The sequence below is a fragment of the Pedobacter zeae genome (assembly GCF_014196715.1).
Lineage (GTDB): Bacteria > Bacteroidota > Bacteroidia > Sphingobacteriales > Sphingobacteriaceae > Pedobacter > Pedobacter zeae.
Window position 1 is genome coordinate 168,872 of sequence record NZ_JACIEF010000001.1, and the last position, 115,343, is coordinate 284,214.

Annotated in this window: 74 protein-coding genes (1 of these 74 cut by a window edge); 39 read left to right on the plus strand and 35 right to left on the minus strand. The window is 41.5% G+C overall.

Features of this window, described 5'->3' with window-relative positions:
* Positions 1–712: 712 nt before the first annotated feature.
* From GGQ60_RS00715 to GGQ60_RS00740, 6 genes are all read right to left on the minus strand, one after another.
* Positions 713–1,243, minus strand: a complete 531-nt coding sequence (locus GGQ60_RS00715) for a hypothetical protein (RefSeq protein WP_183759481.1) — start codon at positions 1,241–1,243, stop codon at positions 713–715.
* Positions 1,240–3,537 carry a patatin-like phospholipase family protein gene (locus GGQ60_RS00720; RefSeq protein WP_221235848.1) on the minus strand — a complete coding sequence of 766 codons (2,298 nt, stop codon included), beginning with the start codon at positions 3,535–3,537 and terminating at the stop codon, positions 1,240–1,242. Before GGQ60_RS00720 ends, GGQ60_RS00715 begins: the two co-directional genes overlap by 4 nt.
* Before the next feature lie 50 nt (positions 3,538–3,587).
* Positions 3,588–4,061 (minus strand): TspO/MBR family protein, encoded by a 474-nt coding sequence (locus GGQ60_RS00725; RefSeq protein WP_183759482.1) that lies wholly within the window; start codon positions 4,059–4,061, stop codon positions 3,588–3,590.
* A gap of 44 nt (positions 4,062–4,105) precedes the next feature.
* The gene (locus tag GGQ60_RS00730) at positions 4,106–5,455 is read right to left on the minus strand and encodes a M28 family metallopeptidase (RefSeq protein WP_183759483.1); all 1,350 of its coding nucleotides are present in this window, start codon (positions 5,453–5,455) and stop codon (positions 4,106–4,108) included.
* 155 nt (positions 5,456–5,610) lie between these two features.
* Entirely contained in the window at positions 5,611–6,231 is a 621-nt protein-coding gene (locus tag GGQ60_RS00735; RefSeq protein WP_183759484.1) for a peptidase M16 family protein, read from the minus strand.
* 599 nt (positions 6,232–6,830) lie between these two features.
* Complete coding sequence (locus GGQ60_RS00740) at positions 6,831–7,691, minus strand: alpha/beta fold hydrolase (protein WP_183759485.1); 861 nt, start codon at positions 7,689–7,691, stop codon at positions 6,831–6,833.
* A gap of 152 nt (positions 7,692–7,843) precedes the next feature.
* Here GGQ60_RS00740 and GGQ60_RS00745 point away from each other — a divergent pair, with 152 nt between their 5' ends.
* Positions 7,844–9,922, plus strand: coding sequence for a CehA/McbA family metallohydrolase domain-containing protein (locus GGQ60_RS00745; RefSeq protein ID WP_183759486.1), 2,079 nt, complete (start codon positions 7,844–7,846; stop codon positions 9,920–9,922).
* Positions 9,923–9,932: 10 nt separating this feature from the next.
* Here the strand turns inward: GGQ60_RS00745 and GGQ60_RS00750 are convergent, their stop codons facing one another.
* The 9 genes from GGQ60_RS00750 to GGQ60_RS00790 form a co-directional block, all read right to left on the minus strand.
* Positions 9,933–10,475: a hypothetical protein gene (locus GGQ60_RS00750; RefSeq protein WP_183759487.1), complete on the minus strand. Its 543-nt coding sequence runs from the start codon at positions 10,473–10,475 to the stop codon at positions 9,933–9,935.
* A complete protein-coding gene (locus tag GGQ60_RS00755) occupies positions 10,468–11,736 on the minus strand; it encodes a condensation domain-containing protein (RefSeq protein WP_183759488.1) in 1,269 nt (422 codons plus the stop codon). The genes GGQ60_RS00750 and GGQ60_RS00755 overlap by 8 nt, the downstream gene beginning before the upstream one ends.
* Positions 11,733–13,022, minus strand: coding sequence for a condensation domain-containing protein (locus GGQ60_RS00760; RefSeq protein ID WP_183759489.1), 1,290 nt, complete (start codon positions 13,020–13,022; stop codon positions 11,733–11,735). The genes GGQ60_RS00755 and GGQ60_RS00760 overlap by 4 nt, the downstream gene beginning before the upstream one ends.
* Positions 13,023–13,265: 243 nt before the next feature.
* Entirely contained in the window at positions 13,266–14,480 is a 1,215-nt protein-coding gene (locus GGQ60_RS00765) for a glycosyltransferase (RefSeq protein WP_183759490.1), read from the minus strand.
* An 11-nt stretch (positions 14,481–14,491) separates the two neighbouring features.
* Entirely contained in the window at positions 14,492–15,691 is a 1,200-nt protein-coding gene (locus GGQ60_RS00770) for a glycosyltransferase (RefSeq protein WP_183759491.1), read from the minus strand.
* Between the two features lie 11 nt (positions 15,692–15,702).
* Positions 15,703–16,467, minus strand: a complete 765-nt coding sequence (locus tag GGQ60_RS00775) for an alpha/beta fold hydrolase (protein WP_183759492.1) — start codon at positions 16,465–16,467, stop codon at positions 15,703–15,705.
* Positions 16,458–16,703, minus strand: a complete 246-nt coding sequence (locus tag GGQ60_RS00780; protein WP_229685057.1) for a phosphopantetheine-binding protein — start codon at positions 16,701–16,703, stop codon at positions 16,458–16,460. The genes GGQ60_RS00775 and GGQ60_RS00780 overlap by 10 nt, the downstream gene beginning before the upstream one ends.
* A 23-nt stretch (positions 16,704–16,726) precedes the next feature.
* Positions 16,727–20,968, minus strand: coding sequence for a type I polyketide synthase (locus GGQ60_RS00785; protein WP_183759494.1), 4,242 nt, complete (start codon positions 20,966–20,968; stop codon positions 16,727–16,729).
* A 254-nt stretch (positions 20,969–21,222) separates the two neighbouring features.
* Positions 21,223–28,263, minus strand: a complete 7,041-nt coding sequence (locus tag GGQ60_RS00790; protein ID WP_183759495.1) for a type I polyketide synthase — start codon at positions 28,261–28,263, stop codon at positions 21,223–21,225.
* A 983-nt stretch (positions 28,264–29,246) separates the two neighbouring features.
* Here GGQ60_RS00790 and GGQ60_RS00795 point away from each other — a divergent pair.
* Positions 29,247–31,592, plus strand: a complete 2,346-nt coding sequence (locus tag GGQ60_RS00795; protein ID WP_183759496.1) for a glycoside hydrolase family 127 protein — start codon at positions 29,247–29,249, stop codon at positions 31,590–31,592.
* Positions 31,593–31,752: 160 nt separating this feature from the next.
* Here GGQ60_RS00795 and GGQ60_RS00800 read toward each other — a convergent pair whose 3' ends face one another.
* The 4 genes from GGQ60_RS00800 to GGQ60_RS00815 are packed head-to-tail and all read right to left on the minus strand — an operon-like array spanning position 31,753 to position 38,190.
* Positions 31,753–32,688, minus strand: coding sequence for a glycoside hydrolase family 43 protein (locus GGQ60_RS00800; RefSeq protein WP_183759497.1), 936 nt, complete (start codon positions 32,686–32,688; stop codon positions 31,753–31,755).
* 4 nt (positions 32,689–32,692) lie between these two features.
* Positions 32,693–34,624 carry a glycoside hydrolase family 97 protein gene (locus tag GGQ60_RS00805; protein ID WP_229685058.1) on the minus strand — a complete coding sequence of 644 codons (1,932 nt, stop codon included), beginning with the start codon at positions 34,622–34,624 and terminating at the stop codon, positions 32,693–32,695.
* A 7-nt stretch (positions 34,625–34,631) separates the two neighbouring features.
* Positions 34,632–36,170 carry an alpha-N-arabinofuranosidase gene (locus tag GGQ60_RS00810; protein ID WP_183759498.1) on the minus strand — a complete coding sequence of 513 codons (1,539 nt, stop codon included), beginning with the start codon at positions 36,168–36,170 and terminating at the stop codon, positions 34,632–34,634.
* 16 nt (positions 36,171–36,186) lie between these two features.
* Positions 36,187–38,190, minus strand: coding sequence for an alpha-L-arabinofuranosidase family protein (locus tag GGQ60_RS00815; protein WP_183759499.1), 2,004 nt, complete (start codon positions 38,188–38,190; stop codon positions 36,187–36,189).
* A 415-nt stretch (positions 38,191–38,605) separates the two neighbouring features.
* Between GGQ60_RS00815 and GGQ60_RS00820 the strand changes: the two genes are divergently transcribed.
* From GGQ60_RS00820 to GGQ60_RS00830, 3 genes are all read left to right on the plus strand, one after another.
* Positions 38,606–40,456, plus strand: a complete 1,851-nt coding sequence (locus GGQ60_RS00820) for a rhamnogalacturonan lyase (RefSeq protein ID WP_308421165.1) — start codon at positions 38,606–38,608, stop codon at positions 40,454–40,456.
* 45 nt (positions 40,457–40,501) lie between these two features.
* Complete coding sequence (locus GGQ60_RS00825; protein WP_183759500.1) at positions 40,502–41,272, plus strand: rhamnogalacturonan acetylesterase; 771 nt, start codon at positions 40,502–40,504, stop codon at positions 41,270–41,272.
* A gap of 124 nt (positions 41,273–41,396) precedes the next feature.
* On the plus strand, positions 41,397–42,191 hold the full coding sequence (locus tag GGQ60_RS00830) for a rhamnogalacturonan acetylesterase (protein ID WP_183759501.1): 795 nt from the start codon (positions 41,397–41,399) through the stop codon (positions 42,189–42,191).
* Between the two features lie 777 nt (positions 42,192–42,968).
* Here the strand turns inward: GGQ60_RS00830 and GGQ60_RS00835 are convergent.
* Together GGQ60_RS00835 and GGQ60_RS00840 are read right to left on the minus strand one after the other, a co-directional pair.
* Complete coding sequence (locus GGQ60_RS00835; protein ID WP_183759502.1) at positions 42,969–44,636, minus strand: GH39 family glycosyl hydrolase; 1,668 nt, start codon at positions 44,634–44,636, stop codon at positions 42,969–42,971.
* Between the two features lie 299 nt (positions 44,637–44,935).
* On the minus strand, positions 44,936–45,487 hold the full coding sequence (locus GGQ60_RS00840) for a dihydrofolate reductase family protein (protein WP_183759503.1): 552 nt from the start codon (positions 45,485–45,487) through the stop codon (positions 44,936–44,938).
* Positions 45,488–45,660: 173 nt separating this feature from the next.
* Between GGQ60_RS00840 and GGQ60_RS00845 the strand changes: the two genes are divergently transcribed.
* From GGQ60_RS00845 to GGQ60_RS00870, 6 genes are all read left to right on the plus strand, one after another.
* Positions 45,661–47,316: a tetratricopeptide repeat protein gene (locus tag GGQ60_RS00845; RefSeq protein ID WP_229685059.1), complete on the plus strand. Its 1,656-nt coding sequence runs from the start codon at positions 45,661–45,663 to the stop codon at positions 47,314–47,316.
* Positions 47,317–47,577: 261 nt separating this feature from the next.
* Entirely contained in the window at positions 47,578–50,355 is a 2,778-nt protein-coding gene (locus GGQ60_RS00850; protein ID WP_183759504.1) for a TonB-dependent receptor, read from the plus strand.
* A gap of 22 nt (positions 50,356–50,377) precedes the next feature.
* Complete coding sequence (locus tag GGQ60_RS00855) at positions 50,378–51,637, plus strand: right-handed parallel beta-helix repeat-containing protein (protein ID WP_183759505.1); 1,260 nt, start codon at positions 50,378–50,380, stop codon at positions 51,635–51,637.
* A 1-nt stretch (position 51,638) separates the two neighbouring features.
* The gene (locus tag GGQ60_RS00860; RefSeq protein ID WP_183759506.1) at positions 51,639–52,718 is read left to right on the plus strand and encodes a phytase; all 1,080 of its coding nucleotides are present in this window, start codon (positions 51,639–51,641) and stop codon (positions 52,716–52,718) included.
* A 642-nt stretch (positions 52,719–53,360) separates the two neighbouring features.
* Positions 53,361–54,266, plus strand: a complete 906-nt coding sequence (locus GGQ60_RS00865) for a helix-turn-helix domain-containing protein (RefSeq protein ID WP_183759507.1) — start codon at positions 53,361–53,363, stop codon at positions 54,264–54,266.
* Between the two features lie 79 nt (positions 54,267–54,345).
* Positions 54,346–55,245, plus strand: a complete 900-nt coding sequence (locus GGQ60_RS00870; protein WP_183759508.1) for an oxidoreductase — start codon at positions 54,346–54,348, stop codon at positions 55,243–55,245.
* Between the two features lie 533 nt (positions 55,246–55,778).
* On the opposite strand, the gene GGQ60_RS00875 is transcribed toward GGQ60_RS00870, so the two are convergent.
* A complete protein-coding gene (locus GGQ60_RS00875; RefSeq protein ID WP_183759509.1) occupies positions 55,779–56,675 on the minus strand; it encodes an AraC family transcriptional regulator in 897 nt (298 codons plus the stop codon).
* 540 nt (positions 56,676–57,215) lie between these two features.
* Between GGQ60_RS00875 and spt the strand changes: the two genes are divergently transcribed.
* The 10 genes from spt (at position 57,216) to GGQ60_RS00925 (ending at position 68,454) form a co-directional block, all read left to right on the plus strand.
* Positions 57,216–58,421, plus strand: a complete 1,206-nt coding sequence (gene spt, locus GGQ60_RS00880) for a serine palmitoyltransferase (protein ID WP_183759510.1) — start codon at positions 57,216–57,218, stop codon at positions 58,419–58,421.
* Positions 58,418–59,539, plus strand: a complete 1,122-nt coding sequence (locus GGQ60_RS00885) for a hypothetical protein (RefSeq protein WP_183759511.1) — start codon at positions 58,418–58,420, stop codon at positions 59,537–59,539. The genes spt and GGQ60_RS00885 overlap by 4 nt, the downstream gene beginning before the upstream one ends.
* Positions 59,536–60,525 carry an NAD-dependent epimerase/dehydratase family protein gene (locus GGQ60_RS00890; protein ID WP_183759512.1) on the plus strand — a complete coding sequence of 330 codons (990 nt, stop codon included), beginning with the start codon at positions 59,536–59,538 and terminating at the stop codon, positions 60,523–60,525. Before GGQ60_RS00885 ends, GGQ60_RS00890 begins: the two co-directional genes overlap by 4 nt.
* A gap of 18 nt (positions 60,526–60,543) precedes the next feature.
* Positions 60,544–61,869, plus strand: coding sequence for an inositol-3-phosphate synthase (locus GGQ60_RS00895; protein ID WP_183759513.1), 1,326 nt, complete (start codon positions 60,544–60,546; stop codon positions 61,867–61,869).
* Positions 61,869–62,324, plus strand: coding sequence for a phosphatidylglycerophosphatase A family protein (locus GGQ60_RS00900; protein ID WP_229685060.1), 456 nt, complete (start codon positions 61,869–61,871; stop codon positions 62,322–62,324). The genes GGQ60_RS00895 and GGQ60_RS00900 overlap by 1 nt, the downstream gene beginning before the upstream one ends.
* A gap of 2 nt (positions 62,325–62,326) precedes the next feature.
* On the plus strand, positions 62,327–62,704 hold the full coding sequence (locus GGQ60_RS00905) for a GtrA family protein (RefSeq protein WP_183759514.1): 378 nt from the start codon (positions 62,327–62,329) through the stop codon (positions 62,702–62,704).
* Positions 62,705–65,248, plus strand: a complete 2,544-nt coding sequence (locus tag GGQ60_RS00910; protein ID WP_183759515.1) for a DUF5686 and carboxypeptidase-like regulatory domain-containing protein — start codon at positions 62,705–62,707, stop codon at positions 65,246–65,248.
* A gap of 10 nt (positions 65,249–65,258) precedes the next feature.
* Complete coding sequence (locus tag GGQ60_RS00915; RefSeq protein ID WP_183759516.1) at positions 65,259–66,548, plus strand: DUF4833 domain-containing protein; 1,290 nt, start codon at positions 65,259–65,261, stop codon at positions 66,546–66,548.
* A gap of 330 nt (positions 66,549–66,878) precedes the next feature.
* The gene (locus GGQ60_RS00920; RefSeq protein ID WP_183759517.1) at positions 66,879–67,499 is read left to right on the plus strand and encodes a sterol desaturase family protein; all 621 of its coding nucleotides are present in this window, start codon (positions 66,879–66,881) and stop codon (positions 67,497–67,499) included.
* A 1-nt stretch (position 67,500) separates the two neighbouring features.
* The gene (locus tag GGQ60_RS00925) at positions 67,501–68,454 is read left to right on the plus strand and encodes a phosphatase PAP2 family protein (RefSeq protein ID WP_183759518.1); all 954 of its coding nucleotides are present in this window, start codon (positions 67,501–67,503) and stop codon (positions 68,452–68,454) included.
* 121 nt (positions 68,455–68,575) lie between these two features.
* Here GGQ60_RS00925 and GGQ60_RS00930 read toward each other — a convergent pair whose 3' ends face one another.
* The 7 genes from GGQ60_RS00930 to GGQ60_RS00960 all read right to left on the minus strand — a co-directional run bounded on the left by GGQ60_RS00930 (position 68,576) and on the right by GGQ60_RS00960 (position 79,194).
* Positions 68,576–69,670: a hypothetical protein gene (locus tag GGQ60_RS00930; protein WP_183759519.1), complete on the minus strand. Its 1,095-nt coding sequence runs from the start codon at positions 69,668–69,670 to the stop codon at positions 68,576–68,578.
* Positions 69,671–69,766: 96 nt separating this feature from the next.
* Positions 69,767–71,068: a beta-helix domain-containing protein gene (locus GGQ60_RS00935; protein ID WP_221235849.1), complete on the minus strand. Its 1,302-nt coding sequence runs from the start codon at positions 71,066–71,068 to the stop codon at positions 69,767–69,769.
* Between the two features lie 384 nt (positions 71,069–71,452).
* Positions 71,453–74,698: a TonB-dependent receptor domain-containing protein gene (locus GGQ60_RS00940; protein ID WP_183759521.1), complete on the minus strand. Its 3,246-nt coding sequence runs from the start codon at positions 74,696–74,698 to the stop codon at positions 71,453–71,455.
* Between the two features lie 166 nt (positions 74,699–74,864).
* Positions 74,865–75,887: a FecR family protein gene (locus tag GGQ60_RS00945; protein ID WP_183759522.1), complete on the minus strand. Its 1,023-nt coding sequence runs from the start codon at positions 75,885–75,887 to the stop codon at positions 74,865–74,867.
* A gap of 349 nt (positions 75,888–76,236) precedes the next feature.
* Positions 76,237–76,827, minus strand: coding sequence for an RNA polymerase sigma-70 factor (locus tag GGQ60_RS00950; protein WP_183759523.1), 591 nt, complete (start codon positions 76,825–76,827; stop codon positions 76,237–76,239).
* A 72-nt stretch (positions 76,828–76,899) separates the two neighbouring features.
* On the minus strand, positions 76,900–78,309 hold the full coding sequence (locus GGQ60_RS00955) for a S41 family peptidase (RefSeq protein WP_183759524.1): 1,410 nt from the start codon (positions 78,307–78,309) through the stop codon (positions 76,900–76,902).
* A 162-nt stretch (positions 78,310–78,471) separates the two neighbouring features.
* Positions 78,472–79,194, minus strand: coding sequence for a class I SAM-dependent methyltransferase (locus GGQ60_RS00960; RefSeq protein ID WP_183759525.1), 723 nt, complete (start codon positions 79,192–79,194; stop codon positions 78,472–78,474).
* A gap of 92 nt (positions 79,195–79,286) precedes the next feature.
* Here GGQ60_RS00960 and GGQ60_RS00965 point away from each other — a divergent pair, with 92 nt between their 5' ends.
* The 9 genes from GGQ60_RS00965 (at position 79,287) to GGQ60_RS01005 (ending at position 92,634) form a co-directional block, all read left to right on the plus strand.
* A complete protein-coding gene (locus GGQ60_RS00965) occupies positions 79,287–80,177 on the plus strand; it encodes a LysR family transcriptional regulator (protein WP_183759526.1) in 891 nt (296 codons plus the stop codon).
* Between the two features lie 292 nt (positions 80,178–80,469).
* Positions 80,470–81,666: a glycoside hydrolase family 88 protein gene (locus GGQ60_RS00970; protein WP_183759527.1), complete on the plus strand. Its 1,197-nt coding sequence runs from the start codon at positions 80,470–80,472 to the stop codon at positions 81,664–81,666.
* Between the two features lie 9 nt (positions 81,667–81,675).
* On the plus strand, positions 81,676–82,935 hold the full coding sequence (locus GGQ60_RS00975; protein ID WP_183759528.1) for a DUF2264 domain-containing protein: 1,260 nt from the start codon (positions 81,676–81,678) through the stop codon (positions 82,933–82,935).
* Between the two features lie 645 nt (positions 82,936–83,580).
* Complete coding sequence (locus GGQ60_RS00980; RefSeq protein ID WP_221235850.1) at positions 83,581–84,948, plus strand: alpha-L-fucosidase; 1,368 nt, start codon at positions 83,581–83,583, stop codon at positions 84,946–84,948.
* Positions 84,949–84,953: 5 nt separating this feature from the next.
* Positions 84,954–85,979 carry a glycoside hydrolase family 43 protein gene (locus tag GGQ60_RS00985; RefSeq protein ID WP_183759529.1) on the plus strand — a complete coding sequence of 342 codons (1,026 nt, stop codon included), beginning with the start codon at positions 84,954–84,956 and terminating at the stop codon, positions 85,977–85,979.
* A 582-nt stretch (positions 85,980–86,561) separates the two neighbouring features.
* Entirely contained in the window at positions 86,562–86,858 is a 297-nt protein-coding gene (locus tag GGQ60_RS00990) for a hypothetical protein (protein WP_183759530.1), read from the plus strand.
* A gap of 62 nt (positions 86,859–86,920) precedes the next feature.
* Positions 86,921–88,312, plus strand: a complete 1,392-nt coding sequence (locus tag GGQ60_RS00995; RefSeq protein ID WP_183759531.1) for a TolC family protein — start codon at positions 86,921–86,923, stop codon at positions 88,310–88,312.
* A gap of 7 nt (positions 88,313–88,319) precedes the next feature.
* Entirely contained in the window at positions 88,320–91,541 is a 3,222-nt protein-coding gene (locus GGQ60_RS01000; protein WP_183759532.1) for an efflux RND transporter permease subunit, read from the plus strand.
* 13 nt (positions 91,542–91,554) lie between these two features.
* Positions 91,555–92,634 carry an efflux RND transporter periplasmic adaptor subunit gene (locus GGQ60_RS01005; protein WP_183759533.1) on the plus strand — a complete coding sequence of 360 codons (1,080 nt, stop codon included), beginning with the start codon at positions 91,555–91,557 and terminating at the stop codon, positions 92,632–92,634.
* A 351-nt stretch (positions 92,635–92,985) separates the two neighbouring features.
* On the opposite strand, the gene GGQ60_RS01010 is transcribed toward GGQ60_RS01005, so the two are convergent.
* From GGQ60_RS01010 to GGQ60_RS01030, 5 genes are read right to left on the minus strand one after another with little or no spacing between them, the layout of a single operon-like run.
* Positions 92,986–94,557, minus strand: coding sequence for a hypothetical protein (locus GGQ60_RS01010; RefSeq protein WP_183759534.1), 1,572 nt, complete (start codon positions 94,555–94,557; stop codon positions 92,986–92,988).
* A complete protein-coding gene (locus GGQ60_RS01015; protein ID WP_183759535.1) occupies positions 94,554–96,419 on the minus strand; it encodes a glycosyltransferase family 2 protein in 1,866 nt (621 codons plus the stop codon). Before GGQ60_RS01015 ends, GGQ60_RS01010 begins: the two co-directional genes overlap by 4 nt.
* Position 96,420: 1 nt before the next feature.
* Positions 96,421–97,251 carry a hypothetical protein gene (locus GGQ60_RS01020; RefSeq protein ID WP_183759536.1) on the minus strand — a complete coding sequence of 277 codons (831 nt, stop codon included), beginning with the start codon at positions 97,249–97,251 and terminating at the stop codon, positions 96,421–96,423.
* Between the two features lie 9 nt (positions 97,252–97,260).
* On the minus strand, positions 97,261–99,258 hold the full coding sequence (locus GGQ60_RS01025; RefSeq protein ID WP_183759537.1) for a cellulose biosynthesis cyclic di-GMP-binding regulatory protein BcsB: 1,998 nt from the start codon (positions 99,256–99,258) through the stop codon (positions 97,261–97,263).
* A 22-nt stretch (positions 99,259–99,280) separates the two neighbouring features.
* Positions 99,281–100,630, minus strand: coding sequence for a histidine kinase (locus GGQ60_RS01030; protein ID WP_183759538.1), 1,350 nt, complete (start codon positions 100,628–100,630; stop codon positions 99,281–99,283).
* A 59-nt stretch (positions 100,631–100,689) separates the two neighbouring features.
* Here GGQ60_RS01030 and GGQ60_RS01035 point away from each other — a divergent pair, with 59 nt between their 5' ends.
* A complete protein-coding gene (locus GGQ60_RS01035; protein WP_183759539.1) occupies positions 100,690–101,772 on the plus strand; it encodes a glycoside hydrolase family 5 protein in 1,083 nt (360 codons plus the stop codon).
* 52 nt (positions 101,773–101,824) lie between these two features.
* On the opposite strand, the gene GGQ60_RS01040 is transcribed toward GGQ60_RS01035, so the two are convergent.
* Positions 101,825–102,565: a LytR/AlgR family response regulator transcription factor gene (locus GGQ60_RS01040; protein WP_183759540.1), complete on the minus strand. Its 741-nt coding sequence runs from the start codon at positions 102,563–102,565 to the stop codon at positions 101,825–101,827.
* Positions 102,566–102,874: 309 nt separating this feature from the next.
* Here GGQ60_RS01040 and GGQ60_RS22930 point away from each other — a divergent pair, with 309 nt between their 5' ends.
* The 8 genes from GGQ60_RS22930 to GGQ60_RS01080 all read left to right on the plus strand — a co-directional run.
* Complete coding sequence (locus GGQ60_RS22930) at positions 102,875–104,419, plus strand: tail fiber protein (protein WP_183759541.1); 1,545 nt, start codon at positions 102,875–102,877, stop codon at positions 104,417–104,419.
* On the plus strand, positions 104,419–106,173 hold the full coding sequence (locus tag GGQ60_RS01050) for a hypothetical protein (RefSeq protein WP_183759542.1): 1,755 nt from the start codon (positions 104,419–104,421) through the stop codon (positions 106,171–106,173). The genes GGQ60_RS22930 and GGQ60_RS01050 overlap by 1 nt, the downstream gene beginning before the upstream one ends.
* Complete coding sequence (locus GGQ60_RS01055; protein ID WP_183759543.1) at positions 106,173–107,549, plus strand: tail fiber protein; 1,377 nt, start codon at positions 106,173–106,175, stop codon at positions 107,547–107,549. Before GGQ60_RS01050 ends, GGQ60_RS01055 begins: the two co-directional genes overlap by 1 nt.
* On the plus strand, positions 107,546–108,526 hold the full coding sequence (locus GGQ60_RS01060; protein WP_183759544.1) for a hypothetical protein: 981 nt from the start codon (positions 107,546–107,548) through the stop codon (positions 108,524–108,526). The genes GGQ60_RS01055 and GGQ60_RS01060 overlap by 4 nt, the downstream gene beginning before the upstream one ends.
* Positions 108,527–108,809: 283 nt before the next feature.
* Complete coding sequence (locus tag GGQ60_RS01065) at positions 108,810–111,362, plus strand: TonB-dependent receptor (RefSeq protein WP_183759545.1); 2,553 nt, start codon at positions 108,810–108,812, stop codon at positions 111,360–111,362.
* Positions 111,359–112,459, plus strand: coding sequence for a DUF928 domain-containing protein (locus tag GGQ60_RS01070; RefSeq protein ID WP_183759546.1), 1,101 nt, complete (start codon positions 111,359–111,361; stop codon positions 112,457–112,459). Before GGQ60_RS01065 ends, GGQ60_RS01070 begins: the two co-directional genes overlap by 4 nt.
* The gene (locus GGQ60_RS01075; protein WP_183759547.1) at positions 112,456–112,872 is read left to right on the plus strand and encodes a hypothetical protein; all 417 of its coding nucleotides are present in this window, start codon (positions 112,456–112,458) and stop codon (positions 112,870–112,872) included. The genes GGQ60_RS01070 and GGQ60_RS01075 overlap by 4 nt, the downstream gene beginning before the upstream one ends.
* A gap of 1 nt (position 112,873) precedes the next feature.
* A protein-coding gene (locus GGQ60_RS01080) for a hypothetical protein (RefSeq protein WP_183759548.1) crosses the window boundary here: on the plus strand, positions 112,874–115,343 show its 5' portion. 4,109 nt of this gene lie beyond the right edge of the window; 2,470 of the gene's 6,579 nt are visible here — the first part of the coding sequence; it begins with the start codon at positions 112,874–112,876; its stop codon lies beyond the right edge, outside the window.

The following is a 115,343-nucleotide window of genomic DNA, read 5'->3' on the forward strand; positions in this document are numbered from 1 at the left end:
GTTTTTACTTTTGTGTCAGATGGTAACATCAGACACCACCGATAATCCACCTATTTATATTTGCCACGGAAACACGGATGAGCACGGAGAATTCCATAGAAAAACGGGCTGGTGTTAACTAAACCCGACCGGAAACGTTACCCCGATTGAAGTATAATTTAACTTATTAACCCACAGCTATTGGCAACTACGTTTTTACTTTTGTGTCAGATGGTAACATCAGACACCACCGATAATCACCTATTTATATTTGCCACGGAGGCACGGATTAACACGGAGAATTCCATAGAAAAACGGGCTGGTGTTAACTAAACCCGACCGGCAGCGTTACCCCGATTGAAGTGTAATTTAACTTATTAATCCACAGCTATTGGCAACTACGTTTTTACTTTTGTGTCAGATGGTAACATCAGACACCACCGATAATCACCTATTTATATTTGCCATGGAAACACGGATGAACACGGAGAATTCCATAGAAAAACGGGCTGTTGTTAACTAAACCCGACCGGCAGCGTTACCCCGACGAAGTGTAATTTAACTTATTGAACATTTATCGGGGTTAAGCCAAGGGCGGGACGGGTAGAACCGAAGCACCACAGGAATTGCTTTTCTAAAAAGAATAAAAAAAATTATGACATGAGATGGCTTCGGCTCGCGCTTATCCAGCCTCGCAATGACGATTCGTGATGAAAAATTAATTCAGAAAACGTCAGACGAGGTTCTTCAAACCATCAAAAATACTTTCGAAAAAGGTAGAAAGATTTAGCCCGTTGCTATGGTTAAAATAAACAAATACTAAAAATACGATTACTACAAATATGATGAGCTTGCGGAAAGCAAATGCGATAATGATCAGCACGATGGGGATAATAAAAAGCCATAGGCTATTTATTGCATATGGACTTAAATCGCTATCTTTTTTATAAACATACACGAGCTTGCTATGTGTACCTGAGTCGTTTTGATGCTTAATATAAACGAAGGTAGATTTATCGATGGGTAAGGGTAGTACGGCAATGCCATCGTTAAACTTTAAGATCTGTGTAAAACCGCTTACACTAAAGGTATAGGTTCCGTTAATATTTTCGTTGGGGTTGTTTAGCGAATCGGCGGCTATAATGGCTAACTTATTGTTTTTAAGCAAATTTTCCTTTACCAGAAAATTATTAATGCCTGCGGTTTGGGCCGAGCCTGAAAAACCGATTAAACATAACGATAACAAGATTAAGATTCGTTTCATTCGATAGAACGTTTATTGTAAATTAAATAACCGATATGCAATAATACACCATTTCTTTTAACTGCATCATTATATAAATTATAACTTAAACTTACGGGACCGAGCGGCGAATGGTAAACTAAACCCGCAGTACCTGCGTAACGTAATTTTGTAATGGCTTTGGCATAATCTACATCCTGGAAATTATTCAGCTCAAACTCTTTATGGGGTAAAAATAAATAACCTTCCAGTCTAAAATCGAGATTTTTTTTAACATTATAAATGTTTTTTATTCCACCGGAGGCGTAAGTAGTTGCCCTAAACTTATCCAGAAACAGTGAGCGGCTATCTTGCAGGGGATAGAAGGCCGGAGCAGTTAAAAGCGTTGCATAATAGTTGCTAAATAACGGTTGATTGGAGATAACGCCTTCCACAATATAACCCAAAGTATATTTTTTATAGTGTAGAAAGTAATTTTCCTGGGTGAGTTTGATGCTGCCCCACTGGTGTAGCCGGCTACTGCCCGGAACCTTCACAAAACCCGGGGTATTCCTGAAAATATTGCCGGGATTATAATTTTCGCGACCAGTGGTATAACTAAAGCTTAACGAAAAGCTTTGGCCGTTGGTGGCATATTGTTTTCGGTTCAGCGAATTTTTTTCCAGGTTTAAAGAACCCCTGTAACCGTTAAAAATGGTTTGATCGAGCAAATCACCCACAGCGAAGGTGTTGTTGGGGCTGTAACGGTCGTTATTGTTGATGAATGTAGAGTGCAGAACAATTTTGGTGTTGTAATTTAGGGGCATGCCCATCATGAGATCGATCTTCCGGTCTGATTGCTCAATGTAAATAGGACGCGGGTTTTCAATAAATATCTGGCTGGTATTATAGAAATTCCAGTGATTATACGTTAACTCGGCCGCCAGAAATAAAGGCAGCCTGGTTGGGTAATCTACCCGGCCATTTACCTGTACCGATTCGTAAAAACGGCCGGAATAAAAGCTTGTTCCAAACGTGTAGGATTTCCTGTTGAGGTAATTGTATTGGGCGGCTAAAAAAACATTGCTGATGGGCCTTGTAGAGATATTGCCCCCTAATTCGAGTTTGAAACTCTTTTTAGGCTGGGCCACCACTTCAAAAGTATAACTGTCTGTTGCCGCCTGATAAGAAATTTTTGGATATACTGTTTCAAAAGTCTGGTCGGCAACCAGCTTGTAATACCCACGTTTAATATCCTCCAGGTTAAAAGTAACTTTATCGCTTTTAAAAAGACGTTCCACATATTTTTTCTGCTGGTTGTTTACGCCGGTTACCATAATGCTGCTGAATTTTAGATCAGGTTTTTTAGCATTAAATTTTTCCCTTTTTTTAGCGAGTTCATCATCGCTCACCCTTTTGCTGATCAGGGCTTTGATCCTGGGCATATCGGCCATCGTGGCATCATATCCCTTTTTGATCAGTTCTGATACAGGTGCAAAATTGGTAACACTGTAGCCCGTCAGGTCGGGTTGGATGTATACCCCGTTTTTGCCGATCATGGTCGAATCTGATTTAGACAAGAACATGTATACCAAAAAACGGTTCATTAACCGGTCGTCGATATTTTTAGGGTATTCGTTGTAGGTTTTGGAAGAAACATTGGCACCGATCACCACATCTGGTTTAAATTCTCTTTCCATGATATCGGCAGGGAAATTATTGTACAGTCCGCCGTCAAAAACATATTTTCCGTCCAGTTTGATTGGGCGGTAGATGATCGGAACCGTCATGGTTGCCCTTACTGCCTCGGCTAAATTTCCCTTGCTTACTGCAATACTTTTTTGGGAGAGCACATCTGCAACCATACAGCGATAAGGGACGAAAAGATGGTCGAAATTATCTTTAGAAACGGCAGATGCCTGGGCAAAAAGTTCTAAAAAAGCAAAATTTAAAGGAATATCGTTTATGAGATTGGAGCGGAAACTAAAATGGAAACCCGTATCAATGGCTACCTTTGCCGTCAGCATTGAGGCATTTGGTGCATTTTTTTGAAAATAATAGGTGTAATCGCTGGTATAGCGCCCATTTACCCAATTTTGAAAATCGTTACTGAGCGCTATTTTTTCAATCTGTTCAGGGCTATACCCTGCGGCATACATGGCCCCAACAATACCCCCCATAGATGTACCTGTAATGTAATCAATCGGGATGTGGTTTTCTTCTAAAGCCTTTAAGGTACCGATATGGGCCAATCCTTTGGCGCCCCCACCGCTAAAAACAAGACCAACCTTTTGTGCCTGCAACCGGTTACAGCACAGAACGAAAAGGATCAGCAAAAATCGTTTAAAAGTTACCACTCCTAAAAATAAGGGTTTTTCTTTTAATATCAGTTCAATATGAAAATGTTATAATTTAAAAATGCGGCAAAACCAACCCACAAGATGTATGGGATAAACAGGAGGCCTGCCCATTTATTGATTTTATAAAACGTAAGTGCATTAAGGATGATTATGGCCAGCAGTAATATGATTTCGGCCAGGGCAAAACCTATCTCATGCAGATAAAAGAAAATGAACGACCAGCAAAGGTTTAAAATTAACTGGATAAGGTAGATGGCAACGGTGCGCGGGAAATGAACAATTTTATCGCGCCGGGTCCAAACCAGGTAAGCCGCAATGCCGATTAATATATAAAGCGTAGTCCAAACGGGCGCAAAAAGCCAGTTAGGGGGATTAAATGAAGGTTTTTGGAGTGTTGGATACCAGGTTCTGACCGATTGGGCCGTAGCCCATCCGCCCAGGGCACCAACGCCCAGCGTAATGGCTATATTAATAATAAAAGCTAGCGGTTTAAATTTCATATGGCAAATTTGAGGTTTAAACACAGGTATACCCTAAAATGTTTTTACCTGCCTATGCCCGGAACAACAGGCAGGCTTTCGTTGTCTTCGTTTCCAATGCTTTGTACGGCAAACAAATAATTGTCTTTACTGTAAGGTAACCTGAGTTCGGTGGCAGTGGTGAAGAATTTCTTTTCCCAAACCGGGCTGCTGGTTTCGCGCAGGAGTACATAGTAGCCTTTTACTGTACCATTTACAGGCACTTTCCAATATAAATAAGTAGAATTGCTCAAGTTTTTAACATCTACTTTTACGTCGGTGGGCGCCGACGGGGCTTTTGCCAGGTTAGCCAAAACAGCAATATTTACAGCGGTATTTTTACGCAGGTATTCGAAATCCATGAATTCCTGCAGGTCGCCATATTTAATGCCTTTTTCGGTTCTGAGGTCCTGGTGCTGGTGATCGAAGTTCTCGTTCATTTCGGTAATGCGAACCGCTGTAAAACCGTTTTCTACAAATGGGGTGTGGTCGCCGCCGCGAAGAAACCTGTCGTTTCTGTAAATCAGCTTAACTTCCAGCTGATCGACATAACGTTCACCTATTTCTTTAACATACCGTGCCAACTGACGGCTTTTTCCATCATTTTCCAAACCAAACTGGCGGATGCTTTTTGCATTTTTATCCAGCTCGAAAGCGGGTAACCCCTCACTGAATACGCGTAAACGGGTATTATCGATGATCTGGGTTTCGCTGCTATTGTTGCTGCCGATCATGTCATTGTTTAACATGGCATCTACATTCCAGTTTTCTTTTTTTGCTTTTGAGGCCATAAAACCAGAGCCCAGTAAAGACTGTTCTTCGCCGCTTACCGCTACAAAAATTACAGTTGCCGGAAATTTATACTGGCTCATTATCCTTGCGGCCTCCATTACGCCGGCAACACCACTGCCATCATCATTGGCACCGGGTGCATCGCTGGTTCTGTTCATCACATCGGTAACACGGCTATCGAGGTGGCCGCTCACCACATATACACGTTTATCGCTGGCATCGGTGCCTTTAAGTACGGCTACGGCATTGCCCAAAAGTGTAGGTTGGTCTACTCTTTTACCATCAGGTTTAAAAGTGGCAGTATCTAAATAGGCGGTTAACCTGCCATTGCTTTGTCTGGCAAACTGGTTAAACTTGCCAAGCACCCAATTTCTGGCGGCTCCGATCCCTTTCGTTTTACTTTTAATATCGCTAAGTGTATTTCTTGTTCCGAAAGAAACCAGTTTACTGATATATGATTTTAGCGAATCCTGGTTTACGGCTTTAACCATTTTATCGATATCGGGGTTCCGGTTCACCACAACCTGGGCCTGCAGCGATAAACTTACGGTAACAAAAAGTAGCGGGAGGTAGATTTTTTTCATCTGTCGGTTTTTTCAGAAATGAAGATTTTATTTAAAACGAATATATTGATTGATTCCTGGAATATGGGCCACTAAAAGTGGAACTCTTGTAACATTTTGGGCATAAAAAAAGCCCCCTGATTACTACCAGGGGGCTGTATGGTTTGGTTTAGTAATTATTTTGCAACGGTTGAAGCAATTTCCTGAGTTTTGCTCCAGTTACCAAAAGCTTTTTTAGCGGAAGCTTTAGCGGCATTTAATTCCACATCTCCTGCAATGGTTAAAAAAGTTTTTTCAGGAGAAATCTGGCTATAAAAATCTTTAACATCGGCAAGGGTTAATGCATTGATCGAGTTTTCATTTACCGTTTGGTCAAAATCGTAGTCCTGCAATTTAATGCTGGCCATTAATTTGGCTTTCGCCAGGTTAAAGGTTTTTTGATCGATGGTAGCATTCTGGATTAAAGAAGCCATTTCAATTAAATCTTTTTCAAGATCGGCATTGGCGGTAGCCAGTTTGCCACTGTTATCTTTAAAACTGATGTTTGCGTTTTTACGTACATTTTCGTTTAAAACGGCATTTAACAACTCCACTACACCATCTTTTTTATCGCTGAATGCTTTAGCATCCAAGGTAAAACTTGAGTATGCCTTTGGCGACCTATCATTTTCAGAAATGATAATGTTCATGCCGTTTTTAAGTTTATAGCCTACCGGCTCTTTAAAATTTTGAGCTTTTGCATTATAAACAGAAAGGATACTTAATGCAGCAAATGCAATTGTTTTAATTTTGTTCATTTTGTTTTTTTGTTCTTTTTTGATTGATGATTTCAAACTAAGTGTCAAAAATCTACTTCTGTGATGTCTAATTGACTATTTTTTAGTCTCTGGGAAGGTAAATTACCTAGACGAAAGGAATGCGTATATTTTAAAAAACGAAGTAATTTTTTTGCAAATATAGATATTATTCATTTTGTTCATTATTCATTTTGAAAATATTTTCACGTTATTCCCGGTTGGAGTGGTAATGTAATCAGATAGTAATGAATTGTTTATAAGGGATAGGGCGTGTAACTGCCACCAGTCTAAGAATTAATTTTGCAGGCCGGTCCGGGCATTAAAGGTTATTGCTGAAGACTGATATTCTATCGCAACTTAGCTATTCACCGCATACACCTGCTAAGTTTGAGATTGATATGCCCTGATATGAAGTTAATTGAAAAGGATCCAGAGAAAAGACCATATGCTGACCTGCCGGCAAGCTGTTGACAGGAAGGAGATCAGAACCAATGATGGATATGCAGGGCAGAGTAATTGATTGTGGCGAACTGCGAATAGGATGATGCAGTACAGGCGTTTCAGGCCAACGGCCTGTACTTTTTGTTTGTTATTGGATTTTAATGATCAATACTTGAAAATTTTCCGGAAGCGTAAAGCTGTTCAGTTGCTGATTTTAAACTGATATCTTCGATAAAATCTTTTATTTCCCTTATGGTTTCTTCGGGTGCGCTGATGTGCGGAAAGTGGCCGGTAGCTTTCATTGCCACCAAAAAATTCTTTGGTGTATTTTCATGGATAAATTCGCCGGCTGATAAGGGAGCCATGATATCGTCCGAACTTTGCAGGGTTAAACTGGGCACTTCGAGGTTTTTTAATTGGTCTCTATAATCGGCTTTAAAGGTAGCCATAGCAAAAGCCAGCGCCACGCTGGGGTCGGTAGCTTCAAAGCATTCCTGTAAAAAATCAGTCAGTTCAGGCTTTAATGGATTATCCATCACCGCAGGCGCCAATTGCTTGCTCCAGGCTATATAATCATCGGCAATATGCTCAAATATGGTTTCAATATCTTCGGTGTTGAATCCGCCGATATAATCGCGATCATTTAAATATCTTGGCGACGGACCAATAAAAATTAATTTTTTAAATGCAGCCGGTATTTGTAAGGCGGCAATCATGCCGATCATGCTGCTTACCGAGTGGCCGATAAAAATAACTTCAGAAAGTTCGAGCGCCTCGATGATGTCGATTACATCGCATGCATAACCTTCTAAAGTAGCATACTTATGTTTATCATATTGACTCAGGTCTGAATCACCTGATCCAACGTAATCGAATAATATAACTTTGTAGTCTTGCAGAAAAGCATCTGTTATAAATTTCCAGGAACTTTGTGCGCAGCCGAAGCCGTGAGCAAATACAATTACCTGGCTACCTTCGCCAAGGATTTTAACGTTATTTCTGATGAGTATAGGGTGCACAATGTTTAGTTTAAATCAACATTAAGTTAAGTAATGATATTTGTTTTTGGAAAAAAAATAAATAATGAATAAAATGCTTAAAAACAGCAAACATTTTATGTTCTGCACTTAATTATTATCTTCATATATCTTTACTAAAACGATTAAGCTGTATGAGGAGTTTTATTTTTGCATTATTGATAATATGCGTTCCGGCATTTAATGCGCAAAGCCAGGTAAACCTAAAAGCGTTTAAGGCTAATGGTGCTACTGTTTCTTCCGGTCAAAAAGAACTTGTGCTTACCTGGCCGGTTGGTAAAGGAGCAGTAGGCAGAATGATTCTCGACCTTAATCGTAACCAACCATTGTTTAAAAGTTTGTGGTTAGGAAAGCAGGGTGCCTTAAAAGAAGTTGCTGCTCATCTCGATCCTGCATTTGTGCTAAGAATAGGTAAACGTACCTTAAGTCAGAACAGTGGGGGCTGGGATGTTTTTTTCGACAGGGTTCCGACCAGGCCTTATACCACAAATCTTATAAACTTCGAAAAGGGTAATGCAAGTGTTTCTACGCAGGGTTCGCAAACGGTTGTAAGAATATCAGGCATGCAATGCGAAACATTTAGCGGCGCTTTAGAAATCACACTTTATAATGGAAGCCCTTTATTTAATGTTGCGGCTGTGGTATCTACCCCAAGAGATTCGACTGCTATTTTATATGATGCCGGCTTAACAAGTAAAAAAGATGTCTGGGCAAACATATCGTGGTCTGACGTAAAGGGAAATCTTCAGACGGAAAAGGGAGTTAAAACAGATCCGGCTAAAAACCTGGAGGTAAAATACCGGACGGTTATCGGCGAAAATAATGGCGCAAGTTTGGCGGTCTTTCCAGCGCCGCACCAATACTTTTATCCTTTAGATGAAGCTTTTAACCTTAAATTTACCTGGAAGGGTAGTAACTATTTAAACTTAATCCCCGACTTTGGTATAGGTATCAGGCAGGATCCGTTGGGTGATAAGCGTTATGTGCCCTGGTTTAATGCACCACCCCATACCCAACAGCGCCTTAATTTTTTCTGTTTGTTAAGTGACGGCAGTGCAAATACAGCTTTAGAAGAAGTTAAAAAGTTTACACATCAGGATACTTATGTGCCTTTGGCAGGTTATAAAACAATGGCTAGCCATTTCCACAATGAATTTATTTCGGATGTGGTACTGAGCGGAAAACCTGTTCCGGAAAAGCCTGAATTTGTGGAGGTATTAAAAAAGGCAGGTTTGAATATTGTTAAGCTTGCCGAGTTTCATGGTCCCGGACATCCTAAAGGACCGGATTCGATACGTTTAAAAGAATTAGATGCCTTGTTTAAACAAACCAAAAGGTTATCTGATCCTGATTTCTTACTGTTACCCGGAGAAGAGGCTAATAATTTTTATGGAGGCCATTGGCTCGCATTTTTTCCGAAACCTGTTTATTGGGTGATGTCGAGAAAAAGTGATCTGCCTTTCGAAACCAACGACCCGAAATATGGTAAGGTTTACCGCATAAACGATAAAGCAGAAATGCTTAGACTATTGGAACAGGAGCAAGGCTTAGCCTGGACTGCCCATGCCCGGACAAAAGCCTCAACAGGTTATCCTGACCAATATAGAGAAGAAGATTTTTTTAAATCAGAGACGTTTATGGGCGCCGCCTGGAAAGCTATTCCGGGCGATCTTTCCCTGCCAACCTTAAGTAAAAGGGTATTGAACTTAATGGACGATATGGCCAATTGGGGACTGAAAAAACATGTTATTTCTGAAGCCGACATCTTTACCATTACTGAGCAAAATGAAATGTACGCGCATTTAAATGTGAATTATTTGCAGATGGATACGTTGCCAAACTATGCAGATGGTTGGAAACCTGTTTTAGACGTAATGCGGGAAGGCAAATTTTTTGTTTCTACCGGAGAGGTGTTGATTCCAAAGTTTAACATTAATGGAAAAGGTGCCGGAGAAACATTAAAGATTGATCATAGCGGAAAAGCAAAGATCAATATGCAACTCAACTGGACATTTCCCTTAAGCTTTGTCGAAATTGTATCGGGTGATGGCGCAAAGGTATATCGTAATCGCATTAATTTAAATACTACCCAGGCTTTTGGGAAAAGAGATTACAGTTGGCCTGTAAATTTAAAAGGCCGTAAGTGGGTTAGGGTAGAGGCCTGGGACGTTGCAACCAATGGTGCTTTTACGCAAATGGTTTGGTTGGAATAGTGGTTTTTCATTATTCGCGGTGTGATCCTGAGGGATAATTTATTTTATATGCGTCATTTTTAAACCTCCTAATGGCGAGATAAAAAAAGGTAATGGAATATAAACCCGCCAACAACCCAGCGCATATTGCAGATGGTGTAATACCAAAATCGTGATTTTTAGGAAAAGAGAAGTGTAAGGCGAGCATCAGTGCAAATACGATCATGATGCTGTACAGGCCATTTAAGCCAGCTTTTTTCAGAATAAAAGGATAGCCGGTAATTTTTATCTCTTCGTTGTAATTGATGGCTCCGGTATGTTGGAGTTCTTTTATTTTCTTCAAAATATCGAGCGTGATCATAAAGGGAAGCAGTAGGGACATGGGTAGTAAAAAGCGGGCCAGATTCTGCTCGCCGCTAAACAGGTATACCGAATTTTGTGCTTTAAAAGCAAAATAGGGTACTACCGTATTCAATACTGTATTTGGAACGAGGTGTATGAGCAGATTTTTACGCACAAACTTTCGCCAGTTCGATACTTTTGCCTCCTCATTATATTCCGCTTGATCAGGCATTGGCCAATTCGTTTAAATTTTCCTTAATGAGTTCCATTACGCGGTCTTTGATCTGCCAGGCTTCAAACTCCCTCAAAAAAGATTCGTTCGACATGAAAGAGAAATCCAGTTGTTGGTTAAAGGTGCTGCACACTAAAGTATTGGCATTTTTCCATGGAAAAGCTACAGTAGGGCTATATATGGTTTCTATAGAAAAATCCTGGTAGTTTTTCGGTACGTTTAAAAGGCCCATGTTGCTTAGGGTAACATCGTGGGTACCTTTTGTGGTTTTTAAAAAGCCGATCATTTTATTTACCGATGAATGAAAATATTCACTCATGCTTAACAGGTCGTAAACCTTCATTTCGCCGATTTTTGCTTCCAAATCGGTTTTTAAAGCCCGCGCCTTTGTCCAAAAGCTATTTTCAGCCTGATCGAGTTTAAGCTCCACTATTGGGGCAAAGGCAAACATCGTATCTTGTTTAATGGCCGCTACGAAGCGCCTGATATCAACCGGACAGATAACCTTGCCATGGGCTTTAGTGCCTTGTATGTGTTTAAAAGCCTCCATAAAGGCTACACAGATTGCTGCATGTACGGTTGTGTTTTCTTCTTTGCACTTTAATAACAGTTTTTGGGTATCTTCCTGGCTCATTTTCCAGTGAACGGCATAATTACTCCGGTCTACATGCTTGTTGGAAGTAGATTTAAAAAAGAAAAACAAACGGCCCAGGGCGGCAAAAATCTTTCCTTTAAAATGACCGGTTTTGGTAATGGAAAAATTTTCGGGCAGCAGGTCATTTACGGATGAAAACGACGGATAAGGAGTGAGTTCCTGCTTGGGATTATCAATTAACGTGATCAGCTCGCGCATCAGGTTTAATATGGTGGTACCGTCGCAGATGCAATGCGGAAGTACGAGCAAAAGATCGGATGCTGTTTCGCCTTTTAGCCAGACCAACCTTGCCAAAGGCTCATGTTGGGCATCAAACAGCTTGTACCATTCGGCTTTTGATTGTATTAACCAATCCTGATCAGTAGAACGACCGGTAATCCTGACCGGGATTTTACCGATGTTTTCGTTCAGTACAAAGTAGGGTATTTTGCCGGTGGCATCGATATTCATCTGCAACAGCGGGTGTTTCTGCTGGATTTTCAACAATGCCTGATGCAGGTTTTCTTCCCTGATAGTACCTAATATTTTAGCGCCAAACACGCAGTTTAATGGTGTTTTGGCATCCACATGCATAATCCGTTCTCCTAAAATTAATCTTCTTTTCATGCGGTTGCGCTTAAAATTTCAACAGGTTGCCCTACCTGGGCCTTAAGGATTGCGATCAGCTTTTCTTTAATGGCTTCGGCTTCTGCATAGGGTACGTATCCTTCGCTGGCTACAAAAGTGAAATCCATCTGGTTACGGTACGTGGAGACGATCATGGTAGTGGTATTGCCCAATGGTCCCATTACAGACGGACTAAATATGCTTTCGACCTCAAAATGCCGGTATTGATGAGGGATGTCGATTTTACCCAGATTAGAAAACATGCAGTCGTTGCTTGATTTGCCGTATTTTAAGAAATTGGTGAAGTTTTGAAGTGCCGGGTGACAAGCCTCCATCATCATCATTAAACTGTAGGGATTGAGTTTGGCCGATTTATCGTTTACCTCTTTTTGTAAGGCTTTCACATTTTCCAGGAAATCTTTTTGTGGCAATAATGAAAGTACAATCATTAAACCAAAGGCAAAAATGTGGTCTTTTTTAATAATCGGATTAAAGTTCCTGATATCAACAGGAAGCGATATTTTGTTAAAGGCTTTTTCTTTTCTTACTGCTTTAAATGCGGTCAGAACGGCAGCGCTAAGCAATGTATTTACGGTGAACTGATTGTTTTTGCAAAAGAGGATAATCTCTTTTGTTAATTCCTGGTCGAATCTCCAATGAAGCATAAAATCTTTTTTACGCTCAACGGCTACTTTTTTGACCGGGATCATCCAAAGGGCTAACGTAGCAATTTTCCCTATTAAACCGTTTTTGGTACGGTTGCGGTAGCTGTTCAGTACCTTTGCAGGGATTACATCTTTTATGCCCATAATCGGCATTTCCCTGCCAATATCGGCATCCGGATCATCTAAAAGTTGAAGCAGTTCGGTTAAAATTGAAAGCGCGGCAGTACCATCGCAAAGGCAGTGATGATAAACCATCAGGATTTCGGAAACATTTTCTCCTCTTAGCCAGGTCATGCGGCAAAGCGGTGCAGTTGTGGCATCGAAAACCGTTTTCCATTCATGAGTAGATTCCTGCTCCCAATGTTCATCGTTTAAACGATCCACTATACGGATGGGGATTACGAACGTTTCGGTAAGATTGGCTACAAACCAGGGCTTTTTGTTTTCATCAAAACGTATGGCTGCGGTTAGCCAGGGGTGTTTCTTCTGGATTTTAAATAAAGCAAACCTTAAATCCGCTTCTTTTATTTTTCCCCTGATTTTGAAGGGTATAACAATGTTAAACGGACTTTTGCCATCTCCAAATAACATCCGCTCACCAAATAGCAGTTTTCTTTTCATTTTTTTTATTGTAATGCGTTCCGTCATCTCGAGCGGAGTGTAACGCAGTCGAGAGATCTGTTTAGATAGGTCTCTCTCCCGACTTAACCTCGGGACTGCACTTCAGTCGAAATGACGGTTGCCGGAATGGCTATTACCTCCCAGGCTTGTTAATTTTTGATCGTCCCGTCATCCTTTATTTCAGGATCTTAATAACAGGCAAGATGCTGAAGCGAGCTCAGCATGACGACCGCTCTTCGCAATCTAGGCAAAAGGGCCATCAAGATTGACAACTCTGTGAACCTCAGCAAAATCTTCGAGCAATTGTACCGCTTTATCATTGCCACCGGCTTCGATAAAAGTTTCTCTTATTCTTTGTGCGGCCTGGCGGTATTTCGGATTTTCCAAAAGCTCAAAAACGGTCTCTCTTAATTCGCTGGTGCGTAAACGCTTGTACCGGATGCTGATGCCACAGCCTGCCTGTTCAATTAGTTTAGCTGTATGAAAATGGTCATAAGCAATTGGGGTAATCAACATGGGTAAACCATTGGTAAAGGTGTCGTTTACGGTATTAAAACCGCCATGACAAATTACGGCATCCATATGTGGCATTAATTCTGATTGTGGCACAAAACCATTCACAATAAAATTATCCGGCCAATGTTCGAAAATATCAGGATTGGTTGCCGCTACAATAGTTACAGGCTGGTTTTCGAAAGCAGTTATCAATTTTTGGAAAAATGCCGCACGGATATCTACGAGTAAAGTACCTAATGAAACAAATATTTTAGGAGTGGTCACCTTACTCAAACGTTCCCAATCAAAGGGTGCTAAATTTGGCCTGCCTTTTACCGGGCCAACAAAATGCATGTGCGGTGGCTTTTCTTCAAAACCGGCAAAGGCCTGAGAAGTGAAAACCATGTTCAGCTCATGCGAGTGGATGTGTATATCGTCACTGTAAATGCCTACTTCCCTTTGTAAACCTTTGATCAGGTTTTGTTGCCATTCGAATATTTTGGGTGCACTGTTAGCGGTATCGCCCATTACATCTGGCGGAACGGGTGTAGTGGTTACCGACGGAATGCCTTTTATATAAGCACTTAATGCACCGGCAAAAGTAATGCAGTCGTTAATAATAACGTCGGGTTTCCAGGCATCAACAAAGTTGTTCAGTCCTTTCATCATCATTTTGGCAAAAGGCACATAAGTCTCTTCGAGGGCGAGTTTCATTACTTCCGGACCGGAACATGCCGGGCCATCATCCTGGCGTTTTAAAATGCGTTGTATTTCGTCGGCATACTCGGCCAGGTCTTCTTCAGGATAAATGAATTCGCCTCCTTCAGGTAAATGCACCCTGGCCAGTGGGGTGATGCCGAGCCATTTTACTTCATGGCCACGGGCCAATAAACTTGCACCAATACTTAATGTTGGGCTGATATGACCAAAAAAAGGCGGAACAACGAAAAGGAATTTTGACATAAGGTTATTGGTTAAGTGATGAGTACAGTTGAGGTTCTGTTGCTTAAAGTTTCCAGTAAATCGGCGGCACTTTCTGTTCCGCCTGCTTCAATAAAGGATTGTTTAATTTGCTCTGCAGCCAATTTATAACTGTCGTTCTGCAGCACTTTGTTTACCGCTTCTTTCAGGTGATCGGCTTTAAAACGGTTAAAGTTTAAGCGTTCTCCGGCACCAACCCTGAAAACCCTTCCGGCAACATGGCTTTGGTCATAAGCAATCGGGATGACCACCATTGGCAGTCCGTTCATTAAAGTTTCACAAACGGTATTATGTCCGCCATGGCAAACTACGGCATCAAGGTGTGGTAATAGTTCTAATTGCGGTACCTGGCGCTGTACGGTAAAATTAGCTGGCCATTCTTCGAACAAAGCAGGATCGGAAACCACCACCACATGCAGGTCTTCGTTTTCAAAAGCCTCGATTACCTTGGCAAAAAAGGCTTTTTTATGTTCATGATCGAAGGTGGTACCAATGCTCACCAATATTTTAGGTTTGCTGGTATGAAAGGCTTCCCACCGAAAAGGAATGGCGGTTTTACGGCGGTTAAAAACAGGGCCTACAAATTTAAAATGCTCCGGTAAGTCCATCTCTCCGAAAAAATCGCGCGAGGTAAACACCAGAGTGGCCAGCTCAGAGCAGGCAATAGAACCCGCGGCGCTTATACCGAATTCTTTTTGCAGTGCAACAATCTGATTTACTTCCCATTCGTGCACTTTAGGCAGTTCATCCATTACTTTAATCGCTGCGGGAGCGGTAACTGAAGTAACATAAGGGTAGTTTTTGTTACTGGCCGCTATGGCACCGGCAAACATCTGATGATCGGTAATTACCAGGTCGGGCTTAAACTGATCCAGCAGATCTGCAATGCCTTCGTAGCTGTGTCTGTTAAGCGGGATTAATACTTCCTCGTACAGAAACTTAATGCTATCAATACCGTACACAATTTTTTTGCTAATGATATCGAGGTACTTTTCGGAATCTTTTTTCTGCTGATCGCTTTGGTCGTAACGGATCACAAGCAGTTCTCCACCAGCAGGAAGCCTATCGCCTAACGATTGATCTAACGTAATCCACCCTACACGGTGGCCTCTTTCCAATAATGCTGCCCCCATGCTCAAAGTTGGGTTAATGTGGCCGGTTAGGGGAGGAACTACAAATACGAATTTTGCCATCTGTGTTTAATTTATTTTTCCTGGAAGAAGTTTAATAATGCTTCAGCAATAACCAATGGTTGCTGGATCGGGATATTATGATCACCCGGGACAGCGGATAAGGAGGCGTTTTCGATCAGCCCTTCCAAGTGTTTTCCTGCGTTTAAACAATTGGAATCGGTGCCATACAACAATAATGCAGGCTTTTTTATGGTTTCGATTGCAGGGCTGCCAAAAAAGTCTTTTTCGAATTCCATATCGGTTTTAATCGAGGTCTGATAAAACAGGTATTCGTACATGCGGTGGTTGCGCTCCATCTGTCTTTTACCCATTTTTACTTTTGTAGTATCTGTGAAATTTTCAACGTAATGCTCTAAAAACTCTCGGCTGTATTCATCAATAATCCCCCTTGTTTTATCGTCATTCGGATCCGGTGCTTCAATTACGGCCAGTTTGTTGATGCGTTCGGGAAAGCGTATGGCCATTTTTAAAGCAATTAATCCACCGAAACTGTATCCGCCTAAATGTACCTTTTGCAGCTTTAACGCCTCTAAAAGTGCAAGCAGGTCGTTGGTCATGCTGGTGAGGTCGTAACCTGTTAGTGCCTTTTCACTCATGCCATGGCTTTTCAGGTCGTAAAGTACCACGTGATATTTTGTAGCCAATAGCGGTGCGATGTTAAAATAATAGACAGACAGGTTACTGAACATCCCATGCACAAGGACGATGGTTTCAGCAGCTTCTTTGTTAAGCTCCTGAATATGGACCGATCTGCCGTTTACCGTTACTACTGGCATTCTTCGATATAAGAGATGATCATGCCCAGGTTTAAGTTGATCAGCTGATCTAAATCCATCGAAGATAACCAGCCTGTAAAATCGATCTGATCGCCAAAATGTGCTTTAATTTTTTCAGAGAATGATACAATTTCAATGCTGTCCATTTCCAGGTCCTTGGTGAAAGAACTTTCAGGGGTGATATCCATTTCTTCCACAAATTCTTCACCGATTACTTCAGTGATAAATTGTTTCATGAGGTTGAAGATTTCTTCGCTGCTTAATTTTGTAGTGATAGTGTCCATCCGATAATATAGTTTTTGTGTTTGATCGTTTTGATTGTGGTATTATTGATGCGTAATTCTTCGCCGTTGATTGCTTCAACCGTATAGGCTTTGGGGTTGCCCTGTAAACCTTTGCCCAGGTATTTGCCATAGGCTTCTTTGGCTACCCAGAACCGGGTTGCCCATTCGATTTTGTCGCGGTTTTCGAGCAAGGCCATTTCATGATCGTTAAATACAAGATCGAAAAAGCCTGCACTGCGTTCTTCGATGTGTTCGATATCAATGCCCACCGGTTCATTAAAACGGGCTATGCTTACGGCATCTGTACCTTTGTGCGCAATCGAGATGTTGATGTTATCCGTTAAGCCACCTTTAACATAAGGTTTACGGTATTCATCAGAATAAATTTCGAAAGTAATAGGATAACAAGCCTGATTTTTCTGTATGTTCAGTAAATTCCGAACAGCATCTTTTGCCGCCACGCGGCTGATCATCCAGGTTCTTCTTTTGTTTGGCAACAGGTTCTGGTGGTGCTTTTTCTCTGTTTGGTTGAAATATCTTTTCAGGATAAAATCCCACGATACCACACGCGAATAGGCATTGCCGAAAAAGAAAACGCCAGGGGCAACTTCTTCGGATAAACGGTTGTGGAGTGGCGACATTGATACATTCCAAAGTGGTTCGTCTATTTCCAACCGGCGGTTTTGCCAGCCTGAAATCATCAACCAGGTAACGCCATCCCTTTTCATTACGATATCGGCCGTGGCAAATTCATCGTTAATTTCGGTAAGCACGCAGGTACATTCGAAGGTGCCTTTTTGATCGGCCATATCTCCGAAAAATTCTATTTCCTGAATCTTAACGGGGAAAGCGATCCGGTCTTTTTCTAGCGTAAGCTGGAGCCATAAACCAAACAGCTGGCCCACATTATCGAGCAGGGAACCCTTTCCGCCTGCAGCTTCAATAATACCGGTAATTCCTTTTTCGCCAACAGCGATTAATTTTTTGATACCCTGATAATCAGGTCCGTGGAACATGTGTGCGTCGTAAATCTGCTCAGTGTTTCGGTCGATATTCAGTAACTTTCCGATATCGAAATTCCGGTTTGGAGCAGCGTTTAACTGTGCTGCAAGCTGTACTTCTGCATTGGCAAAACGTTCGAGGTTCAGGTAAACCCTTTGTTCGTCTTTCCACTCGCCTGTTACGGTTTCCTGGAAAGGTTTAACCACATTCATCCATTGAAAAACACGCATATTCATAATTTTATGCACTTTTTCTCCGGGCGATTGTGCATTGGCGATCTCAGCAAACACTTCAAAAATCATGGTCATCGGGATCACCGGATCCATATCTTCTACTGTTGGCCAGCCTTTTGGCTGCCGCAAGAGGGAGTGATCGATGAGGTAAGGACAGTTTTCCAGGCTTACATCGAGTTTTTGGCTGAAAGGCTGCCTGATCGGTTTTATTGGTTGGGCAGTTACCCAATTGCCCGGCTGATCGGTCTGTAAAGCGGCATTTTCGAATAGTTCGATCATCTCGCTCTGCATGTTGATCATTTCCAGCACATTCTCATTAAAGGCCTGTAATACCGGATGTTTTGCTTCCTCAAAAGTTTTGGGTTTTATTGGTTGTTTAATGGTTAAGCCTTTAAGGGTTTGCAGGTTATGGATAATCGGCGAACCGAGTTCGAGTTTAATCCCTTTGTTTTTTTGAGGTGGTGCTGATTTGATGTTGCCCAGATAATGAAGCCCGATTTCCTTTCCTTCGACAAAAAGTGCGGCCAAAACCCTTTGCAGTTGCGTAATGCCCGAACGGATCGGCACATTGGCACTAATGGTGCTAAAATCTTTACCCCTTAGTGTATCATCGATAAAGCCCACCAGACCGCCAGAACCCACCTGGATAAATACACGCGCCCCTTCAGCATACAATTTTTCGGTTAGTTCACGGAAACGCACCGGTTTGATCAGGTGTTCGGCACTTAACTGGCGGATGGCTTCGAAACCCTCGGGGTAAGTTTCTAAAGTAGTAGCCGACCAAAGCGGTGTAGTCGTTTTCCTGAACTGCATATCCTGCATGCCTTCGAGGATCAGGCCCAGCTTATCGGCCACAAAAGGGGAGTGGAAACCCGATTGGAATGGAAGGATCTGATGGAAAATCTGTTTCGCTTTTAAAATCGGAACGAGTTCATCGAGTGCATTTTTACTGCCGCAAAGGATTACCTGTTGTGGGCAGTTATCGTTCGAGAGGTATAAATCCGGGATGCTTTCTATAATGGGCTGCAGGCTATCTAAACCGGAACCGACGGCAATAAAACGCGAATCTTTCAGTTCGAAGGTTTCCGGGTTGAGTACATTCAGTAAATTCATTACGGAACTTTCTTCTGCCAGCTCTGAAGATCTTGCTGCAAGCCACTCGCCAAGGCTGTGCCCGGCATTCATATCTGATTTAACGCCCAGTTGTTTTAACGCCTGATCTAAAACACTGCTTTTGTTCAGGATATGAAGTGCCTCGCTTAACAGGCCCTCCTGTTTGTTGTTTTCATCGATATCGATATTAAAATATTCGGCAACAGATTTTACTTCCCCGCCAGCGAGCCCGTCAAGGCCCGGAAAAACAAAAGCAATTTTACCATTATCTGCCAATAAAGGCTTATTGGTATACCAGATATCCTGTTTATTTCTCCAGGGAGAATTTTTTGCTACAATTTTTAAGGCCTTTCTGATCCTTTCAGCACCAGGGTTAAACAATACTAACCTGAAATTACCCTGCCCAACGCTATAATCGCCATTTTCGAGCGATTGGATCAGGCTTTCATGAGTTGGTCTTGCGATGACCAAAACCTCATCTTTTTTGGCGGTTTCGTAAGCACTTAAAACCACGTGGGCATTAATTCCTCCAAAACCGAATGCATTTACTGCCGCCAGTTTAGGCAAGCCTGATTCGTTCCAGTCTATTGCTTTTTGCACGGCCGAAAAACGGGTTTCTGCCAGTTGAGCCATAGGCTCTTCACAATGTAACGTTGGAGGGATGATGCCATGATACAATGCCAGGCTCGATTTGATTAAACCCGCAATACCTGCTGCCGGCATGGCATGGCCAATATTCGACTTAACGGAACCGATACCTGCCTTTGGCAGGCCGGCATCCTGACCGAAAAATTGTTTTAAGGTTTCTACCTCCGTTTTATCACCCAGTGGTGTGCCGGTACCGTGAGCTTCTAAATAGCCGATATTTTTACTTTTCAGTTCTGCGTTTTTCCAGGCTTCGGTAATGGCTTTCAACTGGCCCTTAACAGAAGGACTCATGACGCTGGTGCCGCTGCCATCGCTGCTGACACCTACACCTTTAATTACCGAATAAATTTTGTCCTGATCCCTGATGGCATCTTCGAGGCGTTTAAGCACCACAAAACCACAGCCTTCGCCAATAATCAAACCATCGGCATTTTGATCAAAAGGTTTAATTTTTTCCTGTTTGGATAAAGCACCCAGCTGGGAAAATATGCTCCAAAAAGCGGCATTCTGACCTAAATGTACGCCACCGGCAATAATCATGTCGCAACGGCCACTGTTTAGTTCCTGTACGCCATGGTCTACTGCAAGGAGTGAGCTGGCACACGCAGCATCTAAAGTAAAAGCCAGTCCGCCCAGATTAAGCCGGTTGGCTACTAAAGAAGCTACTAAATTAGGGATTAGCCCCATGGCAGTATCGGCACTGAAACGGCCTTTACGCAATTGGAATTCGTGTTTTACCTTTTCAATTTCAGCCTCGGTAAGTTGTGGCATCAAATCTTTTAATACACTCGATATCTGCTCGCCTGTGCGCACAATTTCGATGGCACGGGTTGCGCCAGGGCCTACATAATTTCCTTTGCCGATAATAATGCCTGTTTTATCAAGGGAATATTTTTTTTCAAATACGGCTGCATCTTCCAGTGCCTGGTGAACCAGGTCTAAAGTTAACAGGTGATCCGGTTCAGTACCTTCAACAGCCAATGGTAAAATGCCAAACCGTTGTGGGTCGAACTGATGATCGGGTATGAAGCCGCCACGGTTACAATAAAAACGATCGACCCCGCTTACCGATTTGTCGAAATGTACGGGATCAATCCGGTCGGCCGGAACCTGTTGCGTAGCATCTACCCGGTTAATAATATTCTCCCAAAAAGCCTGCATATCCTTTGCACCGGGAAAAATGCATGACATTCCAATAATTGCTACATCGCTTTTCTTCATCTTGTTCGCTTAGGGGACCTTTCTAATCTTGGTTCCATTAATTTAACTGTACTAACTTTTTACCCTGTTTAACTAACGCGATCATCATAAGGCTGTATCCTATTGGTGATTCAATCAAATTTGCCACACTGAGCCCGTCGAGACGCTATGTAAGCCATTTAAGAAAGGTCATTCGACAAGCTCAGGATGACAGTTCTATATTTAAAATACAGCGTTATGATGGCTATCAGTTAAAAATATTAGCAATGGGTCTTCTATGTCCAGGTGTTTCCGGCCATGATCAATACCTGGCTTTCTTTACCATATTTTAGTTCGTTCAAAAACGTTTCCATACCGTCCTGTAAAGGGATCAGCGCAATTCCCCTTCTTTGGTATTCTTTCTCTAAGGTTGGCGAAACCATGCCTGCACCTTTCCATGGCCCCCAGTTAATGGCCATTACCTTGCCCTGAATTTTCTGTTTTAAGGCCCAGGCATATTTGTCCATTACGCTGTTTGCTGCGGCATAATCGGTTTGTCCGCGGTTTCCGTAAACAGAAGCAATGCTCGAGAAAAGAATTACAAACTGGGTTTCCGGGCGTAATTGCTCGGCCAATACCCTTAATGGGGTTACTTTGGTATCGAAAACACGCCCGAAAGATTCAGAAGTCTTACTGCTGAACAATTTATCTTCCAGCAAACCTGCGCCATGTACCACACCATCAATACGGCCATATTCCTGGTAAACCTGGTTGATTAAGCGCGTTAAGGCTTCTTCATCTTTTAAGTCTAAGGATTCGTAAATTACCGTTGAACCACCTTCTTCCAGGGTTTTAATGCTGCGTAGAATCTGGTTGTTTTTGTAAATCCGGTTGGTTTCCTGTTCAATTTCGGCAGGTTTTTTAATCTCGCCCTGTTTAATCAGGTATTGCCTGATCTCATCTTTGGTTTTTAATGAAGAACTCGCTTCGTTAGCAGAGGCGATCGGGTTGGCTGAACGGCCTACCAGGATGTATGTACAAGGATAATCTTTTGCGAAATGGATCATCAATTCGGCAGTTATGCCTTGTGCACCGCCTAAAACCATCACCACTGCATCTTTATCCAAATGGATATGTGCGTCGGTTTCGGTGATTAAAGGCTGCGGAACCAGCTCCATAATATGCCTTTTATTGTCGTTGTAAATGATCTCTGAAGGCTTGTCCGGGTTCAGGATTTCGTTTAAGGTGATATTGGTGATTTCATCAGGCGTCATTTTGGTTTCCAGGCTGATGAAACGGCATTTGGTATGCTCGTATTCACGGTCTAAACTTTTAAAGAAACCAGAATAACCCTGGTAATTTCTTAAGAAAGAAATGTCGGACTGATCGTTAAAGTATTGTTTGGTATCTGCGATCAGGTATACCCATTTTACGGTATCAAAATTTAATTTTTTAATGGTCGCAAAATGATCCAGGATACCCACTTTTCGTTGCGCTTCGAACATGTTCAGGATGATCAGGCCCTGGTAACCATCCAGCGGATCTTCAAAGTTGACCAGATCGGCAATGGCACCATGTTTCTCCAGCACTTTTTTGATTTTCATCGCTTGTCCGCCACCATCATCGGTCAGGGCAAAACGCTGTCCCTTTAAAATGGCTGCTTCCGTGATGGTTAATGCAGCAGGAGTCAGCTCGAATCTTAAACGGGATAATTTTTCTTTAACCGTTTGATCGTCGATGCTCTCCTCAATAAGCTTTTTTGCTTCTGTAAGCACCTCCGAGCTTTCCGTTTCAACCTCTGCAATCCAGTTAACCAGTGCATTCAGGGTTTTGATGGCGGCCAGTTTTTCCATTAAATCATCAGCCTGGTCGCTTTGCGAACCAAAACCGATCTTTTCTTTAAGCGAGGCAATAATTTCCATCCTTTTGATCGAATCGATACTTAAATCTGCTTCAAGATCTAAATCCAAGCCCAGCATTTCTTTAGGATAGCCTGTTTTTTCGCTCACTACTTCAAGTATGACTGATTTTAACTGATCAAGAGAAAATTTGGCCTGTTCAGGTTCGCTGGCTGCCGGTGCTACCGGAACAGCAGCAACAACAGTTTTGGGTTGTGCCGTATTTTCGGTAATCCAGTTTACCAGGCTGCTTAAGGTTTTAAGTCCGGCAAGCTGCTCCATAATTTTATCTTCAGGCAGGTTCAACTGAGAAAAACCACCCAGTTCGTTACGGAGGGCACCGATAATTTCGACACGTTTAATCGAATCGATACTTAAATCGGCCTCAAGATCCATTTCCATGCCCAGCATTTCTTGCGGATAGCCTGTTTTGTCGCTAACGATCTGCAAAAGCACCTGTTTGATATCCTTTTGCACCGCTGCAGGAGGGATTGCCTCAATGGTTTGTGCTTGCGGTATTTCCTGTTTTACTGTAATCTGGTTTTCGACAGGTACGGGCTGAGGAGTATGATATGATGTTAGAGGTTGGTTAATGACCGGCGAAGGCATGGCGGCAGGAGCCTGACCTAAAAAGGAAAGCATGACATCGCGTTGGGCTTGAATAAGCATTTTCATGCTGTACAGGTATTCCTGCATCATCAAGTCTTTGGCGGAGTTATTAACCTGTTGATTTTCAGTTAGTGTAGAGGTGTTATTCATAAGGGTAATCGGTTTAGTAATAGGTGATGCGCCATTTGCCGGAAGTTTACCGGTTGACGGAACAGCATGCTGACCGTTCACATACCAGATGGCCGGACTTTTCTTATAGTTGGAAGGTTCGTCCAGTTTAATGGTTTTAACAGAACGGCCTTCGAATAATTTTTCGAGTTTGATTTCGCGACCGGTAGCCATATAACCGGCCAGTGTACCCAATAAATTGCTGAGTTTGTTCTGGCCCTGATCTTCTGTATGTAAGATCACTTCGTCTTTGCCAATGCAGGATTTGGTTAATCCGCTGAGCACCTTGCCAGGGCCAACTTCTACGAAAACCCTGGCTCCGGCAGCATACATGTCCCTAAGCTCATCAACAAAAAGGACAGGTTTTATCAAATGGTCGGTCAAACGTTCTTTAACTGCATCAGCTTTAGTTGGATATTCTTTGGCAGTAGTGTTAGACCATACCGGAATTTTAAGGTCGCTGAAATTTACGCCTGATAATACATCTTGGTAAAGCTGTTTAGATTTGGCTACCAAAGGACTATGGAAGGCGCAGGCTACTTCAAGCGGACGGAAAGATACCTTAGCTTCCTTTAGAACAGCAGCTAATTTGCTGATGGCTTCGGTGCTGCCGGCAATTACACATTGGGTTGGTGCATTAAAGTTTACCGGATAAACCGCTTCAATGTTGCTCAGGTATTGTGTAAGATCTTCCTGTTTGGCGCTTACGGCAAGCATGGTGCCCGGATCGCCATTTTCAACCGCATTTAAGATCGATTTTGCCCTTTCTGCACTCAGGTAAACCAAAGCCTCTTCTTCAAAGGCTCCTGCAAAACAAAGCGCAGGCAATTCGCCATAACTGTGGCCCGCAACCATATCGGGAACAATACCCAGTGATTTTAAGAAGTTAGCGATTGCGAGGTCTACAATACCCAGTAGTGGTTGGGCCATGCGGGTATCTTTAATCCGCTCTCTTTGTGCTTTTGCTTCGGCATCGTTAAATACGGTATTCGGGAATAAGATTTTTTCGTATTCAGGATAAGCTTTTAGCAGTTTTCTCATTTCAGGGAACACCACAAAAAGATCTCTCGCCATATTAACCCTTTGACTTCCTTGCCCTGGGAACATAAAGGCCACTTTACCATCCTGTTTTTGAGTAAGGTAGGTGTCTTTGCTTTCAACGCCCGACAGAACAAGGTCGATTTTCATTACCAGGTCTTCGGCGTTATTGGCTACGATGCTCAATTGAACCGGTTTAGTATCTGCTGTTGCCAGGCTATAGGCAATATCTTTCAGTTCGATCTGGTCGTTCAGTTCTAAAAGGTTTTTTACAGAGATGGCACGGGTTTTGGCTTCTTCATAAGTATCGCCCCTGAAAACAAAGAGTTCTGATGGCCAGGATTTTAGGATCGAATTTTTATCTGCTGTGTTTTTGGCGCTTTCCAGTACGGCATGGAAGTTTGTTCCGCCAAAACCGAACGCGCTAACGCCTGCGTATCTTTTCTCTTCCATCCATAAACCGGCCTCGGTGTGGAAAGCAAAAGGACTGGTTTGCGGATTATAGAAGCTGTTAGGGGTTTTTAAGTTAATGGTTGGCGGTTTAATGCCATGGTAAACCGATAAGGTGGCTTTAATTAAACCTGCAATACCGGCGGCACATTTAGTATGGCCAATCTGCGTTTTCACTGATCCTAAATGCGTTTGTCCGGCAGTTGCCCCCGATTGGTTGAGCATATCGGTTAAGGCGCTGATTTCGGTTTTATCGCCCACTACGGTACCGGTGCCATGGGCTTCAACCAAACCGATCAGCGAAGGTGTAATCCCTGCCTGGTTATAAGCCCTCTCTAAGGCATTTACCTGTCCGTTTTTACGTGGTGCGGTTAAACCAAGGCTTTTCCCATCGCTGGATCCGCCTACACCTTTAATAACAGAATAAATGGTATCGCCATCGCGTAAAGCATCCTCATATCTTTTTAGTACAATCATGGCAATACCTTCGCCAAGGGCAATTCCATCGGCTTCGGCATCAAAAGTGGCGCATCTTCCTTTTTTAGAAAGGGCGTGCGTGCTCGAAAACATCAGGTAATCGTTAATCCCATTGTGGAGATCTGCTCCGCCGGCCAAAACCATATCCGATTTTTCCAGGAACAATTCCTGGCAAGCGAGGTCAATTGCGGCAAGTGATGAAGCGCAGGCGGCATCAACGGTATAATTCCTGCCGCCCAGGTTCAACCTGTTGGTGATCCTGCCCGAAATTACATTGGCCAGAATGCCCGGGAAAGAATCTTCTGTTGTTTTAGGTAAGGCCGCATCCAGTTCGGCCGGCATTTCGCCAAGAACCTGTTTGTAATATCCCCTAAAGCTGTAGCTGTTGGCCAGGTCGTTTCCACCTTCGGCACCGATAATCACCGAAACATTTTCGTTATCTACGCCGCCATCGGCATAGCCGGCATGTTGCATAGCCTGTTTGGCTACCAGTAAGGTAAGCAGTTGGGTAGGCTCTATAGCGGCAAGCGATTGTGGAGGAATGCCAAATTCCAGTGGATCGAAATCTATCCTCGGAATAAAACCGCCCCATTTAGAATGCGACATATCCCCATCGGTAGAATCGGGGTTGTAATACAGTTCTTTGCTCCATCGCTCATCAGGCACTTCGGTTACCGAATCTTTGCCCAAAATGATATTGCGCCAGTATTCTTCGAGGTTTTTGGCTCCCGGGAAGATACAGGCCATGCCCACAATGGCCACATCAAGTGCTTTTGTTTTCTTAACAGGAGGCGCAGGAAGTGTGGCATTTAAAATATGGGTATAATTATTGTCGGCTACATCCTGGTGAAGATCAAGCAGCGACATAACTTCTTTATGCATGGGGGCAACCTGACCGATCATATACATGCCAAGGTCGGTCTGTTCGGCCTCGTTAATCTTCACCAGTTCATCGCCACGCCTTTCAATTCCCTTTGCGGCAATGCGTAAACGGCCAACATTAAGCGACTCGAGTTTAGCCCAGATTTCTTTTTTATCCAGGCCTTCTGCCTGAAGTTTTTGTTTTTCTTCGTTAAAGAAAGTTGCGAAAGCAGAATTGAGGCAACGGGTCTCGTGTCCGGGAGCCGTTTCCAGCAATACGGTTTCATTGGCCTGCATGGCCTCTTGCTGGAATTTATCCAAAATGGCGCCAGTACTTACCGCTTCTTTGGTGTATAGGTAGGCCGTGCCCATTAATACACCGATTTTCATGCCTTTGGCAGCCAAAGGAGCAGTCATTACCGAAATAAAAGCAGTAGAGAAAGCATCGTGGATTCCACCTGCAAAGAAAACGCTGATCTGATCGGCATTTTCTTCCTTTAATAAACGTTCGATCTGTTTTTCCCATAATACCATGCTGGACAGGGGACCAACGTGACCGCCGCACTCGCGGCCTTCGAATACGAAACGTTTGGCGCCTTCCTTTAAAAACATATCCAAAAGGGAGGCAGAAGGTACATGCAGAAAGGTTTTAATCCCTGCTTTTTCAAAGGGTTTAGCTTGCGAAGGTCTTCCGCCTGCAATCAGTAAAACAGGAGGTTTAGCTGCTAAAATATATTCCTGTTGCTCATCCCGGAGTTCCTGTGGTGCAAAACCCAAAATACCAACACCCCAGGTTTTTTCGCCTGCCAGTTTCTTGGTTTCTTCGATCAGGTTTTTTGCCGATGCTCCTTTTAATAAGGAAAGGGCAATAAATGATAGGGCGCCGGCTTCAGAAACGGCATCGGCAAATGGTGCTACATCGCTTACCCTGGTCATCGGCCCCTGTGCAATCGGATAGGTGATGTTCAGGTCTTGCGCAAGCGGGTTGTTTGCTCTAATTATATTAATGGCTTTGGCTTGTTTTAAATGGCCGTAAATGGCCTCTTTGATGCCGAAAACCAGTTTATCTAGCTTTTTATACCTGGCTACCAGGTCGATAGACAGCGCAATATCCTGACCCATAGGAAGATAGTTGCTTTCCAGCTCATAGCCCTTAAAATATTTTTGAAGCTCTGCATAACCTGCGTCTTCCGCCAATGCCGGCGAATTTGGACGGGCCAATACGCGGCAATTATCGATCAGTTTGGTTTCAGTACCACTTAATTTAGCACAAACATTCTTTAGATCTTCAGGAGCAGAACACTCGGGGAACAAGGCCAGCTGGCTATCCAATATAATCCCGGCTGCACCCTGGGCCATTAAAGAGGCAGCAGTATGTATACCAACGCCACCCTGAACCCAAACCGGGATGTTAACCGCTTTAATAATCCGTTGAAACAATACAAAAGAAGATTCGTAAGCTACACGGCCGGCCCCTTCGTTACCTTTTACGATAATTCCGGCAGCACCGTTTTTTTGTGCAGCTAAGGCAGTATCGAGATCGAACACCTGGTAGATGATTTTTGCGGTGGTTTTAGCTTTTAATGCAAAATCATAGGGCATGATAATTAAACTTACTTCGGCAGGCAGATCAATATCAAGTAATGCGGCCGAATGAATGCTTACACCGAAATCGTTGAGTTCCGATGCTAAAACGGATTGAAGTGCGTTTTTGGCTTCGGCTAAATCATGTCCAAGACTGAGAACAGGAAAGCAATCTGCTTTTTGTAAATGTAAAACCAATTTACTGTCAGGGATTTCGAAGGGTGTTGTTCCAATAATAGCGTGTTTGTTCATGGCTTTAGATTTTTCTACTACTTCTGTTTGGTGGATAACTCAAAGCAAAACATAATGGTTCTTTATGTCTGCCGTAATACACAATAACACAGTTTTTTAGTGTTATAATTAATGTGTATTATTAATTAGACTAATATACGAATTCGTTAAGTCAAATTGTTCGTTAAAATCAAAAATGAATGAACTGAATAAGTGTTTGTAAAACTACAAATTCTGTCATTTAAAAATGAACTTTATGAACAAAATTTTATTAATAATCTCATTTATGCTTTTTTTATAGGTGATGTTTTACATTCATATACAAAAAAAGCCCTCATATATTGGGATAATATTAATAATGGGTTAATTTACGAATTAATTTTTGTAATTAATTGATTTATTATGATTTGTGTTTAATTTTTTTTAGTTTTTTAAATGAAAAAGGTTAAATTTTTATTGATTTTATGTTATGAAATAGTATTTATCTTGTTGTTGTCAGGTATTAGATGATGTTGCGGTATTTTAATCAAAAAATGCACGCATTTATTTTGTATTTTATATTGTATATATTTGTATTTTTAATTAGTATTAAAAAATAAATATTTGTCATTTTTTACGTTTGCTTCACGTGCGACATCAGCTAAAAGACATTAAATTTTTTAATATTCTGCTTACTCCCGGTTCTATTTAATGATTGTTTTTATATATTCGTTAAATAAATGTCTGTAAGACGTTTATTTAACCAAATTTTACAGATACACCATTCCGGATAAGTTAATCGCCGGGCCGGTGGTGAAGCAAACCTGGGTAGTATGAGCAGTCAACATTTTATCAAGCCATTCATTTCTGCGGGCTTCGTGTTCAGATCTATATGCATGCACCGGAAAAATCGATTACAAATTTGATTTGGTACCGGAACGGTTGTGTAGGGCTATATACCCATTTTACCAGCTGATGTTAAACCAGATAGAAACTAATACCTGTTTATTAAGAAAATTTTAAAAATGAAAAAAATAATTGCCACCGTTTTAATCAGCGCCTTGTGTGGATCTGTTTTCGGGCAAACTGCTTTACAGCCATTTAGTTTAACAGAAGTCCGCTTGCTCGATGGGCCTTTTAAACAAGCCCAGGAAACAGATAAAAAGTATATGTTATCGCTGGATCCAGATAGGCTTTTAGTGCCATATTTAAGGGAAGCAGGATTAAAACCGAAGGCTGCATCTTATGGAAACTGGGAAAATACGGGTTTAGACGGGCATATTGGCGGACATTATTTATCGGCCCTTGCTTTAATGTATGCAGCCACAGGCGATATAAAGGTAAAGGAGCGCATGGAATATATGATCGCCGAACTGGATAAATGTCAGCTCCAGAATGGCGATGGCTATTTGGCGGGTATCCCGGGTGGCAAGCAAATGTGGAAAGAAATTAAAGCCGGAAATATCAAGTCATCCAGTTTTTCACTGAACGGAAAATGGGTACCCCTGTACAATATCCATAAAATTTATGCAGGGCTGTACGATGCTTACGCTATTGCGGGCAATGCAAAAGCAAAGCAAATGCTCCTTAAACTGACGGATTGGTGTATCGATATGGTCTCCAATTTATCCGATCAGCAAGTACAGGAATTGTTAAAAAGCGAACATGGAGGATTGAATGAAACTTTTGCTCATGTTTACGCCATAACGGGTAACCCGAAGTATCTTCAATTGGCAAAACGGTTTTCAGATCAATCCATTCTCAATCCTTTATTAAAAAATACAGATGCCCTGAACGGTTTGCATGCAAATACGCAGATTCCGAAAGTGATCGGCTTCGAACAGATTGCTTTACTGGATAAGGATGCTGCCTGGGCAGATGCAGCTGCTTTCTTTTGGAAAACGGTAGTAGAGCATAGAACAGTAGCCATAGGCGGAAATAGCGTAAGAGAACATTTTCATCCTGCCAATAACTTTTCTTCGATGACCGAATCACGCGAAGGACCCGAAACCTGCAATTCTTACAACATGCTGAAGCTGACTAAACAGTTGTTTTTAGCTGCTCCTTCCAATACCTACCTTGATTATTACGAACGGACACTGTATAACCATATCCTTTCTTCGCAGCGGCCCGAAGGCGGTTTTGTCTATTTTACGCCCATGCGGCCAGGTCACTACCGTACCTATTCAAGTCCGCAGGAAAGTTTCTGGTGCTGTGTAGGCTCGGGATTGGAAAATCATGGAAAATACGGAGAACTGATTTATGCACACCGTGCGAATGATCTATATGTGAATCTTTTTATCCCTTCAACCTTAAACTGGAAAGAAAAAGGCATTCGGCTTACGCAGCAAACCCTTTTCCCGGATGCTGAGTATACAACGGTTAAACTTCAGTTAAAAAGCAAACAGCGTTTTGCCTTGCATTTCCGTCGGCCTGCCTGGGCAGCGCAGGGGGAAATGGCTGTGCTGATCAACGGAAAAAAGGTAACTGCCAAAAGCGAGGCAAATGGGTTTGCCAGTATCGATCGTATTTGGAGTACCGGCGATGTGATTAAGATCTCCCTGCCGATGCACACCACTACAGAATTTATGCCCGATGGCTCTGATTGGGTAGCTTTCCTTCACGGTCCGGTTGTGCTAGCTGCTGAACTGGATACTTTAAACCAGCCGAATTTAACTGCTGATGGCAGCAGGATGGGGCATATTGCTTCAGGAGCCTTATTGCCGATTGCTGATGCACCATTGGTTACCGGTGCAAAAAATACGCTCGCAAATGAAATTATGCTGACGGATAAAAACAACTTAACTTTTAATGCTCAAAATGCGATCTTCCAGCCCAAATACAAATCGTTAAAATTAGTTCCTTTTTACACCCTTGCCGAAAAGCGGTATGTGGTATATTTTCCTTACAGCAGTGCTGAGGCATTGCCAGCTCGGGCAAAGGCGATTAAGCAGGCTGAAGAAGAAAAGATGAAAATGGAACAGAAAACGGTCGATCTGATCAATACAGGTGAACAGCAGCCAGAATCTGACCACAATTTTAAGGGAGAACAAACAGATAACGGAACTTACCAGGAAAGACATTTTAGAAATGGCAAAGCCTGGTTTAGCTATGTACTTAAAAATAAAGAGTTATCAGCCAATAAGCTTGTATTAACCTATTTTGGGCAGGAAAAGAACAAAAACTTCTCTATACTGATCAACGGTGTTACAATTGACAATGTAAAGCTGGATGGGGGCAAGGGGAATGTTTTTTTTACGCAGGAATACCAGATCCCAAAAGAGTTGTTAAAGGGAGAATTAGAAGTGAAATTCGTTGCCGGTGAGGGATCGGCTATAGCCAATATATATGAAGTGAGGTTGGTGAAGTAAGTTGTTTAAGATAAATCGTCATCCTGAACTTGTTTCAGGATCTGTAGAAAAGGTTTTGAAGTGGGTTTTAAAAACTAAACGGATGCTGAAATAAATTCAGCATGAAAATGCTCATGCATAAACAAGTTAAGCATGAGCATAATGGATGATTTTGAGGGTCTTATTGCTTTAATAAGGTATTCAGTTCTTTTGTTTTAATGGTTAATATGGTGCCATGCCTCAATCCCTTTGGCAGGGAAATTTTATCTGAAACATCAGTCCAGGTTTTTAAATCAGCAGATTGGACTGCCCCATATTGGTGATCGCGGTACTTATCGAAATACACCATCCAGCTATTGCCGGTTTTTAAAGTTGTTGGTCCTTCAGCCCAGTAATTTCCGGTAATTGGATTTCCGGCTTTACTGTAAGGCCCGGTCAATTGATCGGCATAAGCCATTTTAATGTTTTTTTGAGCAGGCTGAGGGGTCTCATCTTTTAAAAACATGATAAACTGTTTACCGTTTTTAACGATAGTGGCATCAATAACGTTAAAGCCCGGATCGTAAAGCAGTTTAGTTTCAGAAAAGGTTTTGAAATCTTTAGTGGTAACATAATATAAGCGGTGGTTGTAGCCGCTTTCTGCTTTCGAAGCTGTTTCGTTAAATTTACCTGTAATGGTCGTTGCCCAGTAAATCATATAGGTTTTGGTCTGCCTGTCATAAGTAATTTCCGGTGCCCAGGTATTTCGCGCCCCTTCTTCTTTGGCCATTACCGGCAGAAATTGTTGCTCACTCCAATTGATCAGGTCTTTTGAACTGGCGTAACCTATTCCTTTATCTTTCCAGCTTACTGTCCAAACCATATGAAATAATCCATCAGCCCCGCGGATGATGCAGGGGTCGCGCATCAGTTTGTCTTTACTCACGGTAGGGGCAAGGAAAGATTGATCATTTTTAAGGGTTGTCCAATTATAGGCATCGGTACTGTAGGCCAGGTGCAAACCATCTTCTCCATTGCCTTTAAAATAGGCAAAAAGATAAACGTTTTTATGGTTTTGTGCCTGTGCCCTAAGGAAAAAGGTGAACAGTGCCAGGGAAATATATACTATTCGTTTCATTATGTTATTCTACAACAACTACAAAGCCACCGAAAGGTTTCATGGAGATGTTAAAATCTGCATTGGGGCTTACTTCAGTTCGGGTAAACGATAATTCTTCGTTTCCATCGGTAATTAATGTTGCCTTTTTACCTTTATACTTCGCCAGATCAAAGTTTACTGTTTTGGCGTTGGCTTCGCCATTTATGCCTGCTATATACCATTTTGAACCTGCCTTACGCGTCATCACTACAAATTTACCAGGGTAACCATCAATCAGTTTGGTATCTTCCCAGCCCGATGGAAAGTTTTGCAGGAACGATTTAACGTAAGCTGGAACAGTAGCTATCCCATCAGGAGATTCGGCTAGGTGTTGAATGCCTGATTGAAAAATTACGGGAAGGGCTAATTCAAATGCACTGGTTGTTTTGCGCTTAATATTTGGAATTTTAGTGAGATTCATTGGAGTAAAATCCATTGGATCGAAAATATTCCTTGTAAACGGAATGGTGGTGGCGTGCGTAGGCTCCTGGTCGGCATCGTACTGGCTGAAAGTGATAAATTCCATGCCTTTGATTGATTCCATGGTAAGCAGGTTCGGATAAGTACGCTGCCATCCCCTTGGCAGAGTAGCACCGTGGCAGTTTACACTTAAACCAAATTTGGCCGCATCTTTAAAAAGCTCCAGGTAATAACGGATCATTGATTGACCATCGCCTCCAAAAAAGTCTACTTTTATCCCTTTAATGCCCATTTTTTGAAGTAAGGCAAATTCTTTCAGGCGACTTTCTTTTGTGGTTAATTTATTTTTAGGCGTGTATTTTACGGTATTCCAATCTCCTGCCGAGTTGTACCAGAGCAACAGGCTTACCTTTTTTGATTTGGCATAATCAGCCAGTTCCTTCATTTTTTCGTAGCCTATTTTGGTATCCCAATCGGCATCAATCAGGCAGTATTCCCATTTCATATCCGCCGCAAAATCGATATATCTTTTCTGCACATCATAAACAATCGAATCATCTTTCAGCATGATCCAGCTCCATGAAGCTTTACCGGGTGGGAATAAATCCGGGTTGATGTTTGCCTTTGCCGGATCAGCCAGGTCTGTACCTAAGGTAGATTCGGTTACTTTTTTAAGACTGCCGATAGCGATTACCCTCCATGGACTATACCAGGGCAGGGTAGATTCGGGATTTACATTCTGATTGGTAAAAGCTTCTCTGGGATCAGGAAAGCCTACCTGGTAATTTCCATCGGGCGAATTTTGTTTTAACCGGGTGGCGCAGTAATTGCCATCTAAACCTGTTTCGGTAATGAGTAACCAGGTATCTTTATAATTAAAAAGCGCCGGATACACCCAACCGGCAGCGGTTGGGGCAGGTGTACCTACATTGATCTCTTTTTTATAATGTTCTTCGTACGACGGATTGGTGCTTTCAAAGCCGGTTTTGGCTACCGCCATAGGCTGCATCCATGCTTTGGTAGCGGCAAAGAAATGAAAAGCTGTTTTTTCTTCGGTTATTTTTTTGAGCTGCTTATCGCCATCAGGGAAGTAATAACGGAAAGCTACGCCATCATCAGACACCTGGAAAATAACATCGATTTTTTTGGAAGAGGCATTTTGCAGGTGAAGAATTCTCCTGTTGGCCAGGTATTGATTGTTTAATCTTTTGCCGTTCTTTAAAGTGTAATTGTCTTTGATGAGGTCATTTTTAGAAACCGATAGGATCGACAGGTTTTTGGAAAAGTCAGCATCTTCCCTGACCAAGCCAAGTAAGGAATTGGATAATACCGGGCTGGCATTTCTATTAATGCTGTAAAAAAGCGATTTGTCTTGAAGGAAAACAGAAACTGTAATTGTTTTATCAGGACTTGCAATTTCGTATCTGGTTTGACCCATTAATATTTGAGTAACCGAAAGCAGTAAAAATATGATGCTTGTGATTTTATATTTCATCTTTGAGTTATTTTAATTCCAGAACCACAATCGATTGTGCCGGTAATTCTACCTTCAGGCTGTTTCCTGATTTTTTTGCACCGGTAAATTTTGTATTATGAACTTTGTTCGGATCGTTGAAGGTATTGACATCAGTAAGTTTTGCAGAAGTTAATATCTGGCCGCTAACCGAGCTCCATTTTAAACCTTCTAATGCCGTGCTTAACGCAATTTTTTTATTCGGATCTAAATTAACCAGCGAAATGTGGATTGCGCCACTTGAATCCTGCGAAGCTGAAACATTTAATGCCGGAATTTTTTGATTACCCACTGTATATTCAGGGCTGGTAAAGGCAATTGGTAAATACTTTGCATCCTGGTGCACCTTATACAGGTCAAAAACATGGTAAGTTGGGGTGAGTACCATTTTATCTTTTTCGGTTAGCACTAAGGCCTGTAAAACATTTACGGTTTGTGCCAGGTTGGCCATTTTAACGCGGTCAGAATGGTTGTTAAAGATATTTAAAGTAGTACCGGCAATTAAAGCATCGCGTAAACTGTTCTGCTGATACAGGAAACCAGGGTTAGTTCCAGGCTCTACATCTGTCCAGATTCCCCATTCGTCAACTACCAGCGCAACCTTCTTTTTAGGATCGTATTTGTCCATTATTTCGGAATGTTTGGTGACCAGTTCCTCCATCTGCAGGCAGTTTTTCATGGTCGAAAAGTATTCTTTTTCATCAAATTTGGTCGCCGATCCTTTTTTGCCCCAGTTACCCGTTGGAATAGTGTAATAATGCAGCGTTAATCCCCACATTTGATCGCCAATATTTTTCATGCAGGTTTCAGTCCAGTTGTAATCGCTAGAATTTGCTCCACTGGCAATCTTTTTTAACGGTGCACCCGGATAGTTGCGCGCATAGGTGGCATACCTGCGGTATAAATCAGAATAGTAAGCAGGCGTCATACTGCCGCCACAGCCCCAGCTTTCATTACCTACACCCCAGAACGAAACTTTCCAGGGTTTTTCTCTTCCGTTTTGGCTGCGGATGGCCGTCATCGGGCTTACCCCGTCAAAATTCAGGTATTCTACCCATTTAGCCATTTCTTCAACAGTTCCGCTCCCAACATTGCCTGCAATATAAGGTTCGCAGTTGATCATCTGGCAGAGATCCAGAAACTCATGGGTACCAAAGCTATTGTCTTCCGTTACGCCACCCCAATTGGTATTCACCATTTTGGGGCGTTGGTTTCTTGGTCCAATGCCATCGCGCCAATGGTACTCATCGGCAAAACAGCCACCAGGCCAGCGCAGGTTGGGAACTTTTATTTTCTTTAGGGCATCAACAATGTCTAATCTGATCCGGCCTTTATTGGGGATAGTCGAATTCTCGTCTACCCAAAAGCCATCATAAATACAGCGGCCCAAATGTTCCGAAAAATGACCGTAAATGTGTTTGCTAACCACCTGGTTACCGGCAGGTTTAATGGTTAACTGGGTTTCATTTTGTGCATGCACTAAAATGGAACTACAGAATAAAGCTGCAGAAAAGAAAAGTTTTTTCATTGTGATCTCGTTAAGTCTATTGGTTAAATGGGATTTTGATTACGTTAAAAGAATAGGGTTTTAACGCAATATTTAATTTTTTGCCTTTTAAGTTAAATGTGCTTTTTTTCGGGCTTACCGCTTCAGGATTTTCGAAAGAATTGATCTGATTCAGGCTGCTGTTGGCTATTTCCTCATTGGTAGCTTTACTTTTTAGTTTCATTTTTCCCTCAAGGTCAAAATCGATGTTTTGGGCCTGATCGGAGTTGTTTGCAATTTTAATGATCAGCTCTTTTTTGGTCTGATCGGTTACCGCTGAAGCATAAAGTCCATCCTGGCCGATAATATTTTTCTCATCAAGCGTAATGGAAACCACATCGGTTCCTTTATTGGTCGAAAATAGCTTCTGCACATAATAATCTGGCGTACCGTACGATTTCAGGTTATCTACCCAGATCATATCAGGTGCCCATTGCCAGGCATCGATATGGGCGAAGAGGGGCGCGTATGAAGCCATTTGTACCACATCAGCGTTGCGCTCAAGTCCGGTCATTAAAGCAGCTGAGGCAAGTGCACTCTGCCAGTTGTTTTTATTGCTGCCGGTAATATTACTATTGGCATGTACCGCGTATTCGCCTACAAAAACCTTCGATCCGTTGCGTGGGTAATTGTCGTAGCGCCCTGCATTTTTTAAAAACCAATCGGCCGGACGGTAATAATGTTCATCTATAAAATCGGCATTATTGCTTCTCAAGGCATTGTTCAACAGGTCGAAACGGTCGCCGTCAGGGCCGGTTCCCGAGCTGTTGATCAATTTAAAGTCGGGATATTTCGCTTTAATCGCTTTGGTGAAAATGGCTACCCTTTCTAAGTATTGCGGTCCCCAGTTTTCGTTTCCTATGCCCATCATTTTTAAGTTAAAAGGCTTCGGATGACCCAGGTCAGCACGCATTTTGCCCCATTTGGTGGTTACATCGCCATTGGCAAATTCAATCAGGTCTAAAGCATCCTGTACATAAGGGTCCAGTTCATCCAGTGAAGCCACCTCAGCAGAGTTATACTGGCAGGCCATACCGCAATTTAATATGGGCAGGGCATCTGAGCCGATATCTTCTGCCAGTTGAAAATATTCGAAAAATCCTAAACCGAAACTTTGGTAATAATCAGGTGCTGCACGGTGAGCAAATTCCATGTTCCAGCGGTTCACGATCAACTGTCTGTCTTCGATCGGGCCTATGGTTTTTTTCCATTGGTAGCGATTGGCCAGATCGGTTCCTTCTACAATACAACCGCCGGGGAAACGGATAAAGCCGGGTTTCATATCGGCCAGCAGCTGTACCATGTCTGCCCTTAAGCCTTGGGGACGGTTTTTCCAGGTATCGGCAGGGAATAAAGAAATCATATCAACATCGATATTTCCATTGCCCTGAAACAAAATGGAAAACTTAGCTTTAGGGCTGGTTTCGGTGGCCGTAAAACTAGCTGATTGTTTTTTCCAGTCGCTACCGGTCTGATCAGGGCTTAATGTTCCCTGCCCGATAATATTATTATGCTCATCTTTAAGCATCAGTACCAGTTTAACACCAGGAGCCGACTGGCGGTACATCAACGAAAAATCGTAACGAAGGCCTTTTTTTACGCCAATGCCTTTAAAACCCTCGTTTACAAGCTCAAGATCTTCATTTTGTTTTTTTACCTGTAAATACCTGGGATTGGCCGTATTTACCTCTTTGCGGTTAACCACCAAAACTTCGCCTTCCTGCAGTTTCTTGCTCTTAATACTCCAGCCCATTAGTGGTTTGGCAAATTCGAATGAACGGTTTTTAATCAGTTCGGCATAAATACCACCGTCTGCGCCAAAGTTAATATCCTCAAAAAAGACACCCCACATGTTAGGTTGCACCTTAGCTATGGCATGGTCTGTTTTAACTTTGATCACTTTTGCAGTTTGTGCCTGTAAGTTTGGAGTATATCCAATTGCAATTACAGTAAATACTGTACATGCAGAAAATACACTTTTTATAGAGTTATTTAATTTCATACGGTTTTAATATTTGGAAGAATCTAATCGTAAAAGTAAAATATTTAAAATAATAAACGTTGATTTAACATTTATTTTTTTTCTGAATATCGATTTTACGCGTAAATTCTATAATTTTAGCATCAAATAGCCAGCAAAATAAAGTTTAATGCCATGCAAAATGTAGGTATAACAGCCTGGTTACGTAACTTTTTACTTGAGGTTTGATAGAATTTTAATGAAAGCTTTATAGTTTAAAAAGCAGGATGCCACAGGATGCAGTTAAAAATTTACGGTTTACATTCGATTGGAATCATTAATCCTAAACGCCAGGTTATGGGCTACGATTGGCTAACCAATGAAACATCATGAGCCTGTCTTTTTTTGGATGTTTTATATGGAGTATGTATATATTAATTAAGCCTGAACACTAGCCATGATGATTAAAAACATAAAATTTTCCCTTTTCTTCATCAGCTTATGCTGCACTGTACCACTTTTCGCACAGCGCCAAATGGAAAAACTCGACCGTGGTGTTATTGCGGTAAGGCAGAATAATGATTCTGTTTATGTAGGCTGGAGGATGTTAGGTACCGACGCCGATGATATCGCTTTTAACTTATACCGCAAAACAGGGAATAACCCTGCAGTTAAACTCAACCACGATCCTATTGTCAAGAGCACTAATTTTGTAGATGCACGGGGTAAATTCGACCTTCCGAACAGTTATTTTGTAAAGCCCGTTTTAAAAGGGCGTGAGCTCGAAGCCAGTAAAGCTTTTACCTTAATAGCTAAAGCACCTGTCCGGCAGTATTTAACCATTCCGCTGAAAACACCCGAAGGTTATTCTCCAAATGATGCTTCTGTGGGCGATTTAGACGGAGATGGTGAATATGAAATTGTTTTGCACCAAACAGGGCGCTCTCGCGATAATTCATCAAATGGCCCTACTGATCCACCTATTTTTCAGGCTTATAAGTTAGATGGAACTTTTTTGTGGGAAATTAATTTAGGGAAAAATATCCGGGAAGGAGCCCATTACACACAATTTATGGTGTACGACCTGGATGGCGATGGCATTGCAGAAATGGTATGTAAAACAGCCGATGGAACGGTAGACGGCAAAGGAAGAGTAATTGGCGATGCAACTAAAGATTGGCGTAACCCTAATGGTAAGATATTGGATGGCCCTGAATTTTTAACTGTGTTTAGCGGTAGAACAGGAGAGGCGCTGTCTACTACCGGTTATATTCCCGCCCGTGGCAATATTGGTGCCTGGGGCGGCAAAGGGGGCAATGGCAAAAACGATAATACGGGTAACCGTGTAGACCGGTTTAATGCCTGCGTGGCTTATTTGGATGGCATCCATCCAAGCGTGGTGATGTGCAGGGGCTATTATGGTAGAACGGTTTTAGCGGCCTGGGACTGGCGCAATGGCAAATTAACTTCCCGATGGGTGTTTGATAGTAAAGATGCTAAAAATCCATTTTCAGGGCAAGGCAACCATAATCTTACCGTGGCCGATGTTGATGGCGACGGTAAGGACGAGATTATTTTCGGTTCGATGTGCGTAGATGATAATGGAAAGGGCTTATACACCACAGGATTGAGGCACGGTGATGCCATTCATGTTTCAGATCTTGATCCGGAGCATCCCGGATTGGAAGTTTTTGGCATACATGAGATAGAAGAAGGGACAAAAGGCCCGGGGGTGGCCGTTTATGATGCCAAAACCGGCGAAATATTGTGGAAAGGGTCGCCTGATGAGGACGTGGGCAGGGGAGTGGCCGATAATATTGATCACACACGTTATGGTGCCCAGATGTGGTGGGCAGGGTCGAATGGCTTATTCGATATTAAAGGCAATAGAATAGGTGATCAGCCAGGATCGACCAATTTTGTAATTTATTGGGACGGCGATTTATCAAGAGAACTTTTAGATGCAAACCATATCGATAAATACAATGGCGGCAGGATTTTTACGGCAGATGGGGCTGTTGCTAACAACGGAACCAAATCTACACCGGCATTGAGTGCCGATATTTTTGGTGATTGGCGCGAAGAACTGATCTTAAGATCGAATGATAACCAAAGTTTACGCATCTATACCACAACGATACCTACAGAACACCGCCATTATACTTTAATGCACGACCCGCAGTACCGTTTAAGCATTGCCTGGCAAAATGATGGCTACAACCAGCCGCCGCATACTGGTTTCTACTTCGGTTTTGGCATGAAGAAAGCACCCAAACCTAATATTTTACTTGTAGAACCCAAAAAATAACCTGACTCATTCATAATTAAGCACCATTCCTGATTTTAATAGGTAATGAATAAAAAATATAACTTTATAGCAACTTTGATCATTCTGTGCATTGCTACCCTCGCTTTTGTTGCACAACATAAACCTGCGCTGCATACCATTGGCGATTCTACTGTCCGCAATTCCAATAAGGAAACCTGGGGCTGGGGTACTCCCATAGCTGCACTTTTCGATACCGCTAAAATCCACATCGAAAACAATGCAATGGCCGGAAGAAGTACGCGTACCTTTTTATCAGAAGGCAGGTGGGATAGGGTTTTGGAGACATTAAAACCAGGTGACTTCGTAACCATTCAATTCGGACATAACGATGGTAGCCTACCCGACACTACAAAAGCCGGTAGAAGAGGGGTTTTAAAAGGAACAGGAGAAGAAAACAAAGTATTAACCTGGCCAGATGGAAAGGTAGAAATCGTACATACCTATGGCTGGTATATCCGCAAATTTGTGCGCGAAACTAAAGCAAAGGGTGCTACACCGATTGTGCTTTCGATGATTCCAAGAAACATTTTTAAAGAGGGTAAAGTGTTGCGAGCCAATAACGATTTTGGAAAATGGGCTGCCGAAGTTGCAAAAGAAGAAAACGCTTTTTTCGTCGATCTGAATAAAATTACAGCCGATAAATATGATGCATTAGGACCAGATAAAGTAAAACTTTATTTTCCCGGAGATCACACCCATACCAATCTGGAAGGTGCAAAAGTTAATGCGCAATCGGTAGTAGAAGGGATTAAAGAATTAAAAGGCTGTGAATTGAAAATGTACCTGCTTAGATAAGGGAGAAACTAAAGGTGAAAGACCAAAGTAACCAGCAGAGTTGTTATTCCGCTGCGCTTTAACAGAAATGACGATTTTTTCAAGACAAAGCCTAAAATTAACCTGTATAATCATTCCAATAACAATGAAATCAGCTAAAAAATATCTGAGCTTAACCCTAATTGGTGCCTTCATCATATTTTCTTCCTGCATCGTCCTTAAAAAGCAGGATAAACCTACGTTATTCCTTATTGGCGATTCTACCGTTAAAAACGGAAAAGGTACAGGTGATGGCGCTTTATGGGGCTGGGGGAGTTTCATTGGTGATTTATTCGACAGCGAAAAAATCTATGTAGAAAACGATGCCCTCGGCGGTACCAGCAGTCGCACTTACCAAAGCAATGGCTTGTGGGATGCTGTTTTGGCGAAAGTAAAAAAAGGCGATTTCGTGATGATGCAGTTTGGCCATAACGATAGCAGCCCTTTGGATGATACTGCACGTGCTCGCGGCACCATAAAAGGGATTGGTACGGAAAGCAGAGAAATTTATAACCCAATTAAAAAAAAACGGGAAGTGGTTTATACTTATGGATGGTACCTGCGCAAGTTCATCAGCGATATTAAGGCCAAAGGTGCAACAGCCATTGTATGTTCACCCGTTCCACGCAATCCGGTTAAAGAGGATGCTGTAGTTTTAGCCAACGACAGTTATGCCGGTTGGGCAGCAGAAGTTGCAAAAGCCGAAAAAGTCGATTTTATTCCATTGAACCAAATCATTAAAGATAAATATGGCGCTTTAAGTGCTGCTAAGGTGAAAACTTTTTTTACAGAGAAAGACCATACCCATACCAACGAAACAGGAGCAAAATTAAATGCAGCTGCAGTTGTAGAGGGCCTGAAGAAATTAAAAAAAAATAAACTGCATCACTACTTAAAATAATCAGGGCAGCATACTGCAGGATGCATTACTGTCTTATTTTAACATGGCTACAAAAAATGCTGATGGCCATCTAGCCCCTTGCCTGTTGTAGGCTGGCGGTTGAAGCGTTACCCTGCATCAACGAGGTAGGAGTATAAGTGGAAAACGGGAGAAAATTTGCTGTTTTACACCAGCATCATGCTCCTTAAAAAAAATAATTTTAGGATTGGGAAATGAGCATGCAGTGGTTCTTGGCGGTTTGCAGTCCCGCTTTCGCTTATAGTCCTCACTGCGCTCCGGGCTATCCCGCTCAATCTGGTTTAGGAACAAAGGCTTGTGCACCCTGCAAAACCCCCAAAATGAAATACTGCTTGGCCACTTAGCCCCGGTTGAAGCGTTACCCTGCAGCAACGAGGCACGAGGCAGCGAGGCGTATAAGCGGAAAACGGGAAGAAACTTGCTGTTTTGCACGAGTATTGCGCTCCCCTGGAAAAGAAATACTTTAGTTTTATAATTTGGAAATGATTGGTCTGTGGTTCTTGGCGGTGTACAGTCCCGCTTTCGCTTATAGTCCTCTCCCGATGAAAGATCGGGATGCGAGCTATTCCGCTCAATCTGGTTTAGTAACAAAGGTTTGTGCACTTTGCAGTCTTTAAAGGAAAGTGATTCCTATCCTCGGTCTGTGTCCTCATAAAACTAAAAAATAATATTTAGGTCGGTTTGTGCGACACAGGCTACCGGAAAAACAATTGTTTATTTCCGTGCTTTCAGTGTTTCCGAGGCAAAAAAAGCAAAATGCTACCAATCCAATTTCAACAGGGCTACGCCTTGTCTGTCTAATTCCATTTCAAAAGCACCGTTTGCAGTGTTAAATTTTTTGGGTTTGCCAATCATTTTAAGTTGGCCGGATTTTTCTAATACTGCAATCTGTTTTGCGTCGGGTTTTTGTGGCGATCCCATGTTTTTCCATACGGTATAAGAATTGCTGTTTTCAGTATCAATACGGTATTGGCTTATGGTTACTGTTTTTGCAGGCAGTTTATTTAAGGAGATGGAAAGAAGATCTTTCGAGCCCATTTTATCCTCATCATGGTAATTCCACAACATAACGGCGGCCGTTTTCGAGGCTTTAGTGGCTAAAACCCCTATATCTGTCTGCGGCTTTCTGATGCTTGAATCCAAAATAGAATTTAACTTGTACATGCGGTTGCTTATCGCTTTAACGCGGTTTCCTTTCATCTGGCCGAACATCCTGAATACGTTTAAAACCGGTTTATCTACACCGTTAGTGGCTAAATCGCGAAAACCTGCAAACCAAGGCTGGTTCTCGAATTCGAACGACCAGCTGACGGCGCCTAAGAGGTTGATTTTATAGTTATCTGTAAGTTCGTAAAGCCGGGCAAATGAAGCTGCGGTATAACTCGAATACATGGTGCCATTGCGATAGGCATTTTCGGGATTGGTACTCATGCCGCAGGCTGCACAACCTTCGGGATCAGATTCGCCTATAATGACAGGGATATTTTTAAGTTGAGGGTATTTACTGATGATTTTATAATTGCCATCGATATTGCGGAGCTGTGCCCTCACATTCATTACTACGGTTCCGTTAACCACCCGTGGCGACCCTTTAGCGTGGAACAGGACAACATCTAAAGGCGAACCGATTTTACCGGTTACATAGTTGGTATCTGTTAAACAGTGTTTAATAAAAGCATCTAAAAACCTGGTTCCCCCGCCTGTTACATTGGCACCACCAATTTTTGCTGAAGGTAAAGCTCTTTTAAGTCCGTCGGCAGCGTAATCGTAAAGTTTAAAGAATTCGGCCTGGGTACCTTTCCAATAGGAGCCATCAGGTTCATTCCATACTTCCCAGTACCAGCTTTCTACTTCAGCTTTGCCGTAGCGCTCTACACTATGTTTCACCCACTCGTATACCAAATTGCCCCATTTTTTGTAATCTTTTGGCGGGTAGGCCCAACCGGTTAAAATTTCATCGTAGCGTGCGCCCGGTTTCCATTTATGCTGGTATGGTAAAGGTTTGGTTGATAGCGCCTCGGGCATAAAGCCAATTTGAGCCAAAGGTTTCATCCCTCTTTTTACATAGGTGTCAAAAATCTGGTCAACAATTTTCCAGTTATAAATCGGGTTGCCCTGGGCATCTTCGGTGTAGGCATTGGTCGATCCCCATTTTAAAGCAGGGGTACCGTCTCCGGAGGTGAGCAAATTATGTGCACGTACGTATACCGGAACCGGGCTCAATTTTGAAATTTCAGTAAGCAGTTTCTGGCCATCTTTCATATAGGTATAATTTGGTTCATCATAGCCAAACCAGGCCCATATTGGTTTCATAGGCGCTATATTCTTATCAAAATTAACCTCAATGTTAGCTGTTGATTGTGCGCTTGCGGTATGGATAAAAACAGATAAGCTAAGAAAAAGGTAAGCGTTTTTTAATATTTTCATTTCGGGTGGTTTTTAGGGTGTACAGAACACGCTTACGCTCAAAATAAATAAAAAAAATGATACTGAATAAATTGTCGTTAAAGACTTCGACTTTACCCACAAATTTTCTCCATTCTACCTAATTTTTCAGCTAATTCTTGCTGCTCTTGTAGGTTGAAAAACTAATGATTTTTTCCAAAGTGTTTGTATGGGCTTAATTGGTATCGGATTTTTTTTAATTATTTAATGCATTAACTGGTGCCCAACAAATAAATGGTATTTTATCCATAGGTAACTATCTGCTGCTCATAGTTCTTTGCTTATTTGCCTTTCACGCTGTATATCAGCTGTACAACGCCAGATGGAGCGCTTTTAGTTTCTTTTAGGCTTAGCCAAATGCGATCTGTAATTTCGTTAAACAGTAATTTTCCGCTACCCAATATTACCGGGTGTACTGCAAGCTGTAGTTCATCAACCAGGCTTTCATTTAAAAAGGTAGCGATCAGTTTTGCTCCTCCATATAACCAAATGTCTTTCCCCGGAAGATTTTTGATTTCGGTTACTTTTTTTACAAGATCTGTCTCAATAAAAATGGCACCGGTACCATCGTCGGTTTTGGTATGCGAAAAAACATACTTTTTCTTATGGTTAATATTTTCAGAAATCGATTTCATCAATTCGTCTTCTTCTTCGCCAGGCTGATAGTTGCCCCACAAATCGTAACTGATCCTTCCGTAAAATATCGAATCGATACCGGCTAAAAAATCGTTAAAATTGGTGTCATCGTCCATAATGCACCAGTCAATTTCTCCGTTAGGGCCTTCAATATACCCATCTAATGTAACGGCAAGGCTTAAGATAATCTTTCTCATCTGATTAATTTCAGGTTTTCGTTCCTGTATAAAGGCTTTGTTTATCTTATTGATTTTATAACGATAAACTGTAAGTGAACTTCTAAATTACAAAATATCGCTTAATGTGGGTCTTAAGATTGGATTTGGATTCGCTACCGGGAGTTAGTTTTTTAACTTAACCTTAAGTTAACATGCAGGCTCTTTCTTTGTTCAGCACCATCGCTGATATAATTGCTTTTAACATGACTAAACCCATTAGTGTCCTTATCTTTTTTCTATTCTTCCTGCTCACCGCAAGTGCCCGGGAGGAGAAATTTGAATCGATTATTGCGCTGAATCAGAAAGATCCGACTGCTGCCCTCGCCCGATTAAAAAAAATATACGCTAAAGCTATCGATGATAACGATGAGCTTTTGGAGGGCAAATGTTTGCAACAGATGGGTAAGATCTGTTATACGCAAGGGCATTTTAGCCAATCGTTAGAGTTCTTTTTAAAAGCAGATAAAATATTCGGTAATGCCGATCAACCGCTTTTATTGGCTGCTAACCTTAACGATGCCGGGGTGCTTTACTATTATATGAAGCAGAAAGACAAGGCCATGCACAGTTATAGTAAAGCCATTGGCATATATAAAAGATCAAATAACCTGGCCGGACAGGTAACTGTTTTGGGTAATATTGGGCAGTTATACGAGAAAAGACAACTTTACGACAGCGCATTTTACTATCAAAAACTGGCTTTAAAGATAAACGGAAAGATTAACGATAAAAGTGCTGCTGCAAAAATACACGAAAACCTGGGCAGTATCTATGAAGACCTGGAGCGTTATGATTCTGCCTATGTACACTTTAAGGAGTCGTTAAAGTTATATCAGGAAGATCATAATAACCTGGGGAGTATTGAAGTAATTAATAATTTAGGCGACATCCTCCGTAAAACCGGCCAGTATAAAGAAAGTATTGCCCAAACAGAAACTGCGCTTAAACTGGCCGAAAAGATGGGTAATAGTTATCAGGTCAGTTCCTGCTGCAGGGATTTGGGCAAGGCCTATGAGCTGTTGAACAATATGGACAGCGCCTACCACTATGTAAAACTGGGTTATAAGTACACCATCGATCTGTATTCTGAAGATGGTGCGCGGCAGGCCGCCTTTTTGCAGGTGCTTTACGATATCAATAAAAAATCGGATGAGATCAATAAACTGAAAAACGACCGCAAGGTGAACAGGATTATTGCTTTTTCTGCCACCATTGTGGTGATATTACTGGTGGTTCTGGGCTTTGTGATTTTCAGCAGGCAACGCTTAAAGTTAAAAGATCAGCAGATGCTGGCAAGGCAGAAGGCAATAGAACACGGAATGACCAGTCTTGAGCTCAAAAATCTTCAGCTCGAAGAACAGCACCTAAAGCAGTTGCTGGAGGTTAAAAGCAGGGAGTTATCTACCCATACCTTAAACCTGATCAAACATAACCAGTTTCTCGAAAACCTGAGAAGTACCTTACAAGCCATGGTAAAAGAGGATAAACGCGATCAGAAAAAGCAGATGAACCAGATCCTGACCGAAATTAACCAGAGCTTTAACCACGAACGCAACTGGAAGGAATTTACGATGGCTTTCGAACAGGTGCACCATCAATTTCTCGAAAACCTAAAAAAATACAGCAGTGAGCTTACCTCAGCCGATATGCGATTAATTGCGCTGTTAAAAATGAACCTCGATTCAGGCGATATTGCAACCTTACTCGGTATCTCTACCGATAGCTTAAGGGTATCGAGATACAGGCTGAGGAAAAAGCTGAATCTGGCGCAGGGCGATAATTTGTCGGCATTTATACAAGCCTTATAACCGTTACATTGGCCGTTCCATACCGGCTGTTTTTTAATGATTTCAAGCGCTTAACAATTCGTTAATGTAACGGTAATAAAAGCATAATGTCGATTTTTGTTAGATTTAATGTGTTTATAATCAGGATGTTATTGTTTTGTGTTGCTTTTTGATATATGGCTGCTGTAACGCTGTTGCCTTTATGTAACCCCAATAATTTCCTGGTGTAAAATGGTGTATACATCTTTGGTCGTCGATAATAAAAAGACATGACCAAACACAATGAATAAACGATTACAAATTCTGTTTTTACTTCTTTTTTGTGCAGCCACAGCTCATGCCACAAAACTGAAAGGCCACGTTTACGATAAGCAAACCGGAGAAGCCATTGTTGGTGCAACAGTGGTTTTAGAAAACCCAAGGCGAACAACCAATACCGGCTTAGATGGTACTTTCGAATTCAAGGATGTAAAAGCAGGCACTGCCAAAATCAGTGTAAGCTACATTACTTACAGAACCATCGAAAAAACTTTAGTGATACTGAAGGAAGATAACGATCACCTAAAGTTTTACATGGAGAGCGATTCGAAAACACTCGATGATATCAGCATCAAATCGAATGCAGTCAGTTCTACCGATCAGGGAGCGAGGCGTCTCGAAAAAAATGCTGCACAGTTGATGAATATCGTATCAGGCAGGGCGATCGAAATTTCGCCGGATTTAACGGTGGCCAATGTGATGCAACGCATTTCGGGCGTTTCGATAGAGCGCAACAGCAATGGCGATGGGCAATATGCCATATTAAGGGGAATGGATAAACGCTACAATTATACTTTGGTAAATGGCGTTAAAATCCCAAGTCCTGATAATAAATACCGGTATGTTCCGCTCGATCTTTTTCCTGCCGATTTACTCGACCGTTTAGAGGTGTATAAAACGCTTACTCCAAATTTGGAGGGGGATGCGATTGGTGGTGCGATTAATATGGTGATGAAAAATGCCCCGGGTTTGTTGCAGGTAAATGCCAACGTTTCTACCGGTTATAATCAATTGTTTTTCGATCGTCAGTTTACCGGTTATCATGCTTCAGGTATTAATTATAAATCGCCTTACGAAATAAATGGTAAAAGCTATAATGCTATGCAGAACGATTTCACCAAAGGAACGCTCGATTATCAATATAAAAATCCGGCACCTCATTTAATCGGGAGTTTATCTGTAAGTAAACGCTTTTTAGATAACAGATTGGGTGTCGTGTTGGCAGGGAGTTATCAAAATACCTATCGCGGCAGCAACAGCACTTTTTACAATAATTCGGTTGTAGGCACAGATGCTTATGCTACCATTACCAGTAAGAGTTACCGTGAATATTCCGAACAGCAGCAACGTACGGGCTTACACGGAAAAATCGATTACGCTTTCAATAAAGACCACCAGATCAGCTTGTATAATGTATACGTTAACCTGAAAAACCAACAGGTTAGAGATGCCGTAACCACTACTTATAACAAGGATTATGATCCCGTAGCGGGAAATGCACAACTGGTTTTTGATACCCGTAGCCGTTTAACTGAACAGCAGGTTTACAATTCTACGCTGCATGGCGACCATAAATTTTTTGATGATAAATTTAAGGTGCAATGGTCTGCTGTTTATTCTTCGGCCAAAAATGATGTGCCCGAAAATACCAGTATCAGCCTGAATGGATTGGAGCAGAATTTTCAACGCAGGCGCACCAGTTTAGTGAATACCAACCCGGTTACCCGCAGGTGGGAACGCAATACCGACGAAGATTTAGCCGGCTATCTGGATTTAACCTACCATGTTTTATCAGGAACCCACCAACTGGATATTATGGCAGGAGGTTTATACCGCGATAAACAAAGGAGCAGCTTCTTTAATAATTACAATATGGCCCAGGCAGCAGATCATGCAAATGATATTTATGGGGTAAATTTCCAAAATTATACCGATCTGAACCTGGTGGTAAGCAATCCAACAGGTGCGGTAGCCAATTCCCTAACCTACGATGCTACAGAAAAAACCACGGCAGGTTATGGAATGTTTAAATACACTTCTGCCAAACTTGAAGTGATAGGAGGTGCAAGGGTAGAGCATACCAATCAGGGGTATAACCTTCTTTTCCCGGCGGGAGAATCTTTCCCTAAAGGAAACCAGATTTATACCGATGTATTGCCTAGTTTAACTGCAAAATATTTTTTAACCGGAAAAGCGCAGTTGCATGCCTCTTATTACAAAGCCCTTAACCGCCCCGGTTTTTATGAAATTGTACCCGGAAAAGTTGTGAATGAAGAATTTCAGGAGCGTGGTAATCCTAACCTGCAACGTGCCCTGGCTGATAACTTCGATTTAAGGTACGAACTTTTTCCTGGTGCTTCAGAACAGTTGCTGGTAGGTGCTTTTTATAAGCGGATCAAAAATCCTATCGAATACACCTTCCAGGCCGATGCGGTTCGCGGTCAGGATATTTATTACAGTCCCGGAAATTTCGGTACCGCCAAAAATTATGGCGCAGAGGTAGATTACATTAAATATTTCAGCAAGATAGGCGTGAAAGCCAATTATACCTACACGCATTCGCGCATTAACACGACTAAAACCACCAGGGTTATTAATAGCACTACCGGAGATACAGAACCAGCTAACGTTAACCAGGAACGCCCGCTTTATGGCCAGTCGGCACATATCGCCAACCTGTCGTTATTGTTTAAAGACACTAAAAAGGGCTGGGACGTTCAGGTTGCAGGTGCCTATACAGGGCCACGCATCAACACTGTTTCGCAATTCTTAAATAATGATTTATGGCAGGAAGGATTTGTACAGATGGATGTATCTGCGGAGAAACGTTTTAAAGGGGGGATCAGTGTTTTTGTAAAAGCCAACAACATCTTAAATACACCAACCAAACTGTTTATAAAAGGTACAAATCCGGCAAATAACGACATCGGTGAAGATTTGGTTAAAAATGGAAACACCTTGATCAGAAGCGATTATTACGGCCAAAACTACCTTGTTGGCTTTAGGTATAAGTTTAATTAATAGCATTTAAAGATACAAAGACATGAAAACGAAACCGTTTTTTAAACTATTAACCCTTGTTGTGCTGGCCTTAGCAGGATGCAAAAAGGCCAATATAGATGTAGATACCGCCACTGTCGACGGTTCTGCCATTGGCGAAGTTTCAGGGGTTTGGGCCAAAGGCAGTACACAGGTGATTAAAGGCGACATCGTCATCCCCGAAGGAAAAACGCTAACGATTGAAGAAGGCGTAACCGTGCTGATGGATACGGTTGCGAAACCCGAAATTATTATTAAAGGTAACCTGTATGCTTTAGGCACCACCGAGAATCCAATCAAATTTACCGTTAATGAATTTTATAAAACCCCGTCAAAAAAATTCGGAAAGCTTTGGGGAGGTATTTTGGCTGGTCCAACATGCGAGGAGCTGGTGCTTGATCATGTTATTCTCGAATATGGGGGATCAACTACCTCAGATGCCTCAACATCGGTTAAAATGGGGCTTTATAAAGCGAAAGCCGGCGAGAACTTACCGGCACTCTGGTTCGCCAATGCTAATGGCAAATTGGTTGTTCAAAACAGTATTTTCAGGAACCTGCAGGAAGATTGCACCTATATTGAAGGCGGGAAGATTATTTTTGCCAACAATGTATTTTATACCACAGGCGTAACGGGAGGAGAGGCCATGAACTTTAAATCGGGCTGTTTGGCAGATATCGCCTACAATTTGGTTTACAGCACCAATACCAATGCCTTAAAATTATCTAATACAGGCGATAAGACACCGCAAACCTACATTATTGCCTACAATAATACCATGGTGAATACGGGATGGAGAAGGCCAACCGCCAAAGGAGGGTCTATCTGGCTGGAAAGCGCAGTACGTGCCGATTTGTATAATAACCTTTTCGCCAATACCCGTTTCGGTGTGAAAAGAGATCCGAAGAAACCTGAAGATAGCCGTTCGGCTTACAGTAATAATTGGTATTATGGCTTTGATCAAACTACTGTAAACCAGTTTCAGCCAACAGGAGATATTGTGGGCGGCAAAAACGACGTCATCAGCAATGTTGCAGGCGCAAACGATCCTAAATTTGTAAATTACCCTTTGAACACAGCGGTTACCAATGCCGATTTCAATACTGCATGGGATTTTCACCTGCAGGGCAACTCGCCGGCTTTGGGTAAAGGCATCACCAATTTTACCCGCCATCACAAAGCGGGCATTATCATGAAAAATGGCATCACCTATATTTCGCCTTCACCATCTACGTTTGTTGGCGCATATGGAACTAAACTATAAAATGAAATATCATAATATCTTAAAACTTGCCGCTTTTGCGGTTTTAAGCCTCGCCGTTTCTTGTAAGGGAGGCGCACAAAGTGGAAATAACACCGCAGTAAAACCTTTATATGTATCCGATCCGGTAGATTTTGATACCGACGACCCGGCGATCTGGGTAAACCCGGGCAATGCGGCAAATTCTTTGGTAATCGGTACCGATAAAGATAGTAACGGTGGTTTGTATGTTTTCGATCTGAAAGGTAAAATCATCAGGTCTAAAACCGTTAAAGGCCTGAAACGCCCCAATAATGTCGATATTGCCTATGGGTTGCAGCTGGCCGGGAAAAAGACCGATATCGCGGTAACAACAGAACGTTACACGCATAAACTGCGCATATTTTCCCTTCCCGGTATGAAAGCGATCGATAATGGCGGGATTCCGGTTTTTGTAGGCGAAACAGGTACAGAGTACCGCGATCTGATGGGAATTTCGATGTATACCGACCCGAACGGAAAAATTTATGCCATTGTTGGCCGTAAAACAGGACCAAAAAACGGAAGTTATCTTTGGCAATATTTATTGTCTGACGACGGAAAAGGCAATGTTAAAGCCGATTTGGTTAGGAAATTTGGCCAGTATAGCGGTAAAAAAGAAATCGAAGCCATTGCCGTTGATAACGAACTGGGCTTTGTTTATTATTGCGATGAGCAGGTAGGGGTGCGTAAATATTATGCAGATCCGGCCAAAGGAAATAAAGAATTAGCTTTGTTCGGACAAGGCGATTTTACCGTAGACAATGAGGGGATCGCTATTTATAAAACCCCAGGAAATAAAGGCTACATCCTGGTATCCGACCAGGGCGCCCGGCAGTTAAAAGTGTACGACCGGGTGGCTAAAACCAATGCTGCCCACCCGCATCCGCTGTTAACCACCATTAAATATTCAGCCAACCAAACCGATGGCATTGATGTAGTATCGGTTCCTTTAAATAACGATTTTAAGCATGGTTTGCTCGTGGCGATGAGCGATGACAGGACCTTTCATTTTTACAGATGGGAAGATATAGCAGGTAAAAAATTGACCAGTGTAAATCCATAACATTAACATTTGTTTTTGGAAAGCAATGGCAGAAGCGTTATGGGAAGGTCAGTCCTGCTCCCGCTTCTGCCAATTTGAAGGAAACTGGCATCCCGCTTTGATCAGGTTTAGGAAGCAGAAATAGTACTATGGTAGTGAAATCAAAGAGCAAGCAAAAATTATTGTCATCCTTAGGGATAATTTATTGTATAGAAATCAATATGGGTAACAGCCCTCTCCAGTATCGTCATTTCGAGCGGAGTGCAACGCAGTCGAGAACCACGGAGTGCTCCGCGAAGCTAAATCTGTCTCTATAGATTTCTCCATTTCGCTGCCGATGAAAAATCGGCACGCTCCAGTCGAAAGGACGATTCTTCTATGGGATCTGTCAATGGTAGCCTGTCGAAGGACAAATTTTTTTGCTTTCGACTGCCAAAGGTCTTCAACAGGCTTAGACTGACAACGCCTACGAGGTGTTTCCAGTTGTGGCCGTTACTCCTGAACTGGTTTCAGGGTCATTAATGCAAGCGAAAATCTCGGGAAAAATATCAGTTTCTCTTAATAAAAATAGATTTCCAATAAACCGATCTGAAAATCAGCTAAAAATTAAATTTAGCTGATTTTTATGTTTATAGAAATAATTGATTTTTGTATGTTTATACAATGAAAATCGTTGAGCTCGACACCTTTTATAAGCACTTCCCTGCAAGGGATACGTCTGAAGCCTCCAAGCATTTAGGGCATTTCAATATCTTTAAAATCGAAGACATCCTTACGCCGCGTGGGAGCAAACTTTCTTATTCACGCAGGGTATTTTATAAAATAAGTTTAGTGGTTGGTCATAGCAAAATCCATTATGCCGATCAGTGTATTGAGGTAGAGGGCAGCGTGCTGGTTTTTACGAATCCGATGGTGCCTTATTTTTGGGAACGTATCAATGAAGAACAATCTGGTTTTTTGTGCGTATTTACTGAAGAATTTTTCAATAGGTTCGAAAATGTTAAGGATTTTCCTGTGTTTCAGGACGCTGCAAATGCAATTGTTCCTGTTAGTGAAACTGAAGCACCTTATTTCGTCGCACTTTTTGAGAAAATGATCAGCGAATTAAATGGCGATTATACTTATAAGTACGATCTGCTCCGGAACCAGTTGACCGAACTCATTCATAGTGCGCAAAAGCTGAAACCAGCAGTTGGCGAACCACATGCAGCCAGTAATGCTGCATACCGTATTACATATTTATTTAAAGAATTGCTTGAACGCCAGTTTCCCATCGATTTTAACAGTCAGGTGCTGCAATTAAGATCGGCGACTGATTTTGCTGATCAGCTTAATGTGCATGTTAACCACCTTAATAAATGTGTGCGAGAGATTACCGGAAGGACCACTTCTCAATTAATTTCTGAACGTATTTTGCAGGAAGCCAGGATTTTGTTAAAAAGTACAGACTGGAATATTGCTGAAATTGCCTGGAGTTTAGCTTTCAGGGAATCAAATCATTTCTCTGCTTTTTTTAAAACGCATACAGGTTTGAGTCCTGCAAAATTTCGGGCTGCTCAAAATGATTGATTTTTGTATGTATTGATTTCTTTTTCGTATTTCTACAGCATCTTGATTGCTGAAATTTGTTCCATTAAATTATAATACCATGTGGACAAATAAAAACATCAACAATCAAAGCGGTCGTACCTTTCTGATTACCGGCGCTAATTCAGGTATAGGTTACGAAACCGCCAAAGCACTGTATCAGGCAGGTGCGCATATTATTATGGCCTGCAGGGATTTCAACAGAGCCGAAGAAGCCGCGAAAAGCATCAGTTCGGCAGCGGAAACCGGTAGTCTCGAAATTGCACAACTTAATCTTTCTAACCTTAGCGATGTTAAAGATTTTGCGGATCAGATCATCAAAAAACATAATAAAATCGATGTATTGATCAATAATGCCGGAGTAATGATTCCGCCTGCTTCTAAAACTAGTAATGGTTTTGAACTTCAGTTCGGCGTTAATTTTATCGGTCATTATGCCCTTACCGGTTATCTCTATCCACTTTTAAAACAAACGGCTAACTCGCGGATTGTTACCGTAAGTAGTATGGCTTATCTTCACGGAAAAATTGATTTTGATAATTTAAAATCGGAACGCGATTATGAACCGATGCGCGAATACGCTCAAAGTAAGCTGGCAAATATCCTGTTTTCGTTAGAACTGCAACGTCGTATCGAAACTGCGGGTGATGCTGTGGTGTCGATTGCTGCACAACCTGGTGCGAATAAAACGGAACTATCAAGGCACATGTCGGATGCTGATTACCAGGCAGCTGTTGATCGTATCGGTGAATTGATGGAGCCATGGCAGGGCGCTTTGCCCTCACTTTTTGCTGCGGTTTCTGCTGAGGCAATTCCCGGTAAGCTTTATGGGCCTGATCAGGATGGTGGTTACCGGGGTTATCCCGCCGAATCGCCCATTACACCTCACGGAACCGATGTGGCGGTTGCAAAACAGTTATGGGATTATGCCGAGCAGGTAACGCGGGTGACTTTTCCTTAGAAATCATCATTATTTAGGGATTATTCTTAACTATTCCGTCATTTCGAGTGGAGTGCAGCGGAGTCGAGAAATCTGTCTCGAGATAGATCTCTCCATTTCACTGCATTCCAGTCGAGATGAGAAGGCCCCACTCAAAATGGCAATTGTAGCTAATTAATATTAAGTATTTTTCCTTTTTTTTATTAATATACGATTATGGTTATACCTTGCAACAATTACCGGTTAAAATGATGGCTGGCGAACAAAAGAACGGATACGTGATTTTAGACAGGTTGCCGGTAGTGGTTCTAAACCTTCATCGTACAACAACTGCTTTAAATTTTAGATGTTGATTCAAAAAGGATAGAAAAGCTACCTGTGGTATTAAAAGGCGAATATGTTGCCGAAATATCCCGTAATGGTGAATGGAGCCAGGTAAGCTACGGAGATATACCATATCTGCTTTACCCCCGAATCACCTCCTGAAAACCTAATGGAAGATACAACAGCTCAAGTTTAGTTTTTTTTAATGGTTGGTGGCTCACCGACCATCACTAAACCGCAATATTATTCGATAATTTATATTCAGATGGGGTAATTCCCGTTTGTTTTTTGAAATACTTACCAAAAAAAGACGAGTTACTAAAGCGCAGTTCCATGGCTACTTCCGAAATATTCATTACGTGGCTGGTTAACAGTAACTTTGCTTCCCTGATCACCATTTCATCAATAATTTCCCCGGCCGTTCTATCGGTTACCTGTTTAACAACCTGAGATAAATGCCTTGGTGTAATGCGTAAGCAGTTGGCGTAATAAATTACACGCTTTTCCTGTTTAAAGTTTTCTGAAACCAGTGATAAAAAACGATTGGTGAGTTCTGTCTTGCTGTCATGAGCAAAAGGTAATGGATCTTTCTGTTTGTTTTTTATCAGAAAAAGGTCGTACAGTAATTCCAGGAAGCTGTTGTGCACAATGTTTTTAATCTGGGGAGTATCTTTAGGTACATTCAGTTTTTTGTGCAGGGCAAGCATATCATAATATATGAACGTATATTCCTCTTTTGATAATGAAAATTTATAGGTAGAATCGTTCTGGAACATCCTGTAAGCGTTCCCGCTATTAAAGAATACCCCTTTGTTTTTTAAATAACTCTTATTAAAATGAATACTAATGAAAGAAACATCGCTATTATCCTTAATTTCATAAACGGCATGCGGAAAAATGAGCAGGATATCCCTTTGATTTAAAACATGTTCTACAAAATTTATCTTCAGGTGCATCTTGCCCTTTGTAACCAGGATTATAGCATAGCTCGATATACGGAAAGGCTCCGAACTGCAATAATGCGGATCTCTGCTATGATGGATTTTTGCCATCAGGCCATCGTTTAAAGAAAGTGCTTCCTCATGTTCTTTTTCTGAAAAAGTGGTATTGAGTAACTCTTGTTGCATAAAAATCGTTCAGCGTTTTTTAATAATTTCTTAACAGATCCGATTATCTTTTGCACTACAATTTCAGCCACCCTTTTATGGGTAGTTTTTCGCCCTTTATCTGTCTGACTTTGTTCTGACAAATGTAATGTTAGGGATCAGTTTTACAAGTGTTTTTTTTAAAAATGACTAATTTCTGATTGATTTTTAATGTTTTGATTAAGAAATTTCCCTATTTTAATGTGCTTAATTACAGGTTTTTATGTTGTTATTGAAGCTGTTGTGGTAGTTTTTAACCTTTTTACTATTTTATAATAAAAGTCAGAATGTCAATTGGTCAATTCATCTGAATGTCACATTTTCCCGATCCAACATTTTGACCAATATATCCCACATTTGAACCTTTTTTTGGTTTCAATTCCGCGTTAAAATTGTGTTATCAAATCGTTTGGTTAATACAGCCTTAATCTATATCGTTGATTTTAACATCTGCAGTAGCATTTCGGCACAGGCCAAACTTTCAGAACAGGGTTTTAAAACTGAAGAACAACAGCGTTCGGTATGCATAAAAAATTACAAGATAGAATTGCCTCTTTTAAGGATGCGGCGGTGATAAAAGAAAAAGGATTATATCCTTATTTCAGGTCGATAGAATCTGCCCAGGATACCGAGGTAGTAATGAACGGAAAAAAGGTACTCATGTTTGGTTCAAATTCCTATTTAGGCTTAACCAATCATCCTAAAATAAAAGAAGCCGCAAAAGCGGCCATCGAGAAATACGGGACCGGCTGCGCGGGCTCACGATTTTTGAACGGTTCGCTCGATATTCACCTGGAACTGGAAAATCGCCTGGCCGAATATGTAGGCAAAGAAGCAGCTGTGCTTTTCAGTACCGGTTTTCAGGTTAACTTAGGTGTAATATCCTGTTTATTAGATCGTAACGATTATCTTTTGCTGGACGAGTATGATCACGCTTCGATTATTGATGGAAGTCGCCTGGCGTTTTCGCGCACAATTAAATATGCGCATAACGATATGCAGGATCTGCGCCGCAAATTAAGCCGCTTACCTGAAGATTCGGCTAAACTGATTGTTTCTGATGGTATTTTCAGTATGGAAGGCGATCTGGTTAACCTGCCCGAGATGGTAGAAATTGCCAATGAGTTTGGCGCCAATATCATGATGGATGATGCACATAGCCTTGGCGTAATTGGTTTTAATGGCTCAGGAACGGCATCACATTTCAACCTTACCGGGGATGTCGACCTCATCATGGGTACTTTCAGCAAATCGCTGGCCTCGCTAGGTGGTTTTATTGCGGGTAATGCCGAAACCATCGAATACATCAAGCACCGCGCCCGCTCACTGATGTTCAGCGCAAGTATGCCACCATCGGCTGTAGCTAGTGTGATCGCTGCGTTGGATATTATCGAATCAGAGCCTGAACGGATCGATAAACTATGGGCCAATACCGAATATGCTAAGAAACTTTTGCTCGAAGCAGGTTTCGATATCGGACACAGCAATAGTCCGATTATTCCTGTGTACATCCGCGATAACATCAAAACCTTTATGATTACGAATATCCTTCAGCAAAATGGGGTTTTCGTTAATCCGGTGGTCTCTCCGGCAGTGCCGTCTGATTCTTCTTTAATCCGGTTTTCTTTAATGGCTACACATACTTTCGATCAGATCGAATCAGCCATAGCCGAACTAAGTGCAGCTTTTAAGGCTGTGAATCTGGAACTAGTGGGAAGCCAATCATGAGAGAGCTGGTAAAGGTATCCGGTAAAAAAGCATTAAAGGCTTTTGTCGATTTTCCGCACCAGTTGTATGCAGGCGATGTAAACTATGTTCCCGAATTGTTTATTGCCCAGCGCGACCTGCTTACTCCGGGCAAACATCCGTTCTACGAACATTCCGAAATACAGCTTTTTTTGCTTTATGACGGGGGTAAGGTTATTGGACGGATTGCCGCAATTAACAATACCAACCATAATAAAGTGTACGGATCGAAAGATGGCTTTTTTGGTTTTTTCGATTGTATTAATGATGCATCGGCAGCTCAGCAGCTTTTCGAAGCAGCACAGGAATGGTTAAAAGAAAGAGGATTGAGCAAAATTTTGGGTCCGGTTAATTTTTCTACCAACGAAGTATGTGGCCTGCTGATCGAAGGTTTTGACGGTCCGCCTGTAGCCATGATGCCCTACAATGCCCAATACTACCTGCCCTTTCTGGAGCAAATGGGTTTTCAGAAAAATGTTGATTTGAGGGCCTACCGGTATACCGCAGGGAACTATAACGACCGCTCGGTAAAGCTGATGGACAGGATAGAGGAACGTTTGAAACGGAACGATATCATTCTTCGTAAAATTAACATGAAGAAATTCAAGGAAGAATGTAATGCCGTAAGAGAAGTGTATAATAAGGCATGGGATAAAAACCTTGGTTTTGTACCCATGACGGATAAAGAATTTGACTACACGGCAAACGATTTGAAAATGATCCTCGATCCCGAATTTTGTATCCTGGCCGAGCAGCGAGGCAAAATTGTGGGCTTCGCATTGGCTATACCCGATATCAACCAGATTTTGATCAAAATTAAACGCGGAAGGTTGTTTCCAACAGGCCTGATCAAGCTTTTAATGAATAAAAAGAAAATCGATGGCATCCGGATTTTATTGCTTGGCGTGGTTGATGGTTACCGTAAAATGGGGATCGAAGCCTGTTTATACGGGCGGATCATTAAACATTTTGAAGCCAAAAAAATGAAATATGCCGAGGCCAGCTGGACGTTAGACCATAACGACCTGATCAATAAACCCATCGAAGATATTGGTGGAAAATTATATCGTAAATACAGGATTTTAGAAAAGGCGATATGAAAAAACGGGTGTTGATTACTGGGGCAACAGGATTTATCGGGTATCACCTGATTAAATCGGCTTTGGCAAACGATCTTGAAGTGTATGCAAATGTGCGTCAGTCAGCCGCTGCAGCGCATCTTAAAGATTTTCCGATCAACTATGTTAACCTCGATCTTTCCTCCATATACCTGTTAAAAGAAGATATAGAAGAGAACAGATACGATTACATTGTGCATGCAGCTGCGGTAACCAAGGCTAAAAAACTCGATGATTACAATCAGGTAAATGCCATTTATACCCGAAACCTGGCTTTGGCGGCTTCGAAATCAGCTCATCGTATAAAGAAATTTGTATTTATAAGCAGTTTGGCCGCGCTGGGGCCTTTAAATCAAAAAAATGAAAAGCTCACCGATAGGGCTGCCTCAAATCCGGTAACCAATTATGGGATCAGCAAAGCACTCGCTGAAACCTACCTGGCTCAGATTCCGGATCTGCCCTTAATTACGTTCAGGCCCACAGCAGTGTATGGGCCGCGTGAGAAAGACATTTTCATTTTAATTAAAACGATTAAGGCCGGGCTGGAACTCTATATCGGCAGGCAGGAACAGGAATTAAGCTTTGTGTATGCCACTGATTTAGCCGATATCATTATAAAAGCACTTGCATCTGATGTAGTGGGTAAAAGTTATAATGTATCTGATGGGGCTGTTTATAACCGCTCAGCATTGGCAGCCTATGTACGCAGGGCTTTAAACAAAAAAACATTGATTGTGAATGTGCCTGTGCAAATGATTAAGGGCCTGGCCTGGTCGATGGAGCGGTTATATGGTGTATTTAATAAAATTCCAGCCTTAAATGTAGATAAGATAAAAGAACTCACTGCCCTCAACTGGGGCTGCGATATTAAGAATATTCAGAACGATTTTGGTTTCGTGCCCCAATTCGGGCTGGAACAGGGCCTTACCGAAACCATAAACTGGTACCGTAAAAATAATTGGTTATAAGATTTTAAATAAAATAGAATGAAACAACAAGTAAAAGCGGCCGAAGGCAAGCTGGGAATATTAATGCCAGGATTAGGCGCTGTAGCAACAACCATGATTGCCGGAGTTGCAGCAGTTAAAAGAGGAATTTCGAAACCTATCGGTTCATTAACACAGATGGGTACCATCCGTTTGGGAAAGAGAACCGAGAATAAACAACCGAAAATTAAAGATTTTGTGCCCTTAGCTAATCTCGAAGATATCGTTTTCGGTGGCTGGGATGTTTACGAAGATAACGTTTATGAAGCCGCATTAAACGCCCGTGTACTGGATGCTAACCTGTTGCGCGATGTGCGCGAAGAATTGCAGGCCATTAAACCAATGCGTGCTGCTTTCGACAGAAATTATGTAAAAAACCTGGATGGTAAATATGTAAAAGACATCGATAACCGTTACGAACTGGCTTTAGCCGTAATGGATGATATTAAAAACTTCAAAGCTGAAAATAACTGCGACCGTATCGTACTGGTTTGGTGTGGCTCTACCGAAATTTATTTCGAACCATCAGAAGTACACCAATCGTTAGCGGCGTTTGAGCAGGGGTTAAGAGATAACGATTCGCGTATTGCGCCAAGTATGATCTATGCTTATGCTGCCCTGAAATTAGGTATTCCTTTTGCCAATGGTGCACCAAACTTAACTGTAGATATTCCTGCATTGATCGAATTGGCGAAAGAAACCGATACGCCAATTGCAGGTAAGGATTTTAAAACCGGTCAGACCCTGATGAAAACCATCTTGGCGCCAGGTTTAGCTGCGCGGTCGTTGGGTGTAAATGGTTGGTTTTCTGATAATATTTTAGGTAACCGCGACGGCTTGGTATTAGACGATCCTGATAACTTCAAAACAAAAGAAGTATCAAAACTGGGGGTATTGGAAGATATCTTTAAACCAGAGGTTAATCCTGATCTGTATGGCGATATGTACCACAAAATCAGGATCAATTATTACCCGCCACATGGCGATAACAAAGAAAGCTGGGATAACATCGATATTTTCGGTTGGTTAGGCTACAAAATGCAGATCAAAATCAATTTCCTTTGCCGAGATTCGATTTTAGCCGCACCGATTGTATTAGACCTTGCTTTGTTTATCGATCTGGCCAAACGGGCAAACCTGTCAGGCATTCAGGAATGGTTATCGTTCTACCTGAAATCGCCACAAACAATTCCGGGTGTACCTGCCGAGAACGACATTTTTAAACAGTTAATGAAACTTCAGAATACCTTACGGTACATCATGGGCGAAGAATTGATTACCCATTTAGGTCAGGATTATGAAGAAGAACTGATAGAAACAGTATAGTGTTTTTTCACAAATTTCTTTCAACGGCTCTGGGAATCGGGTATATCGGCAAAGGCGCAGGTACTTATGCTGCTATTGCAACCTGCATTTGCTGGCACCTTTTCCAGAGCTCTTACACCAATCCATATTTATGGCCTGTACTGTTTACCATGCTGATTGTGATGATAGGGGTGATGAGTGCAGATAGGGTAGAGGAAATTTGGGGTAAAGACCATAACAGGGTGGTGATTGATGAAGTTGCCGGAATGTGCATCACCCTGTTATTTGTGCCTTTAAAATGGGAGTACACCTTAATAGGACTTATTCTTTTTAGATTTTTCGATATCCTTAAACCCCTTTACATCAGAAAGCTCGAAGTATTGCCAGGTGGCTGGGGGGTAATGGCCGATGATGTACTGGCCGGGATTTATGCAAATGTTATCCTGCAACTGGTGGTTGCTTTAGAATTATTTTAACCATGATGTTCACTTATCTAAAAGCACAGGCATCATCCTTAGTGGCCTCGGCTACAGATTTCGGCTTGACCATCATTGCCGTGAGGCTTTTTGGCTGGTGGTACCTGGCGGCAAGTATAACAGGCACGGTTGCGGGCGGAGCAGTTAATTTTTATGTGAACCGCAAATGGGTTTTCGAAAGTGAATCTGCAGCCATTAAATGGCAGATATTGAAATATATTTTGGTATGGGCAGGCAATCTGATCATTGTAACCGCCGGAGTGTTTATCCTCACTCATTTTTTTAATCTCAATTACGTACTCGCCAAAGTTTTGAGCTCCGTTTTAACGGGCATCAGCTACAATTATATCATGCAAAAGCAGTTTATTTTTTCAAGTTAAATGAAACCGATTTATTCATTTTTGTTAGTTCCGCTGCTCAGTTTTATTTTGCAGGTAAATGCTTTTGCGCAAAGAACTACCGTTTCCGGAACGGTTCGCGATGCGGTAACCAAAGAAACATTGCCGAATGTCTCGGTCTTCTTTAAAGGTACCCAGGTCGGCACCCAGACAGATGTGAACGGAAAATATACCCTTATTTCTCCAAACCCCGAAAGTGAGCTTAGTTTTAATTATGTTGGTTATCGCACAGTCTTTAAAAATATTGTGCCCGCTGCAACACAGGAGTTTGATGTTGCCCTGGTACCCGATGCGAGAGCTTTAGACGACGTGGTTATTGTGGGCGGTAAAAAAGTAAAATACCGCAATAAAGATAATCCGGCGGTAGAGTTGATCCGCCAGGTAATTGCCCACAAAGAAGAAAACCGTATTAAAAGCTATAATACCGTTTCATTTAGGCAGTACGAAAAGATGTTGTTCTCCTTAAGCAATGTATCGGATAAGTTTAAGAATAAAAGAATGTTCAGGAATTATCAATTTTTGTTTCAGGAGCAGGATTCGACGTTAATTGGCGGAAAAAACCTCCTTCCGATTTACATTCAGGAGCGATTGGCCGATAATTACCTGAGCAAAAATCCGGAAAAGAACAAAACTATTGTAATCGGGGAAAAACAAGTCCAATTTGATAGCCGTTATATTGATAATAAAGGGTTAAAAACTTATTTCGACCGGATGTACCAGGACATCGATATTTATAAAAACAATATTTCCGTAATCAGCAATGAGTTCTTGAGTCCGATTGCAGATGGCGCACCTGCTTTTTATAAATTTTTCATCACCGATACATTAAAAAATCAAAAACCTGAGGTTATTGAGCTGTCTTTTACGCCACGCAACACCGGCGATATGTTATTTGAAGGGAAGATTTATGTAACCAACGATAGCCATTATGCTGTTACCGGGGCTTCTTTTGGGGTAAATAAAAACATTAACCTCAACTTTGTGCGTGCACTTAAAATCGATTTGAATTTCGAACCGAACGATAAAGGCAGATACAGTTTAAGTAAAAGCGATTTATTGGCCGATTTTGGTATCGGTAAAACCAAAGGAATTGGCTTTACAGGTGAGCGTACCGTTACTTTTAAAAATTACCAGTTCGATACGGTTTTGCCCGACAGCATTTTTCAGGGGAGAAGCACTGTTGTACTGGCCGATGCAGCTAAAAAAGACGATAAATTTTGGGAGAAAAACAGGTTGGATACCATTTCGAAGAACCAGTTGAAGATTTATGGTAATATTGATACCCTGCAAAACCTTCCGTCCTTTAAACGGACAATGAAAATCGTTACTCTTTTATTTGCTGGTTATCAAAATCTCGGTCCTTACGAAATTGGTCCCGTAAATACATTTTATAGCTTTAACAATGTAGAAGGTTTAAGGTTACGCGTAGGAGGCCGTACAACTCCTGAGCTTAGCAAACGCTATTACTTCGAAAACTATTTGGCGTATGGGATTAAAGATGAGAAATGGAAGTTTTTCCTTTCGGCAACCTATTCGCTCAATAATAAATCGATCTACGAATTCCCGCAGAACTATGTGAGGGCCAGTTTTCAGCGAGATACCAAAATACCCGGACAAGAGCTGCAGTTTGTACAGGAAGATAATTTCCTTCTCTCGTTTAAACGTGGGGTAAACGATATGTTACTGTACAACGATTTTTACCGTTTGGATTATGTAAAAGAGTTTGAAAACCACTTTTCTTATAACCTTGGCTTTAAAAAATGGAGCCAGACACCAGCCGGTGGATTAAATTACGTAAATTCGAATAACCAACTGGTTAACAGGTTAACTACGAGTGAAGTTTCACTTCAGTTAAGGTATGCACCCAACGAAAAATTTTACCAGGGGAAAATATACCGCGTGCCTATTCCCGATCGCTATCCGGTATTTAATTTGCGTTATACGGCGGGTTTAAAAGGTGTTCTCGGTGGCGAATACAATTACCATAATCTCTTGGGAAGCATTGATAAACGTTTTTATTTGTCGCAATTGGGTTATAGTGATGTAACAGTGGAGGGCAGTTATATTGCCGGAAAAGTTCCTTTCCCTTTGTTGGATATTCACCGTGCCAACCAAACTTATGCTTATCAGCTTAATTCCTACAACCTGATGAACTTTCTTGAATTTGTGAGCGATCACTATGTGAGCATCAATATCGACCACAATTTTAACGGCTTCTTTTTTAATAAAGTACCTTTGCTTAAACGTTTGAAATTAAGGGAGGTAGTATCGTTTAAAGCCTTGTATGGCGGTTTGCGGGATGAAAATAATCCGAATTTGCATACCGGATTGTACCGCCTTCCGGTTTACGAAAATGGAGCACAAAGAACTTATGCATTAGGTAATCAACCCTATATGGAAGGCAGCGTTGGTATAGGCAACATCTTTAAATTATTGAGGGTAGACCTGGTGAAACGTTTTAATTACCTGAATAATCCGGAGGTTTCGGAATGGGGCATAAGGGCAAGGGTAAAATTTGATTTTTAAGAAATGAACTATGAAAACTAAATTAAGGGACGGTCTGCAACAGGGCATATACAAGGTGATCAATCCTTTTGTGAAAGGATTGATTAAAATAGGTTTAACACCCAATGCGGTAACCACCATCGGCCTGATCCTGAATATAGGTGTAGCCGTAATTTTTGTACTCGGTGCCGAAAAATCGAACCGCGGCGACATGTCTTACATTGGCTGGGGTGGAGCGCTGGTACTTTTTGCTGGCCTGTTCGACATGCTCGATGGTCAGGTAGCCCGTTTAGGGAACATGAGCTCGAAATTTGGAGCTTTGTACGATTCCGTACTCGATCGCTACAGCGAAATGATTATGTTTTTGGGCATCTGTTATTATCTTGTGGCACATCACTACTTTTTAAGTTCGTTGTTTGCCTTTATTGCGCTCATCGGTTCGATGATGGTGAGTTACACCCGTGCAAGAGCTGAAGGATTGGGGGTAGAGTGTAAGGGAGGTTTAATGCAACGGCCGGAGCGCGTGGTCACGATTGGCGTTTTTGCCATTGCCTGTGGTATTGCCGGCCACTTTATCGGCGGCGGTTACAAGGTATATGTGCCGGGCATTTCTTTCCATGTGTTCGAAACCATGTCTATTTTTACCATGCCCATAACGATAATGGCTGTACTAACCAATATTACGGCTATTAAACGTTTGCAGGAGGCAAAAAGAGGACTGGAAGCGCAGGAATTTAACGGTAGAAAAGGAAATAATAAAGCAGCATTGATTGCAGGTTTGGTATTGGTAACCGGGTTGAGCGGCATGTTTTCCCTTAAAGCAAAAGCACAGGAGGCTGATCCATCGCCAATTACTTTCCCTACACCGAAAAATATCAGCAATCAATTGTTTTATTTACAGCGCGATCCGAATACCAATACCATCATTTGTCAATTAAACGTAGATAAACATGGTGTGGTGAATAAAGATCAACCTGTAAATGTGTTTTGGATGCGTTACGGAGATAAAGGCGAGAAGAAAGAACTGAGTTATATCCAACGCAAATTTGCTTATGGCATCATCAGCAAAAACCTCGGAAATGATCAGTTCGAACTTCGGTTTACCTCGCATAAAAAACTGCCTATGTACCTGAATAAATCTGCTGCAGATAAAAAATACCATGTTTTTGCAACCATCAATAATAAAAAAATGCAGATAGAACGGATATTTCTCCGGATTGAGGGAGGGACGTTTTGGTTTCCGAATGTAAAATATGTAGAAATAAAAGGTTTTGATGCTTCAGAACCTTCAAAAGTATTGGTTGAAAGGATTAAGGTATAGCGGAGAGCGAAAAGCGATTGGTGTTTTGAGGAAGGTATTCCCATCAGATCAGTCGTTTTCAGAAGGCTTTTCAGCCGACGAAGTTACCGCTCCCGAATCGTCATTTCGAACGGAGTTAATTGTCATTCTGAGTGCAGCGAAGAATCTTTTACAATCGCGTATTGGAATATAAAGATTCTTCACTACGTTCAGCATGACAGCGTTTAGTGAGTCTGAGCGGAGCCGAAGAGCCTTTAGCACAGTTTAAAGATCTCTCCATTCCGCTTCGCTTCAGTCGAGATGACGATCAACGGTGAACCGAGTCGAAGACCATTAAAAAAATATGATCAAATGAAAAAGAATTTTGTTTCAAATTCCACGGCATCCATCAGGATGTTCAAAAGCGACTTTTTGGAAAGTTTATCAAAAGTTCAATTTTATGTGCCGCTGATTGTGTATGTTCCGGTTATCGTTTTTCTTTCCTGGAAAGCACTTTGGGTAACCGAAATGCCGGTTTTAACTTTTGCAGGATGGTTTTTACTCGGTCTCGGCATTTGGACCATTACCGAATATGTGCTGCACCGTTACGTTTTTCATTTTGAGCCGGATGCAGAGTGGGGCAAAAAAATCCATTTTATTTTTCATGGAGTACATCACGATTATCCGAATGATGCCAAAAGATTGGTAATGCCACCCTCGGCCAGCATCCCTATGGCTTTGGGATTTTACTTCCTTTTCGATTGGTTGTTGCCTGATACCATGGTTTATCCATTTTTTTCGGGCTTTATAATCGGTTACCTGTTTTACGATATGGTGCATTATGCCCTACACCATGCTAATTTTAAAAGCGGTTTCTGGAAAAAGCTAAAGCAACACCATATGCTTCACCACTATTCTGATTCGACTAAAGGTTATGGGGTAAGCTGGACTTTCTGGGACCATGTTTTCAGGTCTAATTTTGATAAAAAATAACATGCAGCAAGAATTATTGCTTAAAAACAATTTTTATAATATACGGAATATATACCTGACAGTTGCGATATCTGTTGGATATCTGTTGTTATCAATATTACTGGTCGGTTTTAAAACCGATCAGCTGGTACTGATTTTTATCTTTAATACGTTGTTCTTTATCTCCAAAGGAACAAGACGCTTTATCCTCGGTTTTTCGATCTTCATCGTATACTGGATACTGTTTGATTATATGAAAGCCTTTCCAAACTATCTTTTTAATCAGGTACATATTGAAGATCTGTATACGCTTGAAAAAGAGTTGTTTGGTATTCATTATCATGGGCTAATACTTACTCCTAATGAGTATTGGAAGATCAACAGTACTGCATTTTTAGATGTTTTGACAGGCTTTTTCTATTTAATGTGGGTACCCGTTCCTTTGGCATTCGCTACCTATCTTTTCTTTAAGAATAAGGAACAGTTTGTTCAGTTTTCGCTCACTTTTGTTTGGGTAAATTTATTGGGCTTTGTGGTGTACTATGCTTTCCCGGCAGCGCCACCCTGGTATGTTCAGGAACATGGTTTCGAATTTATCGCTAAAACAGCAGGCAATACTGCCGGATTGGCCCGTTTCGATCATTATTTTGGCATTACGCTTTTTCACGGGATATACAGCAAAGGCTCCAACGTATTTGCTGCCATGCCCTCGTTGCACTCCTCATATCCCGTTATTGTGGTTTATTATGGCCTCAAAAACCGCCTGGGGAAAATTAATATTTTCTTTTTTACCGTAATGTTCGGTATCTGGTTTTCGGCAGTTTATACCAGTCATCACTATATGCTTGATGTGCTGGCTGGAATAACCTGTGCATTTTTGGGTATTGTTTCTTTCCGTTGGTTAATGCGTTATACCGGGTTTAAACGTTTGATAACCGGCTTGATAAGGGCTATTGATGGAAAGGCCCAATTATAAAATAAACGGGTTTTATAGAAAGATAAGAAAATAAGGACGTTTCAGGAAGATTATCACAAAGGGAAATACCTGTTGCAGTGCGCTTTGGTTTTCCCTTATTTCTGTGTAGTGAATATAAATCTTATTGAAAATACTGTGATAGATCAGTTAATCTTCCACCTGATACATAAACGTTTCTTGCAGGCGAAGTAACGATGGTCCTGGCATCGGTAATGACAAATAATTTTGATTTCCCGGCTTCAAAATTGATACCGTTATCTGCAAATGCACTTGTAATCCGGCCTTCATTGGGTTTAAGGGTATAACCTGCCAATACCAGGGGAGAGCCTGAAGTATAAGGCTCGTTATTGGTGCCTTTTTCTGCGATATCAAAGCTGTAAATATAATTAGGGCCAGGTAAGGGAGGAAGTTCTATCGAATTGAAAGCGCCATTTTTAGGTAGGGTAAACCTGATTTCGGGCACTACTTTTGAGCCAACCGTTGTGTTCGATGCAGTTTTAAGCCTGGTGTAAAAAATAAGATCTACGTCTACGTTTTTAAACTGATTGGGGAAAGTGGTTTCAAACTTAGCGGTCAGCATCATATTAGCTGGATTAACAGGCAGATCAAGTTTTACATTATCCACTAGTTTAGTGCCGTCAAAAAAGTAACCGATATTTTGTTGAGCTATGGTCGATTCGATGGTTTTGGTTAACAAAATGGCAGTTTCCCCCTTTTTTCTGATCGAAATTTCTCTTGTGGTGCCCTTATCAATAAGGATGGAATAGGGCTTATTTACAGCTCCAGTTGCTGAAAATAATAAATTTCCATCTAGTAAGAACTCGAGTTCGCCGGATAGGGCATAACCCTTTATCGCCAGGCTAACGGAGCCGTTGTATATTTTGGTTCCATCATAAAAAATGCTGATATTCTGATCGAATGGCGCTAGGGTAATGGCTTTGGTAAGCAGTATCTCCGCAGTACCTTTTTTTCTTACCTTTAAAGTAGAATTCCCGTCTTTTACGGAGAGCAGGGTTTTTACATTGATGCCGCCAGCAGGGGGGCTGGCTATAATGCTGTCTTTGTACAGGTATTCTAACGCAACGTCAGATGCCCCGGTAATGTTCAACTGGATAATTTTAGCGGTTTCTGGTTGAAGAAGTTCTGCTTTGCGACAAGATAAACTTAAAGTTGTAACCGCAGAAATTAAGAAAAGGGTAAAAATTTTTAGTTTCATAAAAAAGGTAATTACAATGAAAAACAGCCTGGTGTTTTTTATAATAAAGAGACCATACCCTTAGGGTATAGCCTCTTTCTGTTAAGAGAGAAAAAATTAGAATACAAGTTTTGACCAACCGGCAGCCCAGCCTGGTAAAGTAACCGTAGCCGGAGAACCTGGGGTATTGTACCATGGCTGGCTAACACCAAAAGCGCTTGCATTGCTAGCATTAACAACCAATGTGTTACCGCCACCATCAACGTAGGTGCCAGATGCCGTAGTGATTGAGTTAACGAAACCGTGAACAGAAGTCGTGCTGATACTGGAAACACCTGCCGGAGCATCTGCATCGAAAGCAATACCGGTGTTGTAACCAGATACAATTACATCAATTAAGTCAACCTCAGAACCCCTGCGTTCGCGGATACCATTACGGTAGCCTAAACCTGAAATGCCACTGGTGTTTTCAGTTCCGAAGATGCTTACGTTAATTAAAGTTGGGTGTGTTTTAGGCGTTAAGCTAAAGGTTGCATCCTCAGCAGGCGCATTGTTATCCGATTCGATACCATTTGAATCGCTGTTACCACCGCTTGTGCTGTGTGTAGCATTTTTATCAGCAATAGCTACTGCATCTGTTAATGTTCCGGTAAAACCGTTATCGAAATCAAATTGGTCATCATCAGAAGCTAATGCAATTAAATTGCTTGGGCTCACTGTTCCACCGAAAAATTCAAATCCATCATCTAAGCCATAAGAAACCTGTACGTGATCGATAGTCGTACCGCTACCTACACCACCTAACGTTAAACCGTTAACCTCAACGTTTGGAGCCAGTTGGAAACCTGCGTACTCGATACGTACATATTTGAAAGTACCACGGCTATCTTCGTCATTTGTACCTCCGTAGTGGAATTTAGGATCATCTGCTAAACCTTCAATCAGTTTATCGCCAACGTTAATTTTAGCATTACCTAAAATAATTACACCACCTAAATCGCCTGGTTTACCGGTAGTGCTGGCATCGCCATCTAAAAGGTAACGGCTGGTAAATACAATAGGGTTTTCAGCTGTACCTGCTGCATTGATGTTACCATCTTTAGCCACAACCAACACACCATTTTGTACACCAGGTGTATTTACCGAAGCTTTAATATATGTACCGGCCTGGATGGTTAAAGTTGCACCGTTTCTAACGGTTACTATGCCACTTAATTCATAAACATTTCCTGCTGTCCAGGTAACAGAGCTGGTAATGTCTCCGCTAACGGCCACAACCGGCAACGATGATTGTGAATAATCTGCTGCTGAAGTGCTGCGGTTTCCGAATGCATCAGCACCACCTTCGTTTTTCTTACAAGCTGTAAATGAAACAGCAACAATTGATAAAAGACCGATTAAGTTTTTGAAATTTTTCATTTTCATTTTTTTGTTTTTCATAGGACCTTATAGGTAGGATCCATGTTTTTTCAGGTTGATTTTTTCAGTGTCATTCAGTTGGAGTGAAAATTATTCCATGTTTTTTAAGGAAATAAAAGCACACTTACACCTAAATGTTAGGTTTTTTTATATCTTAGTCATTCATATCGATTTAACTAAGCAAATCTGTTAGCTACCCTGGGTTTTTAACAGTATTTATTAAAATAATTCAGGTTGATCCTGATAGGCCGTTCTGCTAGAAATGATCGGTTTAAACGAAGGGTTCTGGTACAACCTTTCGTTTTTTTATGGCTATGCAGGAAATAATTTTCCTCCTTTCTTGCTAAATGGTGTAACCTTATTAGAACTGTTTTTCATGGTCGGTTAAAAATTATAGGTAATGGAAGTGCTGTAGGTCCGGCCAAATTTTTGCGAAAACATCACCTGGTCTCCATCTTCCAGATTATTGGTGAAACCAGGCTTTAAGCGCAATTTATTGCTGTAATCAGCACCTGCCTGGTAATCGGGGTTAGGTTCATAACTCCCTGTATTTCTATAAATCAATGAAGCTTTATTGAGTAAATTACCGGCATTCAGTTTTACTTCGAACCTGTTTTTATAAAATTTATAACTGATCTGCGCATCAATCTGATCGCGCGGGTTTTCATATTCGATATTATTCAGTTCCGGACTCACCAATGTGGTTTTGCGGCCCGATTTATTATAAGCCACATTAAAACCAAAGTGTTCGTCTAAATATTGTAAACCGATATTAACAAGGTAAGGAGCCTGCCCATACATGTTTCTTTTGGCTTTGGAGCTTACCGTAACACTCTCGCCATTGGCACCTGTAGTTTCATAGGTTCCAACAACATTGGCTGTTTGTAGCGTGAGGTTGCCATAAAGTGTTAACCGCGATAACAGGGGATTGCTGGTCAGAAATCCCAGATTTTTCCTTAACTCCAGTTCTAATCCGTAAACCTTGGCTTCATCAGAGTTTTTGATATAATAAAAACCGCCGCCATTCGAAATGCTGTAAACTACTTCAACCGGTTGGTCGAATTTTTTATAAAAGGCGCTGGCCGAGATAATTTCGCCCAGGCCGGGAAACCATTCTACTTTAAAATCGTAATTCTTAATCTGTGTACTGGCTAAACCTTCGTTGCCAAACTGGGCATCGAACATAGGGTCGTACCTGAAAAACTGGCTGTTATCCATTAATTCGGGTCTTACTACAGCGTTTGAAAAAGCTGCCCTGATGTTAATTTCTTTTGCAGGGCTATAGGTTAGATTAGCCGATGGTAACCAGCGCCATTTTTTTTCGGGCGGCAGTACAAAGCTGCTTGTGCCCCTCACATTCAGGTCGTTACGCAGCTCCGTATATTTATAATATTCAGCCCTTACACCCCAAACCAGGCGTAATTTTTCTGCAAGGCGGTTGTCGAGCATTACATATCCTGCCTGGGTAATACTTTTTCCTTTATAACCGTTTAAAAAATACGGGTTAATAAAATAGTTGTAGCCATTATTGCCAATTTTGGAGGGATCGGTCATTTGGCCGATAGAAATGTACCTCAGGCTATCGGGTATGGTTGCGCTGCGAACAAGCGATGCAATTTCCCAGTTTAACGCTCCTTCTTTGTGGATGCCAAAATAACCCGTTTTTATGGTATGATTTAACAGGCCAGTTTTAAAAGGCATACTGGCATCTCCACCCCAGGCAAAATGGTGTTCGTTATTACTGTAGTTATGCCGTGAAGTAGGTTTAATATAGCCCTCCCTTTGCCCGCTTGCCTGATAAAAATATTCGTAATCATTACCAAATTGCTGCAAGTTCTGCGTAGCAATGCTCAGATCTTTCTCTTTACGGTCTATCGATGTGCGCGATAAATTCCACTCCAGCTTTACTTTACCCGCCTGGTGCTGCCCGTTTAGTTTATTCTGTAACAGATCGGTATAAGTAGGGTCGTCGGCTTCTACAATGGCATTTGGTTTTCTACCCTTGGTAAAGAATTCGAATCCATTATCGGCATCGTAACCAATGGTTCTTACCAAATCGTTGTTATAAATGTGTGTATAGGTGTTTCGGAAACTAAACCTGTTTTTATCAAGCTGTAAACCCACATTCAGCATGGCGGCTAAGGTCGTGTTGAACAGGTATTTCGCACCAGCGTTTGGGGTATTAACATTCCAATCGCCCCTTATTTGCTGCTCTATGGTGTTAATGTTCTGGTTATTGCGGTAACTTAACGATGTGGTAAACCCCAGTTTTTTATTATTTGTGGTATCCATCCCGATGATTCTACCCAAGGTAAACTGATAATTTTGAGACGGAGCGGTTTTATAGCGGTACACCGTAAAATTATCATTGCTAAATTTTTGGCTTTGGGCAATCAGCTTTTGCTGATACTGTTCATCTGTAAGGGTATTGTTGGGTGCTGTAGTACGCTCCGTATGTTCTAAACCAGCCGGAAATTTCCTGCGGCCATCGTCAAAACCAAAATAATCATATTTGCCACGCTTATGACTTAAAAAGTCTTTACCGGTACTTTGATCGTTATAGGAGGTACCTGCAGTAAAACCCATGAAGTTTTCAGTAGGTATATCTTTGGTATTGATCTGTATTAAACCACCACCAAAACTGCTGTTCATATCGGGCGTAACCGTTTTACTTACCACCACGTTATCGACCAGATTCGATGGAATTAAATCAAAAGAGAAGTTACGGGTTTGTGCTTCGGTACTGGGCAGGGTAATCCCATCCAGCTGGGCGGTATTGTAACGTTCGCCTATTCCGCGTACCAAAACCATTTTATTGTCTACTGAGCTTACCCCGCTTATGCGTTTCAAACTTTCTCCTATGTTTTTATCCGGTGTTCTCGAAATCTGTTCGGCACTGATTCCGTTGCTGATTTCAGAAGCATTTTTCTGGCGGGCCAGTAAACCCTCAACCGAAGCTTTCTTGTAACTGGCGGTTACGACAACATCCTGCAGGCCTTTTGCATCCGGTTTAAGGGCAATGTTAAGCGGCGTGCTTTTATCGGCTTTTACTTCCACGTCGCTAATGCGCTGGGTATTAAAAGAAATGTAACTGATTTCTACCGTGTACTTACCCGGATCGGTAACTAGAGTAAAACCGCCATCACTGGCGGTTTGCGTAGCTTTACCCGTCTCCATAATTTTAATGGATGCACCGGGCAGGGTTTCGCCTTTTTCATCAAACACTTTTCCTGCTATTCTTCCCGGTTTTACCGGATCAGGAAGCTTGTAAAGCAATATGGTATGGGTATCAGCAAACCTGTAAGTTACCCTGGTTCCTGAAAGTATTTTTTTCAGGACCAACTCAAGCGGCATATTTTTTGCCTCAAGGCTTATTTTACTGTTTTGGTTAAAAATAGAGCGGTTGTAATTAATCGAAAAGCCTGCTTTTTCTTCTAAAAGACTAAGGGCATCTGAAATGCTTAGTCCGGCTATTTTGATGCTCACATTACTTTCTCCCGGCGTTTGTTCAAAGCTTTTAGCCATGGTCTGGTTAAACAAAAAGCCGCATAGTAGCAACGTAAATGCTGCCGGCCGGTAACCGAAATTGATAATATATTCTTTTATATATTCATAAAATCCTATTTTCATAGGTTCAAGACGTTTTTTAATTCTCACGGGTTAAAAACTTTTGTTTAGGAGCTGGATTGTTCGAGCAATCCGGCTCCTTATTTGCATTAAGAGGTTTAATTTATTTTTCATAGGTATAAATCCGGTTTAGTGCGCGTTTTTAGCGCTGTAGCATATGGCTAACTCATCATTGACAGCCCTCCCCCCATACGGTAATTGTTTTGTTCGCAGTGTCTATTTTATATTTCATCTTTTTGCCGCTCATTACGCGGATTTCTTCCATTACTTCGCCAATACTTTTATTGGTAAATGTGGCATTATACCTGCACTGGTTTAATTTATGAGCCTTTAATTCGAAATGTACATTGTAATACCTTTCTAACGATTGGAACATATCCGGCAGACTTACATCTTTAAAAGCAAAGCTGTTTTTGATCCATGCGTTAACTTCGGTAATGCGCCCGTTACTGATCGCATAACCGTGCGCTTTTAGATGGTATAATAATTTCATTCCGGGAGTAAGGAGCGAAAGTTGTTTTAATTTTCCCCCGTTGCTCTCCGAAACTTTTACCTTACCGGTACGCACGGCCACACTGAAAGTTCCGTCTTTTGGATAAGCATAAATGTTAAACGAAGTGCCCAGAACTCTGGTCTGCATCTGTCCGCTGTGTACAATAAACGGGCTGGAGGCATCATGTTTTACTTCAAAAAATGCTTCGCCTTCTAACCGGATATTTCTTAAACTTCCTTTCACAAAGTGCGATGGCCAGGTAAGCTTACTGCCTGCGCCAAGGTATACAATAGAGCTATCGGGCAAGATCAGCTTTACTTTTTCGCCTTTTTGGGTAGTTTTACTTAAAAAGGAAATGCCTGTTTCTATAGGCTGCTGTGCTTTTTTATAGGCATACCAGCCCAGCGATGCAGAAATGATGACCACAATTGCTGCGGCATACTTTACGAATGGGAAGAGCAACCTGCTTTTTGGCTGGCGTTCTTCTACTTTACTCCATACCTCTGCCAGCCCCTCAACAGCAGTTGCAGAGTAATCGGGTTCATTTGCTTGTTTTGCCCAGGTTTTTTCCATGGTTTCATGAAACTCACTATCAGCGTTCGTTGGATCGGCAAGGTAGTCCATCAGGATTTTTTCTTGCTCCGGGTTGGTTTTACCTGCCAGGTAATGTTCAAATAGTATTTTAATGTTTTCTTTCACGTTAACGTTTCTGAGCTTTTATGCTGCGCGCTACTATATATATGCACGAAATCCTGTATACAGCTATAGGAAATTGAAATTTTTTTAAAGAAATTATGAAGATGGAAAATGTGAGATGTAAAAGGAAATGGGCGGATGGATTATGTTTCAGTAAATCAGGTGGTTATGAAGAATGTTCAGGAGGATACGCCGCGAGGGTTTTGCTAAAAACCTTCATGTGATTCTTAATGATGTAAGATGTAAAGATGGATGATGTGAGATGGATGAAGTGGAGAATTATTCTTAATGATGTAAGATGTAAAGATGGATGATGGAAGTGAAGACTTATTTTAACACGCTATGCCAACCATCAACAAAACATGATCAAGATAAAAGATAGTATTGTTTCGGGAGAATATATGCTAAAGTATTTACGCATAATTCCAAGCGATTTTTTAAGGTGATTGTTTACCGTGTTTTTCGAGATACCCATCAGCTGCGCTATTTCTTCATGTGTATGGTGATCATTTCTGCTCATCAGGTATATTTTTTTTACCTGTGGGGAAAGACTTTCTATTGCCTCCAGGGCAATCTGTTTGGTATCTTTTGCATTAAGTTCGTCTTCTATGGCATTAAAAGACTGCTCATGCTTGAGGTTTTCGTTGCTATAGGCTTTTTCCCGGGCTTTTTTACGAAGGGTAGAAAGAAAATTGTTACGGATTAGGGTATAAAGAAAGGCATCAAAATTCTTTTCAGGATCGATCTTCGACCTGTTTTCCCAGAGCCTTACAAAAACATCCTGGGTAAGTTCTTCTGCTTCTTCTTTGCCCCGGGTGAAATGATAAGCATAACCATATATTTTTTTGCGGTACTGATGGTAAATTTCGTTAAAAGCAGCTGAGTTGCCAGTTTTTACTGCATTGAGGAGTTTTGCGTTTCTAAAATCTTCCAACTGTTCCATAAGTACCGGTTATGGGAGGCAAGTTAGCGGTCGCGTTTAAAGTTAATGTTAACACAATGAAAACCTTTTCTATCACTTTATCCGGTGAGTAGTTACAGTACTTTGCAGAGCAGATTGTACCCTCGAATCGATTAAAATGCGATCGGCCCTGAAGCCATCAGAAACAAGATGAGTTGAAGCAACCGAAGTTTTGCTGGCTTTACCTGTTATGGCGTTGATTGCCGCTTTTATTAACGGATCTGCAGCATCACCCGGTTGGAGCAGGGGCAGGCTACTCATTTCATTGACGGTGATGTCGGGGTTAATCCCCGTACTGTACCCGCCGTTGCCCAGCGCATTAAAAAGTTTATACACAATCGGATGCATTTCCCAGTTTACCAGTTTAGGTCGGCGGGCATCAAATATCCTAAAAGATGCTTCATCTTTGCCCCTGGTTTTTTCACCGACTAACACCACCTGGATAAAAGGTTTAAGGTTATTGATCACGACTTCTGATGCGGATGCTGTTGCGGCTGTTGATAAAATATAAACCCGGCTGAGGCCAAGGTTTTGTTGCAGGAGTGTATTAAAATTCACGGTGCCATCAAAAGTAGCCGCAGTACCAATCGATTCGGTTTTAGTGCCTCCGTTTTTATTGCCGCTGTAAGTAATGAAAGGTTTATCGAACGATATGTTTCGGGCAATCATGGCGCATATCCCGGCAGCTTCTGCCACCTGGCCACCTGCATTATAACGGAGATCGAGGATAAGTTCAGATATACCTTCGGCTTTAAAATTACTAAAAACAGGCCTGAGCGAACTGGCCAGACCACCATTAAAATCCAGAAAATACAGGTAACCGATTTTTTTTCCATCGCTTTCCATCACCTTGCTAATTTCCCGCTGGTCGAGTATAATCCCTTTACTTAATTCAACGGTGCGGGTATCTGTCCAGGTATTGTTCACCGGCTCGGTTAAACCTAAAGAAAAGCGGTCGCTGCTTAAAATCTCGGTTTGTAAAGCCTGCACATTAGTGGCAGTTAAAGTTTTGCCGTTAATTTTACTGATGTAATCCCCACGTTTTAAACCTGCCCTCGAAGCAGGAGAATCTTTTAATACCACTTTAATAATTCCAATAACTTTTGTATTGTTTTGGTCGCTTACCGTTGCATAATCAAAGCCAAAATTTCTATTGCTGGCTATTGAAGTAGTGGGATCGTCAGGAATACTGATATAGGAAAAACGATCGGATAAATTTCGGACAGCATTAAAGAAATCTTTTGGCGGTAAACTGAGGTTGGGGTTAGCAGGTAATTGCTCATTCCAATAATAGTAGCGTTTTAGGCTATCGAGTATCCAGGCATTGATGTGCTCATTGCTCCCAATGGGATAGTCGGGATTTTTATTGGCTTTTTTGCAGGACGACAGGATGGCGGAAAAAAGAAATACAAAATAAATGCAGTTGTAAATTATTCTTTTTAAGCTGGTTATAAAGTTTGTCATCGCCTTTCCGGATTTTTATGACAAACTTAAAACTACTATTGTTAACCCGGTATTAATTTTTCGTGGTTGATTTTATTTATGGCATCTGGCTTAAAACCATCAGTTTTTAAGCTTAGCTGAGCTTATGCCCGGTATTAGTATAAATATGCCCGGGCATAATTTTTATTTTATGGCGCCAAAGGCTGCAAAATAAGAGTTTTTGTGCAGGATTTCGGTAGTGCTAAATCCAACTTTTTGTAGCAAGGCCAGCTGATAATTTATAGAACGTGGGGTATCTTCATATTCAATATAGTCAAATACTTTTTGTTTGTATGCCTCACCACCCAGCGTTTCAAGGTAAGCCCCGTAGTGATTTCGAAACAGGTTATCGATCAATACCGAATCGTGCGCAATGAGGTCTGAAATCCAGATACTGCCCCCGGGTTTTAAAGCGCGGTAAACTTTAGTAAAAACGAGTTCCCAATCGGTATCGGTACGTAAATGATGGAAGGTTGCTGCAGCAAGTATAATGTCGAAATGGTTATCGGGCAAATTCAGGTTGCGCATATCGTCCTGTATAATGGTTATTTTTCCGGTGGTTTGTGCCGATACCCGCTTTCTGGCACGTTCCAACATCGGTAAACTCAAATCATTAAGTGTACAGTTGAGGTTCGGGATCTTGCTGAGCATTTTTAATGTGTAATTGCCAGCGCCGCATCCAATATCCAATAGCTCTTTTGCATTGGGGTTAACGCATTCGGCAGCACCTGTGCAAAGCTCCATGGTTAAGGGCGCATCTATAGTGGTTTGCTGACCGCTTTCTAAGTTCGAGAAACGTTCAACATCGTTATCAAACCTGGTTTTAATTTCTTCATTTGTTGCCTTACGCGAATAATCTTTATGCATTGCTTTAATTTTTTTCGTAAAGTTAGCGCTGTTTATCATATTTGTAAAATATCAATTATTGCATAATTTGATACTTTTTAGGTATTATTGGAATGGAACTCAGACATTTGTTATATTTTAAAACCGTTGCAGAGGAGCTTCATTTTACCAAAGCAGCAGCCAAACTTTTTATCTCGCAACCTCCTTTGAGCAGGCAGATTAAAGAACTGGAGGAAGAACTTGGTGTAAAGCTGTTCGTAAGGAATAATAAGCGGGTTACGTTAACCAACGCAGGGAAGTATTTTAAGGCTGAAGTAGCGGCCTTATTTGCCAAACTGGAAGAAAACAAAGAAGTTGTCCGTAAGATCCATGGCGGGGTTAGCGGCGAATTAAAAATTGGCTATATCAGTTCGGTTTACCAATCGCACCTTGCAGAAATTTTAAAGCTGATGCACCGGGAATTTCCTTATCTCAAAACGAGTTTGTTCGAAGTACCTACACTTACCCAGATTAAAGAGTTAGAACATGGAACTTTGGATGTGGGTATTTTAAGGGCTCCTGTTATATCAGAACAATTAAAAGTAGAATCGTTGTTTTTTGATCCCTTTGTGGTAGTTATTCCCTTAACCGAACAAAAAATTAATAACCAGGATGAACTTGCCGGTTTTTTGAAGAAAAGTCCGTTTATCTTCTTTAATAAAGATTTTGCACCCCAATATAACCAGAAACTGATCGAGATCTGTCACCGAATGGGCTTTAGCCCCGACATTACCCATGAGGCCAATAATGTACACTCCATATTACAATTGGTAGAAGCAGGTTTGGGTGTATCAATTTTGCCTTTATCGTTAAAAAGGCAATATGCCCAGCTAAATGTAGCTTTTATCGAATTTGATGCTATCCCGGTTAACACAGAAGTGGTACTGGCTTATAAAGAATCGAACAAAAATCCTGCATTAGCCTGGTTTATTAACCATTATGCAGCGTTAAAAAATGATCAGTAATGATCAATGCTGTTGATTTCTCTGAAAGAAGGTCGTTTTTTCCTGTTCCAAAAGCTTTTTATGAAATCTGGAGGCATTATTTTTTGAAATGAGTCCAGGTTGCCCGAAACATCTAATGTAAACACATTGATACTTAATTACACCTTAGTAGGGCATTGATTTCCGATTTTCTATCCTATCCTTTATAATTTTCACCCTTTTTAAACTGGTAAAAGCACAAATTTGCCGAAACCAACGATCAAGGGCCTGTTAAGGCTTAACATAAAATGAATGATATAAATTTACCTAAACGATGAAGAAATTATTGCTCGGCATAAGTTTTATGGCTGCAGTAGTAATGGCTAAGGCACAACAATTAACTGACGAAAAAAAAGCAATGAAAGACCTGCTCGACAAGCAGTTTGCATTTGCACTGAAACAATATCAGATACTGGCCAAAAACACTCCTGCAGACCGGATGCCAAAAACTTATTATGCAAAATCGAATAAGCTCGAAACCAGCGACACCAAATGGTGGTGCAGTGGTTTTTATCCGGGTTCGCTATTGTATATTTACGAATATACCAGGGATTCGGGTACCCTAAAAGAAGCCGAAAAACGCCTGGCCATATTAGAGAAAGAGAAACATTATACCGGAAACCACGATTTGGGGTTTATGATGTTCTGTAGCTTTGGTAATGCGTATCGCATTACGGGTAACACCTGGTACAAACCAACTATCGATACTGCTGCAGCTTCGCTTGCCACACGCTACCGTCCGGGTGCTAAAGTAATCCAATCGTGGAACAGTAGTAAACAATGGAAAGGCCCTGTTATTATTGATAACATGATGAACCTGGAGTTGCTTGCCTGGGTATCTGATCATGGAGGTGATCCGAAATATAAGGAAATTGCCATCAACCATGCCAATGTTTCACTTAAAAACCATTTCAGGCCAAACTATAGCTCTTACCATGTGGTGGATTACGATATGAGCACGGGCACTGTACTGAAAAGAGGTACTGCCCAGGGAGCAGCCGACGAATCGGCGTGGAGCCGGGGCCAGGGCTGGGGACTATACGGCTATACGATGATGTACCGTTTTACCAGGGACAAAAATTACCTTAAACAGGCAAAAAACATTGCTAAATTTATCATCAACCATCCGAATATGCCAGCCGATCAGGTTCCTTATTGGGACTTTAATGCACCGAACATTCCGGGTGCTTATCGCGATGCTTCAGCCGCTGCAGTTATTGCCTCTGCTTTGTTGGAATTAGGCCAGTATGCTACAAAAAGTGAACGAAAGTTATACGTAGGCGAAGCAAAAAAGATGATTGTTTCGCTTTCATCCGATGCTTATCGTGCAAAGCTGGGCGAAAATGGCGGCTTTTTACTTATGCACAGTACAGGAGCTTTACCACTCAAATCAGAAGTCGATGTTCCGCTTAGCTATGCCGATTATTATTATCTCGAAGCATTACTGCGCTACAAAAACTGGTACTTATAACAAACAAAAATGGAAAGAAGAAATTTTATAGGAGCGTTGTCTTTAACCGGCTTATTAGGGTTGTTTAACACTAAGGAGGTTTTATCAGCGACAGAAATCGATAACGTTACAAAAGATGGAGCAACAAACGACAGGGAATACTGGTATAAACTGTTGTATAAGATTGCCAGCCCTGTTGTTTCCAATTTAGCGAATGGAACACTTATTAAAAATATGCCTGTGGTTACAGCGCCAAAATTCGACTCCAGGACACCTGCTGTATCGTATCTGGAAGCTGTTGGCCGTACCTACGCCGGAATTGCGCCGTGGCTTGCATTACCTGACGACAATACCGCTGAAGGCATTTTAAGGAACAAATTCAGGTTACAGGCCATTAAAGGATTGGATAGTTGCTTTGCGGCAAACAGTCCCGATAAATTAAATTTTAGCAAAGATTACCAGCCGATTGTAGATTCTGCCTACCTGGCGCAAACCTTTTTAAGGGCACCAAAAGCGCTGTGGGAGCCTTTGAAACCTGAAACCAAACGCGAAATTATTGCATCTTTTAAATCATTGAGGAACAGAAAGCCTTTTAGAAATAACTGGTTGCTGTTTGGTTCCATTACTGAAGCCTTTTTATTATCGATAGGCGAACAGTACGATGAAGCCCGCTTAAATGAGGGTGTAGATACCTTAAACGCATGGTATAAGGGGGATGGCTGGTATGGTGATGGCGTAAACATGGCTTTTGATTATTACAATTCTTTTGTAATCCACCCGATGATGGTTGATACACTTGCCGTGATGCTTGACAAAAAGCTAATCAAAAAAGAACGTTACGATCTTGCCCTGAAGAGGATGCAGCGTTACGTAGTAGGGCAGGAACGAATGATTTCGCCAGAGGGTACCTACCCGCCAATTGGACGATCCATTACCTATAGAACCGGTGCTTTCCAGGCTTTAAGCCAAATTGCCCTTATGCATAAATTACCGGCCACTATTCAGCCTGCGCAGGTACGTTCTGCCTTAACCAGGGTTAAACAGAACATCTATAACTTACCCGGGACTTTTGATTCAAAAGGATGGTTGCAGCTTGGCTTTTGTGGCCACGACCCTGAAATAGCCGATTATTATACTTCTACAGGCAGTTTGTACATGGCTACCTTATCATTCCTGCCTTTAGGTTTACCCGCTACCGACGAGTTCTGGGCGGCACCTCCGGCAGAATGGACTTCGAAAAAAGCCTGGGCAGCAAAACCTTTCCCTAAAGATTACCATGTAGATTTTTAACCTTCATTAGAAAGAGCAATTCAGAAAGTCAGATACTGCCGTAATACCGGGATATTGGTTTCCCTATTGCTCTTTTTAAACGGAATTTTACTATGGGATCGGTACTTTTTTGATAATCGCTGGGCACCCTTCCTTTCCATCGTTTGAAGGTATATATAAATGTGCTTACTTCATTTTGCCAGCCAGGGCAGCTATTTCTTCAATCTGCATAGAATGATCTTTCTAATACATTAAAGCCGGGTTTTACAAACTTCATCAGTTAGCTCCTGAAAATTAATCTCCTCGCCATTTTATTTTAACGGGCCTGATAAGTAATAATAAGGACTGGTATCAACCTGATCGTAAAATCAATAAGGTGGTTTCTTTTTGAAAATCAAGGTGATATAACCTGTTTTTTATATTTGATTATCAACACATCCGTGTATGGATGTGATCTCTCTTCCTAAATAAAATGTATCCTTCTGAAATTTTTAACGTATTTATGACGTTTATCTTTTGCTGAACCTTTGGGAAATCAGAAATTTAGCTAATTTCGTGTAACCAGCTAACCAAAAACAACCTGTGCAGCGTGCCGTTGCCCAAACTTTTATACATAAATATTACCCTGTTGGTCATTAGTAAACTATTAAATTTCGAATATCGATTATGTTTAACCGAAAAATAAAAATTGCCGTAACCGGGCTTGTATTAACATTCATGAGTTATTCTGTGGCGGTAAAGAGCCAGGTAATGGGCGAAGCAGAAAAGAAATCAATGGAGAAGGGCGCAATCTACCCCTCGTTAAAGGGTGGAGGCGAAGGTGTATCGGGTCCTGGTTCCAACCTCTCGCCCGAAAAAATGAAATGGTGGGAAGATCAGAAATTTGGGATGTTTATCCATTGGGGTTTATATGCCATCCCAGCCAGCGGCGAATGGACCATGTTTAACGAAAAAATACCTGCAGATGAATATGCCAAATTAGCTACTCAGTTTAATCCGAAACATTTTAGCGGTGCTGAATGGGCAAAGGTGGCGAAAGAAGCCGGAATGAAATACATGGTGATGGTTGCCAGGCACCACGATGGTTTCGCCTTATGGAACAGCCCTTCAAGTTATAAGCATTTTAACAGCTGGGAAACGGCTGCTCATCGCGATTTTGTAAAAGAATATACCGATGCATGCCGTAAAGCCGGGCTATATGTGGGAATTTATTACTCTCCGCTGGATTGGCGCTTCCCGGGTTATTTTGATCCTAAAGGACTTCCTGAAAATGCGGCCTTACTTAAGAAACAGACTTATGGGCAGGTAGAAGAGCTCATGAAAAATTATGGCAAAATAGATATTCTGTGGTACGATGGCGGCTGGTTAGCCCATAAGGGTAGCGATGCAGATGCAGCATGGTTCTGGGAACCGCTAAAACTTAATGCCATGGTGCGCCGCTATCATCCTGATATCGTGATTAACCCCAGATCCGGAATGGTTGGAGATTTCCAGACCGATGAAGGTGGGGGAGACGTTAAAGGGCCGATTATTCCTTTCCCATGGGAAAAAAACCTGAACCTTAATGAAACAAGCTGGGGCTATAATAAAGCACAGAATTTAATGCCCTTAAAGCGGGTCATCGATATGCTGGTGAATACGGTAGACCGGGGTGGAAATATGTTGTTAAATGTTGGACCAGACCCTGATGGTGTTATTCCGCCTACACACGTACAGCGTTTAAAAGAAGTAGGTGCGTGGTTAGCTAAAAATGGCGAAGGAATATACGGAACACGTCCGGGACCTTTTCAGCCTGTTGATGGTTTATATGGCGCTACACACAAAGGCAATAACATATATATCCATTTGTTGAAGGCCCCTGAAGGAGCTACCATTAAATTACCGGCAATTAAGCAGACGATTACAGCATGTACCATGCTAAATGGAGAAAAAGTTAAATTTCAGCAGGATGCAACAGGTATTACGCTTGACCTCGCGGGGGTAAAATTAGATCCGGTGGTTACAACTCTGTTATTAAAAACGAAAAACAAATAGCGGTTATGAACATTTTAAATGGCCGGATTAAAATACTGCTTATCTTATTGTTGTTAAGCTGTTACAACTTATCGTTTTCGAATGAGGTACATTCATTAACTGATACACTAATTAAGGGCAGTGCATTAATCGATACTGATGGAAAGCCCGTTAATGCCCATGGTGCAGGCATGCTGTATCACAAAGGGGTTTATTACCTTTTTGGTGAGGTGAAGAAAGGAAAAACATGGCTTGTTCCGGATCAGCAATGGGAAGATTTCCGGGTTCCGGCCGGAGGTGTTTCATGTTATTCTTCCACAGATCTTAAACATTGGAAAAACAGGGGGGTGGTTTTAAAGCCTACCACAAACAACCCCGGTTACGACCTCGATACCGGCAGGGTTATTGAAAGGCCTAAGGTAATCTACAACGAACGCACTAAGAAATTTGTGATGTGGATGCACATCGATAAGAACGATTACAGTTATTCAAGGGGAGGTGTGGCGATAAGCGATAATCCCTTTGGGCCTTATCAATACCTGGGCAGTGTTGCACCTAACCATCAAATGTTAAGGGATATGACTTTGTTTAAAGATGACGACGGCAAAGCCTATCTTATTTATTCGTCTGAAAATAATAACACCATGCATGTTTGTTTGCTAAGCGATGATTATTTGACACCAACAAAAACTTACACTCGGATATTGGAAGACAAAGGAAGAGAAAGCCCGGCTATTTTTAAAAACAAGGGCAAATACTTTTTAATTACCTCTGGCTGTACCGGCTGGTCGCCCAATGCGGCTTCTTATGCGGTTGCAGACCAAATAATGGGGCCCTGGGCAGCGCGCGAAAACCCATGTAAAGGACCAAACGCTGAAGTGTCTTTTTTTTCGCAGGGTGCATTTGTGCTGCCTGTAGTGAACAAACCGGACACCTTTATTTTTATGGCCGACAGGTGGAATAAAACAGACCTGGAAAAATCAGGTTATTTATGGCTTCCGATTCGCATTATTAATGATAAAATAGAAATCCACAATATCGACGGACGGTAATCGGCAAACTGTTTTTCAAATATCATATACGACTTAATATAGCAATTCTAAGGTATCAAGATACCAGTATTGCATTATAATTCCTTTCTCCATATTAAGCCGGTCACTTCGACACATTTACAAATAATGCAATTAACAGCGAAAGATTACCTTTTGCTGTTGAATCTATAATTTCCATACTTAAGTAGTTCTTTCTGTGTTTATTTCATTATGAAGGCTGATAAGATAGATGATGGTCTATTCAAGATAAAATGGGCTTGGTATTTTTGGCATGATAGTGAGCTTTTGTGTACATTGATTTACATTCGATCTGTCTACGCAACGTAGCTCAATAATTGTTGATGTTTTGTAACTGTTTTGTTGCCCTCTATTCGCTCATCTTTTTAAATTAATGCAGAATTTTAGCATCAGTATATTTGAGGTTGTTAAATTTGAAGAATGTGAAAATTAAGCAGGTGCCAAATTGCTCTGTAATCGGAGTTGTTTTACTGTATCTGATTATCTCTTTGGGGAACATCTTTTTTTTATCAAACCTATCACTTTTGGATTCCACCCGTGGCATAAAATCGGCCAATCAGTACAATGGCAGCTTTTCTCCGCTTGGAAAGGATTCAAAAATTACCAGGCAATTTAAGTGCATCCTTGATGAAAGGAAGAAAACCGTTCTTCCTGTTCTGGAAGCTGTTATCCTTGGGATCATTTTGTTTGTTGGCCTTTCGCTTTTGGCTTCTGACCTTAACAGGTATTTTCTTGAAATCAGATACAGGATTGCCGGGTCAGTCCCAATTTATATTTCCAACCAGGTATTTCTGGTCTGAGATTTATCTCCAGTTTTTATTGACAGGCATTTCATATGATGAAGTGAAGGAGGGCGGTTAATTACCGTGTTTCCTGTCCTAAACGTCCGTCAAATTTTTTTCCTTAATTTTTAATTTAAAGACATGATCCGTATTAAACAGATCTTCTGTTTGTTCCTACTTTTATATATAGGCCTGGAAAGCCATGGCCAAGCCTCCCAAAAACCCATTGGGATCGTTGATCTGATCGATCACGTGACCGCTTTTTCGCCCTCCCTTGCTGCTGATTCAACGGCAGTGGATATCAGGGCTGCCCAATTAAATGAGACCTTAGCAAATGCCCTTCCTAACCTGAAGCTTAACTATCAGTTGGATTTGGGCTCAAACAATAACGTGGCAGGGCCATATATGGCCTTTGGCATTGTTCCTTCTAATTCCAGGGGGGTTAGAACCGAAAGTGATACCAAGGCTGCACTCGCTAATCTTGGCATAATTTCACTAGATTGGGAGGTTTATAATTTTGGCGCTTACAAGGCCCAGAATGCAGTAGCCAAATCAGAACTTGTTACAGAGCGTTCCAGATTTGCCCAACGGCGCTACCAGGTCAGAGCAGTTGCCATTGATGACTATCTGAGCCTTTTAAAGCTTCAGGATATGCTTTCTATCCAGCAGCAGAACATCAGGCGTAACGAACAGATTGGCCGTTCCATACTATCTTTAGCCCGAAGCGGTGTGCGCCCGGGTGTAGATACGAGTATAGCAGGAGCCGAACTCTCCAAATCAAGGCTAAACTATATCGAAATGGACAATACCTATAAACAGGTTCAACTCGATATTGCAGCTATCAGCGGGCTGAATCCCGAACGCATTGTCGCTGACAGCACAATCCTCGACCGGTTAAAATCGCTTGAAGTAAACTTATCTGTAAATCTGACCGACAGTTCAAGCCATCCGCTGCTTGATTTTTATAAAAACAATTACCTCAGCAGTATGGAGAAGGAAAAATTGGTCAGGAAAGCCTATAATCCAAAAATAAACCTACAAGCTGCAGCCTGGTCAAGAGGATCAAGTATTGATGCCAATGACAATTTCAATAGTCTCTCGAATGGCCTGGAATGGCAAAGGGAAAATTACCTTGTAGGCGTGGGGATCAGCTACAACCTTTTCGATCTGCGCAGGCGTCAGTTAAAGCTTAGGACCCAGAAGGCTAACAGTAATTTTTACTTAAAGGAACTGGAGCAGGAGCGGCTAATGTTATCAAATGCCGCACTTCAGGCTAGCCTCGAAATCAATACAGCGCATAAAAGACTTGATGAAATACCCAATCAATTAAAGGCAGCTGCTGCAGGATACCGGCAAAAGCTCTCCCTTTATAAGAACGGGCTGACCGATATCATTGAGCTCAATGCAGCCCTGACCATCCTTTACCGCGCGGAAACCGATTTTGTGAATGCAAAGTACCTGTACATCCGGGCTCTTTTTCAAAAGGCTATTGCCACCAATCAAGTAGATTCCTTGTTAAACGCATTAAAATAATAAAGATATGTCAATGGTTACTTCGGCCCTGAAAAAGCCGATTACAACAGTGGTGATCATCGCGAGTCTACTGCTCTTTGCAGTACTCAGTGCGCTGAAGATCCCAATAGATATTTTTCCCCAGCTTAATTCTCCAACTATATATGTTATCGAATCCTATGGCGGCATGTCTCCCCAGCAGATGGAAGGCTTTTTCTCCACCCGATTGCAGGATCAGTTCCTTTACGTTAATGGTGTAAAGAATATTACTGCTAAGAACATCCAGGGGCTTACCATGTTAAAGCTGAGTTTTTATGAGAGTACTAACATGGCCGAAGCCTCTGCCCAGGTTGCCCTCCAGGTTAACCGGGCCATGAAGTTCTTCCCGCCAGGGGCGTTACCTCCGCAGGTAGTCCGCTTTGATGCCTCTTCATTGCCTGTAGGCCAGCTTGTACTCTCGGCCAAATCAAGGAGCCTAAAAGAAATCTATGATATGGCGGCAACGCGTATCAGGCCGATGTTTTCTTCTGTAGCGGGACTTTCGGCACCACCACCATTCGGTGCCAATTCCCGGTCGATTACCATTAGTGTAGATCCGAGCAAGCTACGGAGCTACAACCTGACTCCTGATGAGGTGGTAGGAGCTTTATCCAAGTTCAATGTGATGTCGCCTTCGGGAAATCTTCGACTGGACAATACCATGATGGTAACCTCCATGAACTCTTTGGTAAAGACGGTAGATGAATTCAACAACATTCCCATAGCCACAAAAAATGGTATTTCGATCTTGGTGAGGGATGTGGCAAGAGTTGCAGATGCAGCAGATGTTACAGTAGATTATGCATTGATCAATGGAAAACGGTCGGTTTATATACCAGTAGTAAAAACCGCAGACGCATCGACCTGGTCGGTAGTTAAATCCTTAAAGGCCAAAATCCCGGAAATGCAGAGTCTCTTGCCAGATGATGTTCACATCTCGTATGAATTTGACCAGTCTGTAGCAGTTATCAATTCTGTAAAAAGCCTGATCACTGAAGGTGGTCTGGGTGCGCTACTAACAGGTCTCATGGTATTGTTATTCCTGCGTGACCTTAGAAGCAGTCTTATCGTGGTTATTACCATTCCGGTATCGATTTTAATTGGTGTGCTTTTATTGGGTTTGTTTGGTCAAACCATTAATATCATGACCTTGAGCGGTCTGGCACTTGCAATAGGAATCCTGGTTGATCAGGCAACCGTGACGATTGAAAATATCCATCAGCACCTGGAAATGGGAAAGCCCAAACGCGAGGCCATTTACGATGCCTGTGAGGAAATAGCATTCCCATTGCTCCTCATCCTGCTATGTATATTAGCCGTTTTTGCGCCATCTTTTATGATGAACGGGATACCTAAGGCGATGTTCCTGCCATTATCCCTCTCGATTGGTTTTACCATGATTGTGTCTTTTATCGTAGCGCAGACCCTGGTTCCCATTCTTTCCAACTGGATGATCAGGGAAGAGCGTTACCAACACTATGATCATGGCAAGGTTCATGCCCATGCAGGGGAAGCTCTGGACCAAAGGGAAGCCGAACAGGTTGAAAAACACCTGGAAAATGAAAAGGACGAGCCGGAGAAAAACGATTTATTTGAACAGATAAAGGTAAGATTTATGGCGATCCTCCAACGGTGGGTATCGATGAAAAGAGGAATTGTAGGAATTTATCTTTTTCTTGTGATTATCCTTGCCGGACTGAGTTTCGTTTTTATCGGAAAGGATATGATGCCAAAACTCAATAACGGCCAGTTCCAGATCCGCATCAAAGCACCTGATGGCACCAGGCTGGAGCGCACCGAAGAGAAATTTAAGCAAGTACTTTCCATTATCAATCAAACAGTAGATAACCATGTCGCGGTAAGTTCAGGCTACGTAGGGCTTATCCCAAGTAGTTACGGAACCAGTAACCTATATATTTTTAATACCGGAACCCATGAAGCCGTGTTACAGGTAAACCTCGATGAAGATTATAAGGTGAATATGGATGAACTAAAAGACGCGCTCAGGAAAAATATCTCTTACAAACTCCCCGATCTGCGTATCACCTTCGAGCCGATTGATATGACAGAAAAGATCATGAGCCAGGGGGCTGCCACACCTATCGAGATTAGGGTAGCAGGTAAGGATATGGACCAGATTGAATCTTATGCCAATAAAGTGCTTACCAAGCTTAAAAAAATAAATTACCTCCGCGATATCCAGATTGCCCAGCCTCTGCACATTCCGGTGGTTTCCATTACCCTTGACCGGCTTAAGGCGGCGCAGTTTGGACTTAATGTTGTTGATATTGCAAGGTCGGTTACCGCGAGTACATCATCCAGCCGTTTTACCGAGAAGAACCAATGGCTCGATGAAAAAACTGCATATACCTACCAGGTGCAGGTACAGGTTCCAGAATATGTGATGAACACGATGGATGAACTAAAGGAAATACCTTTGGTAAAAGGGCAGAGCAGTCCGGTACTGGGCGATATTGCAACGTTCAATACGACTTATGTTCCAGGGGAATACGACCGCTCAGGCCCGAGACGTTTTCTTACCGTAAGCGCAAACATCTATAAAAAGGATCTTGAAACGGCAACGGCAGATGTAGAAAAGGTGCTGAAGTTTGTAGGTACGCCACCTAAGGGGTTAACTACAGAAGTGAAAGGAATGTCGAGCCTGTTGACTGAGACGCTATCTTCTCTTCAGGGTGGACTTGCCTTTGCAATATTGGTGATTTTCCTGCTGCTTGCAGCCAATTACCAGTCTTTCAAGCTTTCTCTAACCGTGCTTTCGACCGTACCGGCCGTAATCCTCGGGTCGCTTACTGCCTTATTACTTACGGGCTCCACGCTTAACCTGCAAAGCTATATGGGGATGATCATGTCTACAGGTGTATCAGTGGCCAATGCGATATTGATCGTGACCAACGCAGAAAAACTCAGGATCGACTACAAGGATTCTGCCCGTGCAGCAGTGGTGAGTGCCGGGATGCGTTTAAGGCCGATCCTGATGACCAGTTTTGCAATGATTGCAGGCATGATCCCCATGGCATCGGGGTTGGGCGAATCCGGTGAACAGACCGCGCCGCTAGGAAGGGCCGTTATTGGTGGGTTATTCTTTTCTACCCTTGCAGCGCTCTTCATCCTTCCATTGGTCTTTGCCTGGGTGCAGAGAAAAAGTAGTTTAAAAGAACCCAACCTAATGCCAAGAAAAACAAGAATTTAAATACGACAAACACATGAAAACCAGATTCATTCCAATTATAATTTTGATCAGTACCTTGGCCGCCTGTGGCGGAAACCAGAAGCCTGTGGACATCAGTCCTGCAAAAAATGGCAAGGAAGCTAAATATGAAACCGCCAGAGTCGAAGAACAGGCCCTGTCGAGTTTTAGCCGCATTCCCGGGGTGCTCAAGCCTTTCAATCAGGTAAACATTTTTCCGAAAGCCAATGGATTTGTGAAGGCGATACTGGTCGACTTAGGGTCGAAAGTTACCAAAGGCCAGCTGCTAATGACCCTGGAAGCACCAGAACTTGAATCGCAGTTACAATCAGCAGATTCCCGTTACTTGCAGGCACATGAAACCGCATCGGCAAGCAGTGAGAAGTACAGGAGGCTAAAAGAGGCCGCAAAGGAGGAAGGTTCGGTATCTCCATTGGAACTTGATAATGCACTTTCCAGGATGAGAGGGGATAAGGCTATTGCCGAGGCCGAACGCTCAAATGTTTCTTCTGTACGCACCATGCTGGATTACTTAAAAGTATATGCACCTTTTGATGGGATCATTGTTGACAGGAATGTGTCCCCTGGGGCATTGGTATCGGCTGGAAAATCTTCAGACCTCCCTATGCTGGTATTGCAAGACCTGACCCGGATGAGGCTTGAAGTATCCATCCCCGAAGATTATGTAGACAAAGTGGACCTAAGTCAGATGGTTAAATTCCGCTTTAATGCGTTGCCGGGAGAGCAGTACCAGGCAAAGATTAGCCGGTCTGCAAATTCCCTTGGCAATATGCGTCAGGAAGTTGTGGAGGTTGATGTAGCCAATAAAGATAACCGGTTAAAGGCTGGGATGTATGCCGAGGTTGAAATACCGCTTAAATCCGGTGCAACCTCGCTTCTTGTACCCAATTCCGCTATAGTTCGTTCTACAGAGCGGAAATATGTAGTGGAGGTTGAAAATGGCAAAGCGCGCCTTGTCGATATCAAGGAAGGAATGAAAGGAACGGACATGACCGAGATTTTTGGCGGAATTAAAGCAGGGGCAGAGATCGTTTCGCCTGCTAACGATGAGATCAAAAGCGGTCAGGCGCTTTAATATTTTGCCGGATGGATTTCCCTCCATCCGGCAAATATTTTATTAGTCAGATCAGAAAAAAGGTAAATATGAAAGGTTTTAATTCAGCTTATAGATTGAAACGTATGAGGAGTACCTGTATATCAGAGATAGATGTATCAAAAAAATGCAATCAGAGGTCGATGGAGACTTTGCTGTTATTGTTCCACTGACTACCTTCAGAATGACCGAAAAAGTATCGCATAACCAGGTTTAGCTACCCTTAGCCTGTTGAGGAAAAGAGCAAGGATTTATGTTTTCTACATTTCTTGCAGTCGGGAGAAGTTTAATCCTGAATTAAAGCTTATATCCAAAATTCCGCTTGCCGAATTATTATTTTTTCCCGTTTTTGATACGCCACAATATCCAGTTTTTGTTGGAGCAGACCGGATGTAACGAAACTCCTTTTGAACGTAATGTTTGTATCGTACTGGCATTCAATAGCCCAAAGGAATCGTATGGGCTTTCTTTTTTGGTCGCCAATATGTAGGATACATGGTTTACGGGCTGGGCAAGTGCCGCCAGGAAGCTATTTTCTTCCGGAGTCAGGAAAATTTTCGCAGATCCTGTTAATGCAATGATCTGGTAGGCATTGGCATCATCCGTAAGTATGCCGTCGTGGGAGTTAATCCTTCTAATGCAGTCAGACAGTATTTCATTATCGTCTCTTTCAAGCGGCTTTTGCGTTATTAGTGATACAAGTGCATCCTGGTATTTTTTTTCTTCTGGCAGGTGGCTCGAATTCATGGTAAGATATGCGGTAACAAGCTGTAAAATAATAATCGAGAGGTAAAAATGTTTACCAAACCTAAGTGTCCTGATACTTTTAGCATTTGCTATAAGCGCCCAGCAAAGGCATATAAAAGCAGCGTAAAAATGAACGGGGATATAAACACTGGGATATTTTATCTTTAAGAATTCTATGAAGAAGAAAAGGGAAAAAACCATAAAGATGTTGCGGTTGATGCTTTTGAAAATGCCCAGACAGAGCAGCAACAGCGGCGCAAACATCAATATTCTTACCGTTACCAAAAAATGTACCTCAGGAAATATACGCTCCAATTTGCTATCTGCTAAATTATTGAGATGATCTGTCTGATCTGTAATTGCGCTATAATTTGCGTAGGGACTGTTTAAATAATAATCGGCATCTCCGGTGTAGGTCTGGTTCAGCAACCTGAAAATCAATATCGCGGTTATCGGAAGGGCAAATATAATGAGGTAAACGGCCAGGGTTTTATTAACCAGTTTACGCCTGATCGATTGGGTATTGAATGCGATTGCGATCTTGTCCAGTGGGTCGTTTTTTGCAACGGTCATGGATTGAAGGGCCACAAAAAAAATAATAGGAAGGATAAACAGCATCAGCCAGGAAAACTTGAACGAACAGAAAATAAGCAATGTGAAATAGATACTGGCCACCGAAATATGGTAAGAGGTATTCGTACGGAAAAACCTGAAAATGCTCATTACAAAAAGATAGAAGAAGATGAGCACCATGTACGAACTTTTTCCTGATACGGCGAAAAAAATGAATGCAGGATGCAACATAAAGGTAATGAGTATGCCCAAAAACAACCAGTTCCGGTACTGGTGCGCTTTGATCGATGCTGTAATAATGAAAAAAAGTGCAGAACTACCTAAGGCAGAGGCCAGAACCGGAGAAAACCTTATGCTCAAAAAAGAGAAAACCCACGAAAAAATGAAAGGTAACTGAGGAAAAGTAAGCCCGCCGAGCTTAATTCCATCTGCATCGCCCTCGTGCAGAAGAGCAGATTTTTCGGTAAAAAAAAGTGCTTCATTACTGTGCACCCCTCCTGAATAAAGCAGGTAAGCGATATAAATATAATACCCGAACAATAAAAATGATAGCAGGCATAAGAATTTATTTGATTTTGCAATCATATGGCTTCCGGTTTTGTATCCCTGTTCATCTGTACCTTGCTTAGGCCATGATCTGTTTTTTCCCAATAAAAAGGTTTGGTAATCAGCTGCCAAAGTCCTTTATACGCAGCAATAGAGTGCATTAACCAATAAAATGGATTAAGAATAGAGAACAGAATGAGTTCGTAATATCTCCGTTTGAAAACGGCGATCATGTTAACATAAATAATGAGCATGTTACCTATGGCCAGGTTGAACATCGAAATATAAAGTACCCAATCAGGAAATATGGTACGGATATCTTCAAGATCGAATACCAGGTAACAGATAAAAAGCAGGAGCAAAAGCGGGTAGATAAGGAAAGTAACGGGTGTTGCGCCGATAAAAAAATTAAAGCCTAAAAAGCCTTTCCAACCTATTTTTTCTATCAGTTTAGAAGGGTTTCGCATATGTACCAGGTAGGTTTGCATGTAACCTTTTATCCACCTGGAGCGCTGCCTGATCCAGTTAAAAGGTTCGTTGTTGGCTTCTTCATAGGTTGTAGAGTTTACCAGTGCAATCTTGTAGCCTTTAGCAAAAGCCCTTATGCCAAGATCGGCATCTTCAGTAACGTTAAAAGGATCCCAACCACCCAGCTCCATCAGGCTGTCGAACTTAAAGTGGTTACTGGTACCACCTAATGGAACAGGAATATCCAGGGTGCTTAGTCCGGGTAGCATGTAATCGAACCAGTACGAATATTCGAGGGTAAACATCCGTGTAAGAAAGTTTTCATTCCTGTTAAAATAATTCAGTGCACATTGTATACAGATGTAGTTTTTGGGTAGCTTCTTGAACATAATTGCCACCTTTCTGAGCTGGTCCTGGTCAGGTACATCTTCGGCATCATATATCGTAAGGTATTCCCCACGCGAGAAATACAGGCCATAGTTACAGGCTTTGGGTTTTGTTTTTGGCATGTGGAAAGGAACAACAACCACTTCGAAAATCGCCGGAAAATCAAGGTCTCTTACTGCATTTAACGTTTTGTCGTCATCTTCTTCTATCAGGAGTTTAATATCCAGTTTTTCCCTGGGGTAATCCAACGACTGTAGATTCCAGATCAATTTTTTAATCAGCTTATCTTCCCTGTAAACGGGTAACTGGATCGTAAAAACAGGCAGGTCTTCCTTTTTTACCTTTTTCAGCTCTTTTTTGCTCACTGCCTGGAAAAGTTCGAGCCTTGAGCCGGTAAGGGCAAGAAACAGCTTAAAAGCAATCGCTACTAAAAAAAAGCTGCTCATCAATATGTTGATGATGATGGTGGTGTTAATAAAGCTGAGAAAGAGCGAAGCTGTAACCAGTGCAATAACCGAAAAGATAATAATCAGCTGGGTTTTGGTAAAGGTAACAAGTGCCGAGCTTTCCGGGTCCCTGTTGAGCAGTTCGAATACCGCTTTTTTAACATACTTTTCGCCCAGTAGCTTATGTCCGAGCCAAAGGATATCCAGATCGGAAGCAAGCAGTACTTTTACGGGGCGGCCATATTTTTCCTCAATCAAAAGAAAATCTGCGGTTGCAGTAGGGTCAGCAACAGCAATAACCAGGTAATCGTCTTCTATTCGCAACGGCAGGATCAGGTCGCGGTCAACGGTTTTCAGGTCCATCTGCATCATTACTTCCAGGTCGGTCTCTTCTAACCGCACATCTTTAAAATCGTAACCCTCTTCCAACAGGCATTTTTGGTAATCCTTGCGGCTAATGTATCCAAAATTAAGCAGGATCTTTACCAGCGATAATCCGCTGGTTTCTCCAAATGAAGCAATCCGCACCACATCATCCTGCGTTATATATCCACGATCAGACAGTATTCCTATAATATAACGCTGCTGTTTTTTGTCCATGTTAAAAGCGTATGATCCCCGTAACTGTAACCCCCTGGCCAATACCTGAGTTCCTGTTGAATATGTCGTGGAAAAGGCCTGCAAATATCCAGTTTTCACCAGTAATACGCTGCCCGAAGCTGATATTGGCTTTTATAAAGGTAAATTCGGTATTCGAAGCAGGGTTTTCGGGATTAAACTGGTTAGATCGTAATGAACTGATCCCGTTTATTTCACCCATAACCTGATTGTTCTTGCCCAGATGTAAGCCTGATGTAGCAATGTAGCTCAGCTGGCCTACGTTACCGAAGGTATTACCGAAATATTGCCTGTAACCGGCCTCTACATTAAAATAAGCTGCCGGAGTGCTCCCGCTGAAAAGCAGTTTAAGTTCCGAACCAAACTGGCCATAACCCGTACTGGGATTACCATTTTTGCTATACAGCGGAATGGCTGCCAGTGCCTGGGCCGAAAGAAAATACTTTTTTTGGTTAAATTCCAAAAGGTTGTATTTTAATCCTATTTCCACATCTGAAAGTGCAGTATTGCGGTTTCGCTGGATATTATCTTTAAACTGTGCAGAGGTTAACGGGAGTTTTGCCACCAGGTCGAGGTGGTCGGTAATGCCATATTCCAGGTAAAGCTGGGTGGTAAAAGAACTGTATTTCCCATCATTGGCATAACTGTATTTCTGCCCGTTAAGGTCGCGGTACTGGTTGGCCACGAAATAGCTTAAATAAGGAGCTAGCAAGGCTTTGCCCTTTCGCATCGGAAAACCACTTGCTATAGCATGCTGTACCATGAAAAATGGGATAATTGTTGCGAAAATGAATTTTATAGCTTTGGTATTCATGGTGGTATGTTATTGGGTTACAATTTTTTGTGATTTACTTACTTTTGAACGGACATACAGATAAGCCAGGAAAATCAGGAACAGCACACCCGCAAGCAGAATCAATTTATATTTGAGCCAAAACGTTTGCCAGCGGCCGTTACCATCGCCCTGGTAAACAATATTGTTGCTGTTCCTTTCGAGGTTGAATACCAGGTGGCTGTTTTTGCTGTTAATTAGTGTGTTTCCGGAAAGCAGGTTTAACTGTTCATTCAAATCCAGGATGCTGTTTTCCAGAAGCCCTGTAGCAGCTTCATTTGGCAGGGCAGTAACCGAAAGCACTATAGGATAATACTGATCCCTGAATATCTGCGAGATGGCAGAAGCTTCTGGCGAGGAAAGTTTATAAATCGCATGACCAGGTTGTTCACCATAAATGGTAAAATCAGTCTTATACTGTAATGGCATCTCCTGAAAACTTTGAAGCAACTGATCCTGCCTGTCGCTTATCAATACAATGTTGTGTCCTTTGTACTTAGCCGCATTGTTGCTGAAATCTATAACAGGGCGGTATACAATCTCATTACTGGGATGATCGTTTAACTGGTAGGTTAACTCACAAATTGCTTTTACAGCATGAGAAAGCATATTTTTTGCCACCAATATGGCCGTTTCCTGTTGAAAAACGTCAGGATAACTGTAAAAACTGACCTGCTTTTCTTCCAGGTTATCAGCTACCTCCAGATAAGATTTTGAGGCATCAACCTGTCCGATAAAACGCCGAAAATTACCCTGACATACGCCATTAACCGGATAAAAAACAAATTCTGTTCTGAGTATATTGAATTTTTTGATCTGGTAGCGGTTAGCGGTTGCGCTCACCTGCAATGTACCCGATTCATTCAATTGTCTGCTTGTAAGCAGGATATCATTTAAATAAACATTAAAATAGCCCCTGTCGTGCTGTCCAATGCCAGAAAACCTGATCTCAAACTGGCAGTTCAGTGCTGCCGGAAGTGTGCTGAATACCGATGTTTTAAAGCGGTAATCGTGGCTTAAGCTTCCCGTCCCCATCATCAGATTGTTATTGTCTTCAAGATCCGAAAGCTTTAGCCTGTTTTTTTTCTCCAATTCTTTGTAACCGGCTTTGTCAACTTTTAATACATCCTGAAAGCTACTTCCTAAAATTCCAGGAGTGAGCAGTGCATCAGTAGCTTTACTCATACCGGCAACGTCTGCTGCGGTAACAAACAGAATCTGCCTGAGCGATCCGGCCTTTGCGGTATCAGTTTCTTTGTTCAGATAAAGAATGCCTTCACCTCTTTTCGGCGTAATATTGAGTTTGGAACCAAATTTAGGCTTAAGCTTATGCGCCAGTCCGATAGCAATAAAATTATCAAGCGCCTGCGGCATCTGCGAAATTGGGTAGAGGTCAATATGTTCAGTAGTGCTCCTTAACAGTTTGGCATAGGTTAATGCAACTGTCTGCAGTTCGGCAGCCGAAATATTGTTGGGGTAAACAATTGCTTTTTTACTGAAAAGGGTATTGGAAAGATTTACGGTAGAAGGACCATATTGCTTGTTTTTTGCCCAATATACGGTAGAGCTCGGCAAAATGTTCAGCCATAAACCAGCGTTGTTGTCGTCCTGGCACACATCGTTGCCAATAATGAGTTGTGATTTGACGGTAATTTTTAAAAAATCAGAAGTAGCCTTGCTGTTTTTGCGTATGGGCACCACAATCTTGTTGATACTATCCGTTTGAAAACTGCTGCTCATGGCCGGCATATCATTAATCAGTACATGGATAAATGATTTTGCGGTATTCAGCACCTTTGAAGCCTGGAAATCGATTATAAGGGTGCTTTTATCCAGCTGTTGGTTGGGCAGTATGCGGATGTAATAAATATACTGTCCTTCGGTTCCCCTTATTAGCTGGGACTGAAAACCGTAAGATTCGAACGATTTTTGTGCAAAACCCGCCATGGAACCAACAAACAATGCGAAAAAGATCAATAGTTTTTTCATATGGGATAAAATTCGAAAAATATTACAGATTAAAAGCCAGTACGTAACAAATATGAGCCTGGAATTTGTGGTAAATGAGCTCGCCTCGCATTTTTTCGGCCAGCAACCTGGCAATATAAAAACCTGGGCCAAGGCCTTGCTGAAGGCTTTGTGCTGTGGGTACCGCAGTTTCCCATTCGTTTGCCACACGATCCGCTTCTAGGCCAGGTGGTATACAATTGATAATAAGGTGAAGTTTGCTGTTACTTTCCTTCATCCGGCAATCAATAAGGTCGTTTTTGTTGTAAAACTTAAAACAATTTGCAAAAAGGTTAAAAAGAATCTGGTCGGTATAAAGCTGATCCAGTTGAAGCGTTGGCCATTTTTTTTGCGGATCGAGGCTAAAGTTGATGTCGGGATACCCAAAACCGCTGATCAGGCAATTGGCTACTGCCTGGGTACTGGCAAGAAGATCGACTTTTTCCAGAGATAATACAACATCACTTGACAGGTCTGAATGATCATTAGGGAAAAGTTCAGCAAGCTGTTCCAGCCTGAGGATATTTTCGTTGATGGTTTCTATATGATGCAGGTTTTGTTGCCCCTGCCCAAGGTCTCTCATGGCATTGGCCGATAAATTGATCGAACTGATAAAACTCAGGATATCCTCCCGTACAAAGGCCATAAAGCTGTCTTGTTGCATGACCAGGTTGGTTAACCTCGAATTCGATATTTCAACCTGCTGGTTTTTATCTATCAGTTCTTCATGTAGCAGATTGAGCTTGGCCGTTGTACTTTTTACGCGCAGATCGTTTAAAGTATTTTTTCTGATAATACTGTACCTGGCTACTGGAATAAAACAAGAGAAAAAAAAAGTGATGATAAACAGTCCGGCCCCTTGGGTAATATAGGTTTCCACACTAACCGTATTAAAGAGGTGGTAGCCTACCGCCAGAAATATGAGTGTTAAGAAGAAGTGACTGAATGAGTTTGCAGGATGCCAGAAAACGGCCAGGTTGAAAAGCATCGATAAACTCGCAAAAACCATAAAAAATATAGGTGCAATATCAAATGGTACAATGTTACAGATGATGCAAGCATTGAGTGATATGAGAAGGCATGTGGTATGCAATGCGAAATAGGCAGGTTTTCCAAGTCTCATTGAAATATCGTAAACTGCATATATGAGCATCACTACGATGACTTTGGTGAGAAAAAGTGCCTGGTAGATAGGATAGGCATAAATATAGTCTAATATACCAAGTAAGGGATACAGGAATATAACCGTCCAGATAATGATGTTGGCGTAGTATGTCGATTTTTTTGTTAATTGCTTTTCATATACAGCATCACTGACATAAATGGCGGCGGAATTACCTGTTCTGGTTGGCATATTAAGGCATATTAATAAGTAGCAGGGGATGAATTTTAAACATAACAAAAATAAATGAATTGAAACAAAAAAAATACATACTATTACTTTTGGCTGCTTTTTGGCAGTTCGGCTATGCACAACAACGTAGTTTGGCGCATTTGCGGGCCGGCCAACTGGGCTATGGTATCAATGTATCCTGGCTTGAACAGTATTGGAATCCACAGGTATTGTATCGCGATAAATTAACTGATAACGATTTTCGCCTGATTGGAAGTTTGGGTTTCAAAACCATCCGCCTGCCTGTTGCTTTTCAGCAATTCTATATTCAGGGTAGCGATATACAGAAGGCCAAACTGCTTTCTGATATAGATGCGGTGATCAGAAAATCTATCCGGTACCGGATCAGGTTGGTGCTGGTAAATCATTATGGCAACCTCAGGGCAGACCATCTGCAGGATGATACACAACAATTGTTGGCACTTTGGACATTTCTTGAAAAACGTTACCGGAAAATCAGTTGCAACAGCCTTTATTTTGAGCTGCTGAACGAACCGGTGATCGGTGATCAGCAATGGCTCCCGGTTGCCCGGAAGCTGGCAGCGCGTATAAGGGAGGGGTCGCCTGACAGGACAATTATTGTGGGCGCCTCAAACTATAACAGTATTTACGAATTAAGCAGGATAGCCCCTTTACCGCTTAAGAATATCATCTACACTTTTCATTTCTACGAACCCTTTTTATTTACCCACCAAGGGGCCGATTGGATCGGGAAACAGGTAGCTACCACGGGCATCCCATTTCCTTATCTTGATCAGCAGATGCCCCCTTTGGCTCCAGCTGCAAGGGGTACGGCCGGAGAAGCAAATTATAAAAATTACCACAACGAGGGAAAGGCCGGCGCTGTACATGATAAGTTGCTGATCATCAAGAAATGGTCAGATATCCACCATGTACCGGTATTATGCAGTGAATATGGTGTATACCGGAAATTTGCATCTGAGCAAAGCATATGCAATTATTTAACAGCTGTTAAAAACGAACTCGACCGGTTGTCTATTCCCTGGATGATTTGGGATTATGATGAAAATTTTTCCATTTTTCAAGGTAAGCCAGGGAGGAGAACGCTGAGTCCCTGTCTGTCAGAACTGTTCAGGAAGTAATGTTAAGGTGCCTGCTTTAATGGTTTATCTGCAAATAGCACAATTGATCACACTAATTCCGTCCGGTTTTAATTGTTTTTGTTTTTACAAACCCGATAAGTTCGTCCCGGTAATTTTCACCGATGGTTAGCAAAAGATCGTTTTTCATTCGTACCAGATTGTTCTCAATTTCCTCTAAATAATTTCTTGAAATAATAAAGGATCTATGAATCTGAATAAAAGAATTATTATCCTTGAGTATTTCTTTGATCTTTGTAAGTGTAATGTGGGCAACCACAGTTTTTTGAGTCGTGTATATGGAAATGTAATTCTGAATACTTTCTATTGCTATAATTTCATCAAACCTGATTTTTACCAATTTCGACTTATCGTTTTTGCTTTTAATGAAGAAATACTGATCATCACTCTTTTTCTTTTCTTGAATAGGAATAATACGCCTGCTTTGTAATTTGTGTAACGCTGTGGCAAAATGACCTAGCGAAAAAGGTTTGAGAAGAAAAGCATCGGCTTCAATTTCAAATGCATCGAGTGCATATTTAGAATGGGCGGTTGTAAAAATTAGATTTCTGGTTTTATGCCTGATAATTTTAGCCAGGTCGATTCCTGATAAACCGGGCATTTCAACATCCATAAAAACAATATCAACATTATCGGCCGCAATAATAAAGTTCATTGCTTTTATGGGATCAGTAAAGCTTTCTATGAGTTCATAATTATCGAGAGTGGCGAGATAATCGCAGAGAAGTGCTAAGTTTGCAGGATCATCATCTACTGCAATACAGTTAAATTTCATATAGGGGAGAGCTATTCAGCTCAAATATATAATCTGTAGACATGAATAACAAAAAAAAATGACAGTTTCGTCATACATTTTATCTTATTCGTGGTACGATAATACCACTTACGTGTATTGGAAGAGGTTGACTATATAAAATCTCTTTTTTTTCTTTCATCTTCGATGCGGAGTTCCCACGCTTCACAAACAAACTAAATGCTAACAGATTGATTGCCATTAGTTGATAATAAGGTGTTTATATAGTGCACAATATTATCAATGATTAGTATCAATAATCAATTAATAGCAACAGATAAATATTAAAGTATGAAACCTGAATTAAATCCCAAGTTGAGATTAATATTTACCGTTTTAGCCGTTTTTGGTGGTTTTTTGCAAGCGATGGCACAAGAAACCTTACAAAGTGTAACCGATCGGGGTAATACAACCACTAATGGAATCAGAATTAATTCTTCGCTTGATGTTGGAGATGCTTACGACCCATCCAGATATGGTTTTTTACAGGTTGTACGCCCTGCTCAGCAGGGAAATTTATTCCATATATCACTGATCCGAAATGGCAGTATGGTCTACGGATTAGGTATGCTAAACAACTCAAGTACTTTTGGCTTGCAACCTGGGGATAGCAACGCTACGACTGAGGGTTTTTTTATGCTTCCATCAGGTAATATTGGTATAGCCAATCAGAATCCTGCTTTCAAACTTGATGTTGCGGGCGATATCAGATCGTTTGGGTCGCTTTATGTCTCGTCTAATAATGCAACCGGAGGAGGTATTAAACTGGGTGATGATGGTGACATGGTTGACCTGAATGATGGTTGGGCAACCCACCGTTTCAGCAATGGAATTAGGATCAATAATGCCAATTCGGGAGGAATACCTGTAATCCAGTTATCTAACTCCATTAATACCCCAAGCTTTTTTTCTTCCAGCAGGCTCGGGATCGGAACACAGGAACCGGCTGCGGCTTTAGAGGTTTCGGGAGCTGCTGTATTCGGTGGCAATATTGATCCAAATTCAGCTATCGGAAACCTGGGCTATTTGAATGGAACAGGGAAAATGTCAATCGGTTTTAACCGTTCAGGTGGCAGGGGCGAGGCAAGCTTTGTTTCTAACCAGGGAGGGGGAAATAGTGGTGGATTTGCTTTTTATAACCATAATAATCAGGGAGTAGAAAATGAGCTCCTGACTATAAATGGAAATGGAAATATTGGAATTGGTACATCATCACCCTCAACGGCTTTAGATGTCAGAGGGATTATCAGCACACCGGAGATTGCTTTTCGAAATGCGGATGGGGGAGATGATTCAGATCCATATCGTCTTAGAAAAGTTCAAGGCGGACCGAATACCAATTGGTTGGAACTTCAGCTCAATGATGATGAAACAGAATCTTTCAGGATATATGGGAACTCCTGTGTCGGGTATAGTTGCGGAAATTATAGCGGCAATCTGTATCATTCTTTTGATACAATGGGAAATGTTTACCATAAGGGAAACGTAGGAATCGGTACAACAGCACCAACTGAAAAATTAACTGTGAACGGAAAAATCAAAGCAAACGAAATCCGTGTTGATGGGCAGGGTGCACCAGATTATGTTTTTGAGGATAGCTATCATAAGCTTTCACTCGGCGAAATTGAACAGTACATCAAGCTTAATAAACATTTGCCCGAGGTTCCTTCTGCCAAGGAATTTGAGCGAGACGGTATGGCTCTTGGTGAAACGAATAAGTTGCTGCTTAAAAAGATTGAGGAACTCACGTTGCATTTAATTGAGAAAGAAAAAGAATTAAAAAGCCAGGCAGAGCGCTTAACGGAAATAGAAAAACTACTAAAAATTAATAAATAATGTGTATCAGATTAAAGCATTTTATCATTTTTTTTCTTTTTGGAATACAGTGTGCAATGGCACAAACCGGTGTTCGTAATGACGCGGGTTTGCAGGGTGATGCCGGAGCGGTTTCCGGTTTTTTTGAAACGGCATCGCCGGTAAATTATCCTGCAGGTGCTTCAAGCTGGTGGCATCTACTTGATGTAAGACATTCCAATCAGGTTAATAATTATGCCATGCAAATGGCCGGGAGTTTTTTTGACCAGAATTTCTATTTACGAAAAACTAATGGAAATGCTCAACAGCCCTGGTTAAGAATACTCACAGAGTATAATGGTGTACTCAGTTCGGGTAATCTCAATATCGAAACTTCTGCCGGGCAATCTTTTTTTACAGGCCGTCAGTTAGGAGATACTTACGGTTACGGAGCCGGCATTTTCAGGGCTTTAACAGATAATCCGAATGGTAGCCAGAATTTTTATTTTGACGGGGTAACAGCTGGTAACCGTCTTTTTAGTGTAAGGGCAGATGGGCAAGGTTATTTTGCCGGTGGCTTAGGAATTGATGTGCCGAATCCAATGGCTAAACTGCATATCCGGAAAATGGATGCTTTTAGCGATGGCAACGCGTCTGGTTCAACAATTGATAATTTATTGCTTATCCAAACACCATATACCAGTGTCAATCCGGGATCAACGAATGGTGCAGGATATAAATGGGGTATACAACTGTGGGGCAGGAACGATGCAGCCCAACTTTCTGCAGATAAGAGCGTTGGGATTTACGCCGTAAGTGAAGATCCTGGTTTAGGGTTTAACAGAAGTGTTGGCTTGGCTATACATACCAGTCCGTTTGATCAGGCCAATCGAGAAGTGCTACGCGTTGCTTCTAATGGTTTTTTTGGTTTAGGAACTCCTTCTCCCCGCGAGAAATTCGACTTATGGGGAGGAAAAATGACAGTAACCGGTGATGACCATAATGGTACAGCAATGATCACTTCATACAATGGTTTAGCACTTTATTCTAACAATCAATTTACCAACGGGCTTTCCATCAGTCCCGATGGAAATATCGGCATAGGGACAGGTACGGCATATGCAGGTGCAAAATTACATGTACAGGGTGGTGCCATGGTATTGGGCAACAATAGCGTTATTCACAATACAGATGGGTATTTGAGCCTTGGCAATATTTTAGAAAATTCGTCGCCTGTCATTAGCGATTGGACCAGTAAAACCACCATGTTGCTTAATGGCTTGGATTATTCCACCATCGGTTTCCACGATTCTGGGTCGAGGGTCGATTTTATTCGCGTCGGGAATGGAACGATGGAACTGGGCTACGATGGTGGTTTTGGTGCTCCTAATATTAAACTGCCCGGTGGCATTTGGAACAGTGCTGGTAACGTAGGGATTGGCATGAACAACCCAAGCGAAAAATTGACTGTTAACGGTAAAATCAAAGCCCGCGAAATTAGGGTTGATGGCTCGGGAGCACCAGATTATGTTTTTGAAGAAAATTATCGTAAGCTTTCACTCGGCGAAATTGAACAGTATATCAAGATTAATAAGCATTTACCCGAAGTTCCATCAGCAAAAGAGTTTGAAAAGGAAGGTATAGAGGTTGGAGAGATGAATAAGCTGCTGCTCAAAAAGATAGAAGAGCTTACCCTGCATTTGATAGAACAGGAAAAAATAATCCGTAAACAACAGGTCGATATTGATGAATTGAAAAAAAATAGTCAGACAAGAAGTGTAGAAAATAAAGATTAATGAAAGTTAAAAAAGTATTGCTTTATATCTTATTGATGTATAATGGAAAGGCTGCATTTTCGCAACAGTTAAACTATTTTGCTGCTTTAACTAGATTTAAGAGAGAAATCGCAGATAAAGGCGTTCTAAGTAAAATTAAAATAACGATTGATAGTGTACCGCTTGTCAATTCGATGCGAAGTTTTGCAGGACCTTATGCCTTAAATAATTATATAGCCGGAAACACTGATCTTAATACCTACCAGGAACCCGGTTTGTATGAATTTGAAACTGCTGGCGGGTTTTTAACCAATACGCCGCACGGAACGGTTACCAGTTCTAATTTTAAAGTAATTAGTTTAGGTCAATCTGCCAGAAATGCACAACTGATGTTCGAAACATCTAACAATTCGGTTTGGGTAAGGAACAATTGGGATTGGGGAACAGGTATGCAGCATACCCCTTGGGATCGTCTGGCTTTAATTTCTGAACTTGGTACTTCAGCTTTCGTAGGTTATGCATATGATGCCGATCCCCATACAATGGCAAGAAGAGATGATGGTGGGCATCTGAAGGCTAATTATTTTAGAACCCAGGCTATGCTTGAGGTTGGGTCGACAGCGCTTACCGGAATTTTTGCCTCTTCTGGTGACGAATTTATGCGCAAGTTTGATGTTACCAGTTTACGTAATTTTCTGGGAGTGCCCGCTCAAGGTGAAACTTTTGCCAGTGTTACGGCAAGAGATAACCATGCCTATAGCAACTTGGCGCTGAGTAAGCCAGATACCCCTAATCCAAATACCACCGGTGGAGATCGTGATTATGGTAGTTTGGGATTTTATAATTCCAATTTCGGACTGGAGAATGCGAGGGTAGAGGCTTATTATGCTGCAGGTCAGTATGTTGATCGCGGCGGGCTGAAATTCTATACCCGCGAAGGTGATGGGCTGCAAACCAGGATGACCATATGGCCAAACGGTAATGTTGGAATTGGAACTTCTGTACCTAACGAAAAGTTGACCGTTAATGGTAAAATCAAAGCAATTGAAATCCGTGTTGATGGTCAAGGAGCACCAGATTATGTTTTTGAAGATAGTTATCGTAAGCTTTCACTGCCTGAAATTGAGCAATATATTAAAATCAATAAACATTTACCAGAAATTCCATCAGCAAAGGTGTTGGAAATGGAGGGTATGGCCATTGGTGAAATGAACAGGCTATTGCTGAAAAAAATAGAGGAGCTTACTTTGCATTTAATTGAAAAAGATAAAGCGCTTACTACGCAGCATGCGGATGTTATAGCGCTACAAAAGCAATTAAGGGATCAGCAGCAAATACTTTTAACACTACAAGCAGAAGTAAAACAACTCTTACCAAAACAAGCAAAAATAAAATGAAGAAGTATTTGATGTATGCTTTGTTGGGTATTTTCATTTCTGTACAATTAATGGCACAGGCACCTATCGTTACTACAAGTGTTACCATTAAAGATGCCTACGATAACGTTGTAGCAACTAATCAGAATGGTTCAGTTCAACAACTTATTGGCAGTTATCAGGGCTGGGATCCCGAAGCCATTTTTATTGGCGGGTATAATGCGTTCTCCATGAACGGCGCTAATGCTACCAAAAGGATATTTTTAGGAGGTCCGTATTCCGGAACCAGCTTTTTGAGCATGGATCTCACATCAGGTAGCCTAGGCTTAAATACGACCAATCCACAAAGTTACTATCACGGAGGAAATAACAGGGTTTTTGAAATATTTAACCCCAGTAGCACCATCAATAGCCAATCGCATCTCATACTCAGCAGCAATTCAGTTATAAGTGGAAGCTCGGCAGGGAGTATTAGCTGGATGGCCAGGAATGCACAGTTTAATAAGGGAATGGCTTATATCGGAGCGCAACTTGCCGATGATGCTACCAATGATGCCAGGGCAAGATTAATATTTGCTACAGCTAATGGCACCCAACCCATGGTAAGAATGGTTATCGATCCGGTTGGAAATATTGGTATCGGTACTTACAATCCCGAAGATAAATTAACGGTAAACGGACGCATCAAGGCAAATGAAATCAGAGTGAACGGACAGCAAACGCCAGACTATGTTTTCGAAAAGGGTTATAAAGTTGCCTCGTTAGAAGAGGTAGAAAGTTATATAAAAAAGTATAAACACCTTCCGGAAGTACCTTCGGCTAAAGAGGCAGAAACTAATGGAATAGAATTAGGGGAGATGAACAAAATATTGCTTAAGAAGATCGAAGAACTCACACTTCATTTAATTAAGCAGGATAAGGAAATTAAACGCTTAAAAAAGCAGCACTTTGACCAATCTGCAAAAGCAAAAAAACAAATAAGAAATAATAAAAAATGATGATTACTAATTTACGGGCATATTATATGACCTCGATTATCAAGAGTTTAATGCTTTTTACGAAAAATTAGGCCTTAAATATTGACAGTTTCATCAAACAAACCTACCCTTTCGTCAACAGAAATAGTGGGTTTGTGGAAACAGTGCTTTGGCTTCTTTTTTACCCTATAATTTATAATGATCTTCGAAACTGAGTACTCCTACTCGCAAACCAAACTAAAAAACACTTTATTAAAGCCTGTTCCCTGGAAAAGTCTTGATAAAGCTATGCTAAAAGTTAACTATGAACAAAGCCGTAATAACAGCTAGCTTGCTGGTATTTTTTTGTCTGCTCTCGACGCAGCTTTTTGCACAGTTGCTCCCTGCTAAGCAGGTAATTACCGATAGCCTGAAATCGGGTAAGCAGCAACTTTCTAAACTAGATTCTACTGCAAAAGAAAAAATACAGTCAACCAAAAAGACGCTAAGTCAGGAGATCAAGAATAGTGCTAAACAATTGGGGCTACCAGAAGTATTAAAAAAAGATACGCTGAAAAAAACGGTCAAACCTGATATAGCTGCTGAGATTGCCAGTAAGTACAGCAAAACAAAACAGGCCGCCATTGATAGTTTGAAATCGGGTAAGAAGAGGCTTGGCAGTCTTGATTCCATAGCGTCAGACAAAATGCAACAGGCGCGCAAATCGGTAATGGCACAGGCTAATGCACGTATTCAGCAATCAGATATTGCTAAATTACTTAAGAAGGATACGCTTAAAAAAAGCGCTAAAATACAATTTAGCGATGTTTCTGTTGAAAATGCAACCCAATACATTAAAACCCACGATCCGGCCAATGGTAAAAATCTGCTCAATAACGTAACCTTTTCAGGCCAGTTAAAACTATATCATATTCCCATCGATCTCTCATTAGCCAATACTTACACCGCAATGAGAGATTTCAGGCTCGATCAGGGCAATCTTTTTAAATTCAATTTACCTAAACCCAGCTTTAACGAGTTTTTTAAGGCCGATTTGGATAAGTACCGCAACCTGAAGAAAAATGTGTTGAGTGGGCAGGCAGCAGAAGCTTTTTTGAGGAAAAAACTACAGGATAAGCTTGCTAAACAGCTTAATCTTGCTGCTTCACCTAAATTTCAAGCCTATTTAAACAACCCTGAAAATTTGAGGAGCATGCTCAAAATGGATGAGCTGGAGCTGAAAAGTAAACTTAATGAATTTACCAATGAGTTAAAACAACAAGCAGATAGCCAGGGCAAACCACTGAGCCAAAGGGGGCAGGATTCACTTACTAACCTGTTAAATGCCAAAAAACAGGAACTGTTTACTGAAATTCAAAAGGTACAGCAAAGCATAAATGAAAGCGGACTTGATGCCGAAAAACTGGCGTTGCTGGAAAAAGTTGCACAGGGCAAAATCTCACAAAGGGAGCTTGAGAATTTCTTTGTAGCCGAACTGGCTAAAGGAAAAAATATGGGCTTCTTACAAAAAAGCTACGCCCAGCTGCGCGAATTCCAGGCCGGTAATTTTGGCCACCAATTGCCTGGGAGTTTCCTTAACCGCGATTTGTTTTTAAATGGTTTCAATTTTTCGTTAAGAACCCCACGTGGCCCGGTTACTGTTGGCGTGAGTACCAACCGCGACTTAAATTCTACAAAAGATGCTGGTTTTAATTCTTCTACTTATGCCATTCCAAAACTATATAGTTATTTAAGTGTGCCTACTACCAATTTTTCATTTGGCTCCGGTAAGCTTTCATGGGTGGGTACTTACGATAAGCAGTTTAATGGTGCATTTGCACAAACCCTGAATACGCTGCCAAGAAACAATATGGTATTTACCCTTAGCCAGGCTTTTAAATTCCACTCGGCAGGAACACTTACTTTCGATGTTTCCAAATCATCTACGCAGTATAAAGAACTGGCTGCATTTGGACCAGATCAGCTCATGATTGATAGAAATACCAATGGTAACTACTTTAGGGATGATTTCCTGCAAACCATGTCGGTTGGTTTAAACCATTCAATTGATTCGAAGAAAGCCGGACTCAGGAGCGCAGTGTTTATTAACTATGCCGGGTCGGGTTTTCAAAATCCAGGTCAACAGGGGATTGGTAATCTTAATTTAAGGTTTGGCGGAAATATCCGTAAAGAACTTTTCCATAATAAGGTTACACTTTCGCTCCGTTCTGATTTTAAAAATATGCCTACCAGTGCTACCGATAATTCGCATTGGAGCAACCACAACATCCAGCTCGATTCGAGGTTCCGCATATCCCGTTCGGCTAACCTAGGTTTAAAATACATAGATAATGGTGTAGATAAGGTATCGCAGGGCAGTACACCCGTTTATGCCTCCAAAAAATTACAGCTCGATCTTAACTCGAACTATAAATTATTTGGACAGCGGGCTTTTAGCCATGTTAGTGTGGCACAACAGGAAATTGCCAATCCATTATCGTTAGGCAATTCGAGTTTATTGCAACTCAACTATGTGCAAACGGTAGTTTTTAATAATTTTTCACTCTCGGGTAATTTGTTTTACAATCGTGAGCTTAATCCCAATACCATACTAGGCAATATGCTCAATTCAGACGCATCGCTGCAGTATCAGTTGTTCAGGGGTATTTCGATGTCGAGCGGCTTAAGTTACCTCGATAACCAGCAGCTGGCACGCCAGGCAGGTATTAAACAGAGCATCCAGTTTATGCTGAAAAAACATTTCGACATCTCTGCTTATGTAGACATCCGCAAAAACCTGATCACTCCAACTTATCCTGACCTGTTTTCCACCAACAGGGGAGAGGTATCCATACATTATTATCTCGACAGACAATGAGCAAGCTTAAATTAATATTAGTCGTTTTTTTTATTTTCCTGGCCTCTGGCCTTTGGGCACAAAGCAGTATTGTGTTTGTTCCCGAGGTGTATGGTACTACCCTTAACGGACTTTTCCGTGCATCTATTTATAATCCATCAGGGGTAAAATCGGTTAGGATGAATATTACCGTAACAGAGGCACGGGCAGGAAAAATTGCCACCATTCAAACTGGAGTATTTACCCTTAACCCGGGTAATAACCCCATTCCAACTGGGGTGGCACGCTCGGCAAGTGTGGCCATGGCCCAAAATGCTACAGCCAATTTTATCAGGCGTAACCAATATTTCCCACAGGGCGATTACGAATATGAATTTAATATTTATTCGGCCTCCTCAAGTGAAGAGATTATTATCGACCAGACTTTTAACCACGAAATTACCCCACCAGCACCACTAGATTTGATAGAACCTTACGATCAGGATGAAATTTGCGAAAAAAGGCCATTATTAACCTGGCAGCCTTCCATACCTAAGGTTGATGGGTTGCTTTATCAGGTAATGCTGGTTGAAATTAAAGATAAGCAGAATGCAGTTGAAGCCTTAAACTATAACCTTCCCATTGTGAACCAGAAAGGCGTAGTAGCCAATTTACTGGTTTATCCGCCAAATTCAAAAGAATTGGTCGCAGGTAAAAAATATGCCTGGCAGGTAAGCGCTTACCGCGATCAGACCATTATTAACCGATCAGATATCTGGTCGTTCGAGGTGAATTGCCAGGACAGCGTGAGCACAGTGATACCAAACGATTATGGGTACAGGGATATAGAGGATTTGGTTAAAGGTAATTTTTATGTCGCAGATGGGCAAATCAGGTTTGCATTGATCAATTCTTATAATCAACAGGAGCTTAAATACAGTGTGCGTTGCATTAATAACCCATCGAAAAAGATTAGAAATTTACCTAAGTTAAGGCTTAAACGTGGCCAAAATAAAATTAATATTGATTTGAGCCATAACTTTTCATTTGATGATAACTATTCATACATCATGAAAATTCAAATGCCAGATGGTAGTCAGAAGAGTTTAAGATTTCTATATAAACAGCCTGCAGAATGAGAAAGTTTACTATAATGGTTTTACTTGGTTTGATACTGTCCTGTACTTCTAAAAGTCCATCAGGACAGAGTTTGGATCGTGACATACGTGTAATGGCCCAACTAAAAAAAACATCTTCAAACGCTCGCATGCAGACTTTTATGATCAGGGTGTTCCCTGATAAGAAATTTGTTGAAAGTGGAATGGAGAAAATTACCGAATCATTTCTTTATCACGCTGATAGTTGTTTTTATCTGCTTAAAAATGATGCAAAGTTATATCCCGAATATGTAGAACCCATAGTCAATGGGATAAAAGGGAGTTATGAATTCCTTGTAGGATTCAACAACCAGGACCTTTCGTCAAAAGAATATACACTGATTTATCAGGATCAGATTATTAATAAAAAAAAATACGTGCTCACGATCAAATAATATGGGATATACTTTAATTAATAAGACCAAATTTATTGCTAAATTTTTGCTGGTACTGTGGTTGATACAAATTTTTCAACCCTTAAGTGTTTACGCACTAACGTCAGGTCCGGCTCAGCCAGAAGCGCAGTCTTTTCAACCCGTCGGTGTTTCAGATATGGTAGATTTATTTAGCGGAGATTTTAAATACAACATTCCTTTAATGGATGTAGATGGCTATCCCATTAATTTAAATTACCAATCGGGTGTGGGTATTGATGATGAGGCCAGTTGGGTTGGTTTGGGTTGGAATTTAAATGTTGGTAGTATAAACCGGCAGTTAAGAGGTATTCCTGATGATTTTAGTGGAGATACATTGGTAACGGAACAATATACGAAGCCCAAAATAACTGTTGGAGGGAAATTAACAGCAAAAGTTGAATTTTTTGGTAAGAATACAGCTTTTAGAAAAGGAGGAGGTGGGTTGAACGGTTCATTAACTTTTGGCGTTTTTAGTGATAATTATACAGGCATAGGGGCCGAAATTGGTGCAAATGCCGGAATGTCTTTTTCACTAGTTAACGACCGTCAACTCACAGCCGGACTCGGGATTGGTATTTTATCGAGTACAGCTTCTGGGGTAGATATAACACCCAATGCTTCTTTATCTATTCATGCAGGTAAAGAAGAAAAATTTATTGTTAATGCAGGTTATACCTCGTCTTTAGGCTATAATAGTCGCTCTGGGTTGAAAACATTAAGTTTTGGTAAGAGTTTTATAACTTATAATACTTCCTCATCTATTTCTTATAATACAGAGCCTATAATGCCTAAAGTCCAGGTACCTTATACTTCAGAGTATGGTTCTTTTAGTGTAGATGTTGGCGGAACTGTTTTTGGAGTTTATGCTAGTGCAGGTGGAACAGGTTATAAGAATGTAAGGTATATTTCTAACGGGGGCAATTTCAGAAATCTGGAATATGGGTATTTATATGCCGAGCGAGGAAAAAATCAAAAAAAGGCGCTGCACGATTTTATCAGGGAAAAAGATAATCCGGTAATTCCTGAATTACCAAATCTGGCTTTGCCAATTGCTACGCCAGATGTGTTCGCTTATAATAGCCAAGCAGGTTCAGGTCAGTTTAGGCTTTATAGAGGTGGTACAGGTATTTACTTTGACAACGAGGTTGCTGATAATTCTAGGGTAACAAGTATAGGTGGTGATATTGGAATTGGTGCTTATGCACATGGTGGTATAACTGCTTTTAATCAATCAACCTCGAATGTGACCAGAAAATGGACAAATGACAATAATTACCTTAAAAATGGTGATTTTCAGGATGAGCCTACTACTGACCCTGCCAGGCAACATGTTTTCTTTAAGGATGCAGAAGACAAAAATATTGAAGATAGTGCCATGGTCTCAAAAATTCACGGATCAACCCCACTTTCAATTTCAACTTCAAGTAAAACGGCATCATCAAGTTTTAACACAGTAAGTAATTTTAATAGTAATGTATCATTACCAGCAAACGAAAAAATAGAAAAAGATAAACGCCAGGTACAGCGTACCTCAATTTCTTATTTGACAGGGGCAGAAGCCTCTAATGGCGGTCTTAATAAATACATAGAAACATATAGTTTTATTGATGGGCAAAATTTTGATCCTCGGTATTCGGAGTCTATACGTACAAATACTGGCAGGACCGATGGTATTCATAAGCCACATCATATCTCTGAAATAACGGTAACCAACGCCTCCGGTCAACGAATGGTTTATGGGGTTCCTGTATATAATAAACGCCAGGAAGAAATTTCATTTGCAGTAAACAATGCTGGAAATAATGGTACGGGAAAAGTTGATGTACCTTTAAATGGCAATGAAATTAATCATAATCAGGGAGTAGACAATTACTATCACAAGGATGTTCAACCTGCATACGCTTATAGCTATCTGATCAGCGGAATTTTGTCTCCCGATTATGTAGATAAAACTGGTGATGGAATTAGTCTTGACGATAATGGAACCGGGATTAAGTTTAACTATAGCAAAATTGATTCATACAAGTGGCGCACGCCTTTTGGCAATAAAAAAAACGGAGATACGCATGTGTCGGAAGGAAGTTTAAATAGGGCCTTACTCGCCGATCCTGATGATGATAAGGGCTCTATCGTTTATGGTGAAAAAGAAATTTACTATGTACACTCTATAGAATCGAAAACGAAAGTTGCCTATTTTATTACTGAAGACAGACTTGATGGTTTAGGTGTAACAGATTGGAGAGGTAGTTTAGATGTAGGAACAAGACAGAAATGTTTAAAAGAGATCCGTTTGTATTCTAAAGAGAATTTGAGCAAACCGATTAAGGTCGTAAAATTTGAGTACGGATATGATTTATGCCCGGGTACACCAAACTCCATAGCAAGTGGTGGAGGTAAATTAACCTTAAAAAAGGTTTGGTTTGAATATGGAAATACGCATAAAGGCCAAT

Coding starts and splice junctions, on each gene's coding strand:
- GGQ60_RS01050 (WP_183759542.1), top strand. CDS start 104,419: ATGTGTATCAGATTAAAGCATTTTATCATTTTTTTTCTTTTTGGAATA.
- GGQ60_RS00975 (WP_183759528.1), top strand. CDS start 81,676: ATGGAAAGAAGAAATTTTATAGGAGCGTTGTCTTTAACCGGCTTATTA.
- GGQ60_RS00905 (WP_183759514.1), top strand. CDS start 62,327: ATGATGTTCACTTATCTAAAAGCACAGGCATCATCCTTAGTGGCCTCG.
- GGQ60_RS00835 (WP_183759502.1), bottom strand. CDS start 44,636: ATGAAAATATTAAAAAACGCTTACCTTTTTCTTAGCTTATCTGTTTTT.
- GGQ60_RS01025 (WP_183759537.1), bottom strand. CDS start 99,258: ATGAAAAAACTATTGATCTTTTTCGCATTGTTTGTTGGTTCCATGGCG.
- GGQ60_RS00970 (WP_183759527.1), top strand. CDS start 80,470: ATGAAGAAATTATTGCTCGGCATAAGTTTTATGGCTGCAGTAGTAATG.
- GGQ60_RS00795 (WP_183759496.1), top strand. CDS start 29,247: ATGAAAAAAATAATTGCCACCGTTTTAATCAGCGCCTTGTGTGGATCT.
- GGQ60_RS00755 (WP_183759488.1), bottom strand. CDS start 11,736: ATGAAAAGAAGATTAATTTTAGGAGAACGGATTATGCATGTGGATGCC.
- GGQ60_RS01055 (WP_183759543.1), top strand. CDS start 106,173: ATGAAAGTTAAAAAAGTATTGCTTTATATCTTATTGATGTATAATGGA.
- GGQ60_RS00915 (WP_183759516.1), top strand. CDS start 65,259: ATGAAAACTAAATTAAGGGACGGTCTGCAACAGGGCATATACAAGGTG.
- GGQ60_RS00875 (WP_183759509.1), bottom strand. CDS start 56,675: ATGCAACAAGAGTTACTCAATACCACTTTTTCAGAAAAAGAACATGAG.
- GGQ60_RS01010 (WP_183759534.1), bottom strand. CDS start 94,557: ATGATTGCAAAATCAAATAAATTCTTATGCCTGCTATCATTTTTATTG.
- GGQ60_RS00815 (WP_183759499.1), bottom strand. CDS start 38,190: ATGAAATTAAATAACTCTATAAAAAGTGTATTTTCTGCATGTACAGTA.
- GGQ60_RS00940 (WP_183759521.1), bottom strand. CDS start 74,698: ATGAAAATAGGATTTTATGAATATATAAAAGAATATATTATCAATTTC.
- GGQ60_RS00750 (WP_183759487.1), bottom strand. CDS start 10,475: ATGCCTGATCAAGCGGAATATAATGAGGAGGCAAAAGTATCGAACTGG.
- GGQ60_RS00805 (WP_229685058.1), bottom strand. CDS start 34,624: ATGAAATATAAAATCACAAGCATCATATTTTTACTGCTTTCGGTTACT.
- GGQ60_RS01030 (WP_183759538.1), bottom strand. CDS start 100,630: ATGCCAACCAGAACAGGTAATTCCGCCGCCATTTATGTCAGTGATGCT.
- GGQ60_RS00780 (WP_229685057.1), bottom strand. CDS start 16,703: ATGAAACAATTTATCACTGAAGTAATCGGTGAAGAATTTGTGGAAGAA.
- GGQ60_RS00825 (WP_183759500.1), top strand. CDS start 40,502: ATGAATAAAAAATATAACTTTATAGCAACTTTGATCATTCTGTGCATT.
- GGQ60_RS00995 (WP_183759531.1), top strand. CDS start 86,921: ATGATCCGTATTAAACAGATCTTCTGTTTGTTCCTACTTTTATATATA.
- GGQ60_RS01005 (WP_183759533.1), top strand. CDS start 91,555: ATGAAAACCAGATTCATTCCAATTATAATTTTGATCAGTACCTTGGCC.
- GGQ60_RS00840 (WP_183759503.1), bottom strand. CDS start 45,487: ATGAGAAAGATTATCTTAAGCCTTGCCGTTACATTAGATGGGTATATT.
- GGQ60_RS00850 (WP_183759504.1), top strand. CDS start 47,578: ATGAATAAACGATTACAAATTCTGTTTTTACTTCTTTTTTGTGCAGCC.
- GGQ60_RS00770 (WP_183759491.1), bottom strand. CDS start 15,691: ATGGCAAAATTCGTATTTGTAGTTCCTCCCCTAACCGGCCACATTAAC.
- GGQ60_RS01060 (WP_183759544.1), top strand. CDS start 107,546: ATGAAGAAGTATTTGATGTATGCTTTGTTGGGTATTTTCATTTCTGTA.
- GGQ60_RS00775 (WP_183759492.1), bottom strand. CDS start 16,467: ATGCCAGTAGTAACGGTAAACGGCAGATCGGTCCATATTCAGGAGCTT.
- GGQ60_RS00885 (WP_183759511.1), top strand. CDS start 58,418: ATGAGAGAGCTGGTAAAGGTATCCGGTAAAAAAGCATTAAAGGCTTTT.
- GGQ60_RS00930 (WP_183759519.1), bottom strand. CDS start 69,670: ATGAAACTAAAAATTTTTACCCTTTTCTTAATTTCTGCGGTTACAACT.
- GGQ60_RS00830 (WP_183759501.1), top strand. CDS start 41,397: ATGAAATCAGCTAAAAAATATCTGAGCTTAACCCTAATTGGTGCCTTC.
- spt (WP_183759510.1), top strand. CDS start 57,216: ATGCATAAAAAATTACAAGATAGAATTGCCTCTTTTAAGGATGCGGCG.
- GGQ60_RS00980 (WP_221235850.1), top strand. CDS start 83,581: ATGTTTAACCGAAAAATAAAAATTGCCGTAACCGGGCTTGTATTAACA.
- GGQ60_RS00895 (WP_183759513.1), top strand. CDS start 60,544: ATGAAACAACAAGTAAAAGCGGCCGAAGGCAAGCTGGGAATATTAATG.
- GGQ60_RS00865 (WP_183759507.1), top strand. CDS start 53,361: ATGAAAATCGTTGAGCTCGACACCTTTTATAAGCACTTCCCTGCAAGG.
- GGQ60_RS00920 (WP_183759517.1), top strand. CDS start 66,879: ATGAAAAAGAATTTTGTTTCAAATTCCACGGCATCCATCAGGATGTTC.
- GGQ60_RS00730 (WP_183759483.1), bottom strand. CDS start 5,455: ATGAAAAAAATCTACCTCCCGCTACTTTTTGTTACCGTAAGTTTATCG.
- GGQ60_RS00950 (WP_183759523.1), bottom strand. CDS start 76,827: ATGGAACAGTTGGAAGATTTTAGAAACGCAAAACTCCTCAATGCAGTA.
- GGQ60_RS00735 (WP_183759484.1), bottom strand. CDS start 6,231: ATGAACAAAATTAAAACAATTGCATTTGCTGCATTAAGTATCCTTTCT.
- GGQ60_RS00955 (WP_183759524.1), bottom strand. CDS start 78,309: ATGACAAACTTTATAACCAGCTTAAAAAGAATAATTTACAACTGCATT.
- GGQ60_RS00785 (WP_183759494.1), bottom strand. CDS start 20,968: ATGAAGAAAAGCGATGTAGCAATTATTGGAATGTCATGCATTTTTCCC.
- GGQ60_RS01020 (WP_183759536.1), bottom strand. CDS start 97,251: ATGAATACCAAAGCTATAAAATTCATTTTCGCAACAATTATCCCATTT.
- GGQ60_RS22930 (WP_183759541.1), top strand. CDS start 102,875: ATGAAACCTGAATTAAATCCCAAGTTGAGATTAATATTTACCGTTTTA.
- GGQ60_RS00890 (WP_183759512.1), top strand. CDS start 59,536: ATGAAAAAACGGGTGTTGATTACTGGGGCAACAGGATTTATCGGGTAT.
- GGQ60_RS00985 (WP_183759529.1), top strand. CDS start 84,954: ATGAACATTTTAAATGGCCGGATTAAAATACTGCTTATCTTATTGTTG.
- GGQ60_RS00965 (WP_183759526.1), top strand. CDS start 79,287: ATGGAACTCAGACATTTGTTATATTTTAAAACCGTTGCAGAGGAGCTT.
- GGQ60_RS00790 (WP_183759495.1), bottom strand. CDS start 28,263: ATGAACAAACACGCTATTATTGGAACAACACCCTTCGAAATCCCTGAC.
- GGQ60_RS00760 (WP_183759489.1), bottom strand. CDS start 13,022: ATGAAAAGAAAACTGCTATTTGGTGAGCGGATGTTATTTGGAGATGGC.
- GGQ60_RS00810 (WP_183759498.1), bottom strand. CDS start 36,170: ATGAAAAAACTTTTCTTTTCTGCAGCTTTATTCTGTAGTTCCATTTTA.
- GGQ60_RS00725 (WP_183759482.1), bottom strand. CDS start 4,061: ATGAAATTTAAACCGCTAGCTTTTATTATTAATATAGCCATTACGCTG.
- GGQ60_RS00960 (WP_183759525.1), bottom strand. CDS start 79,194: ATGCATAAAGATTATTCGCGTAAGGCAACAAATGAAGAAATTAAAACC.
- GGQ60_RS00845 (WP_229685059.1), top strand. CDS start 45,661: ATGCAGGCTCTTTCTTTGTTCAGCACCATCGCTGATATAATTGCTTTT.
- GGQ60_RS00935 (WP_221235849.1), bottom strand. CDS start 71,068: ATGAAAAATTTCAAAAACTTAATCGGTCTTTTATCAATTGTTGCTGTT.
- GGQ60_RS00870 (WP_183759508.1), top strand. CDS start 54,346: ATGTGGACAAATAAAAACATCAACAATCAAAGCGGTCGTACCTTTCTG.
- GGQ60_RS00715 (WP_183759481.1), bottom strand. CDS start 1,243: ATGAAACGAATCTTAATCTTGTTATCGTTATGTTTAATCGGTTTTTCA.
- GGQ60_RS00765 (WP_183759490.1), bottom strand. CDS start 14,480: ATGTCAAAATTCCTTTTCGTTGTTCCGCCTTTTTTTGGTCATATCAGC.
- GGQ60_RS00910 (WP_183759515.1), top strand. CDS start 62,705: ATGAAACCGATTTATTCATTTTTGTTAGTTCCGCTGCTCAGTTTTATT.
- GGQ60_RS01075 (WP_183759547.1), top strand. CDS start 112,456: ATGAGAAAGTTTACTATAATGGTTTTACTTGGTTTGATACTGTCCTGT.
- GGQ60_RS00990 (WP_183759530.1), top strand. CDS start 86,562: ATGGCAGCTTTTCTCCGCTTGGAAAGGATTCAAAAATTACCAGGCAAT.
- GGQ60_RS00855 (WP_183759505.1), top strand. CDS start 50,378: ATGAAAACGAAACCGTTTTTTAAACTATTAACCCTTGTTGTGCTGGCC.
- GGQ60_RS01040 (WP_183759540.1), bottom strand. CDS start 102,565: ATGAAATTTAACTGTATTGCAGTAGATGATGATCCTGCAAACTTAGCA.
- GGQ60_RS00820 (WP_308421165.1), top strand. CDS start 38,606: ATGATGATTAAAAACATAAAATTTTCCCTTTTCTTCATCAGCTTATGC.
- GGQ60_RS00925 (WP_183759518.1), top strand. CDS start 67,501: ATGCAGCAAGAATTATTGCTTAAAAACAATTTTTATAATATACGGAAT.
- GGQ60_RS01065 (WP_183759545.1), top strand. CDS start 108,810: ATGAACAAAGCCGTAATAACAGCTAGCTTGCTGGTATTTTTTTGTCTG.
- GGQ60_RS01000 (WP_183759532.1), top strand. CDS start 88,320: ATGTCAATGGTTACTTCGGCCCTGAAAAAGCCGATTACAACAGTGGTG.
- GGQ60_RS00745 (WP_183759486.1), top strand. CDS start 7,844: ATGAGGAGTTTTATTTTTGCATTATTGATAATATGCGTTCCGGCATTT.
- GGQ60_RS00860 (WP_183759506.1), top strand. CDS start 51,639: ATGAAATATCATAATATCTTAAAACTTGCCGCTTTTGCGGTTTTAAGC.
- GGQ60_RS01015 (WP_183759535.1), bottom strand. CDS start 96,419: ATGGACAAAAAACAGCAGCGTTATATTATAGGAATACTGTCTGATCGT.
- GGQ60_RS01070 (WP_183759546.1), top strand. CDS start 111,359: ATGAGCAAGCTTAAATTAATATTAGTCGTTTTTTTTATTTTCCTGGCC.
- GGQ60_RS00800 (WP_183759497.1), bottom strand. CDS start 32,688: ATGAAACGAATAGTATATATTTCCCTGGCACTGTTCACCTTTTTCCTT.